The sequence below is a fragment of the Phenylobacterium sp. GW823-FHT02A09 genome (assembly GCF_058797775.1).
On sequence record NZ_JBXAJZ010000002.1, the window covers coordinates 701,630 to 808,045 of the forward strand.

General features: G+C 70.4%; 110 protein-coding genes, 3 tRNA genes, 4 pseudogenes and 1 riboswitch (1 of these 118 running past the window's edge). Of the genes and pseudogenes, 63 read left to right on the top strand and 54 right to left on the bottom strand.

What is annotated here, in order from left to right; translation table 11 throughout:
• The first annotated feature begins 256 nt into the window (after positions 1 to 256).
• Complete coding sequence (gene ssuD / locus AC1Q87_RS10645) at positions 257 to 1,405, top strand: FMNH2-dependent alkanesulfonate monooxygenase (RefSeq protein ID WP_492608920.1); 1,149 nt, start codon at positions 257 to 259, stop codon at positions 1,403 to 1,405.
• Here ssuD and AC1Q87_RS10650 read toward each other — a convergent pair.
• The 3 genes and pseudogenes from AC1Q87_RS10650 to AC1Q87_RS10660 all read right to left on the bottom strand — a co-directional run.
• A pseudogene (locus AC1Q87_RS10650) lies at positions 1,402 to 1,809 on the bottom strand (TSUP family transporter); the annotation flags it as partial. The gene ssuD and the pseudogene AC1Q87_RS10650 sit on opposite strands and share 4 nt — an antisense overlap.
• A 1-nt stretch (position 1,810) precedes the next feature.
• Entirely contained in the window at positions 1,811 to 2,341 is a 531-nt protein-coding gene (locus AC1Q87_RS10655; RefSeq protein ID WP_492608921.1) for a rhodanese family protein, read from the bottom strand.
• On the bottom strand, positions 2,301 to 2,669 hold the full coding sequence (locus AC1Q87_RS10660; RefSeq protein WP_492608922.1) for an ArsR/SmtB family transcription factor: 369 nt from the start codon (positions 2,667 to 2,669) through the stop codon (positions 2,301 to 2,303). Before AC1Q87_RS10660 ends, AC1Q87_RS10655 begins: the two co-directional genes overlap by 41 nt.
• A gap of 73 nt (positions 2,670 to 2,742) precedes the next feature.
• On the opposite strand from AC1Q87_RS10660, the gene AC1Q87_RS10665 reads away from it, so the two are divergent.
• Both AC1Q87_RS10665 and AC1Q87_RS10670 read left to right on the top strand, forming a co-directional pair.
• Positions 2,743 to 3,606, top strand: a complete 864-nt coding sequence (locus AC1Q87_RS10665) for an MBL fold metallo-hydrolase (RefSeq protein ID WP_492608923.1) — start codon at positions 2,743 to 2,745, stop codon at positions 3,604 to 3,606.
• Between the two features lie 71 nt (positions 3,607 to 3,677).
• Positions 3,678 to 4,094 (top strand): cupin domain-containing protein, encoded by a 417-nt coding sequence (locus tag AC1Q87_RS10670; protein WP_492608924.1) that lies wholly within the window; start codon positions 3,678 to 3,680, stop codon positions 4,092 to 4,094.
• A gap of 43 nt (positions 4,095 to 4,137) precedes the next feature.
• Here the strand turns inward: AC1Q87_RS10670 and AC1Q87_RS10675 are convergent.
• Positions 4,138 to 4,213: transfer RNA gene (locus AC1Q87_RS10675), tRNA-Ala, on the bottom strand.
• Positions 4,214 to 4,338: 125 nt separating this feature from the next.
• Between AC1Q87_RS10675 and AC1Q87_RS10680 the strand changes: the two genes are divergently transcribed.
• Together AC1Q87_RS10680 and AC1Q87_RS10685 are read left to right on the top strand one after the other, a co-directional pair.
• Positions 4,339 to 4,650 carry a YggT family protein gene (locus tag AC1Q87_RS10680; protein ID WP_269627600.1) on the top strand — a complete coding sequence of 104 codons (312 nt, stop codon included), beginning with the start codon at positions 4,339 to 4,341 and terminating at the stop codon, positions 4,648 to 4,650.
• Positions 4,651 to 4,654: 4 nt separating this feature from the next.
• Complete coding sequence (locus AC1Q87_RS10685; protein WP_492608925.1) at positions 4,655 to 4,939, top strand: DUF167 family protein; 285 nt, start codon at positions 4,655 to 4,657, stop codon at positions 4,937 to 4,939.
• Positions 4,940 to 5,042: 103 nt separating this feature from the next.
• Here the strand turns inward: AC1Q87_RS10685 and AC1Q87_RS10690 are convergent, their stop codons facing one another.
• Genes AC1Q87_RS10690 through AC1Q87_RS10700 form a run of 3 tightly spaced genes read right to left on the bottom strand, consistent with a single transcriptional unit; the run spans position 5,043 to position 9,751 of the window.
• Complete coding sequence (locus AC1Q87_RS10690) at positions 5,043 to 7,331, bottom strand: methyl-accepting chemotaxis protein (RefSeq protein WP_492608926.1); 2,289 nt, start codon at positions 7,329 to 7,331, stop codon at positions 5,043 to 5,045.
• Positions 7,332 to 7,382: 51 nt separating this feature from the next.
• Complete coding sequence (locus AC1Q87_RS10695; protein ID WP_492608927.1) at positions 7,383 to 7,847, bottom strand: chemotaxis protein CheW; 465 nt, start codon at positions 7,845 to 7,847, stop codon at positions 7,383 to 7,385.
• A complete protein-coding gene (locus AC1Q87_RS10700) occupies positions 7,847 to 9,751 on the bottom strand; it encodes a HAMP domain-containing methyl-accepting chemotaxis protein (RefSeq protein ID WP_492608928.1) in 1,905 nt (634 codons plus the stop codon). Before AC1Q87_RS10700 ends, AC1Q87_RS10695 begins: the two co-directional genes overlap by 1 nt.
• A gap of 278 nt (positions 9,752 to 10,029) precedes the next feature.
• Here AC1Q87_RS10700 and AC1Q87_RS10705 point away from each other — a divergent pair, with 278 nt between their 5' ends.
• A complete protein-coding gene (locus AC1Q87_RS10705) occupies positions 10,030 to 10,776 on the top strand; it encodes an SIR2 family NAD-dependent protein deacylase (protein ID WP_492608929.1) in 747 nt (248 codons plus the stop codon).
• On the opposite strand, the gene AC1Q87_RS10710 is transcribed toward AC1Q87_RS10705, so the two are convergent.
• Positions 10,773 to 11,066 (bottom strand): hypothetical protein, encoded by a 294-nt coding sequence (locus AC1Q87_RS10710; protein WP_492608930.1) that lies wholly within the window; start codon positions 11,064 to 11,066, stop codon positions 10,773 to 10,775. The two genes, AC1Q87_RS10705 and AC1Q87_RS10710, sit on opposite strands and share 4 nt — an antisense overlap.
• A 301-nt stretch (positions 11,067 to 11,367) precedes the next feature.
• On the opposite strand from AC1Q87_RS10710, the gene AC1Q87_RS10715 reads away from it, so the two are divergent.
• Complete coding sequence (locus AC1Q87_RS10715) at positions 11,368 to 12,264, top strand: EpsD family peptidyl-prolyl cis-trans isomerase (RefSeq protein ID WP_492608931.1); 897 nt, start codon at positions 11,368 to 11,370, stop codon at positions 12,262 to 12,264.
• A gap of 118 nt (positions 12,265 to 12,382) precedes the next feature.
• On the opposite strand, the gene AC1Q87_RS10720 is transcribed toward AC1Q87_RS10715, so the two are convergent.
• From AC1Q87_RS10720 to hemC, 5 genes are all read right to left on the bottom strand, one after another.
• Positions 12,383 to 12,458, bottom strand: a tRNA-Thr gene (locus tag AC1Q87_RS10720).
• Between the two features lie 42 nt (positions 12,459 to 12,500).
• A complete protein-coding gene (locus AC1Q87_RS10725; RefSeq protein ID WP_492608932.1) occupies positions 12,501 to 14,027 on the bottom strand; it encodes a heme biosynthesis HemY N-terminal domain-containing protein in 1,527 nt (508 codons plus the stop codon).
• The gene (locus AC1Q87_RS10730; protein WP_492608933.1) at positions 14,024 to 14,887 is read right to left on the bottom strand and encodes a COG4223 family protein; all 864 of its coding nucleotides are present in this window, start codon (positions 14,885 to 14,887) and stop codon (positions 14,024 to 14,026) included. The genes AC1Q87_RS10725 and AC1Q87_RS10730 overlap by 4 nt, the downstream gene beginning before the upstream one ends.
• Entirely contained in the window at positions 14,884 to 15,591 is a 708-nt protein-coding gene (locus AC1Q87_RS10735; protein WP_492608934.1) for a uroporphyrinogen-III synthase, read from the bottom strand. The genes AC1Q87_RS10730 and AC1Q87_RS10735 overlap by 4 nt, the downstream gene beginning before the upstream one ends.
• Before the next feature lie 63 nt (positions 15,592 to 15,654).
• Entirely contained in the window at positions 15,655 to 16,623 is a 969-nt protein-coding gene (gene hemC / locus AC1Q87_RS10740) for a hydroxymethylbilane synthase (protein ID WP_492608935.1), read from the bottom strand.
• 83 nt (positions 16,624 to 16,706) lie between these two features.
• On the opposite strand from hemC, the gene tsaD reads away from it, so the two are divergent.
• The 4 genes from tsaD to AC1Q87_RS10760 are packed head-to-tail and all read left to right on the top strand — an operon-like array spanning position 16,707 to position 19,451.
• Positions 16,707 to 17,798, top strand: coding sequence for a tRNA (adenosine(37)-N6)-threonylcarbamoyltransferase complex transferase subunit TsaD (gene tsaD, locus AC1Q87_RS10745; RefSeq protein WP_492608936.1), 1,092 nt, complete (start codon positions 16,707 to 16,709; stop codon positions 17,796 to 17,798).
• Complete coding sequence (locus AC1Q87_RS10750; RefSeq protein WP_492608937.1) at positions 17,795 to 18,784, top strand: NAD(P)H-dependent glycerol-3-phosphate dehydrogenase; 990 nt, start codon at positions 17,795 to 17,797, stop codon at positions 18,782 to 18,784. Before tsaD ends, AC1Q87_RS10750 begins: the two co-directional genes overlap by 4 nt.
• Before the next feature lie 11 nt (positions 18,785 to 18,795).
• Positions 18,796 to 19,086: a YciI family protein gene (locus tag AC1Q87_RS10755; RefSeq protein WP_492608938.1), complete on the top strand. Its 291-nt coding sequence runs from the start codon at positions 18,796 to 18,798 to the stop codon at positions 19,084 to 19,086.
• Positions 19,086 to 19,451, top strand: a complete 366-nt coding sequence (locus AC1Q87_RS10760; protein ID WP_492608939.1) for a Rieske (2Fe-2S) protein — start codon at positions 19,086 to 19,088, stop codon at positions 19,449 to 19,451. The genes AC1Q87_RS10755 and AC1Q87_RS10760 overlap by 1 nt, the downstream gene beginning before the upstream one ends.
• A gap of 3 nt (positions 19,452 to 19,454) precedes the next feature.
• Here the strand turns inward: AC1Q87_RS10760 and AC1Q87_RS10765 are convergent, their stop codons facing one another.
• The 3 genes from AC1Q87_RS10765 to AC1Q87_RS10775 form a co-directional block, all read right to left on the bottom strand.
• Positions 19,455 to 20,210 carry a creatininase family protein gene (locus AC1Q87_RS10765; RefSeq protein WP_492608940.1) on the bottom strand — a complete coding sequence of 252 codons (756 nt, stop codon included), beginning with the start codon at positions 20,208 to 20,210 and terminating at the stop codon, positions 19,455 to 19,457.
• Positions 20,211 to 20,320: 110 nt separating this feature from the next.
• A complete protein-coding gene (locus tag AC1Q87_RS10770) occupies positions 20,321 to 20,557 on the bottom strand; it encodes a helix-turn-helix domain-containing protein (RefSeq protein ID WP_492608941.1) in 237 nt (78 codons plus the stop codon).
• A gap of 2 nt (positions 20,558 to 20,559) precedes the next feature.
• Complete coding sequence (locus tag AC1Q87_RS10775; RefSeq protein WP_436063491.1) at positions 20,560 to 21,093, bottom strand: DUF2975 domain-containing protein; 534 nt, start codon at positions 21,091 to 21,093, stop codon at positions 20,560 to 20,562.
• 337 nt (positions 21,094 to 21,430) lie between these two features.
• On the opposite strand from AC1Q87_RS10775, the gene rdgB reads away from it, so the two are divergent.
• The 9 genes from rdgB to AC1Q87_RS10820 all read left to right on the top strand — a co-directional run bounded on the left by rdgB (position 21,431) and on the right by AC1Q87_RS10820 (position 30,139).
• Complete coding sequence (gene rdgB / locus AC1Q87_RS10780; RefSeq protein WP_492608942.1) at positions 21,431 to 22,030, top strand: RdgB/HAM1 family non-canonical purine NTP pyrophosphatase; 600 nt, start codon at positions 21,431 to 21,433, stop codon at positions 22,028 to 22,030.
• Positions 22,027 to 23,169: a radical SAM family heme chaperone HemW gene (hemW, locus tag AC1Q87_RS10785; RefSeq protein WP_492608943.1), complete on the top strand. Its 1,143-nt coding sequence runs from the start codon at positions 22,027 to 22,029 to the stop codon at positions 23,167 to 23,169. Before rdgB ends, hemW begins: the two co-directional genes overlap by 4 nt.
• Before the next feature lie 26 nt (positions 23,170 to 23,195).
• Positions 23,196 to 24,062 carry a 16S rRNA (cytidine(1402)-2'-O)-methyltransferase gene (rsmI, locus tag AC1Q87_RS10790; protein WP_492608944.1) on the top strand — a complete coding sequence of 289 codons (867 nt, stop codon included), beginning with the start codon at positions 23,196 to 23,198 and terminating at the stop codon, positions 24,060 to 24,062.
• Entirely contained in the window at positions 24,059 to 24,433 is a 375-nt protein-coding gene (locus tag AC1Q87_RS10795) for a YraN family protein (protein ID WP_492608945.1), read from the top strand. The genes rsmI and AC1Q87_RS10795 overlap by 4 nt, the downstream gene beginning before the upstream one ends.
• 11 nt (positions 24,434 to 24,444) lie before the next feature.
• Positions 24,445 to 25,260: a transglutaminase family protein gene (locus tag AC1Q87_RS10800; RefSeq protein ID WP_492608946.1), complete on the top strand. Its 816-nt coding sequence runs from the start codon at positions 24,445 to 24,447 to the stop codon at positions 25,258 to 25,260.
• A gap of 170 nt (positions 25,261 to 25,430) precedes the next feature.
• Positions 25,431 to 26,378: a glutathione synthase gene (gshB, locus tag AC1Q87_RS10805; RefSeq protein ID WP_492608947.1), complete on the top strand. Its 948-nt coding sequence runs from the start codon at positions 25,431 to 25,433 to the stop codon at positions 26,376 to 26,378.
• A gap of 132 nt (positions 26,379 to 26,510) precedes the next feature.
• A complete protein-coding gene (locus AC1Q87_RS10810) occupies positions 26,511 to 28,034 on the top strand; it encodes a YifB family Mg chelatase-like AAA ATPase (RefSeq protein ID WP_492608948.1) in 1,524 nt (507 codons plus the stop codon).
• Positions 28,035 to 28,147: 113 nt separating this feature from the next.
• The gene (locus tag AC1Q87_RS10815) at positions 28,148 to 29,656 is read left to right on the top strand and encodes an MFS transporter (protein WP_492608949.1); all 1,509 of its coding nucleotides are present in this window, start codon (positions 28,148 to 28,150) and stop codon (positions 29,654 to 29,656) included.
• 54 nt (positions 29,657 to 29,710) lie between these two features.
• Positions 29,711 to 30,139, top strand: a complete 429-nt coding sequence (locus AC1Q87_RS10820; protein ID WP_492608950.1) for a universal stress protein — start codon at positions 29,711 to 29,713, stop codon at positions 30,137 to 30,139.
• On the opposite strand, the gene AC1Q87_RS10825 is transcribed toward AC1Q87_RS10820, so the two are convergent.
• The 4 genes and pseudogenes from AC1Q87_RS10825 to AC1Q87_RS10840 all read right to left on the bottom strand — a co-directional run.
• Positions 30,117 to 30,542: a hypothetical protein gene (locus AC1Q87_RS10825; RefSeq protein WP_492608951.1), complete on the bottom strand. Its 426-nt coding sequence runs from the start codon at positions 30,540 to 30,542 to the stop codon at positions 30,117 to 30,119. The genes AC1Q87_RS10820 and AC1Q87_RS10825 overlap by 23 nt on opposite strands.
• 91 nt (positions 30,543 to 30,633) lie before the next feature.
• The gene (locus AC1Q87_RS10830) at positions 30,634 to 30,984 is read right to left on the bottom strand and encodes a hypothetical protein (RefSeq protein WP_183770639.1); all 351 of its coding nucleotides are present in this window, start codon (positions 30,982 to 30,984) and stop codon (positions 30,634 to 30,636) included.
• A 194-nt stretch (positions 30,985 to 31,178) separates the two neighbouring features.
• Positions 31,179 to 31,598 (bottom strand): hypothetical protein, encoded by a 420-nt coding sequence (locus AC1Q87_RS10835; protein ID WP_492608952.1) that lies wholly within the window; start codon positions 31,596 to 31,598, stop codon positions 31,179 to 31,181.
• Between the two features lie 97 nt (positions 31,599 to 31,695).
• Positions 31,696 to 31,884: pseudogene (locus AC1Q87_RS10840) on the bottom strand (response regulator transcription factor); the annotation flags it as partial.
• Positions 31,885 to 31,985: 101 nt separating this feature from the next.
• On the opposite strand from AC1Q87_RS10840, the gene AC1Q87_RS10845 reads away from it, so the two are divergent.
• The 3 genes from AC1Q87_RS10845 (at position 31,986) to AC1Q87_RS10855 (ending at position 35,690) form a co-directional block, all read left to right on the top strand.
• Positions 31,986 to 32,366, top strand: a complete 381-nt coding sequence (locus AC1Q87_RS10845; RefSeq protein ID WP_492608953.1) for a helix-turn-helix domain-containing protein — start codon at positions 31,986 to 31,988, stop codon at positions 32,364 to 32,366.
• Between the two features lie 62 nt (positions 32,367 to 32,428).
• Positions 32,429 to 33,931: a response regulator gene (locus tag AC1Q87_RS10850; protein WP_492608954.1), complete on the top strand. Its 1,503-nt coding sequence runs from the start codon at positions 32,429 to 32,431 to the stop codon at positions 33,929 to 33,931.
• Between the two features lie 40 nt (positions 33,932 to 33,971).
• Positions 33,972 to 35,690 carry an AmpG family muropeptide MFS transporter gene (locus AC1Q87_RS10855; RefSeq protein WP_492608955.1) on the top strand — a complete coding sequence of 573 codons (1,719 nt, stop codon included), beginning with the start codon at positions 33,972 to 33,974 and terminating at the stop codon, positions 35,688 to 35,690.
• A gap of 74 nt (positions 35,691 to 35,764) precedes the next feature.
• Here the strand turns inward: AC1Q87_RS10855 and AC1Q87_RS10860 are convergent, their stop codons facing one another.
• The 5 genes from AC1Q87_RS10860 to AC1Q87_RS10880 form a co-directional block, all read right to left on the bottom strand.
• Positions 35,765 to 36,598, bottom strand: coding sequence for a S1 family peptidase (locus AC1Q87_RS10860; protein ID WP_492608956.1), 834 nt, complete (start codon positions 36,596 to 36,598; stop codon positions 35,765 to 35,767).
• A 14-nt stretch (positions 36,599 to 36,612) separates the two neighbouring features.
• Positions 36,613 to 37,038, bottom strand: coding sequence for a DUF350 domain-containing protein (locus AC1Q87_RS10865; RefSeq protein ID WP_492608957.1), 426 nt, complete (start codon positions 37,036 to 37,038; stop codon positions 36,613 to 36,615).
• A gap of 220 nt (positions 37,039 to 37,258) precedes the next feature.
• A complete protein-coding gene (gene rlmN, locus AC1Q87_RS10870) occupies positions 37,259 to 38,425 on the bottom strand; it encodes a dual-specificity RNA methyltransferase RlmN (protein ID WP_492608958.1) in 1,167 nt (388 codons plus the stop codon).
• Positions 38,426 to 38,548: 123 nt separating this feature from the next.
• Positions 38,549 to 40,057, bottom strand: a complete 1,509-nt coding sequence (ubiB, locus tag AC1Q87_RS10875) for a 2-polyprenylphenol 6-hydroxylase (protein ID WP_492608959.1) — start codon at positions 40,055 to 40,057, stop codon at positions 38,549 to 38,551.
• Positions 40,058 to 40,060: 3 nt separating this feature from the next.
• Positions 40,061 to 40,819, bottom strand: a complete 759-nt coding sequence (locus tag AC1Q87_RS10880; protein ID WP_492608960.1) for a class I SAM-dependent methyltransferase — start codon at positions 40,817 to 40,819, stop codon at positions 40,061 to 40,063.
• Between the two features lie 157 nt (positions 40,820 to 40,976).
• On the opposite strand from AC1Q87_RS10880, the gene mutM reads away from it, so the two are divergent.
• From mutM to dnaA, 6 genes are all read left to right on the top strand, one after another.
• Positions 40,977 to 41,840 (top strand): bifunctional DNA-formamidopyrimidine glycosylase/DNA-(apurinic or apyrimidinic site) lyase, encoded by an 864-nt coding sequence (gene mutM / locus AC1Q87_RS10885; protein WP_492608961.1) that lies wholly within the window; start codon positions 40,977 to 40,979, stop codon positions 41,838 to 41,840.
• An 8-nt stretch (positions 41,841 to 41,848) separates the two neighbouring features.
• Entirely contained in the window at positions 41,849 to 42,721 is an 873-nt protein-coding gene (locus AC1Q87_RS10890; RefSeq protein WP_492608962.1) for a TraB/GumN family protein, read from the top strand.
• Positions 42,722 to 42,755: 34 nt separating this feature from the next.
• On the top strand, positions 42,756 to 43,532 hold the full coding sequence (locus AC1Q87_RS10895; RefSeq protein ID WP_492608963.1) for an enoyl-CoA hydratase: 777 nt from the start codon (positions 42,756 to 42,758) through the stop codon (positions 43,530 to 43,532).
• Positions 43,533 to 43,534: 2 nt separating this feature from the next.
• Positions 43,535 to 44,116: a DUF459 domain-containing protein gene (locus tag AC1Q87_RS10900; protein ID WP_492608964.1), complete on the top strand. Its 582-nt coding sequence runs from the start codon at positions 43,535 to 43,537 to the stop codon at positions 44,114 to 44,116.
• Positions 44,117 to 44,223: 107 nt separating this feature from the next.
• The gene (gene rpsT / locus AC1Q87_RS10905; protein WP_492608965.1) at positions 44,224 to 44,493 is read left to right on the top strand and encodes a 30S ribosomal protein S20; all 270 of its coding nucleotides are present in this window, start codon (positions 44,224 to 44,226) and stop codon (positions 44,491 to 44,493) included.
• Positions 44,494 to 44,900: 407 nt separating this feature from the next.
• Entirely contained in the window at positions 44,901 to 46,367 is a 1,467-nt protein-coding gene (gene dnaA, locus AC1Q87_RS10910) for a chromosomal replication initiator protein DnaA (protein ID WP_492608966.1), read from the top strand.
• 182 nt (positions 46,368 to 46,549) lie between these two features.
• Here the strand turns inward: dnaA and AC1Q87_RS10915 are convergent, their stop codons facing one another.
• Positions 46,550 to 47,350, bottom strand: a complete 801-nt coding sequence (locus tag AC1Q87_RS10915; protein ID WP_492608967.1) for a class I SAM-dependent methyltransferase — start codon at positions 47,348 to 47,350, stop codon at positions 46,550 to 46,552.
• 149 nt (positions 47,351 to 47,499) lie between these two features.
• On the opposite strand from AC1Q87_RS10915, the gene AC1Q87_RS10920 reads away from it, so the two are divergent.
• Positions 47,500 to 47,913, top strand: coding sequence for a GNAT family N-acetyltransferase (locus AC1Q87_RS10920; protein WP_492608968.1), 414 nt, complete (start codon positions 47,500 to 47,502; stop codon positions 47,911 to 47,913).
• 2 nt (positions 47,914 to 47,915) lie between these two features.
• Here the strand turns inward: AC1Q87_RS10920 and AC1Q87_RS10925 are convergent, their stop codons facing one another.
• Entirely contained in the window at positions 47,916 to 49,415 is a 1,500-nt protein-coding gene (locus AC1Q87_RS10925; RefSeq protein ID WP_492608969.1) for a helicase HerA-like domain-containing protein, read from the bottom strand.
• 420 nt (positions 49,416 to 49,835) lie between these two features.
• On the opposite strand from AC1Q87_RS10925, the gene AC1Q87_RS10930 reads away from it, so the two are divergent.
• Together AC1Q87_RS10930 and AC1Q87_RS10935 are read left to right on the top strand one after the other, a co-directional pair.
• Complete coding sequence (locus AC1Q87_RS10930; protein WP_492608970.1) at positions 49,836 to 50,969, top strand: AI-2E family transporter; 1,134 nt, start codon at positions 49,836 to 49,838, stop codon at positions 50,967 to 50,969.
• A 178-nt stretch (positions 50,970 to 51,147) separates the two neighbouring features.
• Positions 51,148 to 55,980: an NAD-glutamate dehydrogenase gene (locus tag AC1Q87_RS10935; RefSeq protein WP_492608971.1), complete on the top strand. Its 4,833-nt coding sequence runs from the start codon at positions 51,148 to 51,150 to the stop codon at positions 55,978 to 55,980.
• A 106-nt stretch (positions 55,981 to 56,086) separates the two neighbouring features.
• On the opposite strand, the gene purH is transcribed toward AC1Q87_RS10935, so the two are convergent.
• The 5 genes from purH to AC1Q87_RS10960 all read right to left on the bottom strand — a co-directional run bounded on the left by purH (position 56,087) and on the right by AC1Q87_RS10960 (position 64,080).
• On the bottom strand, positions 56,087 to 57,679 hold the full coding sequence (purH, locus tag AC1Q87_RS10940) for a bifunctional phosphoribosylaminoimidazolecarboxamide formyltransferase/IMP cyclohydrolase (protein WP_492608972.1): 1,593 nt from the start codon (positions 57,677 to 57,679) through the stop codon (positions 56,087 to 56,089).
• A gap of 29 nt (positions 57,680 to 57,708) precedes the next feature.
• Positions 57,709 to 57,794, bottom strand: a riboswitch (ZMP/ZTP riboswitch).
• Positions 57,795 to 58,021: 227 nt separating this feature from the next.
• Positions 58,022 to 59,749, bottom strand: a complete 1,728-nt coding sequence (locus AC1Q87_RS10945) for a heparinase II/III family protein (protein ID WP_492608973.1) — start codon at positions 59,747 to 59,749, stop codon at positions 58,022 to 58,024.
• A gap of 4 nt (positions 59,750 to 59,753) precedes the next feature.
• A complete protein-coding gene (gene rpe / locus AC1Q87_RS10950; RefSeq protein ID WP_056024250.1) occupies positions 59,754 to 60,413 on the bottom strand; it encodes a ribulose-phosphate 3-epimerase in 660 nt (219 codons plus the stop codon).
• Between the two features lie 50 nt (positions 60,414 to 60,463).
• Positions 60,464 to 61,747: an RsmB/NOP family class I SAM-dependent RNA methyltransferase gene (locus AC1Q87_RS10955; protein ID WP_492608974.1), complete on the bottom strand. Its 1,284-nt coding sequence runs from the start codon at positions 61,745 to 61,747 to the stop codon at positions 60,464 to 60,466.
• Between the two features lie 92 nt (positions 61,748 to 61,839).
• Positions 61,840 to 64,080 (bottom strand): TonB-dependent receptor, encoded by a 2,241-nt coding sequence (locus AC1Q87_RS10960; RefSeq protein ID WP_492608975.1) that lies wholly within the window; start codon positions 64,078 to 64,080, stop codon positions 61,840 to 61,842.
• Positions 64,081 to 64,253: 173 nt separating this feature from the next.
• On the opposite strand from AC1Q87_RS10960, the gene AC1Q87_RS10965 reads away from it, so the two are divergent.
• Positions 64,254 to 65,621, top strand: a complete 1,368-nt coding sequence (locus AC1Q87_RS10965; protein WP_492608976.1) for a metallophosphoesterase — start codon at positions 64,254 to 64,256, stop codon at positions 65,619 to 65,621.
• 54 nt (positions 65,622 to 65,675) lie between these two features.
• On the opposite strand, the gene AC1Q87_RS10970 is transcribed toward AC1Q87_RS10965, so the two are convergent.
• Positions 65,676 to 66,080, bottom strand: coding sequence for a nuclear transport factor 2 family protein (locus AC1Q87_RS10970; protein ID WP_492608977.1), 405 nt, complete (start codon positions 66,078 to 66,080; stop codon positions 65,676 to 65,678).
• 106 nt (positions 66,081 to 66,186) lie between these two features.
• Between AC1Q87_RS10970 and AC1Q87_RS10975 the strand changes: the two genes are divergently transcribed.
• Together AC1Q87_RS10975 and AC1Q87_RS10980 are read left to right on the top strand one after the other, a co-directional pair.
• Positions 66,187 to 66,381 carry a DUF1674 domain-containing protein gene (locus AC1Q87_RS10975; protein ID WP_492608978.1) on the top strand — a complete coding sequence of 65 codons (195 nt, stop codon included), beginning with the start codon at positions 66,187 to 66,189 and terminating at the stop codon, positions 66,379 to 66,381.
• A 92-nt stretch (positions 66,382 to 66,473) separates the two neighbouring features.
• On the top strand, positions 66,474 to 67,226 hold the full coding sequence (locus tag AC1Q87_RS10980) for a hypothetical protein (protein ID WP_492608979.1): 753 nt from the start codon (positions 66,474 to 66,476) through the stop codon (positions 67,224 to 67,226).
• Positions 67,227 to 67,352: 126 nt separating this feature from the next.
• On the opposite strand, the gene pyrF is transcribed toward AC1Q87_RS10980, so the two are convergent.
• Positions 67,353 to 68,048, bottom strand: a complete 696-nt coding sequence (pyrF, locus tag AC1Q87_RS10985) for an orotidine-5'-phosphate decarboxylase (protein WP_492609274.1) — start codon at positions 68,046 to 68,048, stop codon at positions 67,353 to 67,355.
• Positions 68,049 to 68,147: 99 nt separating this feature from the next.
• On the opposite strand from pyrF, the gene AC1Q87_RS10990 reads away from it, so the two are divergent.
• Positions 68,148 to 68,840 carry a MarC family protein gene (locus AC1Q87_RS10990; RefSeq protein ID WP_492608980.1) on the top strand — a complete coding sequence of 231 codons (693 nt, stop codon included), beginning with the start codon at positions 68,148 to 68,150 and terminating at the stop codon, positions 68,838 to 68,840.
• A gap of 243 nt (positions 68,841 to 69,083) precedes the next feature.
• Here the strand turns inward: AC1Q87_RS10990 and AC1Q87_RS10995 are convergent, their stop codons facing one another.
• Positions 69,084 to 69,887, bottom strand: coding sequence for an SDR family NAD(P)-dependent oxidoreductase (locus AC1Q87_RS10995; protein WP_492608981.1), 804 nt, complete (start codon positions 69,885 to 69,887; stop codon positions 69,084 to 69,086).
• Positions 69,888 to 70,086: 199 nt separating this feature from the next.
• Between AC1Q87_RS10995 and AC1Q87_RS11000 the strand changes: the two genes are divergently transcribed.
• Entirely contained in the window at positions 70,087 to 72,003 is a 1,917-nt protein-coding gene (locus AC1Q87_RS11000) for a potassium transporter Kup (protein ID WP_492608982.1), read from the top strand.
• Positions 72,003 to 72,347 (top strand): hypothetical protein, encoded by a 345-nt coding sequence (locus AC1Q87_RS11005; RefSeq protein ID WP_492608983.1) that lies wholly within the window; start codon positions 72,003 to 72,005, stop codon positions 72,345 to 72,347. The genes AC1Q87_RS11000 and AC1Q87_RS11005 overlap by 1 nt, the downstream gene beginning before the upstream one ends.
• Before the next feature lie 4 nt (positions 72,348 to 72,351).
• Here the strand turns inward: AC1Q87_RS11005 and AC1Q87_RS11010 are convergent, their stop codons facing one another.
• Positions 72,352 to 72,813 (bottom strand): Lrp/AsnC family transcriptional regulator, encoded by a 462-nt coding sequence (locus AC1Q87_RS11010; RefSeq protein WP_183775597.1) that lies wholly within the window; start codon positions 72,811 to 72,813, stop codon positions 72,352 to 72,354.
• Positions 72,814 to 72,923: 110 nt separating this feature from the next.
• Between AC1Q87_RS11010 and AC1Q87_RS11015 the strand changes: the two genes are divergently transcribed.
• Positions 72,924 to 74,156: an argininosuccinate synthase gene (locus tag AC1Q87_RS11015; protein ID WP_492608984.1), complete on the top strand. Its 1,233-nt coding sequence runs from the start codon at positions 72,924 to 72,926 to the stop codon at positions 74,154 to 74,156.
• Here AC1Q87_RS11015 and AC1Q87_RS11020 read toward each other — a convergent pair.
• Positions 74,153 to 74,359: a KTSC domain-containing protein gene (locus tag AC1Q87_RS11020; protein WP_492608985.1), complete on the bottom strand. Its 207-nt coding sequence runs from the start codon at positions 74,357 to 74,359 to the stop codon at positions 74,153 to 74,155. The two genes, AC1Q87_RS11015 and AC1Q87_RS11020, sit on opposite strands and share 4 nt — an antisense overlap.
• A 130-nt stretch (positions 74,360 to 74,489) precedes the next feature.
• Between AC1Q87_RS11020 and AC1Q87_RS11025 the strand changes: the two genes are divergently transcribed.
• Positions 74,490 to 74,894, top strand: coding sequence for an MAPEG family protein (locus AC1Q87_RS11025; RefSeq protein WP_492608986.1), 405 nt, complete (start codon positions 74,490 to 74,492; stop codon positions 74,892 to 74,894).
• Here AC1Q87_RS11025 and AC1Q87_RS11030 read toward each other — a convergent pair.
• Entirely contained in the window at positions 74,891 to 75,661 is a 771-nt protein-coding gene (locus AC1Q87_RS11030; RefSeq protein ID WP_492608987.1) for a sulfite exporter TauE/SafE family protein, read from the bottom strand. The two genes, AC1Q87_RS11025 and AC1Q87_RS11030, sit on opposite strands and share 4 nt — an antisense overlap.
• Before the next feature lie 109 nt (positions 75,662 to 75,770).
• On the opposite strand from AC1Q87_RS11030, the gene AC1Q87_RS11035 reads away from it, so the two are divergent.
• Positions 75,771 to 76,409 carry a LysE family translocator gene (locus tag AC1Q87_RS11035; protein ID WP_492608988.1) on the top strand — a complete coding sequence of 213 codons (639 nt, stop codon included), beginning with the start codon at positions 75,771 to 75,773 and terminating at the stop codon, positions 76,407 to 76,409.
• 84 nt (positions 76,410 to 76,493) lie between these two features.
• Entirely contained in the window at positions 76,494 to 77,075 is a 582-nt protein-coding gene (locus AC1Q87_RS11040; RefSeq protein ID WP_492608989.1) for a CC0125/CC1285 family lipoprotein, read from the top strand.
• Between the two features lie 10 nt (positions 77,076 to 77,085).
• On the opposite strand, the gene AC1Q87_RS11045 is transcribed toward AC1Q87_RS11040, so the two are convergent.
• From AC1Q87_RS11045 to AC1Q87_RS11065, 5 genes are all read right to left on the bottom strand, one after another.
• Positions 77,086 to 79,467 carry a bifunctional diguanylate cyclase/phosphodiesterase gene (locus AC1Q87_RS11045; protein WP_492608990.1) on the bottom strand — a complete coding sequence of 794 codons (2,382 nt, stop codon included), beginning with the start codon at positions 79,465 to 79,467 and terminating at the stop codon, positions 77,086 to 77,088.
• Positions 79,468 to 79,549: 82 nt separating this feature from the next.
• Positions 79,550 to 79,798 carry an ACT-like domain-containing protein gene (locus tag AC1Q87_RS11050; protein ID WP_492608991.1) on the bottom strand — a complete coding sequence of 83 codons (249 nt, stop codon included), beginning with the start codon at positions 79,796 to 79,798 and terminating at the stop codon, positions 79,550 to 79,552.
• Positions 79,791 to 80,102, bottom strand: a complete 312-nt coding sequence (locus AC1Q87_RS11055; protein ID WP_492608992.1) for a hypothetical protein — start codon at positions 80,100 to 80,102, stop codon at positions 79,791 to 79,793. The genes AC1Q87_RS11050 and AC1Q87_RS11055 overlap by 8 nt, the downstream gene beginning before the upstream one ends.
• A gap of 353 nt (positions 80,103 to 80,455) precedes the next feature.
• Positions 80,456 to 80,530: transfer RNA gene (locus AC1Q87_RS11060), tRNA-Gly, on the bottom strand.
• Positions 80,531 to 80,628: 98 nt separating this feature from the next.
• Positions 80,629 to 81,369 (bottom strand): DUF6065 family protein, encoded by a 741-nt coding sequence (locus AC1Q87_RS11065; RefSeq protein ID WP_436059470.1) that lies wholly within the window; start codon positions 81,367 to 81,369, stop codon positions 80,629 to 80,631.
• 92 nt (positions 81,370 to 81,461) lie between these two features.
• Between AC1Q87_RS11065 and AC1Q87_RS11070 the strand changes: the two genes are divergently transcribed.
• From AC1Q87_RS11070 to AC1Q87_RS11085, 4 genes are all read left to right on the top strand, one after another.
• Positions 81,462 to 81,974, top strand: coding sequence for a prolyl-tRNA synthetase associated domain-containing protein (locus tag AC1Q87_RS11070; protein WP_492608993.1), 513 nt, complete (start codon positions 81,462 to 81,464; stop codon positions 81,972 to 81,974).
• An 85-nt stretch (positions 81,975 to 82,059) separates the two neighbouring features.
• Positions 82,060 to 82,959 carry a tetratricopeptide repeat protein gene (locus AC1Q87_RS11075; protein ID WP_492608994.1) on the top strand — a complete coding sequence of 300 codons (900 nt, stop codon included), beginning with the start codon at positions 82,060 to 82,062 and terminating at the stop codon, positions 82,957 to 82,959.
• Between the two features lie 14 nt (positions 82,960 to 82,973).
• On the top strand, positions 82,974 to 83,639 hold the full coding sequence (locus tag AC1Q87_RS11080; RefSeq protein WP_492608995.1) for an LON peptidase substrate-binding domain-containing protein: 666 nt from the start codon (positions 82,974 to 82,976) through the stop codon (positions 83,637 to 83,639).
• A gap of 9 nt (positions 83,640 to 83,648) precedes the next feature.
• The gene (locus AC1Q87_RS11085) at positions 83,649 to 83,852 is read left to right on the top strand and encodes a Trm112 family protein (protein WP_492608996.1); all 204 of its coding nucleotides are present in this window, start codon (positions 83,649 to 83,651) and stop codon (positions 83,850 to 83,852) included.
• Between the two features lie 144 nt (positions 83,853 to 83,996).
• On the opposite strand, the gene AC1Q87_RS11090 is transcribed toward AC1Q87_RS11085, so the two are convergent.
• Complete coding sequence (locus AC1Q87_RS11090) at positions 83,997 to 85,250, bottom strand: UbiH/UbiF/VisC/COQ6 family ubiquinone biosynthesis hydroxylase (RefSeq protein ID WP_492608997.1); 1,254 nt, start codon at positions 85,248 to 85,250, stop codon at positions 83,997 to 83,999.
• Between the two features lie 44 nt (positions 85,251 to 85,294).
• Entirely contained in the window at positions 85,295 to 85,633 is a 339-nt protein-coding gene (locus AC1Q87_RS11095) for a GlpM family protein (RefSeq protein ID WP_492608998.1), read from the bottom strand.
• A gap of 82 nt (positions 85,634 to 85,715) precedes the next feature.
• On the opposite strand from AC1Q87_RS11095, the gene AC1Q87_RS11100 reads away from it, so the two are divergent.
• Both AC1Q87_RS11100 and AC1Q87_RS11105 read left to right on the top strand, forming a co-directional pair.
• Positions 85,716 to 85,961, top strand: a complete 246-nt coding sequence (locus AC1Q87_RS11100) for a helix-hairpin-helix domain-containing protein (RefSeq protein WP_492608999.1) — start codon at positions 85,716 to 85,718, stop codon at positions 85,959 to 85,961.
• Positions 85,962 to 85,963: 2 nt separating this feature from the next.
• Entirely contained in the window at positions 85,964 to 86,707 is a 744-nt protein-coding gene (locus AC1Q87_RS11105) for an EcsC family protein (RefSeq protein WP_492609000.1), read from the top strand.
• Here AC1Q87_RS11105 and AC1Q87_RS11110 read toward each other — a convergent pair.
• On the bottom strand, positions 86,699 to 87,115 hold the full coding sequence (locus tag AC1Q87_RS11110) for an iron chaperone (protein ID WP_492609001.1): 417 nt from the start codon (positions 87,113 to 87,115) through the stop codon (positions 86,699 to 86,701). The genes AC1Q87_RS11105 and AC1Q87_RS11110 overlap by 9 nt on opposite strands.
• A gap of 168 nt (positions 87,116 to 87,283) precedes the next feature.
• Between AC1Q87_RS11110 and AC1Q87_RS11115 the strand changes: the two genes are divergently transcribed.
• The 5 genes and pseudogenes from AC1Q87_RS11115 to AC1Q87_RS11135 all read left to right on the top strand — a co-directional run.
• On the top strand, positions 87,284 to 88,384 hold the full coding sequence (locus AC1Q87_RS11115; RefSeq protein WP_492609002.1) for an HlyD family secretion protein: 1,101 nt from the start codon (positions 87,284 to 87,286) through the stop codon (positions 88,382 to 88,384).
• Positions 88,385 to 88,396: 12 nt separating this feature from the next.
• Positions 88,397 to 90,013: a DHA2 family efflux MFS transporter permease subunit gene (locus AC1Q87_RS11120; RefSeq protein ID WP_492609003.1), complete on the top strand. Its 1,617-nt coding sequence runs from the start codon at positions 88,397 to 88,399 to the stop codon at positions 90,011 to 90,013.
• Positions 90,013 to 90,621 (top strand): TetR/AcrR family transcriptional regulator, encoded by a 609-nt coding sequence (locus AC1Q87_RS11125; protein WP_492609004.1) that lies wholly within the window; start codon positions 90,013 to 90,015, stop codon positions 90,619 to 90,621. The genes AC1Q87_RS11120 and AC1Q87_RS11125 overlap by 1 nt, the downstream gene beginning before the upstream one ends.
• Before the next feature lie 92 nt (positions 90,622 to 90,713).
• A pseudogene (locus AC1Q87_RS11130) lies at positions 90,714 to 91,196 on the top strand (discoidin domain-containing protein); the annotation flags it as partial.
• A gap of 66 nt (positions 91,197 to 91,262) precedes the next feature.
• Positions 91,263 to 91,373, top strand: a pseudogene (locus AC1Q87_RS11135) (PEPxxWA-CTERM sorting domain-containing protein); the annotation flags it as partial.
• 4 nt (positions 91,374 to 91,377) lie between these two features.
• Here the strand turns inward: AC1Q87_RS11135 and AC1Q87_RS11140 are convergent.
• A complete protein-coding gene (locus AC1Q87_RS11140; RefSeq protein ID WP_492609005.1) occupies positions 91,378 to 91,983 on the bottom strand; it encodes a TetR/AcrR family transcriptional regulator in 606 nt (201 codons plus the stop codon).
• A gap of 103 nt (positions 91,984 to 92,086) precedes the next feature.
• Between AC1Q87_RS11140 and AC1Q87_RS11145 the strand changes: the two genes are divergently transcribed.
• On the top strand, positions 92,087 to 92,830 hold the full coding sequence (locus tag AC1Q87_RS11145) for an SDR family NAD(P)-dependent oxidoreductase (RefSeq protein ID WP_492609006.1): 744 nt from the start codon (positions 92,087 to 92,089) through the stop codon (positions 92,828 to 92,830).
• 49 nt (positions 92,831 to 92,879) lie between these two features.
• Here the strand turns inward: AC1Q87_RS11145 and AC1Q87_RS11150 are convergent, their stop codons facing one another.
• The 5 genes from AC1Q87_RS11150 to AC1Q87_RS11170 form a co-directional block, all read right to left on the bottom strand.
• Complete coding sequence (locus AC1Q87_RS11150; protein WP_436059484.1) at positions 92,880 to 93,695, bottom strand: enoyl-ACP reductase FabI; 816 nt, start codon at positions 93,693 to 93,695, stop codon at positions 92,880 to 92,882.
• 75 nt (positions 93,696 to 93,770) lie between these two features.
• A complete protein-coding gene (locus AC1Q87_RS11155) occupies positions 93,771 to 93,953 on the bottom strand; it encodes a hypothetical protein (RefSeq protein ID WP_492609007.1) in 183 nt (60 codons plus the stop codon).
• 27 nt (positions 93,954 to 93,980) lie between these two features.
• Complete coding sequence (gene fabB, locus AC1Q87_RS11160) at positions 93,981 to 95,192, bottom strand: beta-ketoacyl-ACP synthase I (protein WP_492609008.1); 1,212 nt, start codon at positions 95,190 to 95,192, stop codon at positions 93,981 to 93,983.
• Positions 95,193 to 95,209: 17 nt separating this feature from the next.
• Positions 95,210 to 95,737, bottom strand: coding sequence for a 3-hydroxyacyl-[acyl-carrier-protein] dehydratase FabA (gene fabA / locus AC1Q87_RS11165; RefSeq protein ID WP_183775527.1), 528 nt, complete (start codon positions 95,735 to 95,737; stop codon positions 95,210 to 95,212).
• A gap of 82 nt (positions 95,738 to 95,819) precedes the next feature.
• Positions 95,820 to 96,323 (bottom strand): SH3 domain-containing protein, encoded by a 504-nt coding sequence (locus AC1Q87_RS11170; protein ID WP_492609009.1) that lies wholly within the window; start codon positions 96,321 to 96,323, stop codon positions 95,820 to 95,822.
• Between the two features lie 145 nt (positions 96,324 to 96,468).
• On the opposite strand from AC1Q87_RS11170, the gene AC1Q87_RS11175 reads away from it, so the two are divergent.
• Entirely contained in the window at positions 96,469 to 97,455 is a 987-nt protein-coding gene (locus AC1Q87_RS11175) for a 2-hydroxyacid dehydrogenase (protein WP_492609010.1), read from the top strand.
• On the opposite strand, the gene AC1Q87_RS11180 is transcribed toward AC1Q87_RS11175, so the two are convergent.
• Entirely contained in the window at positions 97,436 to 98,188 is a 753-nt protein-coding gene (locus AC1Q87_RS11180) for a HesA/MoeB/ThiF family protein (RefSeq protein WP_492609275.1), read from the bottom strand. The two genes, AC1Q87_RS11175 and AC1Q87_RS11180, sit on opposite strands and share 20 nt — an antisense overlap.
• 88 nt (positions 98,189 to 98,276) lie before the next feature.
• Between AC1Q87_RS11180 and hslV the strand changes: the two genes are divergently transcribed.
• The 4 genes from hslV (at position 98,277) to AC1Q87_RS11200 (ending at position 102,032) form a co-directional block, all read left to right on the top strand.
• A complete protein-coding gene (gene hslV, locus AC1Q87_RS11185; protein ID WP_492609011.1) occupies positions 98,277 to 98,825 on the top strand; it encodes an ATP-dependent protease subunit HslV in 549 nt (182 codons plus the stop codon).
• Positions 98,826 to 98,862: 37 nt separating this feature from the next.
• Positions 98,863 to 99,654, top strand: a complete 792-nt coding sequence (locus tag AC1Q87_RS11190) for a DUF4440 domain-containing protein (protein WP_492609012.1) — start codon at positions 98,863 to 98,865, stop codon at positions 99,652 to 99,654.
• A gap of 14 nt (positions 99,655 to 99,668) precedes the next feature.
• Complete coding sequence (gene hslU, locus AC1Q87_RS11195; RefSeq protein ID WP_492609013.1) at positions 99,669 to 100,973, top strand: ATP-dependent protease ATPase subunit HslU; 1,305 nt, start codon at positions 99,669 to 99,671, stop codon at positions 100,971 to 100,973.
• 210 nt (positions 100,974 to 101,183) lie between these two features.
• Positions 101,184 to 102,032: a hypothetical protein gene (locus AC1Q87_RS11200; protein ID WP_492609014.1), complete on the top strand. Its 849-nt coding sequence runs from the start codon at positions 101,184 to 101,186 to the stop codon at positions 102,030 to 102,032.
• Between the two features lie 4 nt (positions 102,033 to 102,036).
• On the opposite strand, the gene AC1Q87_RS11205 is transcribed toward AC1Q87_RS11200, so the two are convergent.
• A complete protein-coding gene (locus AC1Q87_RS11205; protein WP_492609015.1) occupies positions 102,037 to 102,507 on the bottom strand; it encodes a DUF2244 domain-containing protein in 471 nt (156 codons plus the stop codon).
• 140 nt (positions 102,508 to 102,647) lie between these two features.
• Between AC1Q87_RS11205 and nth the strand changes: the two genes are divergently transcribed.
• The 4 genes from nth to AC1Q87_RS11225 form a co-directional block, all read left to right on the top strand.
• Positions 102,648 to 103,325 carry an endonuclease III gene (nth, locus tag AC1Q87_RS11210; RefSeq protein WP_492609016.1) on the top strand — a complete coding sequence of 226 codons (678 nt, stop codon included), beginning with the start codon at positions 102,648 to 102,650 and terminating at the stop codon, positions 103,323 to 103,325.
• A gap of 4 nt (positions 103,326 to 103,329) precedes the next feature.
• Positions 103,330 to 104,241 (top strand): transcriptional regulator GcvA, encoded by a 912-nt coding sequence (gcvA, locus tag AC1Q87_RS11215; protein ID WP_492609017.1) that lies wholly within the window; start codon positions 103,330 to 103,332, stop codon positions 104,239 to 104,241.
• Positions 104,242 to 104,331: 90 nt separating this feature from the next.
• Positions 104,332 to 104,457 carry a hypothetical protein gene (locus AC1Q87_RS11220; protein ID WP_267230951.1) on the top strand — a complete coding sequence of 42 codons (126 nt, stop codon included), beginning with the start codon at positions 104,332 to 104,334 and terminating at the stop codon, positions 104,455 to 104,457.
• Between the two features lie 150 nt (positions 104,458 to 104,607).
• Positions 104,608 to 106,416 carry the 5' portion of a transglycosylase domain-containing protein gene (locus AC1Q87_RS11225; protein ID WP_492609018.1) on the top strand. 150 nt of this gene lie beyond the right edge of the window, so only the first 1,809 of its 1,959 coding nucleotides appear in the window; it begins with the start codon at positions 104,608 to 104,610; its stop codon lies off the right edge, out of view.

The following is a 106,416-nucleotide window of genomic DNA, read 5'->3' on the forward strand; positions in this document are numbered from 1 at the left end:
GTGGGGTTTGGCTTTTCCTTCCTCCCCCCCCCCCCGCTCCGCTATCGGTGCGACGCCAGAAGGGGAGGACGGACGTCACCCCTTATTCCTAGGGGTTAAATAGGAAATGAGTCGCTGCAGTTTTTCTGGGGCGGCTTTCGGCCCCGCTATTGTCGAGAATCTTGCGGCCGGGGTTCAGGATTTCTCGTAGCACTATTATTCCCATGGATTATGTAGGAATATATCTCCGCGCCCTGGCGGCGCCTAGGAGATCCCCATGTCCAAGTCCCCGCTCGACTTCCTCTGGTTCATCCCGTCGGCGGGCGACAACGCCTATCTGAGCCACCCGGAGACCGACCGCGCCCCGACCCCGCGCTACCTGCGCGAGATCGCCGTCGCCGCCGACCGGCTCGGCTATTCCGGGGTGCTGCTGCCGACCGGCGCCCACTGCACGGACGCCTGGATCACGGCCGCCTCGATCGCCCCGTTCACCGAGCGCCTGCGCCTGCTGGTCGCCGCGCGCCCGGGCCTGATCCATCCGTCGGAAGCGGTCCGCCAGGCCGCCGCCCTCGACCGCCTGAGCGGCGGCCGCGCCCTGGTCAACATCGTCACCGGCGGCAGCCCGCAGGCCCTGGCCGCCGACGGCCTCTTCCTCGACCACCACGAGCGCTACGTGCAGACCGAGGAGTTCCTCAACATCTGGCGGCGGCTGGCCAACGGCGAGACCGTCACCCACCAGGGCAAGCACCTCTCCATCGACAAGGGCCGGCTGCTGTTCCCGTTCGTGCAGGAGCCGCACGCCCCGATCTGGTTCGGCGGGTCCTCGGACATCGCCCGCGAGATCGCCGCCCAGCACGTCGACGTCTACCTGGCCTGGGGCGAACCGCCGGCCCAGCTGAAGGAGGTCATCGACGACGTGCGCGAACGCGCCGCCAAGCGCGGCCGCACGATCCGCTTCGGCATCCGCCTGCACATCATCGTCCGCGAGACCGAAGCCCAGGCCTGGGACGCGGCCAACGAGCTGATCAAGTACGTCACCGACGACGCCATCGAGGCCTTCCAGCGGGCGATGGCCAAGGGCTCGGACTCGGTCGGCCAGTCGCGGATGAGCGCTCTGCATGGCGGCAGCCGCGCCAACCTCGAGGTCAGCCCCAATCTCTGGGCCGGCATCGGCCTGGTGCGCACCGGGGCCGGCACCGCCCTGGTCGGCGACCCCGACACCATCGCCGAGCGGCTGGAGGAGTACGCCCAGCTCGGCGTCGATACGGTCATCGCCTCGGGTTACCCGCACCTGGAGGAGGCCTACCGCGTCGCCGAGCTGCTGTTCCCGAAGTTGAACCTCAAGCATCAGGTCGGCGAGACCAGTCTCAAGTTCCCGAACGTCTCGCCGTCCTTCATCGCCCCGCCCCTGCGCGCGGCGTCCTAGAACAGGCTGCGCCAGGCGACATAGGCCGCGGTCGCCAGCACCATCAGCGCGAACGCCCGGCGGGCGTTCGCCGCGTGGCCGGCCAGCCGGGCGGCGAGCGGCCCGCCCGCCAACGCCCCTGCGCCGCCGCCGGCGACCAGGGCCGCGAACACCGGCCAGTCGACCAGGCCCGAGACCGCATAGCTGGCGCTGGTCGCCGCGCCGAACAGCACAACCGAGACCAGTGAACTCGCAGCGGCGTTGGCCAGAGTCATGCCGGTGGCGGCCATTAGCCCCGGCACGATCAGGAAGCCGCCGCCGATCCCGAAGAACCCGGCCGCCGAGCCGCCGCCGCCGAACACCGCCAGAAACAGTCCGATCAACGCCCCGCCCGCCGCCGCCAGCGCCAGGCTCGCCAGGTCCATGCTAGGCCCTCGCCGGCCGGTTCCATGGCATTTGCCCCAGCAGCCGCGCCATGCCGCAGAAGCCGGTCGCCCCCGCGAAGGTTAGGCCTACGCCGACGAAGGCTGCGAGCCCGAAGAAGCCGGGATGGACCAGCAGGCCCAGGCCGACGCCGATCAGCACCAGCGTACCGGCGGCGATCTGCACCTGGCGCATCAGTTCCAACGGCGCCTTGCGATCCTCGACCAGCGGCAGCCCGGCGGCCGCCCAGCCGTCGACGCCGCCGGCCAGCACCAAGGCCTGGCCGCCGCTGACCGCCGCCAGCCGCGCGCAATTGGCGGCGGTGCGCAGGCCCGAGCGGCAGGTGAAGATCGGCAAGGCGCCGGCCGGCACGTCCAGCGGCGCGGCCTCGAGGCTCGCCAGCGGGCGCAGCCGCGCGCCCTTCACGTGGCGGCGGGCGAATTCGTCGGGGTCGCGGACGTCGAACAGCACCGCCTGGCCCTTGGCCAGCAGGTCAGCGACGTCCTTGGGGTTCAGTTGAGTCGGAACGGTCATCGGCCTTCTTCATGTCTGGAGGACAGAAGATCTCCGCGAGCGTCGCCACCACCTTCATCGCGGCGGGGTCGTCGATCCGGTACCAGATCGTCTGGCCCTCGCGGCGCGTGGCCACGACGGCTTCCTCGCGCAGCACCGCCAGGTGCTGCGAGAGCGCCGATTGCGACAGACCGACCAGGGGCAATAGCTCGCCCACCGATCGCTCGCCCTCGGTCAACTGACACAGGATCATCAACCGCCGCTCGTTGCTCAGCGCGCGCAGAAGCTTGGCGGCTTCCCCGGCGCTGGCCTCGAAACGGGCGATGTCGAAGTTCGCGAGATCGAACATGGCCGAGATATATGCGCTCTTTCTACTTTAGCAAATTCTTATATATAGGCCGACGCCGAAGGAGGCTCCGACCATGACCCCACACGTACAGACATTCTTCGACAAGGCCACCTCGACCGCGACCCACCTGATCAGCGACCCATCGACCGGCGTCGCCGCAGTGATCGACCCGGTGCTCGACTTCGAGCCCAAGGCCGCCCGGCTCTCGACCGCCTCCGCCGACGCGGTCCTGGCCGCCGTGCACGGTCAGGACCTGACGCTCGCCTATGTGCTGGAAACCCATGCCCACGCCGACCACCTGTCGGCCGCCGACTACATCCGCCGGAAGACCGGGGCCCAGGTGGTGATCGGGGCCAGGATCACCGAGGTCCAGAAGACTTTCATCCCGCGCTTTGAGGCCGACGACGTCGCGGACGACGGCCGGGTCTTCGACCGCCTGCTGGCCGACGGCGACGTGCTGCCGTTGGGCGCGCTGGAAATCGGCGTGCTGCACACGCCCGGCCACACGCCGGCCTGCGTCACCTATCTGATCGGCGACGCCGCCTTCGTCGGCGACACGCTGTTCATGCCCGACTACGGCACGGCTCGCGCCGACTTCCCGGGCGGCGACGCAGCCACGCTCTATCGCTCGACCCGCAAGATCCTCGCCCTGCCGGGCGACACCCGGATCTTCGTCGGCCACGACTACCTGCCGGCCGGGCGGGAGGCCTTCGCCTGGGAGACCACCGTGGCGGCCCAGCGAGCCGGCAACATCCACGTCCGCGACGGCGTGGACGAAGCCGCCTTCGTAGCGATGCGCGAGGACCGGGACGCCACCCTGGCAGCCCCGACCCTGATCTTGCCCTCGCTGCAGGTGAACATCCGCGCCGGCGCCCTGCCGCCTGCGACCCCGGCGGGGAACGTGTTCCTCAAGCTTCCCGTTACGGTCCAGGCTTGATTTGCATCAAGGCCGGCGCCGCACGGCGGGCTCAGGCTGGGCGCTAAGGCAGCATCAGGAAAGGACGCGCCATGAAGGGCTTTGTCGACGACATCGAGGAACTGACGGAGAGCAACAAGGACTTCCGCCGGGTGCTCTACACCGGCAAGCACCTGCAGTTGGTGCTGATGTCGCTAAAGCCCGGCGAGGAGATCGGCGAGGAGGTGCACGACACCCACGACCAGTTCTTCCGCATCGAGAAGGGCAAGGGCGAGGTCTGGATCGACGGGGTCAAGACCAAGGTGAAGGCCGACTTCGCGATCATCGTCCCGGCCGGCGCCCGCCACAACGTCGTCAACACCGGCGACAAGGCCCTGCGGCTCTACACGCTCTATGGCCCGCCCGAGCACCGCGACGGCGTCGTGCGCGCCACCAAGGCCGAAGCCGACGCCAACGAAGAACACTTCGACGGCGTCCTGACCGAGGACGGCCCCGGCACGAAGATCTGATTGTCCGGAAATTTCCTGAGGTTCGACCAATTCCGAGAGGAATTGGTGGAGCCGAGGGGAGTCGAACCCCTGACCTCCTCATTGCGAACGAGGCGCTCTACCAACTGAGCTACGGCCCCAGGAGGCGCGGACTTAGGGGGCGAAGGCGGGGTCTGTCAAGCGGCTGATCGCCGATGCGGCGTCGCGACTTGCCAGCGTCGTCGCGCCAGCCGATACAGGAGGCCCATTCCACTCGGATTTTCTGATGGCCCCGCTGGTCGGCTTTGTCTTCTTCATCATCGACGCGCTGCTCGGATTGCTGGTGTTCGCGCTGATCGCGAGCGCCATCCTGTCCTGGCTGGTGGCCTTCGACGTGATCAATCTGCGCAACCAGTTCGTCTACAACGTCGCGCGGTTCCTCGACGCGGTGACGCGGCCCGTGCTGGCGCCGTTCCAGAAGATCATCCCCTCGCTCGGCGGCGTCGACATCAGCCCGGTGATCGCCATCCTGGTGATCTCGGGCATCCAACGCTACCTGCTGCCGGCCGCCGCCGGCGCGCTGATGGGCCTCGGCTAGGCCGATGCGCCTGGCCGTCCGCGTGACGCCGAAAGGCGGCCGCGACGGGGTGGACGGCTGGGCCCTCGATCCCGAGGGCCGCCCCTATCTGAAGGTTCGGGTCTCGGCCCCGCCCAGCGACGGCGCGGCCAACGCCGCCGTTGTCGCGCTGCTGGCCAAGACCCTGAAGCGCCCGAAGTCGGCGCTCAGCATCGTCTCGGGCGAAAGCGCCCGGCTCAAGCTGATCGAGATCGAGGGTCTGGACGAAGCCTCCGCGCACGCCGCGCTCGGCCCGCCGCCGCAGGCCTAGCCCGCGCCTGCGGGGCAAACACGCAAACGGCGCTCCAGCCTGGGCCGAAGCGCCGCCTGGATCCTAGGGACGAGGCCGACGGGTCGCCCCGTCAGCGCCGCGGTCAGAACTCTTCCCAGCCCTCTTCGCGGGCCGAGACGGCGCGCGACGCGCCCCCGGCGACGGCGAGGCGCGGGGCCGGACGCTGGCGCGGAGCCGGCGGCGCGGCGGCCGGCTGCTCGCCGGTCTTGAACTGACCGATCAGGCGGGCGAGTTCGACCGCCTCCCCGGCCAGCGAGTGGCTGGCGGCGGTCGATTCCTCGACCATGGCGGCGTTCTGCTGGGTCACCTGGTCCATCTGGTTGACCGCGGTGTTGACCTGCTGCAGCCCGACCGCCTGCTCCTGGGCGCTGGCGGCGATCTCGGTGACGATGCCGTTGATCTCGGCCACCTGGCTGACGATCAGCTGCAGCGCCTTGCCGGTGTCGGCCACCAGGCTGACGCCCTGGCCGACCTGAGCCGACGAGGCGTTGATCAGCGTCTTGATCTCCTTGGCCGCCTCGGCCGAGCGCTGGGCGAGCGCCCGCACCTCGGAGGCGACGACCGCGAAGCCGCGGCCAGCTTCGCCGGCCCGGGCCGCTTCGACGCCGGCGTTCAGGGCCAGCAAGTTGGTCTGGAAGGCGATCTCGTCGATGACGCCGATGATCTGGCCGATCTGCTTGGAGCTGCCTTCGATCTCGCCCATCGCCGCCGTCGCGCGCTGCACGACGTTGGCGCTTTCGGCCGCGTTCGAGCGGGCGGTGGCGACCACGCCCTGGGCATGGTTGGCGCCCTCGGCGGTCCGGCGGACCGTGGCGGTGATCTCGTCGAGCGCCGCGGCGGTCTCTTCCAGGCTGGCGGCCTGCTGCTCGGTGCGGCGCGACAGGTCGTCGGCGGCCTTGCTGATCTCGTCGGCGCCCGAGCGCATGGACGAGGTCGCCCCGACCACCACGCCCATGGTGTTCTGCAGTTGGCTCATGGCGACGTTGAAGTCGTGCTTCAGCGACTCGTATTCCGGGGCCACCTGCGCCTCGACGCGGGCGGTCAGGTCGCCTTGCGCCAGGCGCTCCAGCGCCCGAGCCAGGGCGCCGACGACGACGTTCTGCTGCTCGGCCACGGCGGCGCGTTCGGCCTCCGAGCGGCGGCGTTCGGACTCGGCCTGGGCGTTGGCCGCCTCCTGGCCGGCGCGCAGGGCGCGGTTCTCGGCCAGGCCATGGCGGAAGCCTTCCAGCGCGCGGGCGATCTCGCCGACCTCGTCGTGCTTGTCCGCGCCGCCCACCGGCTTGTCGTAGCGGCCGGCGGAGAGTTCGCCCACCGCCGCGGTGATGCCGGCCAGCGGCTGGCGCACCAGCTTGCCGACCGCGACGAACAGCGAGCCCAGCACCAGGGCCAGGATCACCACGCCGCCCACCGCCAGCCAGATCGCCAGTTGGCGGGCCGGACCGGTGATGTGCGCGGTCGGCACGTCCATGACCACGGCCCAGGTCGAGTTCAGGCCCGGCAGCGGGGCCGGGGTGACCAGGCGCTCGACCTTGCCGGCCGGCTGGTCCAGGCCGCTGAGCAGCACGGACTTGCCGCTCGACATCGCGTCCTTCAGCTCGGCGACGCCGGTGTCGGCATAGGGCTTCATGCGCAGCTTGGCGTCCGGATGCGAGACCCAGTTGGCGGCCGGCGAGACTAGCATGACGCGGCCGTCGCCGAACGGACGCAGCACGTCGAGCTGCTTGGAGACGTCGTCCAGCGCGAGGTCGATGCCGGCCACGCCGATCAGCTGGCCGTTCGACATCACCGGGAAGGTGACCGAGGTCATCGAGATGGTCTTGCCGCCGACCTCATAGGGATAGGGCTCGACGATCGCCGCCTTCTGGCTCTGGAAGCTGGTCTGGTAGAACGGCTGCTCGTAGTCGCTGCCCGTGTCCAGCGGCTCCAGGCTCAGCGACCCGTTGTTGTTCACCCAGTAGGGCGTGAACTGGCCGAGCTTGTTGGAGCCGGTGTCGACCTGGCCCATGTGGGCCTCGTCCTGGCCGTCCAGCGCGTTCGGGACCTCCATGAACCAGGCGCCGAGGATCATCGGCGAGGCCGAGGCCGCCGGCTTGATCATCTCGCTCAGCACCTTGCGGTCGCGCACGCCGGCGGCATGGGCCGCGCCCAGGGTCTGGGCCATCGAGCGGCCGAGCCCCTGGATCTCGCCGATGTCGCTGGCCACCTCGGCGGCGGCCTTGCCGGCTAGGGCCTGGGCGTTGTCATTGGACAGGTCGCGGACGATGCCGCTGGCGTTGGCGGCCACGAGGGCGGCGGCCAGCAGCAGCAGCGCGCCGATCGCGCAGCCGGCCGCAAGCATGAGCTTCCATGCGATGGATAGACGAGCCAGCATTGAGTTCCCCACGAACTGACTGAACTGCGCAGGTCCTTGAACGGACCGTCGTTAGGCCGCCGCGGCGATGTCCGGCGGCAGGATGTGATCAAGCGAGAGCAGCGAGACGATGCCGGTGTCGGTGGTCATCACGCCGCTGACATAGGCGGTCGATTCCGGGCTGCCGACTTCCGGCGGCGGCTGGATCAGCCCCTCGGTGACGGTCAGGATGTCGGACACCGCGTCGACGACGAGGCCCATCTGGGCCTCGCCGATCTGCGCTACCACCACCACCGACGAGGCGCTGGGGGCGGCCGGGCCGAGGCCGAGCCGCGCGCCGAGGTCGATGACCGGCAGGATCGCCCCGCGCAGGTTCATCATCCCCAGCACGTGCGCCGGCGCGTGCGGCAGCGGCGTGGCCGCCGACCAGCCGCGGATCTCGCGGACCGCCATGATGTCGATCGCATAGGCCTGCTCGCCGATGCGGACCGAGATCAGCTCGGCGCCGGGCGACGGGATGCGCGTTTGGGCTTCCATCAGAATTCCTCCCAAGTGTCGGTTTCTCCGACCGGCTCGAGTTTCGCCGCGGTGGCGGCGCCGGAGCTGTATCCCCGGGTCGCGACAGGCTTGCTGACGCGCGCGGGGGTCTTGCTGACGATCGGGCGGCCTTGGTCCTGGCCGATCGAGAACTGGCCCATGAGGCGGGCGAGCTCGACCGCCTCGTTGGCGAGCGCATGGCTGGCGGCGGTGGACTCTTCGACCATGGCCGCATTCTGCTGCGTAACCTGATCCATCTGATTAACGGCGGTGTTGACCTGCTGCAGGCCGACGGCCTGCTCCTGGGCGCTGGCCGCGATCTCCGACACCGAGCCGTTGATCTCGGCGACCTGGGCGGCGATGCGCTGCAGGGCCTTGCCGGTCTCGGCGACCAGGTCGACGCCCTGGCCGACCTGGGCGGTCGAGGCGTTGATCAGGGTCTTGATCTCCTTGGCCGCTTCGGCCGAGCGCTGGGCCAGGGCCCGCACTTCCGAGGCGACGACCGCGAAGCCCTTGCCGGCGTCGCCGGCGCGGGCGGCTTCGACGCCCGCGTTCAGGGCCAGCAGGTTGGTCTGGAAAGCGATCTCGTCGATGACGCCGATGATCTGGCCGATCTGCTTGGAGCTCTCCTCGATCTCGCCCATCGCCGCGGTCGCGCGCTGCACGACGGCGGCGCTGCGTTCGGCGTCGGTGCGCGCGGTCTCGACCACCTCGCGGGCGTGATTGGCGCCCTCAGCGGTCTTGCGCACCGTGGCGGTGATTTCGTCGAGCGCCGCGGCGGTCTCTTCCAGGCTGGCCGCCTGTTGCTCGGTGCGGCGCGACAGGTCGTCGGCCGCCTGGCTGATCTCGCCGGCGCCCGAACGCATGCTCGTCGTGTTGCCGCTGATCACCTTCATGGTGTCCTGCAGCGTGGCGACGGCGGCGTTGAAGTCGGTCTTCAGCTGCTCGGCCTTCGGCGCGAAGGCGACGGTGATGCGGTGGGTCAGGTCGCCGTGGGCCAGCTTGCCCATGGCCTGGCCGAGGGCGCCGATGGCGATGGCGTCCTGCTCGGCCTCGCGGGCCTTCTCGGCCTCGCGGGCCTGGCGTTCGGCCTCGGCGGCGGCGCGCTGCTCGGCGGCCTCGGCTTCGAGCCGCAGCTTCTGGATCGCCGCTTCCTTGAAGGCGAGCACGGCGTTGGCCATCTGGCCGATCTCGTCCTTGCGGCCGACCGCCGGCACGTCGACGGTGTTGTCGCCGCCGGCCAGCCTGTCCATCGTGCGGGTCATGGCGTTGACCGGGGTGGCGATGGCCCGCGACAGCAGCCAGGCCATGGCGGCGGCGGCGAGGATCGCCAGCAGGCTGCCGCCGACCAGGGTCATGCGCGCCTGGCTGATGGCGTCCTGCTGCTCCTGCCAGCGCTGGGCGACCAGCTTGCGTTGCGCGGTCAGGATCTCGCCCTGCACTTCGCGCACCTTGGAGAGGCGCACGTCGTCGATCATCGCCAGCGCCTGGAACTCGGTGGCCGGGTCCCGCGCCAGGGCGATGATCTCGGCGTTCTTGGTCCGCCACGCCTCGAGCTCGGACTTCAGGCGCGCGGCGCGCTCCTTCTGCTCGGGCCGCGTCGTGCGGCTGGCGAAGCCTTCCAGGCTCTTGTCCGCCGTCGCGGCGTCAGTCTCGTAGGTCTTAAGGAAGTCGGCGTTGCGCGTCGCCGCGAAACCGCGCGCCGCGTTCTGCTGTTCGACCGCGTAGGTAAGCACCGCGGTCACGTCCTGGATGTTGAGGTTGCTGACATTGTTCTGCTCGGCCGCCTTCACGGTGACGCTGAGGCTCATGAACACGGCCGCTGAGGCCAGGGTGAAGACCGAAAGGATCACGGCGAACGCCATGATCAACTTCGCCGAGATACGCGCGTTACTGAAATTCACTGTGAGCCCCCAACAGTACGGTTCACAGCATTCGGTAGCGAAGACAGGCTTCTGGATTGTTAATCGCGATTAATGATGACCTGACAGATTGTCGCAGGTGAAGTCTACGCACGCCGCACTTGCGACACATTGATGTCGAATATATCCAGTTCAGCCGGCAATACTTGACGCGAGTGTCAGGTAATACCTGCGAAAATACCGGCCATACCGACGTGGCGTTGCAAGCGGCGACACGCTACCCATCTCTCTGGCGCCGAAGGACGGCGAGGAGGAGCAAGATGGCCGGGCGTGCGCAGTTGGCGGAGGCGATCGCGAAGGCGCGGCGCATCGTGGTGTTCACCGGCGCCGGCATCTCCACCGAGTCCGGCGTGCCCGATTTCCGCAGCCCTGGCGGGGTGTGGAGCAAGATGAAGCCGATCTACTTCCAGGAGTTCGTCGGCGACGAGGGCCGCCGCCGCGAGGCCTGGACCCGGGTGTTCTCAGGCGCCGCCAAATGGACCGGCGCGCGCCCCAACGACGGTCATACCGCCGTCGCCAGGCTGGTTCGCGACGGTAGGGCCACCGCCGTCATCACCCAGAACGTCGACAACCTGCACCAGGAATCGGGCGTACCCGACGACAAGGTCATCGAGTTGCACGGCAACGCGCACTATGCGCGCTGCCTGTCCTGCGGCCTGCGGCACGAGTTCGAAGAATTTCGCGAAAGTTTCACGCAGCGCGGCGAGATCCCCGTCTGCCGCGCCTGCTGCGGCCTGGTGAAGTCGGCGACGATCTCGTTCGGCCAGTCTATGCCGCAAGGCCCGATGGACCAGGCCGAGGCCCAGACCCTCGGCTGCGACCTGTTCCTGGTGCTCGGCTCGTCGCTGGTGGTCTATCCGGCTGCCGGCTTCCCGCTGCTGGCCAAGCGCAACGGCGCGACCCTGGCGATCGTCAACCGCGAGCCGACCGAGCAGGACCCGGCCGCCGACATCGTTCTCCACGACGAGATCGGTCCGGTGATGAGCGAGGTGGTCGGGGCCGCCTAGGCCCCTGCGCGCTTGGTCGGCCGGGCCCGCAGCTTGGCGGGCGGCGGATCGGCGCGGAAGTCGGCGACGGTGCCGAGCTTGGCGTTGCACGACGGGCAGCGGATCACGACGTCGTCGGTCAGGTTGTCTTCGATCGAGAGCCCGGCGCCGCAGGGCTTGCACTTCCAGTCATGCTGCGGAGGCGGCGGCGGTTCCGGCGGCGGCGCACGCCGCTTCGGCCCCTCGGGCACGACGACCTTCGGGGGGTTCTTCAGGGATAGGATCGGGCGGCGCTTGGGTTCGTCGCTCATAGGCTGGGACTGGGGACCTCGTCGGCGGGCCCGCGGCGGCGCTGGCTGCGGGGACGGCTGGTTTTCCCTTGTCCGGCCTTGAGTTGCAACACCAAACGCCAGGAAACCGCGGGTCGGCGGCCGACATCGGGCGTCGCGCTTCGTCGCAGCGCGGTCCTGCCTCGCCGAACAGCGCTGTTGGTGACAGCTTAAGATGTTTCGGGGTTAAAGAGATCAACGGCCAGCCATGGTTGACCGGCGCCCGCAAACGTGGCGCCTCGGGACCGGCAAGGTCTGTATGGGCTTACTCGGGGAGAAACCGATGAAATTGAACTGGACTCATGGCGCAGCGCTGCTCGCCTGCGTGGCCATGAGCGGCTGCGGCATGATCGGCGGCGGCTCCAAGGCCCCCCAGGGCCAGGTCGTCGCCACGGTGAACGGCGAGGAGATCACCGTCACCGAGCTCAACCGCGAACTCGGCGGCGCCCCCGCGGCGGACGCGACCCAGCGCAAGGCCATGGAACAGGCCGCGCTGCAGTCGATCATCACCCGCAAGCTGCTGGCCCAGACCGCCAAGGAAGAGAAGCTCGACAAGACCCCGGTCTTCGCCCAGCAGGAAATGCAGGCCAAGGAAGGGATGCTGGTCGGCGCCATGCAGCGCAAGATCGCCGCGACCGTGGCCAGCCCCTCGCGCGCCGAGGCCGAGAAGTTCGTCGCCGAGCATCCGCACATGTTCGCCGACCGCCGCGTGATGGTCGTCGACCAGATCGTCGTCGGCAAGTTCAGCCCCGAGCTGATGAAGCAGTTCGAGCCGCTGACCACCCTCGAGCAGGTCGAAGCCGTGCTCGGCCGTGAGAACCTGGACTTCCAGCGCACCACCACCGTGCTCGACACGCTGAACGCGCCGGAAGGCCTGACCGAAACTCTGATGAAGCTGCCGGCCGGCGAGATCTTCATCTTCCCGCGCGGCAACGCCGTGTTCGTCAACCAGATCCGCGAGAGCCGCACCCTGCCGTTCACCGGCGAGCGAGCGGTCAACTACGCCACCGCCGGCCTGAAGCAGATGCGCACCCAGGAGGCTGTCGGCCGCCAGATCGAGGCGATCCGCAAGGGCGCGCAGGACAAGATCACCTACAACGACAAGTATAAGCCTGACCCGGCCAAGCCGGCCGCCAAGCCGGCGGCCCCCGCCGCGCCGGCGCCGGCCCCCAACACCTAGGCCGAACCCGACCAGCCGATCGAAGGGCGCGGCTCCGGCCGCGCCCTTTTTCGTGCCCGGGCGCACGGACCGCGCTCGACGCGTCGCGCGCCTACAATCGTCGTCGATGTCGGGGAAATGGTGCCGCTTACAGGACTCGAACCTGTGACCCCCTCATTACGAATGAGGTGCTCTACCAGCTGAGCTAAAGCGGCCTGGTACGCGCTCGCCGGCCGATTTGGCCCGCGAGGGAGCGCCTACTTAGCGACTCTCGGGGCGCTCGCCAAGCGCCGCCTTCCAGAAGGCCGCCGTTCGCCGCCGCGCGGGGCCGGAGCCGGGGGCGGTTCGTCGTCCTCATAGACCCCGTCGGCAAGGTCGTAGGGGGACGGCTCGCCCCCGTGCCCGGCGAGCAAAGCTGCTGAATCGGCATAGGAAATCGGCAATTCGGGCAGTTCGCTCATGGTCCGTTCGCGCCGCTCGTGACGCGGGTGGATCAATTCGCCGCTCTCGGCGAAGCTGACCACCAGCCGCGCCCAGTCGGCCGGCTGATAGGCGAAGGCGCGGCCCTCGGGATCGAGATCGGACCAGTCCGGCTCCTGCGGCGCGCCGACGCCGCGCGCCATCCACACCCGCGCCTCGTCCGGCTGACCGGCGGCGAAGGCGGCCCGCGCGAACAGCCCGGCGATGCGGGCGGTGACCGGCTCGGACGCCAAGGCCTGCCCCGCCTCCTGGGCGCGTTCGGGATCGCCGGCGATCAGCGCCTGCTCGACCAGCAGGATGCGGCTCTCGCGCTCGGCCGGGTTCAGCGAGGCCAGCCGCCAGAGCCGTTCGCCGCGCTGGCGAGGCGTCTCGTCGGTCTTCAAGTCGCGATAGGCCAGCCACAGCGCCGGGTGCGGCGCGGCCTTCCAGGCGTTCTCCAGCGCCTGCGACGCCCGGCCGGACTTGCCGTCGAGGCTGAGCAGCCGCGCGGCCATCACCACCCCCGGCGCGAAACCCGGCTGCAGCTTGGCGGCCTCGGCGGCGCGCTCCAGCGCCTGGGCGCGGCGCTTGGGATCGGCGTCGCCTTCCAGCTGGGCGGCCGAGGCCGCCAGCAGCGCCGCCCGCGCCCGATCGGCGACCAGCGGCGAGATGATCTTGCGCTCCAGCGCGCCCTTGGCGAGGTCGCGCGCGCCGTCCCAGTCGCCGGCCGCCAGCCGCGCCTCGAGCACCGCGCGCCAGGCCCAGCGGGCGGTGCGCGGTTCGGCATAGGCGCTCTCGGCGTGCGCCGCCGCGCCGGCCTGGTCGCCCTGCGCCAGCGCCAGCTGCATCAGCCCCTTGCGTCCGGCCAGCCGCATGTCCGGCAGGCTGAGCATGGCGGTGTAGGCGGCCTGGGCGGCGACCGCGTCGCCCGCGGCCTCGGCGGCCTGGGCGGCCAGCACCCGCACAAGTCCCGGCGCCTCGTCGGCGAGGTCGGCGGCCTTGGCGGCCAGCCGCCGCGCTTCCAGCCCGTCGCCGGCCGCCACCGCCACGAAGCCGCGGGTCAGCACCTCGTTGGCCTGCCGCCGTTTGGCTTCGGCCCGCGCCCGCTCGGCCCGGCGCGGCGCCTCGGCCGCCCAGACCAGCAGCCGCCAGGCCAGCATCGCCGACAGCGCCACAAACAGAGTGATCAGCACGAAGGCGGCCGCGGTCATGTCCGCGCGCCAGCCCAGCCAGGTGACGCTGGCATGGCCCGGCTCGCCGGTGATCGCCAGCATCGCGGTCGCCAGGGCGGCGACCAGGAACAGGATGACCGCCGTGCGGATCATCCGCCGCTCCGCGCCAGTTGCGACAGCTCCTGCAGCGCCTGGGCCCGGATCCGAGCGATCTCGCGGTCGATCTTGGCGCGGCGCTCGGCGCGGTCGCGCCAGGGGCCCAGCGCGTCCTTGGCGTCGGCCGGCAGCGCCTCCAGCGTCGCCAGCGCGCCGACGATGTCGCCGTCGTCGATCTGTCGTTCGGCGCGCGCCAGGACCGCGTCGGGGCCATCGCCCGGCACCTCGCCGACCCGGCGCAGCGCCACCACCCGGCTCAGCGCATAGCCGACGCGGGCCAGCACCCCGGCGCCGTCGCCCGGCGACCGGGCGGCCGAGGCCGCGCGGGCCGCATAGTCCGGGAAGCTCGCCGCCAGCGCCGCCCGGCTGGGCGCGCCGCGCTCAGCGTCGGCCTGCAAGGCGCGCAGGTCGAGGCCCGGCGCCAGTTCGGCCACGGCCTTCACCTCCGGTGCGAACGGCCGCGATCCCTGCGCCGCCTGCATCAGCGCGCTGGCCGCCAGGGCCGAGGCCGAGGCCGAAGCCAATCGGCCGCGGTCGGCCTCCAGGGCATCCAGCCGTTGGGCCGCGGCGCCGTCGCCAGCGGCCTCCGGCGTCACGATCGGGGCCGGCGCCGCCAACGGGGCGTCCTCGGTGATTTCCGGCGCCGGCGCCGGGGCGGCCAGCGGCGCGACCTCGGCGACCGCGCCGGCGCGCGGCTTGTCGGGATAGATCTCGGGCAGCGTCGGCCCGAACCGCGCCAGGCTGTAGCCGCCGGCCACGCAGGCGACCCCGAACAGGATCAGCGCGCCGACGCCCAGGCCGGCGCGGCGGCGCGAGTAGGAGCCAGGATCACGCGGGGCGGACAGCTGGTCGCTCATGCCGAACGGTCTATCAGATTCAGCAGCGCCGCTTCGAGCGGAAAGGGCGCCGAGGCCCGCGACGCCAGCGGCGTGTCGGCCAGCGGGGCCAGCACCGCCTTGGACAGCCCGAGCACCTTCAGGCCCGGCAGCGGATGGGCGGCCAGCACCTGCGCCAACGCCCGCGCGCCCTTGGCCGAATGCACGAGCGCGACGTCGGCCTGGGCCAGCGCGTCGATCTGCGCCGGCGCCGGCTCGACCGGAACCGTGTCGTAGAGCGTCAGCGCCCGAACCTCGACCCGGGCGCGCTCCAGCGCGCCGGCCAGATCACCGGCCAGCTCGGCCGCGCCGGGATGCAGCACCGTCCCGCCGATCTCGCTGCGCCGCGCAGCGATGCCCTCGGCCAGGGCGTTGACGTCGCCGTCCGCCGACAACACCCGCCGGAAGCCGGCCTCGCGCGCGGCCTGGGCGGTGGCTGCGCCGACCGCGAACACCTGCAGCGAACGATCGGGACAGGCCTCGACGAAGGCGCGCACGCCGTTGGCGCTGGTGAAGGCCAGCGCCTTGACGTCGGCCAGGTCGATCTGCGGGGACTCGACCATCCGTACGGCCAGCAGCGGCACGACCAGCGGCGTATGCCCGCGCTCGCGCACCCGCGCGGCGGTGGCTTCCGCGCCGGGTTCGGCGCGGGTGATCCATATCTTCAGGGGACGCGGACTGCTCATGGCTCAGCTGCAACCCTGGAGAGGTGCAGCGTCTGAATCAATCCGCTGCGTTGCGAATACCGCCTATTCCGGCGGCAGGATCAGGTCGCCGCCTTCGCGCTTCACCGCCTCGCCCAGCGACAGGCCCAGCGCGCGCGCGGCCTCCTGCGGGTCGGCGGCGGCCGACAGCTCGGCCGAGCCCTCGTGGCGGAACTTGTGCACGCCGTCGGCCGACAGCGCCTCGACGATCAGGTGCAGCGAGCCGCCGGCCAGCCGCGCATAGGCGCCGATGGCGGTCTTGCACGAGCCTTCCAGCGCCGTCAGCGCGCCGCGCTCGGCGGCCACCGCGACCGCGGTCGGTGCATGGCGGATCGCCTCCAGCCACGGCTTGTCGATGTCGCTGACCCGGGTCTCGATGGCCAGCGCGCCCTGGCCGGGAGCCGGCGGATACTCGACCGGATCGAGCAGGCTCTGCGGCAGGTGGCCGAGACCGAGCCGGTTGAGGCCCGACATCGCCAGCAGGATGGCGTCGGCGTCGCCCGCGGCCAGCTTGGCCAGCCGGGTGTCCACATTGCCGCGCAGCATGCGCACGTCGAGGTCGCCGCGGCGGTTCAGCGCCTGGGCCTGGCGGCGCAGCGAGGCGGTGCCGAGGATCGCGCCCTGCGGCAGATCCTCCATCTTCTCGACCTTGTGGCTGAGGAAGGCGTCGCGCGGATCCTCGCGCTCGGGGATCGCGGCGATGCACAGGCCTTCGGGCAGCAGCGCCGGCATGTCCTTCATCGAGTGCACCGCGCAGTCGATGGCGCCGCTCAGCAGCGCCTCCTCGATCTCCTTGGTGAACATGCCTTTGCCGCCGATCTCCAGCAGCCGGCGGTCCTGCACCCGGTCGCCGGTCGTGGTGATGACCACGATCTGGGCGACGGCCTCCACCTCGGCGGGATTGGTCGGGTCGGCGCCTAGGGCGGCGGCGATACGGCGCTGGACGATGCCGGTCTGGGCCAGCGAAAGCTTGGAGCCGCGGGCTCCGATCCGGACGGGCGGTTGCGTGGGCACGACGCGCAGTCTACCTCGGCGTTTCAAAGGAAGACCCGGCCTATAGGACCGGACCGAATGCCGCAACCGGCGGGAGCCCTTAGTTGACAGAGCCGCTGACTGTCCTTGGCCTGGAAACCAGCTGCGACGAGACCGCCGCGGCGGTCGTGCGCCTGGACGCCGCCGGCGGGGTCGAGGTGCTGTCCTCGGTGATCGGCGCCCAGTTCGCCCTGCACGCCCCCTATGGCGGCGTGGTGCCGGAGATCGCCGCCCGCTCGCATGTCGAGACCATCGACGCCGTCGCCGCCGAGGCGATGAAGACCGCCGGCCTCGGCTACGGCGACCTCACCGGCGTCGCCGCCACCGCCGGCCCCGGCCTGGTCGGCGGGGTGATGGTCGGCCTGTCGTTCGGCAAGGCCGTCGCCCTGGCCCGCGGCCTGCCGTTGGTCGCGGTCAACCACCTGGAGGGCCACGCGGTCTCGGCCCGGCTGGCCGCCGACATCCCCTATCCGTTCCTGCTGCTGCTGGTCTCCGGCGGCCACTGCCAGCTGCTCAGCGTCGAGGGCGTCGGGGCCTGCAAGCGCCTCGGCTCGACCATCGACGACGCGGCCGGCGAGGCCTTCGACAAGATCGCCAAGTCCATGGGCCTGCCCTATCCCGGCGGCCCGGCGCTGGAAAAGATGGCCCAGGGCGGCGATCCGTCGGCCTACGACCTTCCCCGCGCCCTGCTCGGCCGCAAGGGCTTCGACTTCTCGTTCTCGGGCCTGAAGACCGCCGCCGCCCGCTTCGCCGCCACGGTCGAGACCGACGAACAGCGCCGCGACCTCGCCGCCGCGGTCCAGGCCGCCATCGCCCGCCAGCTGTCGGAGCGCACCGAGCGCGCCATGGCCGCCTACGCCGAAGCGCGCCCCGGCCAGCCCTTGCGCTTCGTCGTCGCCGGCGGCGTCGCCGCCAACACGGCGGTGCGCGCGGCCCTGCAGCAGATCGCCGACAAGCACGGCTTCTCGTTCGACGCCCCGCCGCTGGCCTACTGCACCGACAACGCGGCGATGATCGCCCTGGCCGGCGCCGAGCGCCTGGCGCTGGGCATCTCCGACCCGATGGACGCTCCGGCCCGGCCGCGCTGGCCGCTGGACCCGGAAGCGGCCGCCGCCAACCCCACCCACGCATTCGGCCGCAAGGGAGCCAAGGCATGAAGACCGCAGGCGTCATCGGCGGCGGAGCCTGGGGCACCGCGCTCGCCCTGGTCTGCGCGCGCGCCGGCCTTTCCACCACGCTCTGGGCCCGCGAGCCCGAGGTGGTCGGCGCGATCAACGAGACGCGCGAGAACAAGACCTTCCTGCCCGGCGTGGTGTTCGACGCCCCGGTCCGCGCCACCGGCGACCTCGCCGACCTGCGTGACGCCGACTTCGTGCTCAACGTCACCCCGGCCCAGCACCTCCGCTCCAGCCTCGAGGCCTTCCGCCCGCACGCCCGCGCCGGCGTGCCGATGGTGCTGTGCTCCAAGGGCGTCGAGCAGGGCTCGCTGAAGCTGATGACCGAGGTGCTCGACGAAGGCCTGCCGCAGGCCGTGCCGGCCGTGCTCTCGGGCCCCAGCTTCGCGGCCGACGTCGCCCGCGGCCTGCCGACCGCCGTCACCCTCGCCTGCCCCGACGACGAGATCGGCTTCCAGATCGCCGCCGCGCTCAGCCTGCCGACCTTCCGCCCGTACCTCGCCACCGACATGATCGGGGCCGAGATCGGCGGCGCGGTGAAGAACGTGCTGGCCATCGCCTGCGGCATTTCCGAGGGCAAGGGCCTAGGCCGCAGCGCCCACGCCGCCCTGATCACCCGCGGCTTCGCCGAGATGACCCGCATGGCCGTGGCCCTGGGCGCGGAAGCCGAGACCGTCGCCGGCCTCTGCGGCCTGGGCGACCTGGTGCTGACCTGCTCCTCGCCGCAGTCGCGCAACATGAGCGTCGGCCTGGCGCTCGGCGGCGGCCAGACCCTGGAGCAGGCCCTGGCCGGCAAGGTCTCGGTGGCCGAGGGCGTCGCCTCGGCGCCGGCCGTCGTCGCCCTGGCCCGCAAGCTGGAAGTCGAGGCCCCGATCTGCGAGGCCGTCGCCGCCATCCTGGCCGGCCAGGCCCAGGTCGACGAGGCCATCGCCGGCCTGCTGTCGCGCCCGATCAGATCCGAACGCTAGAAGGAGCGCCCGTGACCATCTTCGCCATCCACTGCCTCGACAAGCCGGCCTCGCTGGAGCTGCGGCTCGCCAATCGCGAGGCCCACCTGGCCTATGCCGGAAGCTTCAAGGCGCACATCAAGCTGGGCGGTCCACTGCTGGGCGAAGACGGCGGCATGATCGGCTCGATGCTGATCATGGAATTCGACGACATCGCCCAGGCCCGCGCCTTCTCGGCCGACGATCCCTACGCCAAGGCCGGCCTGTTCCAGCGTGTCGAGATCACCGCCTTCAAGCCGACGCTCGGCGGTTTCGCCAGCTGATGCGCGACGGCCCCGACAATCCGGCCCGGCCGGGCCCCGGCGTGACGCTCTGCGCGCTCGCCGACTTGGCCGATCCCGGCTCGAAGGGCTTTCGCTTTCGCGAGGACGGCAAGATGTTCGCCGGCTTCGTGGTGCAGGTCGGCGGGCAGATCCGCGGCTATGTCGACTCTTGCCCGCACGCCGGCTGGCCGCTGGCCGCCTGGGACGACCGCTACCTGACCCGCGAAGGCGACCTGATCCTCTGCGGCGGCCATGCGGCGCTGTTCCGCCCGCTCGACGGCCACTGCGTCGTCGGCCCCTGCGCCGACCAGAAGCTCACCCCCTGGCCGGTGCAGGTCGTGGACGGCCAGATCCTGACCGCCTGAGCCTTACCCCCGCGCCGGGAACGTCTCGGCGGCGAAGGCGGCGACGTCCTCGACCAGGCCCGCGGCGGCCAGCGCCACCAGCTCGCCGCCCTTTTCCGGGGTCGCTAGCGCCGGGTCCGAGCCCATGCGGCCGTCGGGATAGCGGGCGCGGAAATCGAGCGCCTCGCGGATCGGACCGGTCGGGGCGATCTGCGGCGAATAGTCGGCGGTCTTGATGGCGTCCGGATAGGCCCACTGGGTCACGGCGATCTCCGACGGGGTGGCGTGGCTGCCGTGGCCGACCGGGAATTGCCGCTGGGCCAGGGCGTTGACGCCCTTCAGCTCCCACCAGTTCTTCAGCTTGCAGGCGAAGCCGCGCTCGGCCTTGGCGAAGCTGGCCTCGGCGTAGAGTTCGGAGAACGCAGCCTCGATGGTGGCGACGTTGCCGCCGTGGCCGTTGAGGAAATAGATCTTCTCGAAGCCGTGGCCGGCCAGCGAGCGGCACCAGTCGCCGATCGCGGCGATGAAGGTGGTCGGGCGCAGCGAGATGGTGCCCGGGAAGCCCAGGTGGTGCTGGGCCATGCCGATGTTGAAGGTCGGGGCGATCAGCAGGTCGGAGTCCTTCTGCGCCTCGTGGGCGATGATCTCCGGGCACAGCCAGTCGGTGCCGAGCAGGCCGGTCGGCCCGTGCTGCTCGTTCGAGCCGATCGGCACGACCACCGTCTTGGAGCGTTGCAGATAGGCTTCGATCTCTTGCCAGGTCGACAGGTGCAGCAGCATTCGGAATTCCTACTCAGTCCTGCCGGGGCAGGGGGATCGGGACACACTAGCCCCCGAACGGGGCTTTGATCCAATCGGCGCGCGCCGGTGCGACGGCGTTGCGCAGGCGTCTACTCGAAATCGTCCTCGCCGACGTCGTCGGGACCGGGCTCGTAGACCAGCAGGTCGCCGGGCTGGCAGTCGAGCTCGCGGCACAGCGCCGACAGCGTCGAGAAGCGCACGGCGCGGGCCTTGCCGGTCTTCAGGATCGACAGGTTGGCGATGGTCACGCCGACGCGGTCGGCCAGCTCGGTCAGCGACATCCGCCGCTGCAAAAGGACTCGGTCGAGATTGACGCGGATCGGCATGGTCAGATCGTCAGCTCGGCTTCACGGCGCAGGCGCGCGCCCTCGCGGAACACCTCGGCCAGCACGAACACGACCAGCACCGAGAACCAGGCGGTCGGGCTGAACTCCGGCTGCGAGATCGCCGCGTCGGGCAGCGCCCAGGCGCCCAGGCCGTAGATCACATAGCGGCCGATTTCCAGGCCGGCGAGCACCAGGCCGATCACCCGCAGGCGACGCACGTTCTCGGGATGGAAGGGATCGCCGGCGGTCAGGGTGGCGAAGATCCGGCGCAGCCGCTCGACGATCACCAGCACGCCGGCGAGGTAGAGGCCGGCGGCGGCCAGGCCGCCCAGCAGCACCGGGCCGCCGGCGTCGATCTCGGTCCCGCCGCCGGTCCGGATCGACATGTTCTTGATCAGCTCGGGATTGAAGCTGAAGAGGACGGCGGCCAGCATCATCAGGCCGACGGCGCCGATGCCGATCCATAGGGCGAAGAACACCACGTCGAGGATGATCTTCAGAAAGCTCGAAACCGAGCCGGGCCCCAGGGCGCGCATCGCCGTTCTCCGTCCTCTCGCAGCGACGAGAGCTTAGGCGAAAGCCCCGCCCGTGACCAAGGCGGCGATCGGCAGGGCGGCCATCAGCACCGCGGCGATCATCAGCGTGCGGTCGAGGCCGTTCATCAGAGACACAAACATGGAGACAGTTCCTTTTCTTCTTATGTTGCAGCGCAGCATATGAAACTGCGAAGCTTGGATTTCAATAGCCAAACGCCTGTTTTCGAGCAAACGAAACATCGAAAAACGATATTAAACTTTTGCAATGCAACATGGCGGCCCCTGGCCTATGGTCCGCCGCCCGTCGTTCCGCCCCCTCGTTTCCAGGTAGAAGTCCATGGCCCTGAAGCTCGAACCCGGCGCCAAGCTGGTGGTCGCCACCCACAATCCGGGCAAGGCCCGCGAACTGGCGGCGATCCTCGACAACCGCTTCGAGCTGGTCACCGCCGGCGCGCTTGGCCTCGGCGAACCGGAGGAGACCGAGAGCACCTTCGTCGGCAACGCCCTCTTGAAGGCCCGCGCCGCCGCCGAGGCCAGCGGCCTGATCGCGCTGGCCGACGACAGCGGCCTGTCGGTGACCGCGCTCGGCGGCGCGCCCGGCATCTATTCGGCCCGCTGGGGCGGTCCGGAGAAGGATTTCGTCGGGGCCATGAAGAAGGTCGAGCAGCGGCTGGAGGAAGAAGGCGCGGACGACTTTTCGGCCTGGTTCACCTGCGCCCTGGCCGTCGCCTGGCCGGACGGCCCGGCGGTGGTGGTCGAGGGCCGGGTCGACGGGACCCTGGTGTTCCCCGGCCGCGGCGACCGCGGCCACGGCTACGACCCGATCTTCCAGGCCATCGGCGCCGACATCACCTTCGGCGAGATGGACCCCGAGGCGAAGGACCAGATCAGCCACCGCGCCCTGGCCTTCGCCCAACTGAAGGCCGCGCTGCTTTGACCGCCGACCTGGGCCTCTACATCCACTGGCCCTACTGCGCGAAGATCTGCCCCTACTGCGACTTCAACGTCTATCGCGACCGCGGCCGCGGGGACGAGCAGGCGGCCCTGGTCCGCGCCATCGCCGCCGACCTGGAGGCGCAGCGCGCCCTGACCGGCGATCGCCGGCTAGTCTCGATCTTCTTCGGCGGCGGCACCCCCTCGCTGATGGACCCGGCCGCGGCCGGCGAGCTGATCGCGCTGGCCCGCCGGCTGTGGACGCCGACCGGCGCCGTCGAGGTGACGCTGGAGGCCAATCCCACCGACGCCGAGACCGACCGCTTCGCCGCCTTCGCCGCCGCCGGGGTCGACCGCCTGTCGCTGGGCCTGCAGGCGCTGGACGACGCCAGCCTCGCCCTGCTCGGCCGCAATCACGACGCCGCCGAGGCCCGCCGCGCCGCGCAGGTCGCCGCCGCCACCTTCCCGCGGCTGTCGGTCGACCTGATCTACGCCCGCCCCGGCCAGACGCCGCAGGCCTGGGCCGACGAACTGCGCGCGGTCCTCGACCTCGGGGCCGAGCACGTCTCGCCCTACCAGCTGACCATCGAGGCCGGCACCGCCTTCGACCGCGCCGTGCGCCGCGGAACCCTGGTCCCGCCCGGCGACGAGACCGCCGCCCAGCTCTACGAGACCACCCAGGCCGTGCTCGAGGCGGCGGGCTTCACGGCCTACGAGGTCTCCAACCACGCCCGCGGCGAGGCCGCCCGCTCGCGTCACAATCTCGTCTACTGGACCGGCCAGGACTATGTCGGGGCCGGCCCCGGCGCCCACGGCCGCCTGACCCTGGACGGCGTGCGCACCGCCACCTTCGCTGCGGCCCGGCCCGCCGACTACATCGCCGCCGTCGCGGCGGGCCGCACGCCGGACGGGCGCGAGCCGCTCAGCCCCGTCGAGGCGGCCGAGGAACGCCTGCTCGCCGGCCTGCGGATCACGGAGGGCCTGGACTTCGCCGACGTCGCCGCTCTGGGCCTGACGCCCGACCACGCGAAGGTCGCCGACCTGGTCGCCGCCGGCCTCATCGCCCCCGACCGCGAGCGCCTGCGCGCCACACCGCAGGGCCGCCTGCTGCTCGACCATGTCACCTCCAGGCTTGCGACCTGAGCCATAACCGGCGAAGCCTTGCCCCCATGTCGCGTCATCCTCCCCCGCCGGCCCTGTCCGAAGCCCCGCTCGATCCGGGGCTCTACGTGGTCGCCACCCCGATCGGGAACCTGCGCGACATCACCCTGCGCGCCCTCGACGTGCTGGCCGGCTGCGACCTGGTGCTGGCCGAGGACACCCGCGTCGCCGCCAAGCTGCTGAGCGCCTACGGCCTCTCCAAGAAGGTCGAGCGCTACGACGAACACTCGGCCGAACGCAGCGGCCCCAAGGCCCTTGCGCTGCTGGCTGAGGGCGGCCGCGTCGCCCAGATCTCCGACGCCGGCACCCCGCTGGTCTCCGACCCCGGCTTCCGGCTGGTGCGCGAGGCGGTGGCCCAGGGCTCGGCGGTCCACCCGATCCCCGGCGCCTCGGCCCTGCTGGCCGGGCTGGCGGTCGCCGGCCTGCCCACCGACCGCTTCCTGTTCGCCGGCTTCCCGCCGCCCAAGAGCGCCGGTCGCAAGGCGTTCTTCGAAGAGCTGGCCGGCATCCGCGCCACCCTGGTGTTCTTCGAGGGCGGCTCGCGCCTGGCCTCCAGCCTCGCCGACATGGCCGCGGTGTTCGGCCCGCGCGAAGCGGCCGTCGGGCGGGAGCTGACCAAGCTCTACGAGACCGTCACCCGCGCGCCGCTGGACGTGCTGGCCGCCGACCCGAAGATGGACTTCCCCAAGGGCGAACTCGTGATCCTGGTCGGCCCCGGCCGTGAGGAGGCGGCCACCGCCGCCGACGCCGACACCGCCCTGGCCGACGCCCTCACCCGCCTGAAACCGGCCGACGCCGCCGCCGAAGTCGCCAAGGCGCTCGGCCTGCCGCGCCGCGATCTTTACCGCCGGGCCATGGAGCTCAAGCAGAAGTGAACCAGGTCCGCCAGGCGCGCGGGGCGGCGGCCCGGACCGCCGGACGCCGGGCGGAGGCCTGGGCGGCGCTGTGGCTGATGGCCAAGGGCTACCGCATCCTCGGCTTCCGGCTGCGCACGCCGCAGGGCGAAATCGACCTGCTGGCCCAACGCGGCCAGGTGCTGGCGGTGGTCGAGGTCAAGCAGCGCACAACGCTAGACGCCGCCCTCGAGGCGGTGTCGGAGACCCAGCGCGAGCGCCTGCGGCGGGCGGGGCGCGCAATCGCCGCACGCCGGCCGAGCTTGCAAAACCTGGCCGTTCGGCTCGATCTGATCGCCCTGGCGCCTGGACGGCTGCCTGTTCACAGTCCTGACGCCTGGAAGGGCGCATAACTCCGAGCGCGATGACCCAAGAGGACGCCGAAAACGTACTGCGCGAGGCCGGTCAGGCGCCGGACGAGAGCTTTCCGCTGCTCGACGCCGCGGTCGCCTGCGCCGTGCACGAGGATCCCGCCCGCGATCCGCGGCCGGCCCTCGACCTCGCCAAGCTGGGGGTCGAGCGGCTCTCGGCGCGGCTGCGCAACGAAAGCCCCGAGGAGGCCCTGGCCGAGACCCTGGCCGGCGATCTCGGCCTGACCGGCGACCTCCTGACCTACGATCATCCCGACAACGCCTGCGTGGTGGCGGTGGCCGAGCGCCGTCGCGGCCTGCCGGTGGCGCTGGGGGTCTTCTACCTGCACGTGGCGCGCAAGTGCGGGCTGTCGGTCCAGGGCGTCGACTTCCCCGGCCACTTCCTGCTGCGCATCGAGACCGTCGAGGGGCCGCTGGCGCTCGATCCGTTCAGCGAGGGCCGCGTGGTGCTGCCCTCCGAGCTCACGCGCCGCGCCCTGCATGCGGGCCTGACCCCCAACGTCGCCGACCGCCTCGACCGGCTGATGGCCCCGGCCAGCGACCGCGCCGTGCTGATCCGGCTGCAGAACAACGTCTTCGCCCGCGCCACCGCGGCCGGCGACTTCGGCCGCGCCGAGCGCGCCGCCCTGCGCCGCGCCCTGCTCGACCCGCTCGACCACCGCCCCTGGCTGGACGTCGCCGCCGCCCGCGAGGGCCAAGGCGCCCTGGCCGGCGCGCTGGAGGCCCTGGCCCACGCCAGCACCCTCGACGGCGGCGCGGCCCTGGCCGCCCGCGCCCAACGCGAACGCGTCCGCCTGCGGCTGAACTAGCCCGCCCCCTTGTTCGCTATCCCCGGCCGCGTATGCGCTCGGCTCGGCGCTTGTGGATGGCCGGGACCTGCCGGCCCGGTCATGACGAACCTGGCGTCGGCGTCATCCCGCGCTGGCGCTCGCCGCCCTCCCGGCCTATCTCAGACACCTTCGCCGTTCAGGAGCCTGCCATGTCGTTGAAGGTCGCCGTCCAGATGGACCCGCTCGAGGCCATCAAGATCGAAGGCGATACGACCTTCCTGATGATGCTGACGGCCCAGGCTCGCGGTCATTCGCTGTTCGTCTACACGCCCGAGCGGCTGGTGCTGGAAGAAGGCCGGGTGTTCGCCCGCGGCCGCCCGGTCACCGTCCAGGACGTCAAGGGCGACCACGCCAAGTTCGGCGACTGGGAGCTGGTCGAACTGTCCGACTTCGACGTCGTGCTGCTGCGCCAGGATCCGCCGTTCGACATGGCCTACATCACCTCGACCCACTTCCTCGACGTGATCCACCCCAAGACCCTGGTGGTGAACAACCCGACCGAGGTCCGCAACGCCCCCGAAAAGCTGTTCGTCACCGGCTTCCCCGGCGTGCAGCCGCCGACCCTGATCACCTCCGACGTCGAGGCGATCTACGCCTTCCGCGCCAAGCACGGCGACATCGTGCTCAAGCCGCTCTACGGCGGCGGCGGCTCGGGCGTGGCGCGGCTGCTGGCCGACGACCCCAATCTCGACGCCATGCTCGACCTGCACCGGATGATCGGCCGCGAGCCGGTCATCGCCCAGAAATTCATCCCCGCGGTCAGCAAGGGCGACAAGCGCATCCTGCTGGTCGACGGCGCGCCGGTCGGGGCGATCAACCGCGTGCCCGACGCCGGCCAGATTCGCTCCAACCTCGCCGTCGGCGGCCGCGCCGAGGCGGTCGAGTTGACCGCCCGCGACCGCGAGCTCTGCGAGATCATCGGCCCGGAGCTGAAGCGCCGCGGGCTAATGTTCGTAGGTATCGACGTGATCGGCGACTACCTGACCGAAATCAACGTCACCTCGCCGACCGGCGCGCGGGCGCTGGAGCGGTTCACGGGCGTCAATGCGACGGCGATTCTTTGGGACGCTATTGAAGCCGCCCGCACAACGGCTTAGGTTGCAACTCCAAGAGACACGCATAAGTCGCGGAATCGTCTCATCTTCCTGAAAAGTTCGACTTTTGTTCTTGATCCGGCCCGCGCGGCGTGCTGGGCTTGTGGATAAGTTGAGCCATTTCTAGGGGTTGGCATGGCTTCCCGTGTCGTCACCGTAGCCTTTCAGGGCGTCGAGGCCCGGCGCGTCGACGTCGAGGTCCAGCTGACCACCGGCGAGGTGAAGTTCATGCTGGTCGGGCTCGGCGACAAGGCCGTCGCCGAAAGCCGCGAGCGGGTCCGCGCCGCCTTCGCCGGCCTCGGCCTGGCCATGCCCAGCCGCCGGATCATCGTCAATCTGGCCCCCGCCGACCTGCCCAAGGAGGGCAGCCACTACGACCTGCCGATCGCCCTGGCGGTGATGGCCTCGATGGGAGTGCTGCCGCCCGACGCCCTGACTGAGTGGGCCGCGATCGGCGAGCTCTCGCTCGACGGCCGCATCGTCGCCGTCGCCGGAGCCCTGCCTGCGGCCGTGGCGGCCGGCGGCATGGGGCTCGGGCTGATCTGCCCGGAGGCCTCGGGGCCGGAAGCCGCCTGGGCCGGCGACACCCGCGTGCTGGCCGCGCCGTCGCTGGTGGCCGTCGTCAACCACTTCCGCGGAACCCAGGTCCTCGCCCCGCCCAAGCCCGGCGCCATGCTCGACGGCGAGCGGGTCCCCGACCTGCGCGACGTCAAGGGCCAGGAGAACGCCAAGCGCGCCTTGGAGATCGCGGCCGCCGGCGGCCATAACCTGCTGTTCTGCGGCCCGCCCGGCTCTGGCAAGTCGATGATGGCGGCGCGGCTGCCGGGTCTGCTGCCGCCGCTGTCGCCGGCCGAGCTGCTCGAAACCTCGATGGTCCATTCGGTGGCCGGTCTGATCGCCAAGGGCGAACTGACCCGCGCCCGGCCGTTCCGCACCCCGCACCACTCGGCCAGCATGGCCGCGCTCACCGGCGGCGGTCTGCGGGTCAGGCCCGGGGAGGTGTCCCTGGCCCACAACGGCGTGCTGTTCCTCGACGAGCTGCCGGAGTTCTCGGCCCAGGCGCTCGACAGCCTGCGCCAGCCGCTGGAGACCGGCGAGGTCGTCGTCGCCCGCGCCAACGCCCACGTCCGCTATCCGGCCCGCTTCCAGCTGGTCGCCGCCCAGAACCCCTGCAAGTGCGGAATGGGCGGCGCCGGCCGCGGCGCCTGCGGGCGCGCGCCGCGCTGCCAGACCGACTACCAGATGAAGGTCTCGGGCCCGTTCATCGACCGCATCGACCTGCAGGTCGACGTGCCGCCGGTCAGCGCCGCAGACCTCGCCCTGCCTTCGCCGGCCGAGGGCACCCGCGAGGCCGCCGCGCGGGTCGCCCAGGCCCGCGCCCTGCAGGCCGAACGCGCCGGCGCCGACGGCGCGCCGCTCAACGCCCGCGCCGAGGGCGACTTTCTGGAGAAGATCGCCGATCTCGCGCCCGACGCCCGCACGCTGCTGGCCCGGGCGGCCGAGGCCGGCGGCCTGACCGCCCGCGGCTGGACCCGCACCCTGCGCCTGGCCCGCACCATCGCCGACCTGGAAGGGGCCGGCCCGGTGCGCCGCGCCCACGTCGCCGAGGCGCTGATCTATCGCCGCGCCGGCCAGCCCGGCGATCTCGTTCGCGCCTGACAGCCCCGGCGTCCGCGCCGCCGGCCTCCGCAATGTCCCGGATGGCGCGCCCCGGCGCCTGACCGATACTCGGCCCTGCCCGGCCGCTTCCCGCGCCGGGATGGGACCTCGGCATGCGCCTGAGCCGTCAACCCGCCTTCGACGACGCCCAGCGCGCCCGTGCCGCCCGGGTGCTGACGCTCGAGGTGGTGTTCTCGACCACCTGCGACGTGATGATGCGCGGGGTTCTGCTCACCGCCTTCGCCCTCAGCATGGGGGCTAGCAACGCGCTGATCGGCGTGCTGGCGGCCGTCGGCTTCTGGTCGCAGCTGCTGCAGGGTCCAGGCGTCATTCTCATCGAGCGCCTGCGGCGGCGGCGAACGATCGCCGTCGTCGCCTCGCTGGTCTCGGCGATCGCGCCGGCGACGCTGGCGGCCCTGGCCTTCGCCGCGCAGGGTTCGGCCGCACGCACCGGCCTGGTGTTGGCGGTGGCGCTCTACACCGGGGCCGGGGCGATCGGCGGCTGCGCCTGGAACGCCTGGGTGCGCGACGCGATCGCCGACGACCAGCGCGGCCGCTTCAACGGCCGCCGCTCCAGCTTGGGATCGGCCGTCGGCGTGGTCGCCGGGCTGCTGGCCGCCTGGCTCCTCGACCGCGTGCCCGAGGGCGCGGACGCCCGCCCGGCGGTGTTCGCCGGCCTGTTCGTGCTCGCCTTCTTCGCGCAGCTGGCCAGCGCCTGGGGCCTGTCGCGCGCGCCCGAGCCGCCGATGCCGCCGCCGCCGCCCGAGCCGGCCCGCCTGCTGCCGCTGCTGCGCGAGCCGTTCCGCCATCCCAACTACCGCCGCCTGATCGCCTTCCTGGCCAGCTGGCAGTTCGCCGTGAACCTCGCCCAGCCCTTCCTCACCGTGTTCCTGCTCAGCCAGCTCGGCTTCAGCATGACCTTCGTGATGGTGGTCAACCTGATCAGCCAGTTCGCCAACATGCTGTCGCTGCGCCGCTGGGGCGTGCTGGCCGACCGGTTCAGCAACAAGTCGGTGCTCAATGTCGCCGCTCCGCTGTTCGTCGGCGGCGTCGCCGCCCTGGTGGTCGCCTCGCAGATCGAATCCCGGCTGCTCGTCAGCATCTACCTGGTCCTGCTGGCCCTGGTGATGGGCGTCGCCTCGTCCGGCGTCTCGCTAGCCTCGGGGGCCATCGCCCAGAAGCTCTCGCCGCCGGGCACGGCGGCCTCGTTCCTGGCCGCCAACGCCCTGGTCTCGGCCGCGGCCGCCGGCAGCGCCTCGATCCTCGGCGGGCTCACCGCCGACGCCTTCGCCCAGCGCGCCCTGGCGCTGGCCCTGCAGTGGGAAGGCCCGCACTACGACGGCGCCATGCAGTTCGCCATCCATCACTGGGATTTCTACTTCCTGATCTCCGCCCTGCTCGGCGTCTACGCCCTGCACCGCATGACCCTGGTGCGCGAGGAGGGCGAGCTCGACCGGCGCAGCATGCTCGCCGCCATGCTGCAGTCGCGTCGCCGTGCGCGCGACGAGCCCGCCGCGGAAGGGGCCGTCGCCTCCCCGTGGCATCTCTTGCTGCAAAGCCGGGCGCAATGGCGCCAGCGCGCCCTCGACCGCCAGCGCAAGCGTCGGCAGGCGCCCGCATGATGCAACCACAGCGACGCTTCGCGCGTCTTAGCTGCGCAGCAATCGGAGGGGCCGATGCCCGGCTATTCGCACATCCTGGTCACCGTCGACATCGAGGACCCGACCAACGCCGAGCGCGAGCTGGGCCGCGCGCGCGAGATCGCCGAGGCGTCCGACGCCCGCATCACCCTGGTCAACGTCCGCACGCCGCGCTCCTCGCGCTACAACGCCTACCTGCCGAAGACCTTCGAGGCCGACGAACAGGCGCTGCACGAGGCCGAGCTGTTGAAGTGGGCGCAGACCCTGTCGGGCACGAAATGGCCGGTGTCGATCAAGGTCCGGGTCGGCTCGGTGTCGGGCGAGGTCCTGGCCGAGGCCAAGGCGGTCAGCGCCGACCTGATCATCGTCGGCGCGCATCAGCCCAGCGCCGTCTCGCGGCTGCTCGGCTCCAACGCCGAGCGGATCGTCCGCGAGTCCGGGATCAGCGTGCTGGTGGCGCGCTGAGCCGCCAGCGCAGGTGCGCGCCGACCGCCAGCGATATCAGCACCAGATAGCTCCAGAGGATAAGCGCGGTGATGTAGGCGCGGGCCCGCACGCCTTCGTCGATGATGATCGCCGCGTGGGTGATCACCAGCAGCAGCTGGAACGCCGCCGCCGGCAGGATCCAGGTCCGCTGCGAGCGCACCACCAGGCCCAGCAGCACGCCCAGGAACACCACGTCGACCGCGAACACGCTCCACTGCGGATCGACCCAGTTGGTGCGGTTCTGCAGGGCGATGGTCGCCAGCCAGGCCATGACGTTGGTCACCGCCACCACCCGCTCGACCCAGCCGCCGCGCCACCAGGCGTAGGTCGAGACGGCCAACATGGCGACGGCCCAGATCTGTTCGGGCAGGGAGCTGAGCACGAAAAAGGGGCCCTCAAGGCTGAGGGCCCCGATACTGAGGCTTACGCCGCAGGATGCAACGTCCGGAAAACCCGGATTGGGTCTCCGGCTGTTAGGCGGCCGGGGCCACCTGCATGATGTGGCGCGTCCGGGCCGAGGCTTCCGGAGGCTTCTCCATCCCGCCGTACATCACCGCGCCCAGGCCGATCTGGGTCTTGGCGACGTCCAGCTCCTTGTGGGTCTCACAGATCGCGCGGCGGGCCTGGGCCAGCAGGGCGATCGCCTCGCTGGCGCGTTCCACGGCGCCCTGACCGACCAGGGCCGACAAGCCGGCGTCGGTGCGCAGGCTCGGCATCACACCCGCCAAGCCGGCCGTCTTCGCCAGGGCGGCGTCGATGGCGGCTTCAGCTTCGAACAAACTCGCCGCGACTTGATCGGCGATCATACGACGTTGCTTGAGCATGAGGGGTCTCCTGGCGCGCGGCCGAACGCCGGCGCCTTCTGCGTGTTCAGTTGTCGGGGAACAGGGCTAAGGCCCTGTTTGGAAATAGGATTAAATCAGGCTCTGGAGCGCGTGCAGGCCAGCCAGCAGCGCTCCGAACGCCAAGGCCGCGACGATCGCGATGAGGCCCACCAGCCCCAACCGCGCGAGCGGGCTTAGTCGTGCTGCGGATAGTCCGAGCCCATGTCCGGCTGGAAGCCCTCGTCCAGCAGCGCCCAGCTGGTGCAGAGGATTTCCCGCAGCACCATTTCCGGCGGCTTGAATTGCGACATCTTGCGCAGGCCAGAAATCAGGTCGCGGGCCATGGCCGCCTTCATCGGCGAATCCGCCAAATCCGCGAGCTGCCGTTCCAGCTGGCTCCAGGTAAAGCTCGGGACGCTGTCCTCGTGGCTCGGCGGCGCCGGCCAGCGGCGCTCGAACGCGGCCACCTCGTTGCGCACCCGCATCGCGCGGCTCACCGCGGCCCGTCGATCCATCGTCTCGCGGTTGGGGTGCAGATCCACCACCGACCCCCTGGCGTCCGCCAGTTCTCGCAACCAGTCGCCCATCAGCCCTGTCTCCTTGCTGGGCTTCATCAGCCCATGAGACGGCGCCGGCGTCTGTCCTGATTGCGTCGTGTCCCGATCCGATCGGGACAGCGATTTCGTGGTCCGCCAAGGCGCGGGCGGCCGCGTAGCGGTCGCCGACTCCCAGCTTGCGGCGGGCGCGGTCGCAGTAGGTGTCGACCGAGGCCTTCGACATGCCCAACTCGCGGGCGATCTGCTTGGAACTGAGGTGCCGGTCGACCAGGCGCAGGCAATCGCGCTCTCGCGGAGTGAGAAGCTCGACTGGATCCAGGACGGTCTCAGACGGTGCGCGCATAGGACGAATACGTTAGCGACTCGCGTTACCGGCCGTCTACTTGTTATGCTGCGGCAGGCTTAACGCTCAGATAGAATATCCCAAGCAGTGGGGAGGACAAAATGCCCCTCGACGACGCCATCGGTCCGGACCCCGTCGACATCGCCATCGGCGCCCGGATGCGCCTTCGCCGCAAGTCGCTCGGCATCAGCCAGGGCGTGCTGTCCGAGCGGGTCGGCGTCTCGTTCCAGCAGATCCAGAAGTACGAACGCGGGGCCAATCGCGTCTCCGGCTCGATGCTGGTCGCCATCGCCGCCGCGCTCGACACCAGCGTCGGCTGGCTGGTTGGCGAGGAGGGCGGCCTGGCCGACGCCGCCGACGAGGTGATCTCGGCCCTGGCCCTGACCGGCGGGGTCGACCTGCTGGAGGCCTTCGCCGCCATCCCGCAGGCCTCGGCCCGCGCCGCCCTGGTGACCCTGGCCCAGGAAATGGCCGCGCTCTGACGCCTGCCCGAAAATGCGGCGTTTGACCGCCCGTTAAGCCGCGTGCGGTAAACCCAGGGTCGATGACCCACGATCGTACCCGCCAGGCCCGCGTCAGCGCCGAGCAGCTCGCCTCGCTCAGCCACGAGTTCCGCACCCCGCTGAACGGCGTGCTCGGCATGGCCCGCCTGCTGGAAGGCACCGCCCTCACCGACGAACAGCGCGCCTATGTCTCGGCGCTGCGCGAGTCCGGCGAGCACCTGCTCGGCCTGGTCAACGACGTGCTCGACTTCGCCCGCCTGGGCGCCGACAAGATCGAGCTGCATCCCGCCGACTTCGAGGTCGAGAGCCTGCTGCGCTCGGTCTGCGAGCTGCTCTCCCCGCGCGCTCAGGAGAAGGGCCTGGAGATCGCCTGGGCCGCGCCGGCCGGCATCGGCGCCGTCCATGCCGACGAAGGCCGCCTGCGCCAGATCCTGCTCAACTTCGCCGGCAACGCCGTCAAGTTCACCAGCCAGGGCGGCGTGCTGCTCAGCGTCGCCGAAACGCCGCAGGGCCTGCGCTTCACCGTCGAGGACTCCGGTCCCGGCGTCAGCCAGTCCGCCCGCGAGACCATCTTCGAGGCCTTCGAGCAGGCCGATCCGCTGCGCGACGTCCAGCTCGGCGGCGCGGGCCTGGGCCTGGCCATCGCTCGCAAGCTGGCCGTCGCCATGGACGGCGACGTCGGGGTCGAGACCGCCAGCCTCGGCGGCGCCGCCTTCTGGTTCGAGGCCCCGCTGCCCCGCCGCCCGGCCCGCGCCGAGCGCCCGCTCGCCCGCCGCACCGTCGCCATCGTCAGCGCCAACCGCATCGTCGCCGAGGCCGCCCGCCGCCAGATCGAGGCGTCCGGCGGCAAGGCCCTGGTCGCCGCCGACCTGCCGTCGGCGCTGGCCGCCACGCGCCCGGCCGACGTCGTGCTGGTCGACCGCGCCCTCGCGCCCGAGCGCCCGCCCGCCAAGCGCTCGCTGCTGGTCATGCTGACCCCGGACGAGCGCGGCCGCATCGAGGCGCAGCGCGCCGCCGGGTTCGCCGGCTATCTGATCAAGCCGCTGCGCCGCGCCTCGCTGGCCGAGCGCGTGCTCGCCGCCCGCCGCGACGAGGACCCGGCCCGCACGGTGGAGGACGACCGCATCGCCCCCGCCGTCGCCCCCGGCGCCCGCATCCTGCTGGTCGAGGACAACCCCATCAACGCCCTGCTCGCCCGCACCCTGCTGTCGCGCGAAGGCTGCCGCGTCGACCAGGCCGGCGGCGGCGAGGAGGCGCTCGCCGCCCTCAAGGTCGGGGTCTACGACCTGATCCTGATGGACATGCGCATGCCCGGCATGTCGGGGCTGGAAGCCACCCGCAAGGTGCGCGGCATGGGCGTGCGCACGCCGGTCGTCGCCCTGACCGCCAACGCCTTCGAGGAGGACCGCCACGCCTGCCTGGCCGCCGGCATGGACGACTTCCTGGTCAAGCCGCTTACCCCCGACGCCCTGCGCGCGGCGCTTGGCCGCTGGACCGCCGCCCCCGACTGGACGCAACAGCCGGACCACGCCAAGGTCGGCTGACGTCCAGGGGCCGCCCCGGCGTCGTTCGGGGAAGCCTTGCATGACCACAGAGACTAAGGCCGGCGAGGCCCCCCAGAATGCCGGCAAGAAGCCCGGCACGCTCGCGGCCCTGGCCGTCTATCTCGAGCGCCGCTCGCTGGTCATGCTCTCGCTGGGCTTCGCCTCGGGCCTGCCCAATCTGCTGATCTTTGACACCCTCTCGGCCTGGCTGCGCGACGCGGGCCTGTCGCTCGAGGTGATCGCCTTCTTCGGCCTGGCGACGCTGGCCTATTCGCTGAAGTTCCTCTGGGCCCCGCTGGTCGACCGCGCCAAGGTGCCGGTGATCACCAAGTGGCTCGGCCACCGGCGCTCGTGGATGCTGCTCTGCCAGGGACTGATCGTGCTCGGCCTGTGGTCGATCGCCGGCACCGACCCGGTCTCAAGTCTAGGCCTCATGGCGCTGTTCGCGGTGCTGGTCGGCTTCGTTTCCGCCACCCAGGACATCGTCATCGACGCCTGGCGGATCGAGGCGGCGGTGACCGAGAAGCAGGGCGCGATGGCCGCGGCCTACCAGTGGGGCTACCGCATCGCCATGATCGTCGCCGGCGTGCTGCCGCTGGCGCTGTCGGAATACGCCGGCTGGAACACCTCCTACGCGATCATGGCCGTGCTGATGCTGGTCGGCGTGTTCGGGGTCCTCGGCGCCCCGCGCGAGGCCCAGCACGAGATCCGCGCCATCGACACCGGCGACATCCCCGCCGCCCCGGCCCGCGACGGCGCCGAGTGGGCGATCCGCCTGCTGCTGTTCGTGCTCGGCGGCGTGGTGCTGGGCTCGGGCCTGGCCGGCAACGCCGCCATCCTCGCCGCCCTGTTCGAGCGCCTGGGCCTGCCCGGCGCCGCCGCCCAGGTGACGGCGCTGTGGGAAGGCAAGCCTTGGGGCGTCTTCGCCCAGGTCGGCGGCGTGGCGCTCGGCGCCCTGGTGATCTTCTTCGCCGCCCGGCCGGCCCCGGGCCTGCAGACCCGGCCCGGCCGCTATCTCAGCGTCGCGCTCGGCGCGCCGCTGGCCAACTTCTTCGCCCGCTACGGCCAGGCCGCGGGGCTGATCCTGGCGCTGATCTGCGTCTACCGGCTGAGCGACTTCGTGCTCAACATCATGAACCCGTTCTACCTCGACATGGGCTACTCGAAGCTCCAGATCGCCGAGGTCCGCAAGGTGCTGGGCGTGGTGATGAGCGTGCTCGGCGTCGGGCTCGGCGGCTTCTGCATCGCCCGCTTCGGCCTGATCCGCTCGATGGTGGTCGGCGCCTTCGCCGGCCCGCTGTCCAACCTGGTGTTCGCCTGGCTCGCCGCCCAGGGGCCGGAGCTCTGGGCGCTCAGCGTCGCCATCGGGGTCGACAACATCGCCTCGGGCTTCGCCGGCACCTGCCTGATCGCCTACATGTCCAGCCTGACCGGCCAGGGTTTCACCGCCACCCAGTACGCGCTGTTCTCCTCGCTCTACGCCCTGCTCGGCAAGCTGGTCGCCTCGCAGTCCGGACGGATCGTCGAGGGCGCTGCCGCCAGCGCCGACGCCGGCGGGATGTTCGCGGCCTTCAAGCCGCTGTTCGCCGGCCTGCCGCCGCAGACCTTCGCCAACGCCATGGAGAAGTCCGGCGTCACCCCCGAGGCGCTCGGCGCCGGCTACATGACCTTCTTCTTCTACTCGGCCGCCCTCGGCCTGATCGGCATCGTCCTGGCCTTCATGGTCGCGCGGCTCAGCCCGCAGCCGAAGGACGCATAAGAGGGTGTCATCCCGGTTTCGCCGAAGGCGAAGACCGGGACCCATTCGCGTCTGACTTCGAGAGAATGGCGCGCCTACGACGTGCGCAGGCAGATCACCTGCGCCACCCGCAGGTCGCGGCGCAGGGTGTCGGCCACGCGGCCGTAGTTGTCGGTGGTGATCGGCTCGCCGACCGCGAACTTGTCGGCCCGCTTATGGCTGGCGGTCAGCGCCGCGATCACCGTCTCGGGCGAGGTCGTATAGATCCGTCCGCGGCGCGGGCTCTCGGCCACGGTCACTCCGATCACCCGGCCGGCGCGGTCCAGCACCGGCGAGCCCGACAGCCCCGCCAAGGTGCCTTCCAGCCCGTCGGTGCGGCCGGTTTCGGCCCAGACCAGCACCGGCTCGGTGCGCGCCCCGCGGCCGCGAACCTCCAGGTTCTCGCGGCCGAGCAGGCGCGAGGTCGCCTCCCCCGGCTCGCCCTGCGGGTAGCCGGGGTGGAACGCCCGGTCGCCGCGGCGCAGCGGCTGATCCAGCCCCAGCGGCAGCGGCGGCGCGCCGCCCTCGGTGGTCAGGATGGCCGCTTCGCCGCGCGGGTCGATGTGGACCTGGGCCTCCACCCCGCGGCCCTCGGCCACGACGATGGCGGTCTGGGTGCAGCCGTCGACCACGTGGCGGGCGGTGATCCACACGCCGGAGTCGGAGACCGAGAACGCCGTGCCGACGCCCGGCTCGGCCTTGCCCGGCACGTCGACCACCACCTGCGGGTCGAACGGCGAGGCCGGTCCCAACGGGAGGCCTTCGCCGCCGGCCACCGGCGGCGGCGGCGGCGGGGCGTCGGCGCGCTCCTGGCGGCCGACGGCCGCGATCAGCAGCGCCAGCACCACCGCCAGATAGACCAGCCAGTCCGGAAGCCTGGGAAAATGCATCTACGCGTCGTGGATCAGCCGGCCATCGCCGAGGCGATGATCAGGGCCGTGGCCAGCTTGGCCCCGACGAGCAGGGCCGCGGCGGCGACCTCGCCCTCGGCGATACGCTGCGGCAGGCCGTGCAGCGCCAGATCCACCAGCCGGAAGATCAAGAGCTGCAGCGCCACGCAGGCCGCGCCCCACATGCCGATCTCCAGCGCCGAGGTCGACCCGGCCAGCGAGGCCGACAGCGGGATGGCCAGCCCGACCAGCACCCCGCCCAGCGACAGCGCCGCGGCGGAGTTGCCCTCGCGGATCAGCGCGATCTCGCGGTGCGGGGTCATCAGCACGTAGATCACGACGCCGACGAACAGGATCGCGACGGTCACCGCGATGTGCATCAGGGCGATGGGAAAGCCGTTGGCGAAGGCCTGGATCTCAGGCGATTGCAGTTGCGGCATGGGACCCCGTCGGCTGGACTCTACAAACTCGAGCGTGACAGCCGGAAGTGGAAACCGGTTCCGGCGACCGTCACGCTCGACACTTTAGAACTTCGGCCGCATCGATAGCACGGACCGGTGAAACCTAGAGCGTGATAGCCGAAAGTGGAAACCGGTTCCGGCCGCCATCACGTTCTAACCATTTGAAATAGGGCCATTTTTGCATTCGCAAAAAATGGGCCTAGGCAATGGCCTCGGCGTCGCCGGCCGCCAGCTTGCGCCGGGCGCTGGCCCGCACCTTCTCGCTTTCGCTCTTCAGCTGGCCGCAGGCGGCCAGGATGTCGCGGCCGCGCGGCGTGCGGATCGGCGAGGCGTAGCCGGCGCGGTTGAGGATCGCCGCGAAGCTCTCGATCGCCCCCCAGTCCGAGCAGCCGTAGTTAGTGCCGGGCCACGGGTTGAACGGGATCAGGTTGATCTTGGCCGGGATGCCCTTGAGCAGCTTGACCAGGGCCTTGGCCTCGGCCGGGCTGTCGTTGACGTCGCGCAGCATCACGTACTCGAAAGTCACGCGGCGGGTGTTGGACAGCCCGGGATAACCGCGGATGCCCTCCATCAGCGTGGCGATGTCGTACTTCTTGTTCAGCGGCACCAGCACGTCGCGCAGGTCGTCGTTGGTGGCGTGCAGCGAGATCGCCAGCATCGCCTGGGTGCGCTCGCCCAGCGCCTTCAGCTCCGGCACGACGCCCGAGGTCGAGACTGTGATCCGGCGGCGCGAGATCGCGATGCCCTCGCCGTCGGCGATGATGTCGATGGCGTCGGCGACGTTGTCGAGATTGTAGAGCGGCTCGCCCATGCCCATGAACACGATGTTCGAGAGCCGGCGGTCCTCCTTCGGCGAGGGCCATTCGGCCAGGTCGTCGCGGGCCACCTGCACCTGGGCGACGATCTCGGCCGCGGTCAGGTTGCGGACCAGCGCCTGGGTGCCGGTGTGGCAGAAGGTGCAGTTCAGCGTGCAGCCGACCTGGCTGGAGACGCACAGCGCCCCCGAGCGGCCGACGTCGGGAATGTAGACGGTCTCGACCTCGATCCCCGGGGCCATGCGGATCAGCCACTTGCGGGTGCCGTCCTTCGACACCTGGCGCTCGACCACTTCCGGCCGCGCCAGGCTGAAGGCCTGCTCCAGCGCCGCGCGGGTGTCCTTGGCGACGTCGGTCATCGCCGAGAAGTCGGTGGCCCCATAGTGGTGGATCCAGCGCCACAGCTGGCTGGCGCGCATCTTGGCCTTGTCCGGGCGCACGACCTCGGCGTCGATCAACGCCTGCGCCAGCGCCTTGCGGGTCAGCCCCGAAAGGTTCGGTTTGACGACGGACGCGACGGGTGCGCGCGAAAGATCAAGGGTGACGCCCAAGGGATGCTCACGGTCTGGAAGACCGCGGAATATAGGGCAGAGCGCTCCTTACGCCAAATGAACGCCCCTGCGGCCGATTGGGAGCGCGTCCTTCAGATGCTCCCCCATGAGGGGAGGATCTATCTAAAGCACCCAGACCCCGAGCAGAAACGCCGCCCCGGCCACGGCCGCGCCGATCGCGAACCAGGCCATGCGCGAGGGGCGCTCCTCGATCACCGCCACGGCCGCCGCGGCCTGCGGCGGGTTCTCGATCAGCCGGTGCAGCGCCCGCAGCGCCTCGATCCCCTCGCTGACGAAGCGCTTGACCTGCGCCTGCGGGCCCAGCTCGCGCAGCATCCAGCGCCGCACCACCGGATCGGCGGCCTTCCAGATGTCGTGGTCGGGATCGAGCCGGCGGGCCACGCCCTCGACCGTCATCATGGTCTTCTGCAGCAGCACCAGCTGCGGCTGCAGGCGCATGTCGAACAGGGCGGTGATCTCGAACAGCTGGGTCAGCACCCGGCCCATCGAGACGTCTCGCGCCGTGCGGCCGAATAGCGGCTCGCCGACCGCCCGCAAGGCCTGGGCGAAGGCGTGGACCGAATGGGTGCGCGGCACGTAGCCGGCGTCGAAATGGGTCTGGGCGATCTTCTCGTAGTCGCGCTCGAGAAAGCCCCAGAGGATCTCGGCCAGATAGCGCCGCTCCGACGCAGCCAGCCGGCCGACGATCCCGAAATCGACCGCGGTGATCTCCGACGGCGCGGCGACGAACAGGTTCCCCTCGTGCAGGTCCGCGTGGAACACCCCGTGGTCCAGCGCCTGGGCCAGGAACGCCCGCAGCAGCTTGTCGGCCAGGGCCGGGCGGTCGAGGCCTTCCAGCTCCAGGCTCGCCGGGTCCGACAGCGGCGCGCCCTTGGCCCATTCCTGGGTCAGCACGGTCTTGCCGACGCCGTCCCAGACGACCTTCGGCGCGGACATGTAGCCGTCCTTGGCCATCACCTCGCCCAGCTCGTCGCCGCCGGCCGCTTCCAGCCGCAGGTCGAGCTCCAGCTCGGTGGCCCGGATCACCGTGGTCGCCAGCGCCCGCGGCTCCAGCCGCCGGGCGTCGGGCGAAATGCGCTCCATCATCCGCGCGGCCAGCGCCAGCACCTCGGCGTCCTGGGCGACGCGATGTGCGATACCCGGCCGCAGCACCTTCACCGCCACCCGCCGGCCGTCCAGCAAGGTCGCGTCATGCGCCTGGGCCAGCGAGGCGGCCGCCACCGGCTCGCCGAAACTGGCGAACAGGCTCTCGATCGGGCGGCCAAGGCACGCCTCGACCTCGCGCCGGGCGACCTCCGTCGGGAACGGGTCGAGCTTGTCCTTCAGGCGCGAAAGGTCGTCGGCGAACTCGGTCCCGAAGATGTCGGCGCGGGTCGAGAGCAGCTGGCCGAGCTTGATCGCCACCGGCCCCAGACCCTCCAGCGAGCGGGCCAGGCGCTCGCCCGGCCGGCCTTCGCGCGCCTGCCGGCCGGCGAGGCCGCGGATCGAGCGCGACAGCGTCTGGATCCGCGGCGGATAGAGCCCGTCAAGCTCGCGCGGCAGCAGGGCGTCGTTGCGCGCCAGCGACCATCCCGCCGCGGTCAGCCGCCCGAAGGCCGCGAGACTTCCCATGGATCAGAACGCCCGGCCGTGATGCAGGGCCGCGACGCCGCCGGTGAAGTTGGTGTAGCCCGCGCGGCTGAACCCGGCCTTCTCGATCATCGAGACGAAGGTCTGCTGGTCGGGGAAACGGCGGATGCTCTCGACCAGGTACTGATAGCTGTCGCGGTCCTTGGCCACCCACTCGCCGATCTGCGGGATCACCTTGAACGAATAGGCGTCGTAGGCCTTGCGCAGCATCTCGGTGGCCGGGTGCGAGAACTCCAGGCACAGGAACCGGCCGCCCGGCTTCAGCACCCGGCGCGCCTCGACCAGCGCGGCCTGCACGTCGGTGACGTTGCGGATGCCGAACGAGATCACATAGGCGTCGGCGCAGGCGTCGGGCAGCGGCAGCCGCTGGGCGTCGCCGACGTTCCAGGTGATTTCCGGCTCGCCGCCCTTGCTGCGGCCGGCGGCGATCATCTCGGCGTTGTAGTCCATGATCATGATCTGGGCGTCGGGCCCGCCGCGCCGCAGCTGGGCGGCGCGCGCCAGCTTGGCGAACCGCCGGGCCATGTCGCCGGTGCCGCCGGCGCAGTCGATGATCACCTCGCCGGGCTGCGGGTTCAGCCGCGCGGCCGTGGCGTCCTTCCAGAGCCGGTGCACGCCCGCGCTCATCAGGTCGTTCATCAGGTCGTAGCGGCTGGCGACGCTGTCGAAGACGCCGCGCACGAGGCCGGCCTTCTCGGAGGCGTCGACGTCACGGAAGCCGAAGGTGGAGGAGGGTCCGGTCATGGCCTGGGTCTTAGCCCGCCCAGCCAAGCCGCGCCAGTCGGGACCAAGCCCAACCTGCTCCCTCGCCCCCTTGGGGGAGAAGGGTTGGGGTGAGGGGGACCACGGCCCCGCCGCGGCAAAGGTTGTCCCGGCCCGCCCGAAATGCCACTTCAAGGCCATGCCTGAATTGCCCGAGGTCGAAACCGTCCGGCGCGGCCTGCAGCCGGTGCTCGAAGGCCGTCGCCTGTCGCGGGTCGAGGCGCGCCGCGCCGACCTGCGCTTCCCGTTCCCCGACGGCTTCGTCCAGCGCCTGACCGGCGCCACCATCCAGCGCCTCGAACGCCGCGCCAAGTACCTGATGGCGGTGCTCGACCGCGGCGAGACCCTGGTCATGCATCTGGGCATGAGCGGCCGCTTCGAGATCGCCCAGCCCGAGGGCTACCAGCGCCCCGGCGAATTCCACTACGCCCCCGACCCCGATCCCAAGCACGCCCACGTGGTGTTCGAGGCCGACGACGGCGGGCGCGTCACCTATTACGACCCGCGCCGCTTCGGCTACATGGACCTGATCGAGACCGCGGCGTTGGACCAGCACCCCTGGTTCGCCGGCCTTGGCCCAGAGCCGCTCTCCGAGGCCTTCGACGCCCAACGCCTGATCAAAGCCTTCGCCGGTCGCAAGCAGGGACCCAAGACCCTGCTGCTCGACCAGCGCGTGGTCGCGGGCCTGGGCAACATCTATGTCTGCGAGGCGCTGAACCGGGCGAAGATCTCGCCCCTGAAGCCGGCCGGATCGATCAAGCCGGCCAAGCTCGGCCCGCTGGTCGAGATCATCCGCGACGTGCTGAACGAGGCCATCGAGGCCGGCGGCTCGACGCTGAAGGACTACGCCGCCGCCGACGGCGCGCTCGGCTACTTCCAGCACCGCTTCCGCGCCTACGACCGCGAGGGCGAGCCCTGCACCAACGCCGGCTGCAAGGGGACCATCGCCCGCGAGGTCCAGGCCGGCCGCTCCACCTTCTATTGCCCGACCTGCCAGAAGTGAGCCGCCCGATGACCCATCGTCTGCTCGGCGCGCTCGCCGGCCTGCTGCTCGCCGGTTGCTCGGTCGCCGAGGCCGAGGCCCGCCCCCCGGTCTGGACCGTGCGCGACGCCGACTCCGAACTGGTCATCTTCGGCTCGGTCCACGTCCTGCCGCCGGGGCTCGACTGGCGGCCGGCGCAGCTGGACGCCGCCCTGGCCAAGGCCGACGACGTCTGGTTCGAGCTGCCGATCGATCCGGCCTCGGAGGCCAAGGTCGCCCAGCTCGCCGCCGCCAACGGCATGTTGCCGCCGGATCAGTCGCTGTCGGCCATGCTCTCGCCGGAGGGCCGCGCCCGGCTGGCGACCGCCGTCGCCGACCTCGGCGTCTCGATGGCCGTGCTCGACCGCCTGGAGCCGTGGTTCGCCGAGGTGGTCCTGGCCGGCGCCCAGTTCCAGAAGGCCGGCGCCGACGCCAGCTCCGGCGTCGAGAAGACCCTCTCGGCCGCGGCCCCCGGTTCGGCCCAGCGCCGCGCCTTCGAGAGCCCGGAAGAACAGATCGCCATCTTCGACGCCGCCCCGCTGGCCCAGCAGATCGCCTCGCTGGAACAGAGCCTGGTCGAGCTGAACGAGAACCCGAAGGCCTATGACGAGCTGATCGCCCATTGGATGGCCGGCGACCTGCGCGCGCTCGACGAGGACGTGCTCGGGCCGCTGCGCGCCGCCGCGCCGGGGCTCTATGCCCGCCTGGTCACCGAGCGCAACGAGCGCTGGCTGAAGACCCTGAAGACCCGGCTCGACGGCTCGGGCCGCACGGTGGTCGTGGTCGGGGTCGGCCACCTGGTCGGCCATGACGGCCTGCCCGCCCGGCTGCGCGCCCTTGGCTACAGCGTCGAAGGGCCTTAATCCCGGCGGACCGACATCGCCAGCGAGGGCTGCCATGAGCTACGAGACCCTGATCGTCGAGACGACTGAAGGCGTGACCCTGATCCGCCTCAACCGGCCCGAGGCGCTCAACGCCCTCAACAGCCAGCTGCTCGCCGAGCTCTCGGCCGCCCTCGACGTCGCCGAGGCCGATGAGGCCGTCCGCTGCCTGGTGATCACCGGCTCGGACCGCGCCTTCGCCGCCGGCGCCGACATCAAGGAGATGTCGACCAAGACCTACGCCGAGATGTTCAAGCAGGACTTCTTCGGCGCCAGCGCCCGCCGCATCGAGCAGTTCCGCAAGCCGATCATCGCCGCGGTCGCCGGCTACGCCCTGGGCGGCGGCTGCGAGCTGGCCATGCTCTGCGACTTCATCATCGCCGCCGAGAGCGCCAAGTTCGGCCAGCCCGAGATCAATCTCGGCGTCGCCCCCGGCATCGGCGGCACCCAGCGCCTGACCCGCTTCGTCGGCAAGTCCAAGGCCATGGAGATGATCCTCACCGGCCGGATGATGGACGCCGCCGAGGCCGAGCGTTCGGGCCTGGTCTCCCGTGTCGTACCGTCCGACCAGCTGATCGGCGAAGCCATGGCCGCGGCGACCAAGATCGCCGGCCAGTCGCCGCTGGCGGTGATGATGAACAAGGAACTGGTCGAAACCGCCTACGAGACCACGCTGTCGACCGGCGTCGCCGTCGAGCGCCGCCTGTTCCACTCGCTGTTCGCCTTCGACGACCAGAAGGAGGGCATGGCCGCCTTCGTCGAGAAGCGCAAACCCGACTTCAAGGGTTCCTGAGCGTGCGGCTGATCGCGTTCGGCGACTCCATGGTCGCCGGGGCCGGCGATCCGGACCATCTGGGCTGGATCGGCCGCGCCCTGCTCGGACGCCGCGAGATCACCCTCTACAATCTCGGCGTCCGCCGCGAGACCTCCAGCGACATCGCCGCGCGCTGGCGCGCCGAGGCGACGCCGCGGTTCACCGACGACGAGCCGATGCGCATCGTCTTCTCGTTCGGAGCCAACGACTGCCATCCGCAGGACGGCGCGCCCCGGGTCGCCCAGGCCCAGACCATGAAGAACGCCCTGGCGATGCTGACCGGCGCCGACGCCCATTGCCCGGTGCTGCTGGTCGGCCCGCCGCCCATGGCCGATCCCGGCGTCTCCGCACGGCTGGAAAGCCTCAACGAGAACCTCAAGGTACTGGCCGCGCGGCTCAAGGTGCCGTTCATCGACGTCTTCCAGCCGCTGGAAGCGGACGGCCTGTGGCGGGCCGAGGCCCTGGCCTGGGACGGCGCCCACCCCGGCGCCGGCGGCTATCAGCGCATGGCCGACCTGGTCGCGGCGCATCCCGCCTGGCGCGCCTTCACCCTGATCGATTAAAGCATCCACAGCGCATTGACCCGCGCGGCGCTGTCCCGTATATCCGCGCCTCCAATTTGCCCGCCCGGGTTTCTGGCTCGGGCGCGATCCGTATCGAGAGCTGACACATGGCCAACACGCCCGGCGCCAAGAAGGCGGTCCGTAAGATCGCCCGCCGTACCGAAGTCAACAAGGCTCGCCGCTCGCGCGTGCGCACCTACCTGCGCAAGTTCGAAGAGGCCCTGGCCTCGGGCGACGCGGCCGCCGCCAAGACGGCGTTCGTCGAAGCTCAATCGGAGCTGATGCGCGCCGTGACCAAGGGCGTCGTTCACAAGAACACCGGTTCGCGCAAGGTCTCGCGCCTGGCCGCCCAGCTGAAGAAGATGGCTGCGGCCTGAGGTTGAACGGCCAGGCTTCGAGCTTGGCCGCATTCTCCCTTTAAAACTACGGAATTTCGGGACACCCGCGGGTTGATGGACCCGCGGGCGTTTTATTTTGTGCTCGGCACAACCATGCACGTTTGGGGCGAGACTTCTCAGTTAACGGAACGTTGAAATCCAGATTCCCTTGCCGCGCGAGGCCTGGATTTGAGTCAACGAAAATATCCGTCGACGGGGCGAAGAATCAGCGTTGACCCCCTAGTCGTCCTGACTAGGGTGACAAGTCTCAAGACGTCCTTCCATCTGATCTCGGATGAAAAAAGGCGGCGGCGGGGGCATTGCGCTCGCCGGTTAAGGCTTTGTGTTTGTTGAACAAAGTTGTTCCGCTGCGGGGGCGCTGACGGATGACGATGAAAGAGGTTGGAATGATGGCCGCTGGGGGCGTTGCGAGTTCTGTTGTCGAGACGCAAGCGGCGGCCGTGTGGTCGACGACCTGCGCCGCGCTGAAGCGGGAACTCGGTGAGGCCACCTTCGGCTCGTGGCTGGGTCAGGCCGCGCTGCGTGAGCGCGGCGAGGAGCTGTGCCTGGTCGCCGCGACCGGCGTCGCCCGCGACTGGATCCGCCGCCACGCCTGGCGCCGCATCGGCGAGCTCTGGGCTCAGAACGACCCGATGGGCCGCAACCTCGAACTGAAATCGCGCATGGAGTACGAGGCCGAGGCCCCGAGCGCTCCGGCCGCTCCGGTGGTGCTCAAGGCCGAGCCGATGGCCGCCCCGCTCGCGGAAGGCGCCGTCATCGAGATCGAAGTGCCGCTGGCCAGCGCCGGCGCCCCGGTCGTCGGCCGCGCCGGCCGCCAGCAGGGTCTGCAGGACCGCTTCTCCTTCGAGACCTTCGTCGCCGGTCCGGCCAACGAATTCGCCTTCGCCGTGGCCCGCCGCGTGGCGGCCTGGTCGGACGGCCACTTCAACCCGGTGATCTTCCACGGCCCCTACGGCTTCGGAAAGACCCACCTGCTGAACGCGCTCGCCTGGGAGGCCATGCAGTCGGCCCCGGAGAAGCGCGTCGTCTACATCACCGCCGAGCGCTTCACCTCGACCTTCGTCAAGGCCGTGCAGGACCGCTCGACCGCCGCCTTCAAGGACGAGTTGCGCAACGCCGACCTGCTGCTGATCGACGACGTCCAGTTCGTCGCCGGCAAGTCATCGACCCAGGAAGAGCTGTTCCACACCCTGCTGGCCCTGGTCGAGGACGGCCGCCGCGTGGTGATGACCGCCGACCGCTCGCCGGCCGAACTCCAGGAGATGGAGCCGCGCCTGCGCAGCCACCTGCAGGCCGGCCTGGTCTGCGGCATCGAGCCGGCCGACCGCAGCCTTCGCCTCGGCATTCTGGAGCGCAAGCTCGCCACCCTCGCGGCCCAGGGCAAGTTCGTGCCCTCGGCCCGTCCGGAGGTGCTGCAGTTCCTCGCCGACCGCTTCACCGACAGCGTCCGTGAACTGGAAGGCGCGCTCAACACCCTGGTCGCCCGCGTCGGCGGCGAGATCTCGCGCATGACCCTGGACGAGGCGCAGGCGATCCTGCGCCCGAACCTGGCCTGCAACGAGCGCCGGGTGACCGTCGACCAGATCCAGAAGACCGTGGCCGAGCACTACCAGCTCAAGCAGGCCGACCTGATCTCCGAGCGCCGCGCCCGCGTCGTCGCCCGTCCGCGTCAGGTCGCCATGTGGCTGGCCAAGCAGATCACCACCCGCTCGCTGCCGGATATCGGCCGCCGCTTCGGGGGCCGCGACCACACCACCGTCCTGCACGCCGTGCGCCGCATCGAGGCCCTCAAGGCCGAAGACCCGATGATCGCCCGCGACCTCGACGTCCTGCTGCGCAAACTGCGCGGCTAGCGCTCTCCCTCCCCCTCGTGGGGAGGGTGGATCGCCGCAAGCTCATGTTATCATCCCGGAAGCCGCGCAGCGGCTGTCCGGGACCCATTGCCGCCGCCTCCGTCATCTGGCGCCGACAGCGCCACATCCTGGACCATCAGGTGTTCATGGATCCCGGTCTTGCTGTGCAAACCGGGATGACATCAGGTCACCCCCGCGCTCACCACCACCGCCTGGCCGTAGCCGACGATCTCACCGCCGCCGAAGGCCTCGGTGAGCGCCGCGGTCGCCGCCTCGGTCGCCGAGTCCAGGCCCTCGGGATCGCGCGCCTCGATCTCGCCGCGCAACGGCGTGCCGGCGCAGAGCCCGGTCGCCGCGTCCGCCGCCGAGGGCGAGCGCAGCTCCAGCCGCACCACGTCGAACTGCGGCGCGGCGAACCCGGCCGTGGTCAGCGCCGCGGCGATCGTCGCGTGGTCGTGATAGCCGAACGGCGTCCGCTCCAGGAACCGCGGCGGGTCCTTGGGAAACAGCTCGGCCACCGCCTCGCCGACCACCTTCGAAATCTCGTTGGCCGCGATGTCGTCCCAGACGTTGAACACCAGCCGCCCGCCCGGCCGCAGCACCCGCCGCGCCTGCGCAAACCCCGCCGCCTTGTCGGGAAAGAACATCACCCCGAACTGGCAGACAACGGCGTCGAAGCTGGCGTCCGCGAACGGCAGCGCCTGGGCGTCGGCCTGTCGCCACGCGACGTTCGCGGCCGCCGTCAGCCCCGCGGCGGTGTCGAGCATCGGCTGGTTGAGGTCGGTGGCCAGGATCCTCGCCCGCGGCGCGGCCTTGGCCAGCGCCCGCGTCACCCGCCCGGTGCCGGCGGCGGTCTCCAGAAGGTCGCCCTCGAAGCCCTCGAACCGCCGCGCCAGGTCGCGGGCGTAGGGCTCGAACAGCATCGGCCCCAGATAGCGCTCATAGAGATCGGGTATCGAACCGACAAAGGCGGCGTCCGTCATCGCGCGCTCCCAGCTGAACCGCCGCGAGCATAACACGGGTTGGCCAAATGACCTCGGGCTCGCCGGCCGCGGGACATCGACGCCCCGGTCCTCGCCGCGATAGAACGCCCGCCGGCGACAGCCGCCCCCATGTCCAGACGGAGCCAACGATGACGGACGGATACCAGCTGGTCGTCGCGACGCCCTCGGCCGACGATTATCGCCGGCTGCGGGTCGCGGCCGGCCTCAGCCCGAAGAGCGCCGAAGCCGCGGCGGCCGGGCTGCCCAACACGCTGTTCGCCGTGCAGATCCGCAAGGGCGACGAGGTCGTCGGGATGGGCCGCGTGGTCGGCGACGGGGGGCTGTTCTATCAGGTGGTCGACATCGCCGTAGAGCCGGCCCATCAGGGCCAGGGCCTGGGCAAGGCGATCGTCGAGCGCATCGTCGACAATCTGCGCCAGACCGCGCCGCTCGGCGCCTATGTCAGCCTGATCGCCGACGGCGAAGCCTGGCGTCTCTACGCCCAGTACGGCTTCAAGCCGACCGCCCCGGCCTCGATCGGCATGGCCTTCTCGATCCGCTAGCCCTACCGCTTCTTCATGCCGCCCAGGATGCCGCGCATCAGTTCGCGCGCGATGGTGCTGCCGGCCTGGCGCAGCAGCGACTTGGTGAAGGCCTCGCCCATCGACTGGCGGTTCGACGCCCGCGGCCGCGGCGCGGCCGGCGCCCGACCGCGCGGGGCCGGGGCCGGCGCTGGCTGCCCGCCCCACGGCGAACCGCCGGCCGGCGGCGCCTCGGCCGCCTGGGCGGCTGACGCGGCCCGCGCCTTCAGCACCTCGAAGGCGCTCTCTCGATCCTTGGCGACGTCATAGAGCCCGCGCACCGGGCTCTGGGCCATGATCGCCGCCCGCTCGGCCGGGGTGATCGGCCCCAGCCGCGAGACCGGCGGTCGGATCAGCGTCCGCTGCACCACGGTCGGCGCGCCCTTCTCGTCGAGCACGCTGACCAGCGCCTCGCCGACGCCCAGCGCCTGGATCGCCTCGGCGGTGTCGAAGGCCGGATTGGCGCGGAACGAGTTTGACGCCGCCTTCAGCCCCTTCTGCTCGGTCGGGGTATAGGCGCGCAGCGCGTGCTGGATGCGGTTGCCCAGCTGGCCCAGCACCGTCTCGGGGATGTCGGCCGGGTTCTGGGTCACGAAATAGACCCCGACGCCCTTGGAGCGGATCAGCCGCACCACCTGCTCGACCTTCTCCAGCAGCGGCTTGGGCGCGTCGCGGAACAGCAGGTGCGCCTCGTCGAAGAAGAACGCCAGCCGCGGCTTCTCCGGATCGCCGACCTCGGGCAGCTCCTCGAACAGCTCGCTCATCAGCCACAACAGGAAGGTCGCATAGAGCCGCGGACTGGCGATCAGCTTGTCGGCGGCCAGGATGTTGACGAACCCGCGGCCCGAGCCGTCGGTGCGCATGATGTCCGACAGCTGCAGCGCCGGCTCGCCGAAGAAGCCGCCGCCGCCCTGGTCCTCGAGCACCAGCAGCTTCCGCTGGATGGTCGCCACCGTCGCCGGCGAGACGTTGCCGTACTTGGCGCCCAGCTCCTTGGCGTTCTCGGAGGCGAAGGTCAGCGCCGCCTGCAGGTCCTTGAGGTCCAGCAGCAGCAGCCCCTCGTCGTCGGCGGCGCGGAACACCACCGTCAGCACGCCCTCCTGCACGTCGTTGAGGTCGAGCATCCGCGAGATCAGCAGCGGCCCCATCTCCGACACCGTCGCGCGGATCGGGTGGCCCTGCTGGCCGAACAGGTCCCAGAACACCGTCGGCGCGGCCTGCGGATTGAGCGTCAGCCCCATCAGCTTGGCGCGCTCCTCGAACTTGGCGTTCGGCGTCCCGGGCTGGGCGACACCGCAGAGGTCGCCCTTCACGTCGGCGGCGAACACCGGCACCCCGGCGTCCGACAGCCCCTGGGCCAGGACCTGCAGCGTCACGGTCTTGCCCGTCCCCGTCGCCCCGGCGACCAGGCCGTGGCGGTTGGCCCGGTTGAGCAGCAGGTTTTCGAGGTGATCCGAGAAACCGATCAGGACGCCGTCGGACATGGGGAGCTCCGCAAGGTTCGTATCCGGCGAAGCTAGCGGGCCGGACGCCCCGCGGCGATAGGCTGTTTTCAAAGCGTGATCGCCATTGCTCCCCCGCTGGGGGAGCTGTCAGCCGGCCGGCTGACGGAGGGGGACTTCTGACTCAGCAGGCCCCCTCCGTCGCGCGTCGCGCGCCACCCTCCCCCAAAAGGGGAGGACCTGAACCGCTCCGTCCACAGGCATCTCCTCCTGTTGCTGAACAGCGTTCACGAAAACTCATTGCCGAATTTTCTGCGGAAGCGGTGAGGATAAACCGCAGGAGCGCGTCTTATCGGCATAGACACTCCCCACGTCGGTCGAACCGGGGTAGGGATGGTCGAAATTGACGCGGCAGGCCCTGACACTGACAGTCTCGGGGAACCACCACCGCAAAAAGATCTCATGTCCGTCCGAGCTTCAGAGTCCCACACGGTCCGCGTCTCACTCGTCATCCTGGCGGTGATCGCGACCGGTCTTGCGCTTTACCTCCTGCGGGGGATCCTCACCCCCCTGGCGCTCGCCGTATTCCTGGCGGTGATGATCGACGGCTTCGCCCGGGTGATCCGCCAGCGCCTGCCCTGGGTCAGCGAGAAGGCCGCGCTGCCGGCCGCCATCGTCCTCTCGGTGCTGCTGTTCGGCGGCTCGGGGGTGATCATCGCCGAGAACGCCAGCACCTTCGTCGGCCAGCTGGTCACCTACACCCCGCGGCTCAACAACCTCATCGCTCAGATCGCCGGCCTGCTCGGCATGGACGTGCCGCCGACGCTCAATGAGCTGTTCGCCCAGCTGAACCCCAGCGCCTACCTGGCCGACTTCGCCAAGGGCCTGCAGGGCTTCGCCTCCGACGCCTTCTTCATCCTGATCTATCTGGGCTTCATCATCGCCGCCCGGCGCGGTTTCCAGCGCAAGGTGGTCGGCCTCTTCCCGCACCACGCCGAGCGCAACGAGGCGATGAGCGCCTTCCGCCGCATCCGCGACGGAGTCGAGCTCTACCTCTGGGTCCAGACCGTCACCGGCCTGATCATCGCCGTCGCCTCGTGGATCGCGATGATGGCGGTCGGGCTCGACAACGCGGTGTTCTGGGCCTTCCTGATCTTCATCGCCTCGTACATCCCGGTGATCGGCGGCGCGGTCGGCATCCTGGCCCCGCCGGTGTTCGCCCTCATCCAGTTCGAGAGCTTCTGGCCGGCCATCATCCTGCTGGCCGTGCTGCAGGCGATCCAGTTCGTGGTCGGCAACATCATCCTGCCGCGCATGCAGGGCGACAGCCTCAACATGGACCCGATCGTCGTGCTGCTCAGCCTGGCCTTCTGGGGCCTGATCTGGGGCATGACCGGCATGTTCCTCTCCACCCCTCTGACCGTCATGGTCATGGTCATCCTGGCCCAGTTCGACGGCACCCGCTGGCTGGCGGTGCTGCTGTCGGCCGACGGCCAGCCCGAGAAGCTCCGCGACCGCCACGCCATCGTCCCGGCCGAGAAACCGGCGGCGAAACGCACCCGCCCCCCGTCACGCAAGCGTGAAACCCCAGACTGAAAATCAAGGCCTTCAACTTGTTCGCTTCCTCCCTATCTAAGGTCCGTTCGGGCGCCCCCCGAATTCAATGCGGCTCCGGCCGCTGCGAGCCCCAAGCGCTCCGCCTTTCCCCCCAAGGCGGAGCCACGCGCCGCCGGACTCTCTCCTCCGGCGGCGCCCTCGCTTGGGGGGCCTTCCAATGAGCAAGCGACCCAAGCTGACCAGCGCCCAGCGCGCGCTGGTTTCGGCCTTCACCGCGCTCGCCGGCGATGAGCCCGCCGCCGCCGCCTTCATCGGCCAGGCGGCCGAAGACGCCGCCCCGGACGAGATCCCCGAACTGCCGGGCAAGGCGCTGGCCGCGCAGCTGGCCGACTTCTGGGCCTTCGCCGCGACCCGCAAGGGCGACGCCCCGATCATCCGCCTGGCCCCGGTCGAAGGGGCCCCCGGGCTCGAGCGCCTGGAGATCCTGCAGGACGACGCCCCGTTCCTGGTCGACAGCGTGATGGGCGAGATCGCCGATCAGGGCCTGTCGGTCCGCGCCATGTTCCACCCTGTGGTCGAGGTCGCCCGCGACAAGAAGGGCGCGCGCCTGGCCGAGGGTTCGCCCCGCCGGGAATCCATGATCCAGGTGATCCTCGAACGGGTCGGCGCCGACCGCGAGGCCGCCCTGGTCGAGGGCCTGCGCGCGACCCTGGCCGACGTCGGCGCGGCGGTGGACGACTTCCCCGCCATGCTCGAGCTGATGGCCCGCACCATCGCCGAACTGCACGACGCCCCGGCCGGCCCGACCCGCGACGAAGACCTCGAATTCCTGCGCTGGCTGCGCGACGAGCACTTCGTCTATCTCGGCGCCCGGGTCTACGAGTACCCGCGCCTGAAGGACGGCGGCTACGCCAAGGAAGAGCCGCTGTTCCAGCCGCAGGACGGCCTGGGCGTGCTGCGCGACCCGGCCCGCACCGTGCTGCGCCGCTCCTCCGAACCGGCCCTGCTGACCGCCCAGGTCCAGGCCAGCCTCGCCTCCGACCCGGTCATCGTCGCCAAGTCGAACCTGCGCTCGCGCGTCCACCGCCGGGGCTACATGGACTATGTCGGCATCAAGCGTTACGGCGCCGACGGCAAGCCGGCCGGCGAGATCCGCTTCGTCGGCCTGTTCACCGCCGAGGCCTATGACGAGCCGGCCCACGCCGTGCCGCTGGTCCGCGCCAAGGTCGCCAACGTCCTGGCCCGCGCCGGCAAGGCCCCGGGCAGCCACAACGACAAGCGCCTGCGCAACATCCTCGAGACCTATCCCCGGGACGAGCTGTTCCAGGCCTCGGAAGACGACCTGCTGGCCGCCGCGCTCGGCATTCTGCACCTCTACGATCGGCCGCGCGTGCGGCTGTTCGAGCGGCGCGACCCGTTCGACCGCTTCGCCTCGGTGCTGCTGTTCGTGCCGCGCGAGCGCTACGACTCCGACCTGCGCCAGCGCGCCGGCGAGATCCTCGCCGACGCCTATGGCGGTCGCGTCTCGGCCTACTATCCGGCCTTCAACGACAGCCCGCTGGCCCGCGTCCACTTCATCATCGGCGTCCAGCCCGGCCACCACGCCGAGCCGAACCTGAAGTCGCTGGAAGCCCAGATCGCCGCCGCCGCGCGGACCTGGGAAGACCGCTTCGCCGCCGCGGTCCGCGCCTCGGGCCGCGCCACGGCCCAGGTCGCCGACATGGTCGCCCGCTACGCCGAGGCGTTCACCGCCGGCTACCGCGAGCGCTACGACGCCGAGGAGGCCCTGGCCGACATCGCGATCATCGAGAGCCTGAAGCCCGGCGAGAGCGTGCGCATCCGCGCCTTCCGCCGCGCCGCTGACTCCAAGACCCAGCTGCGCTTCAAGCTCTACCGCCCGGGCTCGCCCGCGCCGCTCGCCGACGTGCTGCCGATCCTCGAGAACATGGGCCTCAAGGCCATGGTCGAGAGCGGCTACCCGGTGATGCCGGCCGGCGGCCGCCGGGTCTACGTCCACGAGTTCGAACTCGACGACCAGCACGGCGAGCACCTGGTGTTCGAGGACGTGAAGACCGCCTTCGAGGACGCCTTCACCGCCGTCTGGACCGGGAACACCGAGAGCGACGGCTTCAACCGCATGGTGCTGGAGTTGTCGATCTCCTGGCGCGAGGCGGCGCTGATCCGCGCGCTCGCCCGCTATCGCCAGCAGTCGGGCCTCGATCCCAGCCAGCGGGTGCAGGAGACCGCGCTCTCCAACCATCCGGGCGTGGCGCGGCTGATCCTCGACCTGTTCCGCACCAAGTTCGATCCGGCCATCGACGCCGACCTGCCCACCCGCACGGCCCAGGCCGTGGCGGTGATGGACGAGATCGTCCAGGCCCTGCAGCAGGTCGACAGCCTCGACGACGACCGCGTCCTGCGCCGCCTGGCGCTGCTGGTCGGCGCCATCAAGCGCACCAACTACTACCAGCTCGGCGACGACGGTCAGCCCAAGCCGTACATCAGCTTCAAGGTGGCGTCGGGCGAATTGGCCGACCTGCCGCTGCCCAAGCCCTATCGCGAGATCTTCGTCTGGGCGACGCACATCGAGGGGATCCACCTGCGCTTCGGGCCCGTCGCCCGCGGCGGGCTGCGCTGGTCCGACCGCCGCGACGACTTCCGCACCGAGGTGCTCGGCCTGGTGAAGGCCCAGCAGACCAAGAACGCGGTGATCGTGCCGGTCGGCTCCAAGGGCGGCTTCTATCCCAAGCAGCTGCCCAAGGGCGGCGCGCCGGACGTGATCCGCGCCGAGGCGGTCCGCGCCTACACCACCTTCCTGTCCGGCCTGCTCGACATCACCGACAACCTCGACCCCGAGGGCAAGGTGATCCACCCGGCCGGCGTCGTCGCCCATGACGGCGACGATCCCTACCTGGTCGTGGCCGCCGACAAGGGCACCGCGACCTTCTCCGACATCGCCAACGGCATCGCCGAGTCCTACGGCTTCTGGCTGGGCGACGCCTTCGCCTCCGGCGGCTCGGCCGGCTACGACCACAAGGAGATGGCGATCACCGCCCGCGGGGCCTGGGAAGCGGTCAAGCGCCACTTCCGCGAGCTCGGCAAGGACATCCAGTCCGAGCCCTTCACCGTGGTCGGCGTCGGCGACATGTCCGGCGACGTGTTCGGCAACGGCATGCTGCTCAGCCAGCAGATCCGCCTGCAGGCCGCCTTCGACCACCGTCACATCTTCCTCGACCCCGATCCCAATCCGGCGACCTCGTTCACTGAGCGCCAGCGCATGTTCGCGCTGCCGCGCTCGTCCTGGGACGATTACGACCGCAAGAAGATCTCCAAGGGCGGCGGCGTCTTCGCCCGCAGCCTCAAGTCGATCCCGCTCAGCAAGGAAGTGAAGGCCATGCTCGGCGTCGAGGCCGACAGCCTCGCCCCGTCCGAGCTGATGACCGCGATCCTCAAGGCCCCGGCCGAGCTGCTCTATCTCGGCGGCATCGGCACCTATGTGAAGGCGGGCCGCGAGACCAACGCCGAGGCCGGCGACAAGGCCAACGACGCCATCCGCATCAACGGCGCCGACCTGCGGGTCAAGGTCGTCGGCGAGGGCGCCAACCTCGGCCTCACCCAGGCCGGGCGCATCGAGTTCGCCCTGCGCGGCGGGCGGGTCAACACCGACGCCATCGACAACTCGGCCGGGGTCGACTCGTCCGACCACGAGGTCAACATCAAGATCCTCACCGGCATGCTCGAGCGCACCGCGGTTCTCGACCGCAAGAAACGCGACAAGCTGCTGAAGTCGATGACCGACGACGTCGCCGACCACGTGCTCGACCACAACTACGACCAGACCCTGGCGCTCTCGCTGATGGACCTGGACGCGGCCGGCGAGCTCGAGCCCCACGCCCGCTACATGGCCCACCTGGAAAGCCGCGGTCAGCTCGACCGCGCGGTCGAGGGGCTGCCCGACGCCGTCGTCATCGCCGAACGCCGCCAGGCCGGAAAGGGCCTGACCCGTCCGGAGGAGGCGGTGCTGCTGGCCTACGGCAAGCTGGAGCTGAAGGGCGACATGGCCCACAGCCCGGTCGCCGACGACCCCTATTTCGAGGACCTGCTGGAAGGCTACTTCCCCAAGGGGGTGCGCAAGTACGACGACGCCCTGCGCCGTCACCGCCTGCGCCGCGAGATCATCGCCACCGTCGTCGCCAACGACGCCATCAACCGCTGCGGCCCGTCGTTCCCGACCCGGCTGATGGCGGCGGCGTCCTGCGACGTCACCGCCTTCGTCACCGCCTACGAGGCCGCCAAGGCGGTGCTCGGCGTGCCGGCCGCCTGGGACCAGGTCTCGGCCCTCGACGGCCAGATCCCGGCCGCCGGCCAGATGGCCCTCTACCGGCGCCTGGCCTACACCCTGCGCGGCGAGACCTTCTGGCTCGCCCGCCGGGCGGCCCGCGGCGGCCTCGGCGTCGACGCCCTGGTCAAGCGCTACGGCCCGGGCGCGGCCAGCCTCAAGAAGCTGATCCCCGACATCCTGTCGGCGGTCGAACGCGAACGCCTGGAAGCCCAGGTTAAGCGGTTGACCGACGCCGGCGCGCCCGAAGCCCTGGCCCGCCAGGTCGCCGGCCTCCAGCCGCTGACCGTGGCGGTCGACCTCGTCGACCTCGCCGAGGCCTCGAACTGGAAGCTGGAGGCGGCCGCCCGCCTCTATCACCAGGTCGGCGCAGCCTTCGCCTTCGACCGCCTGCGCGCGGCGGCCGGCGGCTTCACGGCCGGCGACGCCTTCGAGCGCACCGCCGTCCGCCGCCTGGTCGAGGATCTGCTGGCCGAACAGACGGCCGTCACCCGCGCAGTGATCGCCTATGCCGACGACGCCAAGGCCGGCGCCGACGACGAGGCCGCCCAGGCCGCCATCGTCGCCTGGACCACCGAGCGCCGCGACGTCGCCCTCGCCGCCCGCAAGGCGGTCGAGGAGATCGAAGCCTCCGGCGGCGCCTGGTCCTTCGCCAAACTCACCATCGCCAACGCCGCCCTGCGCGAACTGGCGAACGTCGAGGCGAAGTAGCGCCCAACGAAAACGCCGCGGATCACCCTCGATCCGCGGCGTTTCTCTAGAACGACTCCCTCGCCCCCTTGGGGGATAGGGTTGGGGTGAGGGGGCTCTCCGCCGCCTAGTGCCTGAACACCCGCACGCCGGTGAACACCATGGCGATGCCGCGTTCGTCGGCCGCCTCGATCACCTTGTCGTCGCCGATCGAGCCGCCCGGCTGGATCACCGCCGTGCAGCCGGCGTCGGCCGCCTGCAGCAGCCCGTCCGGGAACGGGAAGAAGGCTTCCGAGGCGCACGCCGAACCCTTCAGGTCGAGCCCGAAGTCCGCCGCCCGCAGCGCCGCGATCCGGGCCGAGTCCTTGCGGTTCATCTGGCCGGCGCCGACGCCCAGGGTCTGGCCGCCGCGGGCATAGACGATGGCGTTCGACTTCACGTGCTTGGCGATGGTGAAGGCGAACAGCATGTCGCGCACCTCCTCGTCGGTGGGCGCGCGCTTGGTCACCACCTTCAGGTCGGCCGCCGTCAGGTTGGCGGTGTCGCGGCTCTGGACCAGGAAGCCCCCGGCCACCGAGCGGAAGGTGTCGCCGGCCGCGTGCGGGTCGGGCAGACCGCCGGTGACCAGCAGCCGGACGTTCTTCTTCTTGCGGAACAGGGCGATCGCGTCCTCGTCGGCGTCGGGCGCGATCACCACCTCGGTGAACACCTCCAGCACCTTGGCCGCGGTGGCCGCGTCCAGCTTGGTGTTCAGGGCGACGATGCCGCCGAACGCGCTGGTCGGGTCGCAGGCCAGGGCCCGCTCGTAGGCTTCGGCGAGCGAGCCGCCGGTGGCCACGCCGCAGGGGTTGGCGTGCTTGATGATCGCGCAGGCCGGCGCCGCCTTCGGGTCGAACTCGGCGATCAGCTCATAGGCCGCGTCGGTGTCGTTGATGTTGTTGTACGACAGCTCCTTGCCCTGCAGCTGCCTGGCCGTCGCCACGCCGATGCGCGGGTTGGCGAAGCGGTAGAACGACGCCTTCTGGTGCGGGTTCTCGCCATAGCGCATGGTCTGCACCAGCTCGCCGGCATAGGCCTTGCGGCGCGGGGCTTCGTCGCCCAGCGCCTGGGCGAACCAGGCCGAGATCGCCGCGTCGTACGAGGCGGTGCGGGCGTAGGCGCGGGCGGCCAGGGTCTTGCGCAGGACCAGCGAGGTCGAGCCGGCCTCCTTCAGCTCGCCCAGCACCTCTTCCAGGTCGGCGATCTCCGTGCAGATCGCGACATAGCCGTGGTTCTTGGCCGCCGAGCGGACCATGGCCGGCCCGCCGATGTCGATGTTCTCGACGCAGTCCTCGAAGCTCCCGCCCTTCGCGACCGTGGCCTCGAACGGGTAGAGGTTCACATAGACGATATCGATGGCGCCGATGCCGTGGTCGGCCATCGCCTTGGCGTGCTCGGCCGCGTCGCGAACCCCCAGCAGGCCGCCGTGCACGATCGGGTGCAGGGTCTTCACCCGCCCGTCCATCATCTCCGGGAAGCCGGTGAGGTCCGAGACGTCCTTCACGGCCAGCCCGGCGCCTTCGATCGCCGCGCGGGTGCCGCCGGTCGAGACCAGTTCCACACCGGCCGCGGCCAGCGCCTTGGCGGCCTCGATCAGGCCGGTCTTGTCGGAGACCGAGATCAGCGCGCGCTTGGGAACGACGCGGTCGGGAGCGGGCGGGAAATTCGGGGCGGCGGGCACGGCGCAGTCTCCTTCGAAGGGTTCAAAAAGGAAAATGCCCAGGCGAGCGGCGTGATGAGGTCCCGCGCTCCCCGGTGGTCGCCCACCTTAGATTTCGCCAGTCACACGGAACGCCGCCGACTTAGGCCCCGCACGGGCCGGGGTCAATGCGGCAGACAGATCCTCCCCTCTTGGGGGAGGTGGATCGATGCGCAGCATCGAGACGGAGGGGGACCGCTCTCAAGGCAGGAGTCAAAGTCCCCCTCAGTCAGCTTCGCTGACAGCTCCCCCAGCAGGGGAGCATCTGGCTCAGATCTCCCTCGCCCCCTTGGGGAGAGGGTCGGGGTGAGGGGGTCTACAGCCTCAGCCGGCCGCCGCCGGCGCCGCGCTCGCCAGTTTCCAGCGCAGCTTGGCGCCGCTCTCGGCCCGGGCCTGGCCGCGCAGCACGATGTGCTGGGTGCGGCGCGGCTTGCCGTCCTGGAAGTAGACGCCGGTCTCGATGTCGGCCGACTGCGCGTCGTTGCGCAGCCACCAGCCGTGGTCGTCCTCGCCGCCGCGCAGCAGCACGCTTTTCCCGTCCCGCGCCAGGCTGGCGCTGACGTCGGGATGCACGTGGAAGCGCACCTTGAACGGAATGAACCGCCGGCCCGCCTCGCCCATGTCGCCCGGCTTGACCGGCACCAGCATGTCCTCGCCGCGCAGCTCGTCGGCCGCCAGGTCGAGATAGAGCCGCCGTTCGTGGCGCAGGCCGAAGCGCCGCGCCCAGCCGTCGTGCGCCAGCTCCAGCCACAGCGCCTGCTCGGTCTCGTAGCGGCGGGCCTCGACGTGGCCGTAGGCGCCGACCAGCCGCGGCCCCAGGGCGGCGGCGCGGAAGCCCCGCAGCGGCTCGCCGCAGGCCTCGTCCGAAATCGACAGGGTCGAGGACGCGTCGACCAGCCGCAGCGCCTGCGGACCGGCGGCCTCGGGCGACCAGGCGCTGGCGGCGATCAGCCGGCGGCCCTCGGCCAGCACCTCCATGGCCAGCGGCTGAGCGCAGGCCGTGACGCTCCACGCGCCCGCGGCGGGCGGCGCGGCGTCGGCCAGGATCTGCAGGCTGCGGCCTTCCAGCCGGTGATAGCCGTTGCGCGAGGCCGGCGGCTTGGCGACCGCGCCGCTTCCGCCGGCCTTGGCGGCGGCGACATAGGCCCGGGTGCCAGCCTCGCCGCCCTGCAGCTCCGGCAGCGCCCCGTCAGCCAGGGTGAAGAACCGCACCGCCCCGGCCAGCCGGTCGATGGCGCGCATCATCTCCTCGGGCGCCGGCCGGCCGCGCTGCTCGAGCGCGTCGTCCAGGCTCCGCAGGTCGAACAAGAGCTCCAGCGCCGCGCGCGGGCAGCGGCTGGCGTGGCCGCCGTCGGGCGCGACGCTGACCGGCAGCGCTTTGACCAGCCGCATCAGCCCGTGCTTCATCAAAAGCTCGCCGGCCTCGCCGCCCAGCGCGGCCCCGGCCAGGGCCGCGACGCTGGCCCGCTCGGCCGCCCGGGCCGGGCCGTCGGCGACCGACAGCAGTTGCCGCGCCTGCCGCGCCAGGTCCTGCGCGATCAGCCCGGCCTCCAGGTCCGAAGCCCCGGCGCAGATCGCCTTGGCCCCGCACGCCAGGTGCAGCACCCGGCGCTCCAGCACCTCGGGGCTCCAGGAGAACGCGTTCCACTTGCCGAACAGCCCGCGCCAGTCGAGCGTCAGCCGCAGCGCCTCGGTCGCGCCCTCGCCGCCCAGCGCCAGCAGGTCGCGCATCCAGTCGAAGCCGTGCAGTCCGACCGCAAAGCCGTGGCTCGGGCTCGGCCGATCCCAGGGATCGCCGCCGGCCCCGACGTCCAGGGGCACGCCGGCGAACAGGAAGCGGCCGGCCAGGATCTTGCGGCCCGCCTCGGCGTCGGCCGGACGCCAGTCGCGCGGCGCGACGGCCAGCCCCTCGGGACGCGGCCGCGCCAGCAACGCGCGATGCAGCGGCGAGCCGGCCCAGTCGCGCCGGGCCTGACGCACCACGCCGGCCGCCAGGGCCTGGCCCCAGAGGCCGGCCGGATGTTTGAAGGTCCTCGGGGGCGCAGCCGCCACCCGGTCAGCCGCCCTTCAGCGCGCGGATGTTGTCGGCGTATTTGCTGGGGCCGCCCTTGAACACCGCGGTGCCGGCGACCAGCGCCGTGGCCCCGGCCGCGACGCAGAGCGGCGCGGTCTCCGGGGTCACCCCGCCGTCGACTTCCAGCTCGATGTGCTTGCCGCTGGCGTCGATCATCTTGCGCAGCGCCTCGATCTTGCGCAGCTGCGAGTGCATGAACTTCTGGCCGCCGAAGCCGGGATTGATCGACATCACCAGGATCAGGTCGATCTCGTCCATCATCCACTGGATGACGCTGGGATCGGTCGAGGGGTTGAACACCACGCCGGCCTTGGCCCCCAGCTCGCGGATCCGCTTCAGGGTGCGGTTGAGGTGCGGGCCGCTCTCCGGATGCACGCTGATATAGTCGGCGCCGGCCTCCCGGAACGCCTCCAGATAGGGGTCGGCCGGGGCGATCATCAGGTGGACGTCGAAGGGGATCTTCGCGTGCGGGCGCAGCGCCTTCACGATGTCGGGACCCAGCGTGATGTTCGGCACGAAATGGCCGTCCATGACGTCGACATGCACCCAGTCGGCGCCGGCCGCTTCGATGGCCGCGACCTCTTCGCCGAGCTTGGCGAAATCCGAGGCCAGGATGGACGGGGCGATGATCGGTGCGGTCATGGTCTTCGACTTAGCCAAGGGTGGAGTTCGGGACAAGGTTGTCGGGGCGACTAAACTTCGCGTCGCAGGCGAGCGACGTAGAAGCCGTCCTGCCCGCCGGGGCGATGATGCGGCAACAGCCGCAAGGTTCCGTCGGCCAGCCGGCTGGCCTCCGGCGCCCCGCCCTCGCCCGGCGCGGCCGGGACCAGCTTGAAGTCGCCATGCCGGCTCAGGAAGGCGGCGATCTGCGCCTCGCCCTCCTCCGGCTCCAGCGAGCAGACGCAGTAGACCAGCCGTCCGCCCGGCGTCACCCGCCGCGCGGCGGAGTCGAGCAGCCGGCTCTGCACCCCGGCCAGCGCCGCGACGTCGCTCGGGCGCGCGGCCCACAGCACGTCGGGATGGCGGCGATAGGTGCCGGTGGCGCTGCACGGCGCGTCCAACAGCACGGCGTCGAAGGTCCGCGCGTCGTCCCAGTCGCCGGCCTCGGCGGTGACGATCTCGGCGCTCAGCCCCATGCGCTGCAGGTTCTCGGTCACCCGCATCAGCCGCGCGGCCGAACGGTCGACCGCCACGACCTGCGCGCCGGCCGCGGCCAGCTGCAGGGTCTTGCCGCCGGGCGCGGCGCAGAGGTCGAGCACGCGCTCGCCGGGCTGCACGTCCAGCAGCCGGGCCGGGATCGCCGCGCTGGCGTCCTGCACCCACCAGGCGCCTTCGTCATAGGCCGGCCAAGCGGCGACATCGCCCTTGCGGGCGGTGCGCAGCGTCGCGCCGGGCAGGATCTCGGCTTCCAGCTCGCCGGCCAGCCGCTCGGCGTCGGCCGCGGACTTCAGGGAGAGATCCGTCGCCGGCTCGTCGGCGATCAGCGCCGCCATGGCCAGCGCCGCCTCAGGCCCGAACGCCGCGCTCCAGCGGGCCAGCAGCCACGGCGGGCAGAGGGCTTCGGGGTTGTTGAGGTCCGGCGGCTCGCGCAGCAGGCCGCGCAGCACGCCGTTGACCAGGCCCTTGAAGGCGCGGGTCGAGGAATGGCTGGCGGCCAGGTCGACGCTGGTGGTCACGGCCGCGAAGGCCGGGGTCTCCAGCACGAAAGCCTGGGCCAGGCCGATCCGCAGGATGTTGACCACCCCGTCGGGCGGCGGCTTGGCCAGCCGGCCCTGCAGGGCGCGGTCGATCGGCCCCAGCCGGCGCAGCGTGGCCATGGCCAGCGCCATGGCGAAGCCGCGGTCGCGGGGCTCGAGGTTGCGGAAGGCGGGGCGGGTCAGCGCCTCGTCCAGCCCGGCGCGGCGGGCCAGGGCGGAAGCGAGAATGTCGATGGCGGCCCGGCGGGCGGGCAGGCCGATGTCACGGTCTTCGGTCACCGGCGGTGCGTGCCCTCATTGGGCCCGCGATGCAAGACGCAGTATGGCGCAGGCCCGGCGAAGCGCGTGGCTCCGCCGGGCCGCCACTAGGCTTAGAAGCGCTTCGTCACCTGGATCCCGAAGGTCCGGGGCTCGTTGACGAAGGCGGTCAGGTTGTTGAAGTCGATGGCGCCGATGACGTTCGCCTCGTCGGTCATGTTGCGGACGTAGAGCGCCGCTTCCAGACCGAGTTCCGGCGCACGCCAGCCGGCGCGGGCCCCGCCTTCGAAGGCGGTGTCCTGCTGGAATTCGACCGATTCATAGAGGAACAGGTTGAAGTTCTTCTGCAGCACCCAGTCGGTCGAGGCGAACAGCTGCGCGCCGCTGGCCAGGGTGTGCACCCAGTCCAGCGCGATGTTGGCGGTGTATTCCGGCGCCTGCGGGAACGGGTTGCCGTTGATGCTCGCGCGGCGGGTCGTGCCGACGTTCACGATCGGGTCGGTGACGGTGCAGTTGGCGCCGCAGAACGCCACCAGCAGGTCGCTGTCCTTGATCTCGGTGTGGTTCCAGGCGAACCCGCCGGTCAGGTTGAAGCCGGCGCCGAGATAGACGTCGCCGTCGATTTCGATGCCGTAGCCCTCGCCCTTGTCGGCGTTGATCAGCTGGTTGAAGTTGCCTTCGCCGCCGATCGCCGTGAACTGCGGGTCGGTGACTTCATAGAAGTAGGCGGTGGCGTTCAGGGTCGCGCGGCGCTCCCAGAGGCGGGCCTTGAAGCCGGCTTCGTAGGACATCACGGTTTCGGAATCGGCGGTGGTCACCACGTTCGAGGTGGCGATCCGGCCCTGGATCGACGGACCGCGATAGCCCTTGGCCACGCGCGCGAAGAGGTTGAAGTCGTCGTTGAGCTCATAGAGCGCGCTGACGTCCCAGCTCAGCTGCTCGTCGCCGACCGCCTTGGTGACGTCCAGCGGGGCGCCCAGGGTGCGCTGGCCGCGGAAGTCGCGGCTGTCGTCGGTGTAGCGCAGGCCGGCCGTCAGCTTCAGGGCGTCGTTGACCTGATAGTAGCCCTGGCCGAACGCCGACCAGGAGTCCGACTCCTGCACGATGTCGGTGACGATGGTCGGCTGCAGGCCGCCCACGCCGTTGAAGGTCGCCGAGATCAGGTTGAAGCGCTCTTCCCAGTAGAAGGCGCCGACCTGCCAGCCGAACGCGCCGTCGCCGTTCGAGGCCAGGCGCAGCTCGTAGGTGTCCTGGGTCAGGTCGCTGTCCAGGGTGCCGGTCTCGGAGTTGAACGGCGTCTTCCACGGCGCGCCGGTCGGGGCCGAGGCCACGCCGCCATCGATGTCGCCGTCGCCGGCCGAGGCGCCCCAGTAGCGGGCGGCCACGCCGGTCAGGGTCGCCGGACCGAAGTCGTAGGCCACCTGCAGCGAGCCCGAGCGGGTCTTCTGCTTCTGGAAGTTGTTGCGGCCGCCGTCGTAGTAGACGCGCTCGCGGTCGAAGTTGGCGTTCAGCTCGTTGGAGCCCTTGGTCAGCACGTTGGCGCGGTTCATCGTGCCGGTGCCTTCGTAGTCGCGGGCCTGCAGGGTCAGCAGGGTCGACAGCTGCTCGGTCGGCTGCCAGGCGACGTGCACGCGGCCGGCGCGGTCGTCGAAGTTGCCCAGGTCCTTGCCGTTCGGGTCGGCGAAGGCGGGGCTGTACATGTTGTCGACCCAGTCGTCGCGATGGTTCCACAGGCCGGCGACGCGGACCTGCAGGGTGTCGTTGACGGGGATGGTCACGCCGGTCTCGGCGCGCACGGCGCCCAGGTTGCCCATCGCCAGCGAGCCGAAGCCGGTGAATTCGTTGGTCGGCTTGACGGTGTCGATCTTGACCACGCCGGCCGGAGTGTTGCGGCCGAACAGCGTGCCCTGCGGGCCGCGCAGCACTTCCAGCTGCTGCACGTCGAACAGCGGGAAGCCCTTCAGGAAGACGTTTTCCAGCACCACGTCGTCGAGCACGACCGAGACCGGCTGCGAGGCGTTGAAGTCGAAGTCCACGTTGCCGAGGCCGCGGATGTAGAAGCGCGGGGCGTAGCGGCCGTTCGAGCTTTCGACCTGCAGGCTGGGCACGCGGGCGGTCATCGACAGGATGTCGCCGCCGCCGGCCGCGACCTGGGCCAGCTTCTGCTCGGTCACCGCGGTGACCGCGAACGGCACGTCGCGGATGTTTTCGCTGCGGCGCTGGGCCGTCACCACGATGTCTTCGACGGTGTAGGCGGCGTCGGCGGTGTCCGCCGTCTGCGACAGGGCGGGCGTGGAGACGAGAAGAGCCAGGCCGCTGACCGTGCAGGCCAACGCGCCGAGACGACGTGACATGAGTATATCCCCGAGGTTTTGGATTATTGGCGCCGCCCTACGTTGCAGCGCACAAAAGAGCCAATACAAAACGGCGTTCGACTCGTGAAATTTTCACGACGTGACCGCAATCACGCATTGCGGCGTCCTGCCGCGCATTGCCTGACCGCCGATTTGATGAAAATCAGGCGCTTGTGTCCCATGCGCTTCTTACCGACCGCCGCCGGCTGATCGCCGGCCTCGCCGCCGCCCCGCTGCTGAGCAGCCCGGCCTTCGCCGCCGCCCGCGGCCGCGTGCTCGGGCGGGTGCTGGCCATGTCCGACCTGCACTCGGCCTATGAGCGCACCGGCCAGCTGCTGGCCGCCCTGGCCGCCGAGGTCGCCGCCCACAAGGTCCCGCACGTCATCGCCATCGACGGCGACATCTTCGAGCACGGCAATGTCGCGGCCGTGCGCTCGAACGGCGAGATCGACTGGGCCTTCCTGGCGGCGCTGCCGAAGATCGCCCCGACCGTGGTCAATCTCGGCAACCACGACAACGACATCACCACCGACCTCGCCGAGGTCGTCGCCCGCCTGCGCAGCCTGGGCGCGAGCGTGGTCTCCAACATCGTCGACGCCCGCACCGGCGCGCCCTATGCGCCGGCCAAGGCCGACCTGCCGCTCGGCCGGCGCACCCTGCGCGTGGTCGGGATCGGCACCAACTCGATCAACACCTATCCGGCCGCCAGCCGCCCGGCCCTGCAGATCCCCGTTCCCGGCGAGTGGGCCCGCGCCAACCTCGCCCAGGCGCTGGCCGGCGCCGACCTCGCCATGGTCATGAGCCATGCCGGCGTCGCCCCCGACCGCCAAATCCTGCCGCTGCTGCCGGACGGGACGCTGATGATCGGCGGCCACAACCACCTGCAGTTCCAGCACCGCCAGGGTGCCAGCCTCTATGTGCACACCGGCTCGTGGAGCAACGCCTACACCGCCGTGGCCCTGCGCGCCGCCGGTCCTGGCGACGCGGTCTCGGTTCCGGTCGCGCTCGAGCGCCCGCCGGCCCCGGCGCTGGCCGAGCTGATCCCCGCGGTGCTGGCCCGCACCCTCACCGACGAGGAACGCGCCGTGCTCGGGACCTCGCCCAAGGCGCTGTCGCTCGGCGACACCGGCCGCGCGGTCGCCGCCGCCATGGCCAGGGCGGCCGGCGCCGACGCCGGCTTCATCGGCCACACCACGCTCGGGACCGGCCTGCCCGCCGGCCCGGTCTCGCGCTTCGCCTTCGACGCCGTGGTCCGCTTCGAGGGCAAGCTGATGGTCGCCGAGGTGTCGCGCGAACGGCTGGCGGCCTTCCTGGCCCGCGCCAACCAGGACCGCGCGACGCCCTTCGCCGACCGCAACGGCGACTTCCTCTACGGCGAGCAGATCGCGGCCCCGGCCGGCGAGACCGTCCGCATCGCCACCACCGACTGGAACGCCACGAACCAGGCCGAGTACTTCGGGGCCAAGGACCTGGCCTTCCGCGAGATCGGAGGCCCGCGCCTCAAGGCGGTGGCCGCCAAGGGCCTGCTCGGCCAAGCCTAGCCACGGCCGTCATCTCTCACGGGTGTTGGCGCTGATCGCCACAATGGGCTTTGTCTAGGCGGCCTTCTTGTCGTCGAGGAAGGTCTCGCTGTGGGCGTGACACTCCCAGCCCTTCGGCCCCTTGACCCAGGTCGAGCTGTCGGCGGCGTGCAACTCGGCCGTCTTGCCGTCCATCGTCACGTTTTGGCGCACCGTATAGGCGATGATCGCCACGTTCGGCGCCGGGGTGGCGACCTCGACGTCGTCGAACTCATAGGCGTTGAGCGCCCAGCCGCCCTCCTCGGTCATCTGGCCCATCTTGTCCTTGGCGATGCTCATCACGCCGCGGGCTCCGGTCACCAGGCTGTGGTCGCCCGAAAGCTCGGCGGTGCGGCCGCCGTCCTTGGCTTTCATCGCGTCCCAATAGGACCGCTCCAGGGCGATGATCTCGTCGCAGGTGGGCTTGGCCAGGTCAGGCATCGGGGTCTCCCTTGCATCTGTCGCTGCATGGAAATCGCCGCGTCGGCGGCGGGGTTCCGCCACCGGCGGTCTGGCGCCCTGGTCCGCGAGGCTCTATCTCCCTCTCATGAGCGAACCGCCCAACGCCGCCCCGGGGAAGGTGCTGACCCCCGCCGCCCGCCGCGCCCTGGAAGAGGCCGCCGCGCGCCACGCCGCCGAACAGGAGCGTATCGCCCGCGAAGCCGAGCTCGGCGGCCCCTCCGGACCCGAGCCGACCCGCTTCGGCGACTGGGAGCGCAAGGGCATAGCGGTTGATTTCTAAACCCTGAGGTTCCCGCGACAGGCGCAAACCATCGCGCTGCACGCGCGCCCCGCCTAGACTGCCGCCGACAGGTTTCGAACGCGGAGACGACGATGCGGCGATCGACCGGCATGATCATCGGTCTGGCCCTGGCGGCCGCCGGCGCGGCGCAGGCCCAGCCCGTGCCCCAGGACCATGTGCCGCGCTACGCGCCGCCCGGCCAGGCGCCACAGCTCTACGCGCCGCAAGGTCAAGCGCCGCAAGGCCAGGCGATGCAGGGCCAAGCAATGCAGGGCCAGGCGCCGCAGGACTTCAGGCCCGCCCCTCAGGGGTTCGCCCCGGCGCCGCAGGGCTTTGCGCCGCAGGGCGGCCCGCCGCCCAACTACCAGTCGTGGGGCGACGATCAGAACGGCGGCTACTTCTTCAGCTCCGGCGACCCGAACGGGCCCGAGTACTATGAGGAAGAGTTCCGCCGCCAGGCGGTCGGACCCGAGGTCTATCAGCCGCCGGCCTTCGACCAGTCCTACGCCCAGGCCTATGCGCCGCCCATGCCCTGCAACTGCGGCGGCTATGGCGGCTACCAGATCCCCACCTACGGCTACGCCTCGCAGAACTACGGCTGGCCCGGCCAGGGCTGCTGCGCCTCGGGCGGCGGCGAGGTCAGCTACAGCTCCTCGTCCTCCAGCTGGTCCAGCGGGGTCGGCGGCTATCTGGCCGACGGCGTCTGGCCCGGCGGCTACTGGCCGGGCGGAGGCTGGAATGGCGGGTACACGTCCGACGGCCGCTTCGTCGGCATGCGGCGCTCGGAGTACGACAGCGGCTGGCGCGACCTGCCCGGCCGCCCCCCGATCGTCGCCCCGCGCTAGATCCTAGTTCCTCCCCCGCTGGGGGAGGTGGCGCGCGCAGCGCGACGGAGGGGGCCTGCTGATTCCGAAGTCCCCCTCAGTCGGGCATGCCGGCCGACAGCTCCCCCAGCGGGGGAGGAACTGCCTTCACCCGACCCCCGCCATCTCGCCGGCCACCCGCAGGGCGGCCTCGTGCGGGTCGTTGGCCGCGGTGATCGGCCGGCCGCAGACGATGTGGCTGGCCCCAGCGCGCAGGGCGTCGGCCGGGGTCGCGGCCCGCGCCTGGTCGTTCTTGGCCGACCAGTCCGGACGCACGCCGGGCGTGACCACGAGGAAGTCCTTGCCCCCCAGCTTGCGGGCCAGCTCGGCCTCGTGCGGGCTGGCGATCACCCCGTCGGCGCCGGCCGCGATGGCGTGGTGGATGCGGCGTTCGACCAGTTGGCGGGCGCTTTCCTGGAAGCCCATCTCGACCAGGTCGGCGTCGGTCAGGCTGGTCAGCACCGTCACCCCGAGGATCTTCAGGTTCGAGCGCCCGCGTCCCTGCACCGCGGCCTTCAACACCTGCGGCTCGGCGTGGACGGTCAGGAAATCGCAGCCGGTGTCGGCCAGCACCGCGGCCGAGCGCTGGACCGTGGTGCCGATGTCGTGGAGCTTCCAGTCGAGGAACACCTGCTTGCCCTGGGCCTTCAGCTCCTGGGCCAGGGTCATGCCGCCGCCGGTGGCGAACAGCTCCAGGCCCACCTTGTAGAAGCTGACCGCCTCGCCCAGCGACTCGACCAGGGCGCGGGCCTCGGTCACGGTGGGCACGTCCAGCGGGACGATCAGGCGCGGGTCGGCGCGCACGGGAGCTTCGATGACGGCCATGGCGGCGTCCTTTCAGGCAGGCGCGCGCCTCCGCGGCGAGCGGTCGGCGGGCGTGGCGAAATGGGCTAAGAAACCTGCATGAGCCAGTGGGACTTCGCCGTCAACTTCTTCGTCGCGCTGTTCGCGCTGATCGACCCGATCGGCAACGTCCCGCTGTTCGCGGCGGCGACCAACGGCGTGAAGCACCGCGAGGCCCGGTTCATCTCGGTCTACATCGCGCTGTTCGTGCTCGGCTTCCTGACCTTCTTCTACTTCTCGGGCCTGGCGCTGCTCGAGTTCTTCGGCATCTCGCTGGCCGCCTTCCGCATCGCCGGCGGGGTGATCCTGTTCCTGCTGGGCCTGGAGATGGCCCGCGACGACTTCACCGCCGCCTTCGCCGGCGCCGCCGACGAGGAGGCCCCGCCCGGCGGCGACCGCGCCCAGGCCCGCCGCCGCTTCGAGCGGATGATCGTCCCGTTCGCCATGCCGCTGCTGATCGGCCCCGGCGCGATCTCGACCGTGGTGATCTACGCCAGCGAAGCCAAGAAGTTCGGCCTCGGCGGCGCGGCGGCCGGCGTCGCGGTGATCACCGCGATCTCGGTCGTCACCATGCTGATCTTCTGGGCGACGCCGCTGATCACCCGCATGCTCGGCCGCATCGGCCTGACCATCGTCGTGCGGGTTCTGGGCCTGATCCTCTGCGCGCTCGCCGTACAGTTCATCATCGCCGGCATCGCCGAGTCGACCGCCGGCGTCATCCTGCGCGAGGCGGCGGCGCCCTACGCGAAGTGACCCCTCGCCGCGATGCGCCGCGAACGAGCGGGGAGGAACGCCCTCAGCCGCGCAGCGCGCTCCCTCGCCCCCTTGGGGGAGAGGGTTGGGGTGGGGGGGACGCCCGATCGGCAGCTTCCTGCAAGCCCGCGCGCCAAACCTGCCGATAACCGGCCTATCGGCAGCCGTTCGGCAGGCTTTCGGCGCCGCTATCGTCAAAACCCGCCCCTATCGGCACGTTCGCCGAACGCCCTGCCGATAGGCTCAGAGCTTGCCGCGGAAGCGCGGTCCCTGCGAAGCCATCAGCGCCAGCGCCCACTCGTCGGGCAGCAGCTTGACCCCGGCGGCGATGGCCTTGTTCGGCGCCCCCGGCACGCAGATCGGCCGGTTCGCCTCGACCGCCTCGTAGCCGGCGGCGGCGACCTCGTCGGCCCCCAACCACATCCACGGCGGGGCGCTGCGGCTGATCTGCTCGCGGGTGTCGTTGACGTCGTGGAACTCCGAATAGGTGAAGCCCGGGCACAGCGCGCTGACGTGCACGCCCTTGTCGAGCGTCTCGAGGTGCAGGCTCTGCGAGGCCTTGATCAGGTAGCTCTTCACCGCGCCGTAGAGCGTCGCGCCCGGCGAGCCGGGGATCAGCCCGGCCAGCGAGGCGACGTTGACGATGCGGCCGAAGCGGCGCTCGACCATGCCCGACAGCACCCGGTAGGCGAGCTCGGTCGGCGCGGTCAGCATCACCCGGAGAAACGCCTCGTGCGTCTCCCACGAGGACTCGAGGAAGCCGCCCGGCACGCCATAGCCGGCGTTGTTGACCAGCACGTCGACGGCCCGGCCGTGGGCGGCCAAGTGGTCGAGGATCAGACCCGGCGCGTCCGGATCGGCCAGGTCCGCGGCGAAGATCAGGGTCTCGACCCCCTGGCCCAGGCGGATCTCCTCGGCCAGCCGCTCCAGCCGGTCGGTCCGGCGGGCGGTCATGGCCACGTCGTAGCCGTGGCTGGCGTAGATCTTGGCGAAGGCCGCGCCGATCCCGGCCGAGGCCCCCGTCACCAGCGCCAATCTGCGGTCCATCTGCGCCCCTTGCGTCCCGAACAGGGCGAAGGTGGCGAAACCGCAGGCAAGGTCAAGCCGGACAGGGGTCTGCGGCGCTCGCGGCGGCGTGACGCCGGCACGTGGCGATTGTACGCTGGCGAGATTGGGTGTAATCGCGCCCGCCTTTGCGGCATCGGGCCGCGCATGGGAGCCTCTGTCGTGTTCCCGGAGACCTTGAATGGCTGACTCAGCCGCCGTCGCTCAAGAAGCGACCGAGGAATCTCACTCCCATAAGCGGGAAAGCTTCGCCGCCTTGGCTTTGGGCGCGATCGGCGTCGTGTTCGGCGACATCGGCACCAGCCCGCTCTACGCGATGAAGGAAGCCCTTCACCACTCGCGCTCCGGCGGGGCCAGCGAGCTGGCGGTGCTGGGCGTGGTGTCGCTGGTGATCTGGGCGCTCGTCCTGATCGTGACCGTCAAATACGTCGTCTTCCTGATGCGGGCCGACAACAAGGGCGAGGGCGGCACGCTGGCCCTGATGGCCCTGGCCCAGCGCAGCCTGCCCAAGCGCTCGACCTGGGTGTTCTTCCTGGGGGTGATCGGCGCGGCGCTGTTCTACGGCGACGGCATCATCACCCCGGCGATCTCGGTGCTCTCGGCGGTCGAGGGCCTCAAGGAAGCGCCCGGCGTCGGGGCCGGCATCGAGCCCTATCTGGTGCCGATCGCGGCCGGCGTGCTGGTCGCGCTGTTCATGGTCCAGGCCCGCGGCACCCATCGGGTCGCGGCGTTCTTCGGCCCGATCATGGCCGGCTGGTTCCTGGTGCTCGGCGGCCTCGGGGTGTTCCACATCTCCGACGACTGGTCGATCCTGCGCGCCTTCAGCCCGCACTACGGCGTGAAGTTCCTGCTCGACGACGGCCTGGTCGGCTTCGTCATCCTTGGCAGCGTGTTTCTGGCCGTCACCGGCGCCGAGGCGCTTTACGCCGATATGGGCCACTTCGGACTGAAGCCGATCCGGGTTTCCTGGCTGTTCTTCGCCCTGCCCTGCCTGGCGCTGAACTATCTGGGCCAGGGCGCCAACGTGCTCGCCCACCCGGAGTCCCGCTTCAACCCGTTCTGGGAAATGGTCCCGGAGATCGCCTACTGGCCGGTGCTGGTGTTCGCCACCGCCTCGACCGTCATCGCCAGCCAGGCGGTGATCACCGGCGCCTTCTCGATGACCCAGCAGGCGGTGCAGCTGGGCCTGCTGCCGCGCATCGACATCCGCCGCACCTCCGAGACCCAGGCCGGCCAGATCTACGTGCCGCAGGTGAACACCTATCTGATGATCGGCGTGCTGGTGCTGCTGTTCACCTTCCAGAACTCCTCGTCGCTGGCCGCCGCCTACGGCATCGCGGTCACCGGGGCGATGTTCGTCGACACCCTGCTGTTCTTCGTGATCATCCGCCACATGTGGAAGCGGCCGCTCTGGCAGGCCGCGCTCGGCGCCGGGGCGTTCGGCGTCATCGACATCGTGTTCATCGGCTCCAACCTGCTGAAGATCCCGGACGGGGCCTGGATGCCGCTGGTCATGGGCGGCTTCTTGGTGCTGATCATGTGGACCTGGACGCGCGGCGCCCAGATCCTGTCGGACAAGACCCGGCGCGACTCCGTGCCCCTGATCGAGCTCTCCGAGATCCTCAAGGCCCGCGCCCCGCACCGTGCCCCCGGCACGGCGATCTTCCTGACCTCGGACCCGGACATCGCGCCGGTCGCCCTGATGCACAATCTCAAGCACAACAAGGTCTTGCACGAGAAGAACATCATTCTGACCGTGGTCACGGCCGAGACCCCGCGGGTCCGCGAGGACGACCGCATCCGCATCGAGCCGGTCAATGACGACTTCAAGAAGGTCTTCATCTCCTACGGCTTCATGGAGAGCCCCAACCTGCCCAAGGCGCTGGGTCTCTGCCGCAAGCTCGGCCTGAAGTTCGACATCATGGCCACCAGCTTCTTCCTCGGGCGGCGTTCGATCATCGCCTCGGCCCAGTCGGGCATGCCGCTGTGGCAGGACAAGATCTTCATTTTCCTCATGAAGAACGCGGCGAACCCGACCGACTTCTACAAGATTCCGCCCGGCCGCGTGGTCGAGCTGGGGACCCAGGTGAGCGTCTGATGAATGTGCTGAGTATCGCCGCCGACACGCTTTGGATCATCGCCCTGTCGATCATGGCCGGCGCGGCGCGGGTGGCCTGGCGGCGCATGGACTCGGGCGTGATGGTGCCGATGCTCGGAACCTGGCGGCTGCCGCGCAACGCGGCGCTGATCGCCCCGGTCGCGGTGGCCTTCGTGGTCGGGGTCGTGCTGCTCTGGGGTCACCGCAACGCGGCCGACCTCTCCGCCAACGTCATCTTTTTCGGCCTGCGCGCCACGCTGGCGGCGATCGTCGCGATGGTGCACCTGCAGTGGCTGAAGGGCGCGCTGTCGACGCTCGACGCCGAGGGCGCCCTGAAGTCCTGAGCCGTCAGGTCAGCGGGATCTCGTAGCTGCGCTTGACCGTCTCCATCGGCACGTCGGTCTTGACGCTCTGCACGCTGGGAATCCGCGTCAGGTGGTCGGCCTGGAAACGCCAGTAGCTGTTGAGGTCGGCGGTGACGATGCGCAGCAGCGCGTCGCATTCGCCGGTCGTCAGGTAGCACTCGACCACCTCCGGAAAGCGCCGCACCGCCTCGGCGAACTGGTGGGTCATCGCCGCGTCCTGGGTCTTGAACCAGACCCGCGCGAACACCGTCAGCCCGACCCCGACCTTGGCCCCGTCGACCACCGCCACATAGCGCTCGATGACCCCGGCTTCCTCGAGCAGCCGCACCCGGCGCAGGCAGGGCGAAGGCGAGAGTCCCACCTCCTTGGCGAGTTCGATATTCTGCATGCGGCCGTCACGCTGCAGGGCGCGCAGGATGCGTCGATCGATGGCGTCGAGTTTCATGGCGCCGGGCGCCCTTCTGCGAGGCTGTCGTGAAATCTGACGCCAATATCGCGACGAATGTTGGCGTATTTGCAATCCAATTGTTTTGATCTTGGCTTAGGGTGCCGTTCATGAGCACGACCAAACCCCCCATCAAAAAAGTCGTCCTGGCCTATTCCGGCGGGCTCGACACCTCGATCATCCTGAAGTGGCTGCAGACCGAGTATGGGGCGGAGGTCGTGACCTTCACCGCCGACCTCGGCCAGGGCGAGGAGATCGAACCCGCCCGCGCCAAGGCGCTCGCCGCCGGCGTGAAGCCGGAGAACATCTTCATCGAGGACGTGCGCGAGGAATTCGTCCGCGACTTCGTGTTCCCGATGTTCCGCGCCAACACCGTCTACGAGGGCCAGTACCTGCTCGGCACCTCGATCGCCCGGCCGCTGATCGCCAAGAAGCAGATCGACATCGCCCGCGCGACCGGCGCCGACGCCGTCAGCCACGGCGCCACCGGCAAGGGCAACGACCAGGTCCGCTTCGAGCTCGGCTATTACGCCCTCGAACCCGACATCCACGTGATCGCCCCCTGGCGCGAATGGGACTTCAAGTCCCGCGAGGCGCTGCTGGACTTCGCCGAGAAGCACCAGATCCAGATCACCAAGGACAAGCGCGGCGAGGCCCCGTTCAGCGTCGACGCCAACCTGCTGCACTCCTCGTCCGAGGGTAAGGTGCTGGAAGACCCGGCGGTGGAAGCCCCCGAGTTTGTCCACATGCGCACCATCGCGCCCGAGGACGCGCCCGACGAACCGACCATCTTCACCATGGACTTCGAGCACGGCGACCCCGTCGCCATCGACGGCGTGAAGATGAGCCCGGCCACCCTGCTGACCAAGCTGAACCAGCTGGGCCACGACAACGGCGTCGGCCGCCTCGACCTGGTCGAGAACCGCTTCGTCGGCATGAAGTCGCGCGGCGTCTACGAGACCCCGGGCGGCACCATCCTGCTGGCCGCCCACCGCGGCATCGAGAGCATCACCCTCGATCGCGGCTCGATGCACCTGAAGGACGAGCTGATGCCGAAGTACGCATCGCTCATCTACAACGGCTTCTGGTTCGCCCCCGAGCGCGAGATGCTGCAGGCCGCCATCGACCTGTCCCAGAAGAACGTCACCGGCCAGGTCCGCGTGAAGCTCTACAAGGGCAACGTCACGGTCATCGGCCGCACCAGCCCGTACTCGCTCTATGACCAGGACCTGGTCACCTTCGAGGAAGGCAAGGTGGCGTACGACCACCGCGACGCCGCCGGCTTCATCAAGCTGAACGCCCTGCGCCTGCGCGTGGCCGCCAAGCGCGACCGCCGGGGCTAAGCCTCGACCTTGTTGTAGGGATACTGGTCGCGGATTTCATAGGCGAAGAACTGGCCTTTGGAATCCGCGTCCACGAAACTTCGGTGCACCTCTCCGGGCACGCCGACATAGACGTAGCGGTCGCCGTCGTGGAACGTCACGAACAGCTTGGCGCGATGCTCGTCGTAGAAGATCTCGCGGATCGCTTCGGAGTCGACCTGCATGGCGGGGCCTCCTATTCTCCGTGGACACCCCTAAACGCGCGGAGCGGGCGAAAGTGTTCCCCCGGGCCGCTGAGCCGTGCCAAGCTTGGCCGCACAACGGCCGCGTCCGCCGGCCGATTCAGGGGGAAACATGCAACCGCACAGCTATGTGGCGCTGGTCACCGTCGCCGCGCTTCTGACCTACTTCTGGATGGGGCTCCGCGTGGGCCGCGCCCGCGCCAAGAGCGGGATTTCGCCGCCGGCTATGACCGGCGATCCGATCCTCGAGCGGCACATCCGCGTCCACTACAACACCCTGGAATGGCTGCCGATCTTCCTGGTCGGGCTGTGGCTGTTCGCGATCTACTGGAACGACCTGATCGCCGCCGGCCTGGGCGTCGTCTGGATCGTCGGGCGGATCCTCTATGCGCTCGGCTATGTGGCCGACCCGAAGAAGCGCGAGGCCGGCTTCCTGATCCAGTTCGTGGCCGCAGCCGTGCTGCTGCTGGGCGCGGCGGGCCGGATCGTCTGGATTCTGGCCACCATCGGGGCCTAGCCGAACAGCAGCACCGCCTGCCAGATCGCCAGGCCGGTGACGACGAAGCCCACGACCCAGGTCAGCGCCCTGATCGGCATGACCTTGGTCATCCAGCCGGCGATCGGCGCGGCCACGACGCCGCCGCCGATCAGTCCGAGCACCGACCAGAGGTGATCGCGCAGGCCTTCGGTCTCCCAGTGGCCGGTGACCAGGGCGGCCAGGAAGGCGGCCGACACGGCGGCGGCGACAAACGCCTCCGCTGCGTTGGTGGTGCCGATCGCCTTGCGCGGGTCGGCGCCCGTGCCCAGCAGGGTCGAGGTGACCACCGGGCCCCAGCCGCCGCCGCCGACGGCGTCGAAGAACCCGCCCACCAGGCCGAGCGGCGCGGGCGATTTCCACGAGAACGGCTTGGGCCGCGCGCCCTTCCAGGCGCGGTAGAGGATCACCAGCCCCATCAGGCCGAGCCAGCCGACCACGAACGGCTTGATCTTCTCGCCGTCGACCGAGGTCAGCAGGTAGGTGCCGGCGACCCCGCCGACGACCCCGCCAAGCGACAGCAGGGCCAGCAGCCGCCAGTCGACGTTGCGGTGGGCGATGTGCGAGGCGGCCGAGGCCGCGCCGGTGAACACCTTGGCCGCGTGGACGCTGGCCGAGGCGCTGGCCGGGGGCACGCCGTTGGCCAGCAGCACGGTCGTCGAGACCACGCCGTAGGCCATGCCCAAGGCGCCGTCGACCAGCTGGGCGCCGAAGCCGACCGCCGCGTAAAGCCAAAACTCAGGACCCATCGTCCCTCCCAATCGCGCGCCGCAACTCGCAGAGCTATCCGAGAGGCGCAATGGGGATTACCTCGGGGCGGACTCAGCATTTCTACGTTTCCACCCGGCCGATAGATCCATGCAGCTGCCCGTCGATCCCGCCCGCTACGGCGCCTTCCTAGGCGTGATGGCCGTCATGGCCGTGACGCCCGGCCCGGCCAACCTGTTCGCGATCGCCACCGGCGCCCAGAAGGGCAAGGCCGCCGCCCTGGTCGGGGTGGCCGGCATGAACACCGCCACCCTGGTCTGGTTCGGCGCCGCGGCCCTCGGGCTGGGAGCGCTGATCCTGGCCTTCCCGGATCTTTTCCACCTGCTGGCCTTCGCGGGAGCCGCCTACATCGCCTGGCTGGGCGTCAAATCGCTGCGCGGGGCCTTCCGCCATGACGCCGAACCCGGCCACGGGACCTTCAAGCAAGGCAAGTCGGCCTATCTCGACGGCTTCACGGTCCAGATCGCCAATCCGAAGGCGGTGCTGTTCTTCACCGCCGTGCTGCCGCCGTTCCTCGACCCGGCGCGGCCGCTGCCGGCCCAGTTGGCGGCGTTCGCCTGCGCGACCCTGACCCTCGATATCCTGGCGATGAGCGCCTACGGCCTGGGCGGGGCGGCGCTGGCCGCCAAGATGACCGAGCCGCGCTTCGCCCGCGGCTTCGCGGTGGCCGTCGGCCTGCTGCTGCTGACCGCGGCGGTGTTGATGGCGTTGAAGGCTGGCGGAGCTTAACAAGCGCAACCATAATTAGGCCCAGGTGTTTTTCCCTAGTGCGCCACCTTCCTCCATGTACGAGGAATTTCGGGTCCGAAAGTCATGTCACGTAAATCCGCCGCCATCGTCGCCAGCCTGGCCCTTACGGCCCTGCTCGGCGCGTGTACGACCGCCACGCCCTACCAGCCCAACATCACGGGCCAGAAGGTTCAGGGCGGGTATTCCGAGCAGCAGGTCGAGACCGACCGGTTCCGCGTCACCTTTTCGGGCAACAGCCTGACCTCGCGCGAGACGGTCGAGGGCTACCTGCTCTACCGCGCCGCCGAGCTGACCGTGCAGCAGGGCTTCGACTGGTTCGAGATCGTCGACCGCAACACCGACGCCGACCGCCGCACCTATATCGACCGCGATCCGTTCTACAGCCCCTGGTACGGGCCGAGCTACGGCTACTGGCGCCCCGCCTGGCGCTACTATGGCGGCCCGTACGGCTGGCGGACCTGGGACCCCTACTGGGGCGACCCCTTCTGGTCGAACAGCGTCGACGTCCGCACGGTGACCAAGTTCGAGGCCAGCGCCGAGGTCGTCATGCGCCGCGGCGCCAAGCCGGCCGACAACCCGGGCGCCTTCGACGCTCGGGCGGTCATGAGCAACCTCGGCCCGAGGGTGCTGCGCCCAGCGCCGTAAGGCGCGGGCGTCAGCCGGCCTTGCGCTCGTCCTCGGCCCAGCCGTCCGGCGCGCTCAGCGGGGCCGGGCGGCCGATCGCATAGCCCTGAACCTCGGCGCAGGCTTCGCCGCGCAGGAACTCCAGTTGCTCCAGCGTCTCGACGCCCTCGGCGGTGACCGGGATGTCCAGGCTCCGGCCCAGGCCCAGCACCGCCTTGACGATGGCGGTCGCCCGGTCGTGGCGATGGATGTTCTCGACGAAGCTCTTGTCGATCTTGATCTTGTCGAACGGGAACGACTGCAGCGTCGAGAGCGACGAGAAGCCGGTGCCGAAGTCGTCCATGGCGATGCGCACGCCCAGCGCCTTCAGCCGGCGCAGGTTGTCGAGCGCGCGCTGATAGTCCTTGAACAGCGCCGTCTCGGTGATCTCCAGCTCCAGCCGGCGCGGAGCTAGGCCGGTCTCGACCAGGATCTCGTGCACCACCGCCGGCAGGTTCGCCTGGTGCAGCTGCACCGGCGACAGATTGACGGCGATGCGCAGCGGCTTGTCCCAGGCGGCCGCGTCGGCGCAGGCGCGGCGCAGCACCCACTCGCCGAGCGGCAGGATCAGCCCGCTCTCCTCGGCCACCGGAATGAAGTCGATCGGCGGGATCAGGCCGCGCTGCGGATGGCGCCAGCGGACCAGGGCCTCGTAGCCGCAGACCTCGCCGTCCTCGGCGCGGGCCAGCGGCTGATAGTGCAGCACCAGCTCCTCGGCCGTGATCGCCTGGCGCAGCTCGCGCGCCAGGGCCCGGCGCACGCGGATCGACTCGTCCATCTCGCGCTTGAAGAACCGATAGCTGCCGCGGCCGTCCTCCTTGGCGCGGTAGAGCGCCATGTCGGCGTTGGCCAGCAGCGCCTCGCCGCTCGCGCCGTCGTCGGGATAGAGGCTGACGCCGAGGCTCGCGCCAACCTGCAGCTGCTGGTCGGCATAGGGGGCCGGGGCGCTGAGCACCTCCAGCAGTTCGGCGCAGAGCTCGGCGGCGGCGGCCGGCTGGTCGTCGGCGCCGATCTGCACCACGACGAACTCGTCCCCGCCCAGGCGGGCGGCGAAGGACGGCGCGACCACCACTTTCTGCAGGCGGCGGGCGACCTCGGTGAGGATCGCGTCGCCGGCCAGGTGGCCGTGCAGGTCGTTGGCCTCCTTGAAGTGGTCGAGGTCGATGCAGATCACCGACAGCTTCTCGCCGGTGATCGCGATCCGCTCCAGCGCCTGGGCCAGGCGGGCCTGCATCATGTTGCGGTTGGCCAGGCCGGTCAGGCCGTCGTGTTCGGCCAGATAGCGGATCTTCTCTTCGGCCGAGCGGCGCTCGCGCAGGTCGCGGACCGCCAGCACCATGACGTCGCCCGCCTCGCCGGCGTCGCGGCGCCGCTCGAGCATCCGGCCGAAGGTCTCGACGGGAATGTCCTCGCCGCCGCCCTGCGGGCGCAGAACGCCTTCGCAGCGGGCGTTGTGGGCGACGCACGAGTCGTCGTCGAACTTCAGGATCTCGCCGGTCAGCTGGCGGCCGGCCAGTTCGGCCAGCGGCGCGCCGGCCAGGGCGCAGAACGCGGCGTTGGCGTCCTGGATGCGGTCCCCCTGCACGACCACGATGCCCTCGTAGGCGGCGTCGGCCAGGCGGCGGATGCGGGTCAGGGCCTGGGCGTTGGCGCCGCCCTCGATCAGCACCGCGCCCAGGCCGCCGAGAATGATCAGGCTGACGATCAGCGCCACGGCGAGCGTCATCATCACCGACGACAACAGCTGGGCCGGGACGTCGACGGTCGGGTCCGGCACGACGGTGATCGCGCCCATGCCGGCGAAGTGCAGACTGCAGATCGCCACGGTCAGCAGCAGGCCGGCCAGCAGCTGCTGCGACAGCCGCGAGGCGTCGCGGGCCACGAACATCGCCGCCAGCGCCACCCCGATCCCGACCACGACCGAACCGGCCACGATCGAGAGGTCCCAGGTCAACACGCCCTCGGTCACATAGGCGCCCATGCCGGTGTAGTGCATCGCCCCGACCCCGAGGCCGGCGAGCACGCCGCCCGCGATCTTGCCTGCCCGTCCGGGCGCGAAGGCCGGCGCGGCGAAGGCCGCGGCCATGAACACCCCGGCGATCAGCAGCGAGGCGAGCGTGCCCAGCGGCAGGAAGCCCGAGCGCAGCCCGGTCTCGTAGGACAGCATGGCGATGAAGTGGGTCGCCCAGACCGAACAGCCGGCGACCAGGCCGGTCAGCAGCACCCAGGCTGCACGCACACCGTGTCCCGATGCGGTCCGCATCCTAGAGTATAGGCGAAAGGCGGTGAAGCAACCGCCAAAGCACACGAGTCCAGCAACAACAACCAGGCGCAGGTCATGCTCTGTCGCCAAGCAATTTAACACTTTGAACACTATGCACCACGTCCCAGCGGCTGAAATAGGCGGGCGTTCTAGGCGGGCACGGTAAATAAACGGCTCATTGCGCCAAATATATTCAGGTCCCCGCGCGCCATCCCAGCCCGACGGCGGTCACCGACGGCATGGCCCGCAACCGCTCGACGAGCAGACCTGCGACATCGGGCCCCATGCCGCTCGCCTCCAGGCGGATCGAGGTCTGTTCCGCGCCTTGCTCGGCGGCCAGGGTCAGGATCTGCGCGCCCTGCACCGCGAACGGGGCCAGCACCCGCAGCACGATGTCGGCCTCCGGGCGCGCTTCGATCAGGAAGGTCCGCCGCTCAGTCATGTTTGAGCGCCTTGGCCGGATAGACCTGGGCCAGCAGCAGCCGGCCGGCGTCGTCGAACGCGCGCAGCCGCAAGGCCTCGGGCGCGGGCTCCACGGCCCAGATCAGTTCGCAGGTCGGGGCCGCGCTCGGCCAGGCGAGGTCCAGGGCCTGTTCGACCGCCAGCAGCGACTCCAGGCCGCCGCTCAGCGTCGCCTCCAGACGGGCGGTCTGCTCTAGCAGCGCTTCGTGCGCCAGCGCCGCGGCGAAGCGGCGGGCCGCCAGCCCGGCGCTGGCGGGATCGGGTGAGAGTTCGGCATGGTCCATTGCAGTCAGTCCTTTCGAGGGTGAAGGACCGACGGAGCGCGCAACAAAAAACCCCGCTGCCTGTTCGGGAGCGGGGTTCCTGATCTTGCGATCCGTCGGCTTGTTTTAAAGCGCGTACGTTCGCCCCGTCCCGATGGTGGGGGTAATAATAATCATCATGGTGGTTTTCGACGCGCAGGCGGCCGCGGGCGCCGCAGGGCGCGCGTTCGTCAGGCCGGCAGGGGCGAGAGCCAGGGTCATCGCCGGGAGCTATAGACCACGCCCGATCCCATGCGCAACTCGACCGGTGAAAGACCTGCCCGAAACGCAAAAGGGCCGCCCGAAGGCGACCCCTGCTTAGTCCGATTTTCGATTGGAGCGGGCGAAGAGATTCGAACTCTCGACCCCAACCTTGGCAAGGTTGTGCTCTACCACTGAGCTACGCCCGCACTCCGAAGCGATTTGGTTTCCCGCGCCGCCCGAAAATCGAGAGCGGGCTTATGGCAGAGGGCCCGCACGTTGGCAACACCATCGACCGCTTTTTTTGTCAGCCAAATTTCGGGGCCTTCAAACGGCGCTTGTTGACGTGGTCCTTCGGGGCCTCGGCGACCTCCTCCGGGAACTCGCCGCGGAAGTAATAGCGCTGCCAGGCTTCCTTGGTGGCGTCGGGGTCGGCGCGGAAAATCCGCTTGTTGAATTCGCTGCGGTGCTTCTCCCAGGTGTCGTACTGGCCGCGCAGTTCGGGGTTGCGGTCCATGCCGCGGATCACCGGCTGGAACTCGGCCAGCTCGCGGTCCTTGGTCAGGGTGATGAAGCAGAAGGGCTCGCCCTTCTCGAAGCGCACGCGGCCCGGGCGGGTGAAGATCCAGTTCATCGTGAATGGGAACGGCAGCCACTCGGTCTCGACCAGCCCGGCCAGCGGCTGGATGCCGTCCTTGACGTGGTTGGGCGGGCCCTGGGCGATCATCGACCAGCCCGGCGGCGTGCGGAACAGGTAGCCGGGGTGGAAGGTCATCACGCCGTGGCTGAAGTGGCTTTTCACGAAGTTGTGGAAGTCCGGGTGCGGCCGATCCGGAGCCATCTTGATGTCTTCCTGCATGACCCCGCCGTTCCACTCGGCCGTGAAGGCCATCGGACAGAGGATCTCCCAGCCCGTGGTGTTGGCCATGGTCAGCGGCAGGCAGCGATAGGGGTGGCGCTCGGCGAAGCGGTCCATCCAGGCGCGCTGCGGCCGCCCCGGCACGATTTCCGGCGGCCGCTCGGCGGTGGGATAGCACTCGAGCTCCATGGGCTCCTCCAGCTTGTGTCCTTGCGACTGCTCTAGACCCGAGATCGGCGCGCCGCTAGCGGCCAGCGCAGACCTTGCGCTAAGCAGACGCCATGAAGACCAGGTCCGACCTCATCGCCTTCTTCGACGCGCACGGCGTCGAGCACGACACCACCGACCATGCGGCCGTGTTCCGGGTCGGCGAGGGCGAGGGGATCAAGGACGACATCCCCGGCGCCCATACGAAGAACCTGTTCCTGAAGGACGCCAAGGGCCGGCTGTGGCTGATCTCGGCCCAGGACGACACCCAGATCGACCTCAAGCGGCTGCACACGGTGATCGGCTCGGCGCGGCTGTCGTTCGGCTCGGCCGAGCTGATGGAGGACGTCCTCGGCGTGACGCCGGGCTCGGTCACCGCCTTCGCCCTGATCAACGACGCCGAGCATCGCGCGACCTTCGTGCTCGACCGCCGCCTCGCAGAGGCCGACCGCTTGAATTTCCACCCGATGACCAACACCGCCACCACCGGCGTCTCGCGGGCCGGCTTCGCCAGCTTCCTGCAGGCGCTGGGGATCACGCCCCTGGTCGTCGACTTCGCGGCCATGGCCGTGGTCGAGGCCGCCTAAAGCCCCGTTGAAGCTTCGGCCCTAAGGGACCATTTTAGCGCCCGGACGCGTTACGTCCCGACAACCCCCGTTTGGAAGACCTGTCATGAGCCTGATCGGCGAGACCCAGCCCCAAGCCGCCGCCGGCGACCTGATCAAGGACGGCACCGACGCCAGCTTCGTGGCCGACGTCATCGAGGCCTCGAAGGACATCCCGGTCATCGTCGACTTCTGGGCGACCTGGTGCGGCCCGTGCCGCCAGCTCGGCCCGTCGATCGAGAAGAACGTCCTGGCCGCCAAGGGCAAGGTCAAGCTGGTCAAGATCGACATCGACGCCAACCCGCAGTTCGCCGGCCAGCTGCGCGTGCAGTCGATCCCCGCCGTGTTCGCCTTTGTCGGCGGCCGTCCCGTGGACGGCTTCATGGGCGCCCTGCCCGACAGCCAGGTGAAGCAGTTCGTCGACCGCATCGCCGGCCAGGCCCCGGCCAACGCCGTGGACGAGCTGCTGGCCATGGCCAAGGAGAGCCTGGACGTCGGCGACGTCGGCGGCGCGGCCCAGGCCTACGCCCAGGTGCTGCAGGCCGAACCCGACAACGTGAAGGCCATCGGCGGCCTGGCCCGCTGCTACCTGACCGGCGGCGACGCCGAGCGGGCGGCCGAGATCGCCGCCATGGCCCCCGAGGGCGCCAAGGACGCCGACCTCGACAGCGTGCGCGCCGCCCTGGCCCTGGCCGAAGAAGCTCCCAGCGAGACCAGCGAGTTCGAGCAGCGCCTGGCCAAGGACGCGAACGACCATGAGGCCCGCTACGAGATCGCCAAGGCCCTGGCCGCCCGCGGGGCCTGGGACCAGGCCGCCGATCACCTGCTGACCATCATCGCCGCCGACCGCGCCTGGAACGACGAGGCCGCGCGCAAGCAGCTGCTGACCATCTTCGAGGCCGCCGGTTCCGGCTCCGACATCACCCGCGCCGGCCGCCGCCGGCTTTCATCCATCCTGTTCTCATGAGGAAGGGCCGCATCATGCCGGCCGCCGCTTTTCGCAGAGCTTCAGATCTTCCGCAGGTGATCCCGGTGTTCCCGCTCGACGGGGCGCTGCTGTTGCCGGGCGGCGACCTGCCGCTGCAGATCTTCGAGCCGCGCTACCTGAACATGATCGACGACGTCATGGCCGGGGACCGGATGATCGGCATGGTCCAGACCCGTCCCGGCGGCGACCGCACGCGGCCGAACCTGACCAGCGTCGCCTGCGCCGGCCGGGTCACCAGCTTCTCGGAAACCTCCGACGGGCGCTACCTGATCAGCCTGACCGGCGTCTGCCGCTTCCTGGTTCGCGAGGAGCTGTCGGTGGCCACGCCCTATCGCCAGGTGCGGGCCGAGTTCGAGCCGTACGCGGAGGACCTCAGCGTCGAGGCGGCGCCGATCCCGGACTTTGACCGCCGCCGCTTCGCCGGGGCGTTGAAGCGTTACCTGAACCGCCGCGAGCTCGACATCGACTGGGAGACCGCCGAGACCGCGCCGCTGGAAAGCCTAGTGACCTCGCTGGCCATGGGCCTGCCCTTCGAGCCGGCCGAGAAGCAGGCGCTGCTCGAAGCCCCCACCGTCGCCGACCGCTGCGAAGCGCTCACCGCCCTGCTCGAGATCGACAGTCTCGAAGCGGACGATGACGGCCCGCAGTCGATCCAGTAGAAGCGCGCCATGTCCGACGCCCTCGCCCCGCTCGCCCTGACCGCCGACGTCGATCCGCGGCTGCTGGAAATCCTCGTCTGCCCCGTCACCCACGGGCCGCTTGTCTACGACCGCGACGCCGGCGAGCTGATCAGCAACGGCGCCAAGCTCGCCTATCCGATCCGCGACGGCGTGCCGATCATGCTGCCGGAAGAAGCGCGAGCGATCGACTGACGCCTCGCCCCTCGGATGCTCGCCCTCTGGGGGAGCTCCCGGCCGAATGGCCGGGTGAGGGGGACTTTGACTGACGCCGCTAGCCCCCCTCCGTCTCGCCGCCTTGCGGCGATCCACCTCCCCCAACGGGGGAGAATTTGAAAGCTAAAGCGCCTCGCCGCGCAGCAGCCGCGGCAGGTCGCCGGTCGCGCCGCCGGCGTCTTCCATGAAGAACCGCCGCGCCGGACCGATGCGGTTGACCGCCGACATGCCGACCCCGCGGGCCAGCCGCAGCACCGGGTTGTCGTTCGAGAACAGCCGCGTGAACACGTCGGTCGCCGCCGCCAGCATCACGGTGTCGAAGCTGCGCCAGCGGGCGTAGCGCTCCAGCACCAGCTCCGAGCCGATGTCCTCGCCCAGCCGCGCGGCCTCGACCAGCACCTGGGCCAGCGCCGCGGCGCCCTTGAGGCCAAGGTTCAGCCCCTGGCCGGCGATCGGGTGGATGCCGTGCGCCGCATCGCCCAGCAGCACCGCCCGCGGCGCGGTCATCCGCTCGGCCAGCTGCAGCGACAGCGGATAGGTGAAGACGGGTCCGTCCAGCGTCGCCGCCCCGAGGAATTCGCCGAACCGGCGCTGCAAGTGCGCGTGGAACGCCTGCGGCGAGGCGGCCTTGAGCGCCGCGCCCTTGGACCGGCTTTCGGTCCACACCAGGCTGGCGCGGTCGTCGGTCAGCGGCAGGATCGCGAACGGTCCGCCAGGCAGGAAGTACTCGTGCGCCACGCCTTCGTGGCCGCGGGCCAGCCGCACGGTGGCGACGACGCCGGTCTGCGGATAGTCCCAGCCGGTCACCCCGACGCCGGCCGCCTTGCGCACCACCGAGCCGCGGCCCTCGGCCCCGACCACCAGCGGCGCACGCAAGGTCCGGCCGTCCTCCAGGGTCACGCTGGCCCCCGCGGTTCCGAGCTCGACGCCCGCGACCCGCGCCGGGGCCTCGACCCGGATGCCAGCCCGGCCGACCCCGGCCGCCAGCGCCGCGCGGGTGCGGCGGTTCTCCATCATGTAGCCGAGCGGCTCGCCTTCCGAACGGTCGGCGATCTCGGCGGAATCGAAGCGCAGATAGAACGGCGTCGGCGCCCGCGCCGCCGCCCCCGGCGAAAATCCGTCGGTGACCAGGATCTGCTCGATGCGCTGGGCGTAGGGCTCGATCTCGGCCGCCAGGCCGAGGGTCCGCCACTGCCGGAACGAGGCGTAGGCGATCGCCGAAGCGCGGCCGTCGAAGGTCGGCGCCAGCTGGTCGTCGAACACCACCGGATCGATCAGCAGCGGCTCCAGTCCCGCGCTCTTCAGCGCCAGCGCCAAGGTCGCCCCCGCCATCCCGGCGCCGGCGATGATCACGTCCGCATCGAAGGTCTCAGCCATGGGCGGATATGCCGACGAACGACGGCAAAGGTCCAGCCGGAACCTTAAGCCCCGCCCAGGAAGCGCGGCGCCAGAAATATGGCCAGGGCCACCACCAGCCACACAGCCAGGCCGCCGGCGATCGCCCACCGATAGTCGAGCTTGTCGACCAGCAGCCAGCAGCCGCCGAGGAACGCGAGATAGGCCGGGATGGTCTTGGCGCCGGCCAGGCACGCCTGGCGAAAGCCGGCTGCGTCGCCCTTCGACCCGACCGCCAGCAGCGCGATGATCGCGAAGGTCGGGGCCAGCGGCAGGATGCCGGGCAGCACGTTGCCGCGCTTCGAGGCCAGCACGATCAGGGCGGTGACGATCCCGCCGATCAGCCCCTTCCACAACACGTCCATGCTCGGATCCTCTCGCGCCGACTATCCCGCCCCGCCGATAGCCCCTATCTCTGGGATTGGCGACGCTAACCGAGGATGTGCGATGGCTTTCTCCGCCGAGGAACGCGCGGTCCTGTTGGCCGTGAAGGGCGTCGGCCCGACCGTGGTGCAACGTCTGGAGCAGGTCGGGATCGAGGATCTCGCCGCCCTGGCGCGCCAGGACGCCGGCGCGGTCTGCGCGGCGGCCTCGGCCCTGGTCGGCTCGACCTGCTGGCGCAACAGCCCGCAGGCGCGCGGGGCGATCGCCGCCGCCATCGAGGCGGCCCGCGCGCGCACGGCGGACGCCTAGAAATGGCCAAGGCCGATCCACCGTTCGGCGCCTCGGAGACCGACTACGAGGCTTGGGCGCGCCTCGAGGTCGCCCGCTGGCGGACGGAGATGCTGAAGTCGCCCAACCTGCTCGATAAGACCACCCGCGGCGTCCAGCAGAAGATCAACAGCGTCATTCCCGAACAGGTGCACAAGACCGCCACCGCGGTCATCGAGCAGATGACCCGGGCGATCCTGACCGGCTCCAACGTGGTCACCGCCGCGCCCTTGCGCGACGCCCCGCTGGCGGTCCGCGACGCCCGGGCGATCACCGCCATCGGAGCCTATCGCACCACCGCGGCGGTCGAGGGCGGCGTCGCCGGGGCCGGCGGGTTCTGGCTGGCGGTCGCCGACTTCCCGGCGCTCATCACCATCAAGCTCAAGCTGTTGTTCGACCTGATGGCGATCTACGGCAAGTCGGGGAAGGACTTCTCCGAACGGCTCTACCTGCTGCACATCTTCCAGCTGGCCTTCTCCTCGGCCGCGCACCGCGCCGAGGTGTTCCGGTCGATGGAGAACTGGGACGCCCGCGCCCACCCCGAGCACCTGGACGACTTCGACTGGCGCCGCTTCCAGCAGGAGTACCGGGACTACATCGACCTGGCCAAGATGGCCCAGCTGATCCCGATCGTCGGCGCCCCCATCGGCGCGGTCGTCAATTGGCGGCTGACCCAGCGGGTCGGCGACATGGCGATCAATGCCTATCGCATGCGCCGCCTAGGCTGAAAGCTGCTGCAGAGACGCCCTGGCGAGCTTCTCGACGAGCGCGTCGGGGATGGGCCGGCTCGGCGAGAACGTGACCCCCGTCTTGGTGGACTTGAGCCCGGCGGCGGCGATGTCGTCGCTGTGCTCGGCGATGGCGGAAGCCGACAGATAGAGACCGCACTGCTTGCTGAACGCCGCGTAGCCCGCAACGACGGACTGCCCGAGCCTGAACCCCGGCATCTTGTAGGCGATGACCTCTTCGGCGTCCGGCAGCGCACGCGCCAACGCCGAACGCAGCCCAAGCAGGAGCGGGCGAAGGCTCTCAGGGGCCTCGGCGATGTAGGCGTCGTGATCCGCAACCATGGTCAGGACAGGCTTCCGCTGGCGTGACTGCGAGCTCAGTCTCGGTCGGCCGAGCGGCTGGATCAAGCGATCCTGGGAAGCGGGCGTGCATTGCGCGCTCGCCTGCGGCCTTCCGTCCCGCGCGTGATTTCTGGACGCATTCGTCCATTTTACCCATTGCGGCCGATCCGAACTCGCCCTACTTCGGTCTTGATTGGACTACTGCGTCCACTTTTCGATTTTCAGGCGCTCCACATGGCGATTTTGCCCAAGAAGTTCGTGCCCCTCGCCGTCGGCGGGGTCGTCGCGGTCGGCCTCGTGATCGGCGGCGGCGCCTGGTGGATGAACAAGCAGAAGTTCGAAGCCACCGACAACGCCTTCATCCAGGCCGACAAGGTCACCGTCGCCCCGCAAGTCGACGGCTACGTCGCCGAGGTGCTGGTGGCCGACAACCAGCACGTCCAGGCCGGCCAGGTGCTGGTCCGCCTCGACACCGCTCCGCTCAAGGCGGCGCTGGCCAAGGCCGAGGCCAACGCCGCGGCGCTGGACGCCGCCGTCCGCGCGGTCGACGACAAGGCCCGGCTGGAACAGGCGATGATCGCCCAGAAGGCGGCCGGGGTCGCCTCGGCCCACGCCGAGTCCCAGCTCGCCCAGGCCGAACTCGCCCGCTACGGAACCCTGGCCGGCCAGGGCTGGGTCTCGCCGCAACGCGCCCAGTCGGCCCGCGCCGCCGCCAGCCAGGCCGCCGCCAGCGTCGACCAGGCCAAGGCCACGCTGGAGGCCGAGCGCCGCAGCGCCGACAGCCTCGGCTCGGCCCGCGACCAGACCGTCGCCCAGGCCAACGCCGCCCGCGCCGCCGTCGAGCAGGCGCGCATCGACCTCGACCGCGCCGAGATCAAGGCCCCGGCCTCCGGCGTCGTCGGCGCCCGCGCCGTGCGCACCGGCCAGTACGTGCGTCCCGGCTCCTCGCTGATGACCGTGGTGCCGCTCGGCCAGGCCTATGTGGTCGCCAACTTCAAGGAGACCCAGGTCGCCCGCCTGAAGATCGGCCAGCCGGTGACCATCAAGGCCGACGCCTTCGGCAAGCAGGAGATCAAGGGCAAGATCGACAGCTTCGCCCCGGCCACCGGTTCGGAGTTCGCGCTGATCCCGGTCGAGAACGCGGTCGGCAACTTCACCAAGATCGCCCAGCGGCTGCCGGTGAAGATCGCCGTCGATCCGAAGTCGCCGCTGGCCGGCGCCCTGCGTCCCGGCCTCTCGGTCGAGGTCAAGGTCGACGTCACCGCCGACACCGGCCCGAGCTTCGCCGAAGCCACGCCCTCGGCCGAATACGCCCGGCGCGGCGTCGCCCGCTAAGAGGCCGCCGCCGTGAGCGACGCCGCCATCGACCCGAAGCCGGGCGCGCCGCCGGCCACGCCGGGCGGTCACGTGACCGCGTCGGGCGAGGTCGACTGGGTCAAGATCTTCCTCGGCTTCGGCGGGATGGTGGTCGGCCAGTTCATGGCCACCCTCGACATCCAGATCGTCGCCTCCTCGCTCAGCCAGATTCAGGCCGGCGTCGGCGCCAGCGCCGACGAGATCAGCTGGGTGCAGACCATCTATCTGCTGGCCGAGGTGGTGATCATTCCGCTCACCGCCTACCTGACCAAGATGTGGGGCACGCGGCCGGTCTACGTGTTCGCCGCCGCCGCCTTCATCGTCACCTCGATCATGACCGGGCTGTCGACCAGCATCGAGATGATGATCGCCACGCGCGCGCTGCAGGGCCTGGCCGCCGGGGCGATGATCCCGGCCGTGTTCGCCACCGCCATGACGGTGTTCCCGCCCGAGAAGCGGGTGATGGCCAACGTCACCGTCGGGCTGATCGTCACCCTGGCGCCGACCATCGGCCCGACCCTGGGCGGGCACCTGACCGAGGCGCTGAACTGGCGCTGGCTGTTCTTCGTCAACGTCCCGCCCGGCCTGCTGGTGATGTTCCTGGTCGGCCGTTACGGCGACTTCGACAAGGGCGACCCGTCGCTGGCCAAGGGCATCGACTGGTTCGGCCTGTTCACGATGACGGTGTTCCTGCTCTCGATGCAGTACGTCTTCGAGGAGGGCTCGAGCGAGGGCTGGTTCGAGGACGACCTGATCCTCTGGCTGACCGTGACCGCGGTGATCACCGGCGCCGTCTTCATCTGGCGCCAGCTCACCTACAAGCAGCCGATCGTCTCGCTGAAGCCCTTCACCGACCGCAATTTCACCCTCGGCTTCCTGATGAACGCGGTCTCCGGGATGAGCCTGTTCGGCGGCACCTTCATCCTGCCGCTGTTCCTCGGGCAGATCCGCCAGTATTCGGCGGCGGAGGTCGGCACCACGATGCTGGTCTCGGGCCTGACCATGTTCCTCAGCGCCCCGATCGTCGGCCGCGTCGTGCGGCTGATGGACCCGCGGATCTCGCTGGTCGCCGGCTTCGCCCTGGCCGCCTACGGGGTGGGGCTGGGCGTCAAGGTCACCGCCGAGTGGGGCTTCTGGGAGTTCGCGGCCCTGCAGGCGATCCGCGGCTTTGGGGTGATGATCGCGATGATCGCCGCCCAGGCGCTGTCGGTCTCCACCCTGCCGGTCTCGATGATGAAGGACGCCTCGGGACTGGTGAACCTGATCCGCAACGTCGGCGGCGCCATCGGGCTGGCGGTGCTGACCACCATCCTCAGCGATCAGACCGCCGCGCATCTGTCGGAGCTGTCGGCGGCGATGACCGTGGCCAATCTGCAGGGCCAGGAGATGCTGGCCGGCCTGACCTCGATGATGGAAGCCCAGGGTCTGGCCGATCCCGAGGGCGCGGCCCGCAAGTTCCTGGGCATGGCCCTGCGCCGCGACGCCGCCGTGCTCGGCTTCGCGGACGGCTTCTACTTCCTGGCGCTCGGCTGCGCTTTCGCCGCGCTGCTTGGCTTCCTGGCCACGCCGGGCAAGGCTCCGCCGTCCAGCGGCGGCGGGGGTCACTGATGCCCCGCGCGCCCGGCCAGATCGACCTCGCCAAGACCGAGGCTATTCTCGACGCCGCCGCCGAGGTGTTCGGCGAGCGGGGCCTGGCCGCCTCGATGGAAGAGATCGCCCGGCGCGCGCGCGTCTCCAAACAGACGATCTACAACCACTACGGCTCCAAGCCCGAGCTGATCCGCGCCATCGTCGATCGTCGGGTGGCCGAGATCACCGCCCCGCTGCTGATGCCCGAAGCCGTCGACCATCCGCAGGAGGCGCTGGCCGCGCTCGGCCGCTCGATGCTGACCGCGGTGCTGAACGTGCGCGGGACCTCGATGCTGCGCATGACCGTCGAGAGCGCGGCGGAGCAACCGGACCTGGCGCGCGCCTTCTTCGAGGCCGGCCCCGCCACCTCGCGCCGCCGGCTGGCCGAGTTCCTGGCCATGGAGACCGAGAACGGCCGCATGGCGGTCGACGATCCGGTCCTGGCCGCCGAGTTCTTCGCCAGCATGGTGATCGGCGGCCACCAGATCGCCCAGCTGCTGGGGGTCGAACGCCAGTTCTCGGCCGCCGAGATCGACCGGGTCGCCGGCGAGGCCGCCGCGCGTTTCATGCGGGCCTATTCAGCCTAGAACCGCCGGCGCCGCACAACCTTCACCGAACGATGATGCGGGCGCCATGCGCGTGCGCGATCAGCCCTTCAGTCTTTAACTCGAGGGTAACCATGTTCGCCAAATCCCTGGGCCTCGCCGCCCTCGTCGCCGCCGGCTCGCTCGCGCTTCCCGCCGCCGCCGCGACCACCATCACCCCGGTCGGCGTCACCGCCACCAACACCTTCCCGTTCTGGGGGACCTACAACGCCGAGAACCTGATCGACGGCAGCGGCCTGTCGGGCGGCCTGCACGACGCCGACTACGCCAACATGTGGATGACCGACCTCGGCGTGTCGGCCGCCACCCTGACCTTCGACCTCGGCCAGACCTACAAGCTCTCGGGCGCCGACATCTGGAACTACAACTTCGGCGTCGAAGAGTTCGCCTCGACCCTCGACCGCGCCTCCAAGGCCTTCAAGATCTCGATCTCGACCGACGGCGTGAGCTACACCCAGGTGCTGTCCGGCGAACTGGCGCGCGGGACCGGCAAGGCGCTGGCGGCCGAGACCTTCGGCTTCGGCGGCGCGGCGCGCTACATCCAGATCGCGCTGGACGGCAATCACCAGAAGTATCCGGAGACCTACGGCTACGCCCCGATCGGCCTGTCGGAAGTGCGCTTCACCGGCTCGGCCGTGCCGGAACCGGCGACCTGGGCGATGATGATCACCGGCTTCGGCCTGGCCGGAACCGCCCTGCGCTCGGCCCGCCGCCGCGGCCAGCAGTTCGCCTGACGGGTCAGGGCGCGGTGAGCGGCTCCCAGGCCGCCATCGCGCCCTTGGCCACGCTGAGCAGCTTTTCTTCCGAGGCCCCGTCGCGGGCCTGGATCGACATGCCCTGCTGGACGGTCAGGTAGAACGCCGCCAGCGCCCCGACATCGACGCCCGGGGCCAACTCGCCATCCTCGACGGCGCGGCGCAGGCGCGCCTCCAGCCCCGACTGGCCCTGGGCCCGGTTCTCGCGCAGGGCGGCGCAGACGCTGGCGCTGGCCTCGGTCGTGTTGAGCTGCGAGAGCACGACCATGCAGCCGCGCGGCTTGCCCGGCCTTGAGAAGGAATGTGCGGTGGCGGTCAGAAAACCCGCCACGGCCGAGCGCGCATCAGGCGCGTTGTCGACGACGTCCCAGATCTGCGGCCCTTCGGTGCGGCCGTAGAGCTCGACCGCCTCGCGGAACAGCGCCTCCTTCGAGCCGAAGGCTGCGTAGAGGCTGGGCGAGCCGATGCCCATCGCCTCGGTGAGGTCGCTGATCGACGCGCCCTCGTAACCCTTGACCCAGAACACTTCCATGGCCCGGGTCAGGGCGGCGTCGCGATCGAAACTGCGGGGTCGGCCGCGTTCGGCCATGGCTCAACCTTTCTGTATCGACCGATATATAAATCCCTTGACGGGACCGGGCAAGCCGACCATCTGCTTTCTGTATCGAACGACACAGAAATGGAGCAAACACGTGTCGAACCTCTCCGGAAAGCGCGCCCTGGTCACCGGCGCCAGCCGTGGCATCGGCGCCGCCATCGCCCTGCGCCTGGCGCGCGAAGGCGCCGACGTCGCCGTCACCTACGAACGCTCGGCCGACAAGGCGCAGGCCCTCGTCGCGCAGATCGAGGCCTTGGGCCGCAAGGGTCTGGCGATCCTGGCCGACAGCGCCGACCCCGCGGCGGTCAAGGCCGCGGTCGACCGCGCTGCCGCCGAGCTGGGCGGGCTGGACATCCTGGTGAACAACGCCGGGATCGCCCGCGGCGTCGGGCCGGTCGAAGGCTGGACGCTCGAAGACATCGACCAGCTGCTGGCGGTGAACGTGCGCGGGGTGATCGTCGCCGCCCAGGCCGCGGCCGCGCACCTGCCCAAGGGCGGGCGGATCATCAACATCGGCTCGAACCTGGCCGAGCGGGTGCCGATGGCCGGCATCACCCTCTACGCGATGACCAAGTCGGCGCTGCTGAGCTTCACCAAAGGTCTGGCCCACGACCTGGGGCCCAAGGGCGTCACCGTGAACCTGGTGCACCCGGGCTCGACCGATACCGACATGAACCCGGCCGCCGGCCCCGGCGCCGATCCGCAGCGGGCGCGCATGCCCATTCCCGAATACGGAAAGCCGGAAGACATCGCCAGCGCGGTCGCCTGGCTGGCCAGTCCGGAAAGCCGCTTCGCCAACGGCGCCGGCTTCGTCATCGACGGCGGTGCCAACGCCTAGGCCTGAGGGGGATTGCTGAGGTCAGCAGTCCCCCGTCTCGACGCGGGCCTCAGCCCTCTTCGTCTTCCGTGAAGCCCATCATGTGGAAGCCGGCGTCCACGTGGATCAGCTCGCCGGTGGTCGAACGACCAAGATCCGACAGCAGCCACAGGGCGGCGCCCGCGACGCCTTCCATCGAGGTGTCTTCCTTCAGGGCCGAAAGGTCGCGGCCCTTGGCCAGCATGCCCTTTCCGCCGGAAATCCCGGCCAGGGAAAGGGTGCGCATCGCTCCCGGCGACAGCGCATTGACGCGGATGCCCTTGGGGCCGAGGTCGCGGGCCACGTAGCGGGTCGCCGCTTCCAGCGCCGCCTTGGCCACGCCCATGGTGTTGTAGTTCGGGATCGCCCGCTCCGACCCCATGTAGGTCAGGCAGATGATCGACCCGCCGTTCGGCATCAGCTTCTCAGCCCGGCGCGCGCAGTCGACGAAGCTGTAGGCGGAGATGTCCATCGCCTGCAGGAAACCTTCCCGCGTGGCGTTGTCGACGAACGAGCCCTTGATCTGGTCGCGCGGCGCGTAGGCGATCGCATGCACGAAGAAGTCGATGGTCCCGAACGCCTGCTTCACGGCCTCGAAGGCGGCGTCCATCTGGTCGTCCTGGGTCACGTCGACCGGCACGACCGTCTTGACGCCGACGCTCTCGGCGAGCGGCTGCACGCGGCGCTCCATGCCCGGCAGGTGGAAGAACGCCATCTCGGCGCCTTGCGCCGCCAGCTGCGAGGCGATGCCCCAGGCGATCGAGTCGTGGTTGGCGATGCCGATCACCACGCCCTTCTTGCCCTTCATCAGATCGCCCTTCGGCAGATCCCAGCCATCCTTGGCCATGCGCGTCTCCTCGCGAATTGTCGTGTGGGTTTTTGGACGGCTGCGCGAGCCTGCGCAAGCGGCTTCGCCGCGGGGTCAGCCCGAGCGGGACAGCAGGACGCCCCCGGCGACCAGGGCGCAACAAAGGGCGGTATAGACCGCCGCGATCACGATCAGCGTGCTGGGCGCGACCGCCAGCAGCTGGGTCGAGCCGCTCAATCCGCGGCCGACCCAGATCGCCAGCGGCGCGATGAGCAAGGCGGCGCCAAGGGCGATCAACGACCGCCCCACGACTTTCCGCATGGCCTAGACCCGCGCCATAACCAGGCAGCCGTTGGTGCCGCCGAAGCCGAACGAGTTCGACATCACGGTCTCCAGCTGCACGTCCTTGCGCTCGCGCAGGATCGGCAGGTCGGCGAACTCGGGGTCGAGGGTCTCGATATGAGCGCTCTCGGCCGCAAAGCCGTTGTTGAGCATCAGCAGGCTGTAGATCGCCTCCTGCGCGCCGGCCGCGCCCAGGCTGTGGCCGGTCAGCGACTTGGTCGACGAGATCAGCGGCACGTTCGCGCCGAACACCTCGCGCACCGCGCCCATTTCCTTGGAGTCCCCGACCGGGGTCGAGGTGCCGTGCGGGTTCAGGTAATCGATCTTGCGGCCGCCGAGATCGGCCATCGCCAGGCGCATGCAGCGCACCGCGCCCTCGCCGGACGGGGCGACCATGTCGAAGCCGTCCGAATTGGCCGCGTAGCCGACGATCTCGCCGTAGATCTTGGCTCCGCGGGCCTTGGCGCGCTCGTACTCTTCCAGCACGACGATGCCGGCGCCGCCGGCGATCACAAAGCCGTCGCGGTCCTTGTCGTAGGCGCGGCTGGCGGTCGCCGGCCGGTCGTTGAAGTTCGAGCTCATCGCGCCCATGGCGTCGAACAGCACGCTCAGCGACCAGTCCAGCTCTTCGGTGCCGCCGGCGAACACCACGTCCTGCTTGCCCATGAGGATCTGCTCGTAGCCCGAGCCGATGCAGTGGGTGGAGGTGGCGCAGGCCGACGAGATCGAGAAGTTCAGGCCCTTGATCTTGAACCAGGTGGCCAGGGTCGCCGAGGCGCCCGAGCTCATCGCCTTGGGCACCGCAAACGGGCCGACCCGCTTGGGGCCGCGTTCCTTGGCGGTGTGGGCCGCCTCGATGATCGCCTTGGTCGACGGCCCGCCGGAGCCGACGATCAGGCCGGTGCGCTCGTGGGAGACCTCGGCCTCCTCGAGGCCGGCGTCGGCGATCGCCTGTTCCATGGCGATGTGGCCGAAGGCCGTGCCCTGGGCCAGGAACCGCGCCGCGCGCCGGTCGACCAGCTTTTCCCAGTCAAGGCCGGGATCGGCGTGGACCTGCGAGCGGAAGCCCAGCTCGGCGTACTCGGGCGAGAAGCTGATGCCGGACTTGGCCTCGCGCAGCGAAGCCAGGACTGCATTGGCGTCAGCGCCAATGGACGAGACGATACCGATGCCGGTGATGACGACGCGACGCATGTGTCTTGCCTGTGCTCTCAGACCAGGTCCTTGGCGTCGAACAGGCCGACGCGCAGGTCCTTGGCTTCGTAGATCACCTTGCCGTCGGCCTCGAGCACGCCGTCGCCGATGCCCATGACCAGCTTGCGGATGATCACGCGCTTGAGGTCGATCTTGTAGACCAGTTTCTTGACCTTCGGGGTCACCTGGCCGGTGAACTTCACCTCGCCGACGCCCAGGGCGCGGCCCTTGCCGGGCGCGCCCGACCAGCCGAGGAAGAAGCCGACCAGCTGCCACATGGCGTCCAGGCCCAGGCAGCCCGGCATCACCGGGTCGTTGATGAAGTGGCACTGGAAGAACCAGAGGTCCGGATTGATATCCAGCTCGGCTTCCAGATAGCCCTTGCCGTGCGCGCCGCCGTCTTCGGTGATCTTCACGATGCGATCGAACATCAGCATCGGAGGCACCGGCAGCTGGGCGTTGCCCGGGCCGAACATCTCGCCTCGGCCGCAGGCCAGCAGCTCTTCGAGATTGTAGTGGTCCTTGGCCTTGGCGCCCTGGATCATGCTTGGCTTTCTTGGCGGCGGCCCGTTTTTCCGAGCCTCGGGAATCGTGAATTTCAGGCCCTAGCAGAGCCGCGCGGCAGGCTCAACGGCTGCGCGCGGCGCCGGGACGGCGCACTTTACACTGGATCGCGTCGGAAGTTCCCCACAGTTCGCCCGCCTGGGCCCACCCGGAGACCCCGTCGCTGCGCACCCGGCACCAGCCGTCTTCGCACGCCTTGACCAGTTCGGCGACCGAACGCGGGTTCATGTAGGCGGTGATCTCGGCCTCGGCCCGCGGCTTCTTGTGCAAGGCCAGACGCGTGGGCTTGACCCGCATGACCGTGGACTCGCCGCTGGTCAGCCGGCGGTGCACCCAGGCCATCCCGCCGTCGGGATCGCAGATCCGCCGCCACTCGGTGTTCTCGGCGATCACCTGCACCGGCAGGCCCTTGGCTTGGTAGACCCACAAAAGCTTGTGATCTTCCCCCGGCCCGGCCCGCGCATAGACTTTGTCGAACTTCAGCGAGACGTAACGCGGCACCGGCTGGCCGGACGGCGTCTGGCGCGGCGCCGCCTGGGCGGCAGGCGTCAGGGCGGCCAAAATCAACGCGGCCGTCAAAAAAACGGGCGTTACGCGCTTCCGCAGTCCAAAGGTACGTCGCTCGCCTTGGCCGTCCATGGGGGCTTTGCTAGAGGTTCTTCGTCACAACGCAAGGCGCGCCACGCGCAGTTAAAGATTCCTTTCAAACGCCATGGCCGCTCGAAAACCCAAAGTCATCGTCACCCGCCGCCTCCCCGACCCGGTAGAGACCCGGATGCGGGAGCTGTTCGACACCGAGCTGAACCTCGACGACGTACCGCTCGACCGTGAAGCGCTGATCAAGGCGGTGCAGCGGGCCGACGCCATCGTCCCGACCATCACCGACCACATCGACGCCGACCTGATCGCCGCGGCCGGCGACAAGCTGAAGCTGATCGCCAACTTCGGCGCCGGCGTCGATCACATCGACGTGGTCGCCGCCAACGAGCGCGGCATCGCCGTCACCAACACCCCCGGGGTGCTGACCGAGGACACCGCCGACCTGACCATGGCGCTGATCATGGCCGTCTCGCGCCGGATCGTGGAGGGCGCCAACGTCGTGCAGGCCGGCGAGTTCACCGGCTGGACCCCGACCTGGATGATGGGCCGGCGGGTCAACGGCAAGCGGCTGGGGATCATCGGCATGGGCCGCATCGGCCAGGCGGTGGCGCGCCGCGCCAAGGCCTTCGGCATGCAGATCCACTACCACAACCGCAAGCCGGTCAGCCATGTGATCGCCGAGGAGCTGGAGGCCACCTACTGGGAGAGCCTCGACCAGATGCTGGCCCGCATGGACATCATCTCGGTCAACTGCCCGCACACGCCGGCGACCTATCACCTGCTGTCGGCGCGGCGGCTGAAGCTGCTGCAGCCGCACGCCGTGGTGGTCAACACCGCCCGCGGCGGCATCATCGACGAGGGCGCGCTGGCCGACCTGCTGGCCGCCGGCGCCGTCGCCGGGGCGGGCCTGGACGTGTTCGAGTTCGAGCCGGCGATCAATCCCAAGCTGCTCACCCAGCCGAACGCCGTGCTGCTGCCGCACCTGGGCTCGGCCACGGTCGAGGCGCGCATCGACATGGGCGAGAAAGTGATCATCAACCTGAAGACCTGGATGGACGGCCACCGCCCGCCCGACCGGGTCATCCCGGCGATGCTCTAGTCCCGCAGACCTCGCATTCGGGGTCCGCGCCGATCCGCACGGTGCGGCTCTCGCCCGACAGCCCGTCATAGATCAGCAGCCGGCCGGCCAGCGGCTCGCCGGCCCCGGCGACCAGCTTGACGGTCTCCAGCGCCATCATCGAGCCGATCACCCCGGCCAGCGCTCCGACCACCCCGACCGCCGAGCAGGTCTCGGCCTCGGGCGGGACCTCCGGCACCAGGCAGCGATAGCAGGGCCTGCCGCGGAACACCCCGACCTGGCCGGTCCAGCGGCCGATCGCGCCGGACACCAGCGTCCGCTCGTGGTGCACGCAGGCGGCGTTGACCGCAAAGCGGGTGGCGAAGTCGTCGGTGCCGTCCAGCACCAGGTCGACGCCGGAGACCAGCGGCCCGATGTTGCACGGCTCGACGTGCACCGGCGCGCAATCCACATGCACGTGCGGGTTCAGGGCCCGCAGCTGGTCGGCGGCGGCCTCGACCTTGCGGCGGCCGACGTCGGCGTCGCGGAAGATCACCTGGCGCTGCAGGTTCGACGTATCGACCACGTCGGCGTCGGCCAGCACGATCCGCCCGATCCCGGCCGCGGCCAGATAGAGCGCCGCCGGCGCGCCCAGGCCCCCGGCCCCGACGATCAGCACGCTGGCCGCCTTCAGCCGCTGCTGGCCCTGGCCGCCGACCTCGCGCAGCACCAGATGGCGGGCGTATCGCTCGACTTCGTCGTCGGTGAAGCTCATCGTCGCCTCGTTACGTTTCAGCGCCTCGCCGTCCGGCCAGGTCGCAGCGCGCTTGACCTCGCCCGTCCCCCTGGCCACATCGAGAGCCATGACGACAAGCTCGAACTTCCCCGATTGGCACGGCACCACCATCCTCGCGGTGCGCAAGGGCGGCAAGACCGTGATCGCCGGCGACGGCCAGGTCTCCATGGGCCAGACCGTCGTCAAGGGCAACGCCCGCAAGGTCCGCACCCTGGCCGGCGGCAAGGTGCTGGCCGGGTTCGCCGGCGCCACCGCCGACGCCTTCACCCTGATCGAGCGGCTCGAGGCCAAGCTCGAGCAGTATCCCGACCAGCTGGCCCGCGCCTGCGTCGACCTCGCCAAGGACTGGCGCACCGACCGCTACCTGCGCCGGCTGGAGGCCATGCTGCTGGTCGCCGACAAGGACTCGATCTTCACCGTCACCGGCGTCGGCGACGTGCTGGAGCCTGAAACCGGCGTCGCGGCCATCGGCTCGGGCGGCAACTACGCGCTCGCCGCCGCCCTGGCCCTCGTCGACAGCGAGCTCTCGGCCGAGGAAGTGGCCCGCAAGGCCATGGGCATCGCCGCCAAGATCTGCGTCTACACCAACGGAGAGCTGACGGTTGAAAGCCTGTAGCCTGATCCTGGCTGCGCTTCTCCTCTCGACCCCCGTCATGGCCGAACCTGATCCCTCCGCGGTCGTCGCCGCGGAGCGGGCCTTTGCGGCCGACGGTCTGGCCCACGGGATCAAGCGCTCGTTCCTGGCCCACTCGACGCCGGACGCGATCCTGTTCGCCCCCGATCCGGTCAAGGCGCACGAGCTCTATGGCCCGCGGCCCGACAAGCCCCACCCGCCGCTGGTCTGGTGGCCGCTGTGGGCCGGGATCGCCCGCTCCGGCGACCTCGGCTTCACCACCGGACCCAGCACCTTCGACGGCAAGGAGAACGGCTGGTACTTCACCGTCTGGGCCCGGCAGGAGGGCGGCGGCTGGAAGTGGATCTATGACGGCGGCTCGCCCAGCGCCCATGGCGCAGCGCCGCCGCAAGGCTCGGACCCGGCCTATCTGGCGCCGGCCACCGGACCGCAGGCCACCGCCGCCGCCGCGATGCGCGCCGTGCAGGCCGCCGAGGCCGCCCTGGCCAGGACCGCAACCGGCGACGTCGCCGGCGCCTATCGCGCCGCCCTCGCCCCCGACGCCCGCGTCACCGGATCGCCGTCGGTCCCGGCCACGACCCCGGCTGCGGTGGAGGCGGAACTGGCCGCGCGCCCCGCGGCCATCGCCTTCGCCCCGCTCGGCGGCCGCGCCTCGGCGGGCGGCGATCTGGTCTGGACCTATGGCGATGCGCGCTGGACCGAGGGGCCGAAAGATCGCCGCGGGCACTATGTCCGCATCTGGCAGAGCCGCGCCGAAGGCTGGCGCTTGGTCTTCGATCAGATTCTTCCTGTCGCAGACGCGCCCGCATGACTATCTAGCGGCCCATGACTGAGTTTTCGCCCCGAGAGATCGTCTCCGAGCTCGACCGCTACATCGTCGGCCACCCCGACGCGAAGAAGGCCGTCGCCGTCGCCCTGCGCAACCGCTGGCGCCGCCGCCGCGTGCCGGCCGACCTGCGCGACGAGGTGACGCCCAAGAACATCCTGCTGATCGGCCCGACCGGCGTCGGCAAGACCGAGATCGCCCGCCGGCTGGCGCGGCTCGCCCAGGCCCCGTTCCTGAAGGTCGAGGCCACCAAGTTCACCGAGGTCGGCTATGTCGGCCGCGACGTCGAGCAGATCGTCCGCGACCTGGTCGAAAGCGCCATGGCCATGGTCCGCGACAAGCGCCGGGCCGGCGTCCGCGCCCGCGCCGAGGCCGCCGCCGAGGAACGCATCCTCGACGCCCTGACCGGCCCCGGCTCGACCGCCGCCCGCGAAAGCTTCCGCAAGAAGCTGCGGGCCGGCGAACTGAACGACAAGGAAGTCGAGCTGACCCTGGCCGACTCCGGCGGCGGCCTGCCGATGTTCGACATCCCCGGCCAGCCCGGCGCCCAGATGGGCATGCTCAATCTCGGCGAGATGATGGGCAAGGCCTTCGGCGGCCGCACCAAGACCCACAAGACCACCGTCGCCGGCGCCCACGCGCCGCTGATCGCCGAGGAAAGCGACAAGCTGCTCGACCAGGAGGCCCTGACCCAGGAAGCCCTGGAGCTGGCCGAGAACAACGGCATCGTGTTCCTGGACGAGATCGACAAGGTCGCCTCCAACCGTGACCGCGCCGGCGCCGACGTCAGCCGCGAAGGCGTGCAGCGCGACCTGCTGCCGCTGATCGAGGGCACCACCGTCTCGACCAAGTACGGCCCGGTGAAGACCGACCACATCCTGTTCATCGCCTCGGGCGCGTTCCACGTCGCCAAGCCCTCGGACCTGCTGCCCGAGCTCCAGGGCCGCCTGCCGATCCGCGTCGAGCTGAAGGCCCTGACCCGTGACGACTTCCGCCGCATCCTGACCGAGCCGGAAGCCAACCTGATCCGCCAGCACCAGGCCCTGCTCGCCACCGAGGGCGTCACCCTGAAGTTCACCGAGGACGCCATCGACGCCCTGGCCGACGCCGCGGTGACCGTCAACGGCAGCGTCGAGAACATCGGCGCCCGCCGGCTGCAGACGGTGCTGGAGAAGGTGCTGGAAGAAATCAGCTACACCGCCTCCGACCGCGACGGCGAAACGGTCGACATCGACGCGGCCTATGTGACGGAACGGGTCGGGGGCCTGGCCCAGAACACCGATCTCAGCCGCTTCATACTCTAGACGCTGTCCCGGTTGGCTTGAATCAAGCCGGCCGGGATGAACAGGGTCGTATCTCCGAGTTCAGAGCCCTTCTTATCCACTCACGATGGTCCATCGTGAGTGGGAAGGGCTCTGACCCAGGGTTTTCCCTAGGCCGGGCAAGGACTTGACCCCCTTGCCCGGTCGCTGGCTTGGGCTCTCAATCCCCGCGACGCCGCAGGGAGGCCCCGCATGCAGGTCGAACTCGCCGAAGAGCGCATCTTCCGCATCGCCGACCGCTTCAGCCTGGAGCACGCCGAGGGCCGCGCCTGGGCCAAGCGGCTCGAGGCGTTCGGCGCCCTGGCCCGGGTCACCGGTCTGTTCAGCCAGCCCAAGGACGACGACTTCGCGGTGATCTATCGTGAACGGCGACTACAGCCGTTCTGGCGCGTCGCCGTCTCCACGGCCACGGCCTACGAGCGGCGGCGCAGCTATTCCGTGGCGGTCGGGCCCGAGGTCCGCCAGGTCACCCTCGACGGCAAGGCGTTCGACACGGTGAACGGCCAGTTCCTGCTCGAGGGCCTGGAATCCTGCCGTGAAGAGGCCCGCCGCGAGGTGTTCGTCGACGGCCTGAGCAAGCAGGTCGCGCCTGGCCTCGCTGGCTACCTGCAGCACGATGCGGTCGAAACCGACGCCGAAACACTGGCCAAGGCCACCGCCGAAGGCATGGTCGTCGTGCCGCCCCAGGCCAAGGCCTCGATGGTGGTCCGCGACGTCGTGGCCGCCGCGATCGGCAAGATCGACGCCGATACCGTCACCGAGGAGCTGGTGCGGGTCGAGGCTGTCGATCTCTACTACCGGCCGATCCACGCCTTCCGCTATCGCCGCGCCGACAAGGAGGCGGTCGTCGAGTTCGACGCCGTCACAGGCGAGGCCCGGGTCGGCGGCGCCACCTTCGAGCAGTACCTGGGCAAGGCGCTGGACCCGCGCTTCCTGCTCGACGTGGGGGCCGAGACCCTGAACTTCGTGGTGCCGGGCGCGAACCTCGCAAAGCTGATCATCGTCAAGGGCATGGAGATGAAGGGTATGCGCCCTTCCTGAAGCCTCACCCCCGCCGCGCGTCGTAGATCGCCCGTTCCAGGGCGCGGGCGAAATCGGCCCGCTCGACCGGGCTGAGCGCCTGCGCCACCGAGGCGTGGCGGCCGGACATCGCCACCCGCACGCCATGGACGACGTCGTCCTCGTCGATCTCCAGGGCCACCCGGGTGAAGGCGGTCGGGCTTTCCCAGATGACTTCGCAGGACTTCGGCGTCTCGCGCACCACCCGCACCTCGCGCGCGGTGACCAGCACCCGCTCGATCTTCTTGGCGGCGGCGTAGCTGGCGGCGAACGCGGCGATCACGGCCAGCACGTCGAGCCCGAGGAACACCGGCACGAAGGTGGCGCCCATCGACAGAAACACGCCGGCCGCCACGCAGTTGAACAGCGTGACGATGCCGATCAGCACCACGAACCCCCGCTGCGACAGCGAGCGGTTGGGGGTGATCACGGCGTCCATGTAGACGAGGCCATCCATCGGGCGAGCAGTCTAGTGCGCGGCAGGCGGAAGTGGAAACCGGTTCCGCCGCCCGTCGCGCGCGCCAAGAAGCCGAAAACGGACGCGAAAAGCCCGCACCCCTTGGCGAGGCGGCCCGGCCGGGCGATGTTCGCCCCGCCATGGCCAAGCCCGTCACCAATAAGCGCGTCTCGCCCGCGGAAAAAGCCCGCGTCGAGGAACTGTTCCACCGGTTCGAGTCGCTGAGCGACGATCCGCGCACCGAGCTCAACTACGACAGCCCCTACACCCTAGTCGTGGCGGTGGCGCTGTCGGCCCAGGCCACCGACGTCGGGGTCAACAAGGCGACGGCCAAGCTGTTCCCGGTCGCCCACACCCCCGAGGACATGCTGGCGCTCGGCGAGGAAGGCCTGATCCCCTACATCAACTCGATCGGACTGTTCCGCACCAAGGCCAAGAACGTCATCGCCGCGGCCAGGATCATCGTCGAGCAGCACGGCGGCGAGGTGCCGCTGAACCGCGACGACCTGATGGCCCTGCCCGGCGTCGGGCGAAAGACCGCCAGCGTCGTGCTCAACGAACTGGGCGTGGAACCGGCCATCGCCGTCGACACCCACGTCTTCCGCGTCGCCCATCGGCTCAAGCTGTCGTCCGGCAAGACCCCCGACCAGGTCGAGGCCGATCTCATGGCCCTGGTCCCCGCGCCCTACCTGACCCGCGCCCATCACTGGCTGATCCTGCACGGCCGCTACACCTGCGTCGCCCGCCGACCCAAGTGCGAGGAATGCCAGGTGGCCGACCTCTGCCCGTCCAAGATCCTGTTCAGCCGCGCGGCGTGACGCCATGGCCAACCATCTGCCGCTCAACGCCCTGCGGGTCTTCGAGGCCTGCGCCCGCCACGGCAGCTTCCTGAGCGCCGCCGAGGAGCTGGCGATCACGCCGGGCGCCGTCTCGCGCCACATCAAGGGCCTCGAGGCCGAGTTGGAGACCCGGCTGTTCGATCGCTTCAACCGCGCCGTGCGGCTGACGGCGGCCGGCGAGCAGCTGTCGGTCGGCGTGCGCCAGGGCCTCTCGACCATCCAGTCGGCGGTCGATGCGGTGCGCTCCAAGCGCGACGCGCCGCTCGTGGTGACGGTGCTGCACTCGCTCGCCGCCCGCTGGCTAGTGCCGCGGCTGCACGACTTCCAGCGCCGCTATCCGGAAGTGCAGATCCTTGTCGCCGCCTCCGACCACGCCGCGGACCTGGCGCGCGAGAACATCGACGTGGCCATCCGGCTCGGGCGTGGCCCCTACCCCGGCCTGCACGTCACCCACCTGTTCGACACCCTGATGACGCCGGTGTGCAGCCCGGGCCTGGTCGAGAAGTACGGCCCCTTCAACCACCCCAACGACCTGCGCGGCGTCACCCTGCTGCACGACGTGCTGATGCTGCCGGAAGAGCCGGACTGGGCGGACTGGCTCGCCGCCGCCGGCGCCGACCGGGTCGATCCCAACCCGGGACCGCGGTTCTCCAACACCTACCTGGCGGTCGAAGCGGCGCTGGCCGACCGGGGTCTCGCCTTCGCACACAAGGCCATGGTGATCGACGACCTGGCCAACGGCCGGCTGGTGCAGCCTTTCGACCTGTCGCTGCCCAGCCCGTTCAGCCACTGGGTGCTGTCGCTGCCGGAAAAAGCCGAGCAACCCAACATCCGCCGCTTCCGCAGCTGGCTGCTGGACCAGGCGCTGGCTGACGGCCTCGTCGAGATCGATTGACTTGAAGTCACCTGACTGGCGCTAAGCTCGTTTGTCGCAGCGCAGCAAAGCTGAGAATTTAGGGGCGTCCGACGCTGTAGGAGCCTCCCCGTGACCTGCACCTATCCTCAATCGATTGAATTTTCGCGCACCGACGTGCTGCGCGACATCATCCTCGTCTTCGCCGTCGCTGTGATCGCCTCCCCCGCGGTGATCGCGCTTATCGGCGCGGCCTGACGAGCGCGGGCCGGCCCCCTTCCTCCAGCCGGCCCGCTCCCCTTCTCCCGTGCACGGCGAGACTCCTGGCGCACGGCTTGCAATGATCGGGGGGTGCCGCCCCCGCCCGAACCCATCTCAGGACGACGACCGCGCCTGCGCCTTCCGCGGGTGAACTGGCGTGCGGCCGTCCTGACGGTGGTGATCCTGGCCAATCTCGGCCTCGGCGGCTGGTTCGCCTTCGACCGCGCCTTCCTGCAGGACCTGCCCGTCGTCCCGGACAAGGAAGCGCTGTGGTCGATGGGCCGCCCGCCCGGCCTGACCTTCCTGGGCCCCGACGGCGAAGTGGTCGGCCGCCGCGGCCCGCGCCACGGTCCGCCCGCGCGCCTGTCGCAAATGCCCCAGCACGTGCCCCTGGCGTTCCTGGCCATCGAGGACCGCCGCTTCTATCAGCATGGCGCGATGGACCTGCGCGGCGTGCTGCGGGCGCTCAGCGTCAACGTCCGCGCCGGCGGCGTCGTCGAGGGCGGCTCGACGATCAGCCAGCAGCTGGCCCGCAACCTGTTCCTGACTCCTGACCAGACCCTGCGCCGCAAGATCCAGGAGGTGCTGCTCGCCGCTCAGCTCGAGCGGATGATGAGCAAGGACGAGCTGCTCGAGCTCTACTTGAACCGGATCTATTTCGGCGGCCGCGCCTATGGCTTGTCGGCCGCGGCCGAGACCTATTTCGGCAAGGCCCCGCAGGACCTCACCCTGGCCGAGGCCGCGGTGCTGGCCGCCCTGCCCCGCGCGCCCTCGCGACTGTCCCCCGCCAACGCCCCCGAGGCCGCCTGGGCCCGCGGCAAGGTGGTGCTGCGCCGGTTGGGCGACATGGCCTGGATCGACCCGGCCCTGGCCGCGCGCACCGCCGCCGGTCCGCCCCCTCCCCTCGCCCGGCTGGCCGCAGACGGCGAAGGCGACATGGCCTGGGCGTTCGACGCCGCCGCCGCCGAGGCCCGCCAGCGGCTGGGCGGCGCGACCCCGGACCTGGTCATCCAACTGACCGTCGATCCCCAGGCCCAGGCTGTCGCCGGCCACATCGTCCGCCGCACCATGGCCCGTGAGGGCTATCGCCGCGGCGCCCGTCAGGCCGCCCTGGTCGCCCTGACCCCGGACGGCGCGATCCGCGCCATGATCGGCGGCGTCGACCACGCCGCCAGCCCGTTCAACCGCGTCACCCAGGCCCGTCGCCAGCCGGGCTCGGCCTTCAAGCCGATCGTCTGGGCCGCAGCGCTCGATCACGGCGTGCGGCCGATGGACTGGCGCCAGGACGCGCCGATCCGCATCGGCGGCTGGAGCCCCGGCAACTACGGCGGCGGCTATCACGGCCAGGTGTCGGTGCAGCGCGCCCTGCAGCTCTCGATCAACACCGTCGCCGTGCGACTGGCCCGCGAGGCCGGGCTCGGCGAAGTGAGCACGCTGGCCCGCCGCTTCGGCCTGACCGGCATCCCCGAGCACCCCGGCGGCTCGATCGCGCTCGGGGCCTACGAGGTCACCCCGCTGGAACTGGCCGGGGCCTACCAGGTGCTGCAGACCGGCGGCGGCAAGACCTCGCCCTACCTGGTGTCGAAGATCACCGACGCGCGCGGCAAGCTGCTCTTCATTCGCCCGCCAAGCGCCCCGGTTCCGGTCTATCCGACCTATCAGGCCGCCCAGATGGTGCAGATGATGCGCGGCGTGATCCTCGCCGGCACGGGCCGCGAGGCCGCGTTCGGGCGGCTGGCCGCGGCCAAGACCGGCACCAGCCAGGACCATCGCGACGCCTGGTTCGTCGGCTTCACCCCCGACTGGTTGTGCGCGGTCTGGGTCGGCAACGACGACAGCCGGCCGACCGGCCGCATCACCGGCGGCCAGGTCCCGGCCCACATCTGGCGCGACTTCATGGCCGGCGCCCATCAAGGCCTGCCAGACCTAGAGTTCAGCTGGTTCCCGGCGCTGCCG

Excerpts from the sequence above, each read along its gene's own strand:
- AC1Q87_RS10750 (WP_492608937.1), top strand. The coding sequence starts at position 17,795 with ATGAAGACCGCAGGCGTCATCGGCGGCGGAGCCTGGGGCACCGCGCTC.
- AC1Q87_RS10860 (WP_492608956.1), bottom strand. The coding sequence starts at position 36,598 with ATGCATTTTCCCAGGCTTCCGGACTGGCTGGTCTATCTGGCGGTGGTG.
- AC1Q87_RS10920 (WP_492608968.1), top strand. The coding sequence starts at position 47,500 with ATGACGGACGGATACCAGCTGGTCGTCGCGACGCCCTCGGCCGACGAT.
- AC1Q87_RS11125 (WP_492609004.1), top strand. The coding sequence starts at position 90,013 with ATGCCCCGCGCGCCCGGCCAGATCGACCTCGCCAAGACCGAGGCTATT.
- AC1Q87_RS10975 (WP_492608978.1), top strand. The coding sequence starts at position 66,187 with ATGAGCGAACCGCCCAACGCCGCCCCGGGGAAGGTGCTGACCCCCGCC.
- AC1Q87_RS10810 (WP_492608948.1), top strand. The coding sequence starts at position 26,511 with ATGGCTTCCCGTGTCGTCACCGTAGCCTTTCAGGGCGTCGAGGCCCGG.
- AC1Q87_RS11115 (WP_492609002.1), top strand. The coding sequence starts at position 87,284 with ATGGCGATTTTGCCCAAGAAGTTCGTGCCCCTCGCCGTCGGCGGGGTC.
- AC1Q87_RS11055 (WP_492608992.1), bottom strand. The coding sequence starts at position 80,102 with ATGGACCATGCCGAACTCTCACCCGATCCCGCCAGCGCCGGGCTGGCG.
- AC1Q87_RS11205 (WP_492609015.1), bottom strand. The coding sequence starts at position 102,507 with ATGGATGGCCTCGTCTACATGGACGCCGTGATCACCCCCAACCGCTCG.
- AC1Q87_RS11175 (WP_492609010.1), top strand. The coding sequence starts at position 96,469 with ATGGCCGCTCGAAAACCCAAAGTCATCGTCACCCGCCGCCTCCCCGAC.
- hslV (WP_492609011.1), top strand. The coding sequence starts at position 98,277 with ATGACGACAAGCTCGAACTTCCCCGATTGGCACGGCACCACCATCCTC.
- AC1Q87_RS11150 (WP_436059484.1), bottom strand. The coding sequence starts at position 93,695 with ATGGCCAAGGATGGCTGGGATCTGCCGAAGGGCGATCTGATGAAGGGC.
- nth (WP_492609016.1), top strand. The coding sequence starts at position 102,648 with ATGGCCAAGCCCGTCACCAATAAGCGCGTCTCGCCCGCGGAAAAAGCC.
- AC1Q87_RS10690 (WP_492608926.1), bottom strand. The coding sequence starts at position 7,331 with ATGCTGGCTCGTCTATCCATCGCATGGAAGCTCATGCTTGCGGCCGGC.
- gcvA (WP_492609017.1), top strand. The coding sequence starts at position 103,330 with ATGGCCAACCATCTGCCGCTCAACGCCCTGCGGGTCTTCGAGGCCTGC.
- gshB (WP_492608947.1), top strand. The coding sequence starts at position 25,431 with ATGTCGTTGAAGGTCGCCGTCCAGATGGACCCGCTCGAGGCCATCAAG.
- AC1Q87_RS10730 (WP_492608933.1), bottom strand. The coding sequence starts at position 14,887 with ATGAGCGACCAGCTGTCCGCCCCGCGTGATCCTGGCTCCTACTCGCGC.
- AC1Q87_RS11190 (WP_492609012.1), top strand. The coding sequence starts at position 98,863 with ATGGCCGAACCTGATCCCTCCGCGGTCGTCGCCGCGGAGCGGGCCTTT.
- AC1Q87_RS11180 (WP_492609275.1), bottom strand. The coding sequence starts at position 98,188 with ATGAGCTTCACCGACGACGAAGTCGAGCGATACGCCCGCCATCTGGTG.
- AC1Q87_RS11200 (WP_492609014.1), top strand. The coding sequence starts at position 101,184 with ATGCAGGTCGAACTCGCCGAAGAGCGCATCTTCCGCATCGCCGACCGC.
- AC1Q87_RS11085 (WP_492608996.1), top strand. The coding sequence starts at position 83,649 with ATGTCCGACGCCCTCGCCCCGCTCGCCCTGACCGCCGACGTCGATCCG.
- rpe (WP_056024250.1), bottom strand. The coding sequence starts at position 60,413 with ATGACCGCACCGATCATCGCCCCGTCCATCCTGGCCTCGGATTTCGCC.
- AC1Q87_RS11080 (WP_492608995.1), top strand. The coding sequence starts at position 82,974 with ATGCCGGCCGCCGCTTTTCGCAGAGCTTCAGATCTTCCGCAGGTGATC.
- fabB (WP_492609008.1), bottom strand. The coding sequence starts at position 95,192 with ATGCGTCGCGTCGTCATCACCGGCATCGGTATCGTCTCGTCCATTGGC.
- rdgB (WP_492608942.1), top strand. The coding sequence starts at position 21,431 with ATGGCCCTGAAGCTCGAACCCGGCGCCAAGCTGGTGGTCGCCACCCAC.
- AC1Q87_RS10775 (WP_436063491.1), bottom strand. The coding sequence starts at position 21,093 with ATGCGCGCCCTGGGGCCCGGCTCGGTTTCGAGCTTTCTGAAGATCATC.
- AC1Q87_RS10925 (WP_492608969.1), bottom strand. The coding sequence starts at position 49,415 with ATGTCCGACGGCGTCCTGATCGGTTTCTCGGATCACCTCGAAAACCTG.
- AC1Q87_RS10655 (WP_492608921.1), bottom strand. The coding sequence starts at position 2,341 with ATGACCGTTCCGACTCAACTGAACCCCAAGGACGTCGCTGACCTGCTG.
- AC1Q87_RS10710 (WP_492608930.1), bottom strand. The coding sequence starts at position 11,066 with ATGAGCGACGAACCCAAGCGCCGCCCGATCCTATCCCTGAAGAACCCC.
- AC1Q87_RS11030 (WP_492608987.1), bottom strand. The coding sequence starts at position 75,661 with ATGGGTCCTGAGTTTTGGCTTTACGCGGCGGTCGGCTTCGGCGCCCAG.
- AC1Q87_RS10680 (WP_269627600.1), top strand. The coding sequence starts at position 4,339 with ATGGCCCCGCTGGTCGGCTTTGTCTTCTTCATCATCGACGCGCTGCTC.
- hslU (WP_492609013.1), top strand. The coding sequence starts at position 99,669 with ATGACTGAGTTTTCGCCCCGAGAGATCGTCTCCGAGCTCGACCGCTAC.
- ubiB (WP_492608959.1), bottom strand. The coding sequence starts at position 40,057 with ATGGGAAGTCTCGCGGCCTTCGGGCGGCTGACCGCGGCGGGATGGTCG.
- AC1Q87_RS10915 (WP_492608967.1), bottom strand. The coding sequence starts at position 47,350 with ATGACGGACGCCGCCTTTGTCGGTTCGATACCCGATCTCTATGAGCGC.
- AC1Q87_RS10705 (WP_492608929.1), top strand. The coding sequence starts at position 10,030 with ATGGCCGGGCGTGCGCAGTTGGCGGAGGCGATCGCGAAGGCGCGGCGC.
- AC1Q87_RS11040 (WP_492608989.1), top strand. The coding sequence starts at position 76,494 with ATGTCACGTAAATCCGCCGCCATCGTCGCCAGCCTGGCCCTTACGGCC.
- AC1Q87_RS10830 (WP_183770639.1), bottom strand. The coding sequence starts at position 30,984 with ATGCTCAAGCAACGTCGTATGATCGCCGATCAAGTCGCGGCGAGTTTG.
- AC1Q87_RS10990 (WP_492608980.1), top strand. The coding sequence starts at position 68,148 with ATGAGCCAGTGGGACTTCGCCGTCAACTTCTTCGTCGCGCTGTTCGCG.
- AC1Q87_RS10855 (WP_492608955.1), top strand. The coding sequence starts at position 33,972 with ATGACCACAGAGACTAAGGCCGGCGAGGCCCCCCAGAATGCCGGCAAG.
- AC1Q87_RS11010 (WP_183775597.1), bottom strand. The coding sequence starts at position 72,813 with ATGAAACTCGACGCCATCGATCGACGCATCCTGCGCGCCCTGCAGCGT.
- AC1Q87_RS10735 (WP_492608934.1), bottom strand. The coding sequence starts at position 15,591 with ATGAGCAGTCCGCGTCCCCTGAAGATATGGATCACCCGCGCCGAACCC.
- dnaA (WP_492608966.1), top strand. The coding sequence starts at position 44,901 with ATGATGGCCGCTGGGGGCGTTGCGAGTTCTGTTGTCGAGACGCAAGCG.
- AC1Q87_RS10835 (WP_492608952.1), bottom strand. The coding sequence starts at position 31,598 with ATGAAGCCCAGCAAGGAGACAGGGCTGATGGGCGACTGGTTGCGAGAA.
- AC1Q87_RS10820 (WP_492608950.1), top strand. The coding sequence starts at position 29,711 with ATGCCCGGCTATTCGCACATCCTGGTCACCGTCGACATCGAGGACCCG.
- AC1Q87_RS11140 (WP_492609005.1), bottom strand. The coding sequence starts at position 91,983 with ATGGCCGAACGCGGCCGACCCCGCAGTTTCGATCGCGACGCCGCCCTG.
- AC1Q87_RS10970 (WP_492608977.1), bottom strand. The coding sequence starts at position 66,080 with ATGCCTGACCTGGCCAAGCCCACCTGCGACGAGATCATCGCCCTGGAG.
- AC1Q87_RS10760 (WP_492608939.1), top strand. The coding sequence starts at position 19,086 with ATGCGCGACGGCCCCGACAATCCGGCCCGGCCGGGCCCCGGCGTGACG.
- AC1Q87_RS10995 (WP_492608981.1), bottom strand. The coding sequence starts at position 69,887 with ATGGACCGCAGATTGGCGCTGGTGACGGGGGCCTCGGCCGGGATCGGC.
- rsmI (WP_492608944.1), top strand. The coding sequence starts at position 23,196 with ATGTCGCGTCATCCTCCCCCGCCGGCCCTGTCCGAAGCCCCGCTCGAT.
- AC1Q87_RS10685 (WP_492608925.1), top strand. The coding sequence starts at position 4,655 with ATGCGCCTGGCCGTCCGCGTGACGCCGAAAGGCGGCCGCGACGGGGTG.
- AC1Q87_RS10770 (WP_492608941.1), bottom strand. The coding sequence starts at position 20,557 with ATGCCGATCCGCGTCAATCTCGACCGAGTCCTTTTGCAGCGGCGGATG.
- AC1Q87_RS10960 (WP_492608975.1), bottom strand. The coding sequence starts at position 64,080 with ATGTCACGTCGTCTCGGCGCGTTGGCCTGCACGGTCAGCGGCCTGGCT.
- AC1Q87_RS10890 (WP_492608962.1), top strand. The coding sequence starts at position 41,849 with ATGACCCATCGTCTGCTCGGCGCGCTCGCCGGCCTGCTGCTCGCCGGT.
- AC1Q87_RS11095 (WP_492608998.1), bottom strand. The coding sequence starts at position 85,633 with ATGGACGTGTTGTGGAAGGGGCTGATCGGCGGGATCGTCACCGCCCTG.
- rpsT (WP_492608965.1), top strand. The coding sequence starts at position 44,224 with ATGGCCAACACGCCCGGCGCCAAGAAGGCGGTCCGTAAGATCGCCCGC.
- AC1Q87_RS10880 (WP_492608960.1), bottom strand. The coding sequence starts at position 40,819 with ATGACCGGACCCTCCTCCACCTTCGGCTTCCGTGACGTCGACGCCTCC.
- AC1Q87_RS11015 (WP_492608984.1), top strand. The coding sequence starts at position 72,924 with ATGAGCACGACCAAACCCCCCATCAAAAAAGTCGTCCTGGCCTATTCC.
- AC1Q87_RS10980 (WP_492608979.1), top strand. The coding sequence starts at position 66,474 with ATGCGGCGATCGACCGGCATGATCATCGGTCTGGCCCTGGCGGCCGCC.
- AC1Q87_RS11050 (WP_492608991.1), bottom strand. The coding sequence starts at position 79,798 with ATGACTGAGCGGCGGACCTTCCTGATCGAAGCGCGCCCGGAGGCCGAC.
- AC1Q87_RS10845 (WP_492608953.1), top strand. The coding sequence starts at position 31,986 with ATGCCCCTCGACGACGCCATCGGTCCGGACCCCGTCGACATCGCCATC.
- AC1Q87_RS11100 (WP_492608999.1), top strand. The coding sequence starts at position 85,716 with ATGGCTTTCTCCGCCGAGGAACGCGCGGTCCTGTTGGCCGTGAAGGGC.
- AC1Q87_RS10930 (WP_492608970.1), top strand. The coding sequence starts at position 49,836 with ATGTCCGTCCGAGCTTCAGAGTCCCACACGGTCCGCGTCTCACTCGTC.
- AC1Q87_RS10695 (WP_492608927.1), bottom strand. The coding sequence starts at position 7,847 with ATGGAAGCCCAAACGCGCATCCCGTCGCCCGGCGCCGAGCTGATCTCG.
- fabA (WP_183775527.1), bottom strand. The coding sequence starts at position 95,737 with ATGATCCAGGGCGCCAAGGCCAAGGACCACTACAATCTCGAAGAGCTG.
- AC1Q87_RS10935 (WP_492608971.1), top strand. The coding sequence starts at position 51,148 with ATGAGCAAGCGACCCAAGCTGACCAGCGCCCAGCGCGCGCTGGTTTCG.
- ssuD (WP_492608920.1), top strand. The coding sequence starts at position 257 with ATGTCCAAGTCCCCGCTCGACTTCCTCTGGTTCATCCCGTCGGCGGGC.
- AC1Q87_RS11035 (WP_492608988.1), top strand. The coding sequence starts at position 75,771 with ATGCAGCTGCCCGTCGATCCCGCCCGCTACGGCGCCTTCCTAGGCGTG.
- AC1Q87_RS10865 (WP_492608957.1), bottom strand. The coding sequence starts at position 37,038 with ATGCCGCAACTGCAATCGCCTGAGATCCAGGCCTTCGCCAACGGCTTT.
- AC1Q87_RS10765 (WP_492608940.1), bottom strand. The coding sequence starts at position 20,210 with ATGCTGCTGCACCTGTCGACCTGGCAAGAGATCGAAGCCTATCTGCAA.
- AC1Q87_RS10715 (WP_492608931.1), top strand. The coding sequence starts at position 11,368 with ATGAAATTGAACTGGACTCATGGCGCAGCGCTGCTCGCCTGCGTGGCC.
- AC1Q87_RS11075 (WP_492608994.1), top strand. The coding sequence starts at position 82,060 with ATGAGCCTGATCGGCGAGACCCAGCCCCAAGCCGCCGCCGGCGACCTG.
- AC1Q87_RS10660 (WP_492608922.1), bottom strand. The coding sequence starts at position 2,669 with ATGTTCGATCTCGCGAACTTCGACATCGCCCGTTTCGAGGCCAGCGCC.
- AC1Q87_RS11105 (WP_492609000.1), top strand. The coding sequence starts at position 85,964 with ATGGCCAAGGCCGATCCACCGTTCGGCGCCTCGGAGACCGACTACGAG.
- AC1Q87_RS11020 (WP_492608985.1), bottom strand. The coding sequence starts at position 74,359 with ATGCAGGTCGACTCCGAAGCGATCCGCGAGATCTTCTACGACGAGCAT.
- AC1Q87_RS11065 (WP_436059470.1), bottom strand. The coding sequence starts at position 81,369 with ATGGAGCTCGAGTGCTATCCCACCGCCGAGCGGCCGCCGGAAATCGTG.
- AC1Q87_RS10850 (WP_492608954.1), top strand. The coding sequence starts at position 32,429 with ATGACCCACGATCGTACCCGCCAGGCCCGCGTCAGCGCCGAGCAGCTC.
- AC1Q87_RS10665 (WP_492608923.1), top strand. The coding sequence starts at position 2,743 with ATGACCCCACACGTACAGACATTCTTCGACAAGGCCACCTCGACCGCG.
- AC1Q87_RS10815 (WP_492608949.1), top strand. The coding sequence starts at position 28,148 with ATGCGCCTGAGCCGTCAACCCGCCTTCGACGACGCCCAGCGCGCCCGT.
- AC1Q87_RS11090 (WP_492608997.1), bottom strand. The coding sequence starts at position 85,250 with ATGGCTGAGACCTTCGATGCGGACGTGATCATCGCCGGCGCCGGGATG.
- AC1Q87_RS11005 (WP_492608983.1), top strand. The coding sequence starts at position 72,003 with ATGAATGTGCTGAGTATCGCCGCCGACACGCTTTGGATCATCGCCCTG.
- AC1Q87_RS10725 (WP_492608932.1), bottom strand. The coding sequence starts at position 14,027 with ATGATCCGCACGGCGGTCATCCTGTTCCTGGTCGCCGCCCTGGCGACC.
- mutM (WP_492608961.1), top strand. The coding sequence starts at position 40,977 with ATGCCTGAATTGCCCGAGGTCGAAACCGTCCGGCGCGGCCTGCAGCCG.
- AC1Q87_RS11000 (WP_492608982.1), top strand. The coding sequence starts at position 70,087 with ATGGCTGACTCAGCCGCCGTCGCTCAAGAAGCGACCGAGGAATCTCAC.
- AC1Q87_RS11070 (WP_492608993.1), top strand. The coding sequence starts at position 81,462 with ATGAAGACCAGGTCCGACCTCATCGCCTTCTTCGACGCGCACGGCGTC.
- AC1Q87_RS10800 (WP_492608946.1), top strand. The coding sequence starts at position 24,445 with ATGACCCAAGAGGACGCCGAAAACGTACTGCGCGAGGCCGGTCAGGCG.
- AC1Q87_RS10895 (WP_492608963.1), top strand. The coding sequence starts at position 42,756 with ATGAGCTACGAGACCCTGATCGTCGAGACGACTGAAGGCGTGACCCTG.
- AC1Q87_RS10670 (WP_492608924.1), top strand. The coding sequence starts at position 3,678 with ATGAAGGGCTTTGTCGACGACATCGAGGAACTGACGGAGAGCAACAAG.
- AC1Q87_RS11025 (WP_492608986.1), top strand. The coding sequence starts at position 74,490 with ATGCAACCGCACAGCTATGTGGCGCTGGTCACCGTCGCCGCGCTTCTG.